The 115,343-nt window shown below is 34.8% G+C and carries 122 protein-coding genes and 2 pseudogenes (2 of these 124 cut by a window edge); 27 read left to right on the top strand and 97 right to left on the bottom strand.

What is annotated here, in order from left to right:
* A protein-coding gene (pyrH, locus tag ABH955_RS16040; RefSeq protein WP_002064732.1) for a UMP kinase crosses the window boundary here: on the top strand, nucleotides 1–677 show its 3' portion. It extends 67 nt beyond the left edge of the window; the window shows 677 of its 744 coding nt (coding positions 68–744); the start codon falls outside the window, past its left edge; its stop codon occupies nucleotides 675–677.
* Between the two features lie 57 nt (nucleotides 678–734).
* Here pyrH and cls read toward each other — a convergent pair whose 3' ends face one another.
* Nucleotides 735–1,946: a cardiolipin synthase gene (gene cls, locus ABH955_RS16035; protein ID WP_404491348.1), complete on the bottom strand. Its 1,212-nt coding sequence runs from the start codon at nucleotides 1,944–1,946 to the stop codon at nucleotides 735–737.
* 116 nt (nucleotides 1,947–2,062) lie between these two features.
* On the opposite strand from cls, the gene ABH955_RS16030 reads away from it, so the two are divergent.
* Nucleotides 2,063–3,001, top strand: coding sequence for an esterase/lipase family protein (locus tag ABH955_RS16030; RefSeq protein WP_404491347.1), 939 nt, complete (start codon nucleotides 2,063–2,065; stop codon nucleotides 2,999–3,001).
* Nucleotides 3,002–3,045: 44 nt separating this feature from the next.
* On the opposite strand, the gene ABH955_RS16025 is transcribed toward ABH955_RS16030, so the two are convergent.
* The 5 genes from ABH955_RS16025 to ABH955_RS16005 form a co-directional block, all read right to left on the bottom strand.
* Nucleotides 3,046–4,191 carry an ABC transporter permease gene (locus ABH955_RS16025; protein ID WP_404456203.1) on the bottom strand — a complete coding sequence of 382 codons (1,146 nt, stop codon included), beginning with the start codon at nucleotides 4,189–4,191 and terminating at the stop codon, nucleotides 3,046–3,048.
* Nucleotide 4,192: 1 nt separating this feature from the next.
* The gene (locus ABH955_RS16020; RefSeq protein WP_404456200.1) at nucleotides 4,193–5,302 is read right to left on the bottom strand and encodes an ABC transporter permease; all 1,110 of its coding nucleotides are present in this window, start codon (nucleotides 5,300–5,302) and stop codon (nucleotides 4,193–4,195) included.
* Between the two features lie 37 nt (nucleotides 5,303–5,339).
* The gene (locus tag ABH955_RS16015; RefSeq protein WP_404444560.1) at nucleotides 5,340–6,278 is read right to left on the bottom strand and encodes an ABC transporter ATP-binding protein; all 939 of its coding nucleotides are present in this window, start codon (nucleotides 6,276–6,278) and stop codon (nucleotides 5,340–5,342) included.
* Between the two features lie 288 nt (nucleotides 6,279–6,566).
* Nucleotides 6,567–7,667: a sensor histidine kinase gene (locus tag ABH955_RS16010; protein ID WP_404456197.1), complete on the bottom strand. Its 1,101-nt coding sequence runs from the start codon at nucleotides 7,665–7,667 to the stop codon at nucleotides 6,567–6,569.
* A gap of 4 nt (nucleotides 7,668–7,671) precedes the next feature.
* Entirely contained in the window at nucleotides 7,672–8,310 is a 639-nt protein-coding gene (locus ABH955_RS16005; RefSeq protein ID WP_002012250.1) for a response regulator transcription factor, read from the bottom strand.
* Nucleotides 8,311–8,529: 219 nt separating this feature from the next.
* On the opposite strand from ABH955_RS16005, the gene ABH955_RS16000 reads away from it, so the two are divergent.
* From ABH955_RS16000 to exsE, 4 genes are read left to right on the top strand one after another with little or no spacing between them, the layout of a single operon-like run.
* On the top strand, nucleotides 8,530–9,075 hold the full coding sequence (locus tag ABH955_RS16000; RefSeq protein WP_404491398.1) for an RNA polymerase sigma factor: 546 nt from the start codon (nucleotides 8,530–8,532) through the stop codon (nucleotides 9,073–9,075).
* Nucleotides 9,072–9,515: a hypothetical protein gene (locus ABH955_RS15995; protein ID WP_002126705.1), complete on the top strand. Its 444-nt coding sequence runs from the start codon at nucleotides 9,072–9,074 to the stop codon at nucleotides 9,513–9,515. The genes ABH955_RS16000 and ABH955_RS15995 overlap by 4 nt, the downstream gene beginning before the upstream one ends.
* The gene (locus tag ABH955_RS15990) at nucleotides 9,508–10,578 is read left to right on the top strand and encodes a hypothetical protein (RefSeq protein WP_016119984.1); all 1,071 of its coding nucleotides are present in this window, start codon (nucleotides 9,508–9,510) and stop codon (nucleotides 10,576–10,578) included. The genes ABH955_RS15995 and ABH955_RS15990 overlap by 8 nt, the downstream gene beginning before the upstream one ends.
* On the top strand, nucleotides 10,575–11,531 hold the full coding sequence (gene exsE / locus ABH955_RS15985) for an exosporium protein ExsE (RefSeq protein WP_404491346.1): 957 nt from the start codon (nucleotides 10,575–10,577) through the stop codon (nucleotides 11,529–11,531). The genes ABH955_RS15990 and exsE overlap by 4 nt, the downstream gene beginning before the upstream one ends.
* A 30-nt stretch (nucleotides 11,532–11,561) precedes the next feature.
* On the opposite strand, the gene ABH955_RS15980 is transcribed toward exsE, so the two are convergent.
* Complete coding sequence (locus ABH955_RS15980) at nucleotides 11,562–12,809, bottom strand: DUF445 domain-containing protein (protein ID WP_219301952.1); 1,248 nt, start codon at nucleotides 12,807–12,809, stop codon at nucleotides 11,562–11,564.
* Between the two features lie 153 nt (nucleotides 12,810–12,962).
* Nucleotides 12,963–14,300, bottom strand: a complete 1,338-nt coding sequence (locus ABH955_RS15975; RefSeq protein ID WP_404491345.1) for a D-serine ammonia-lyase — start codon at nucleotides 14,298–14,300, stop codon at nucleotides 12,963–12,965.
* Nucleotides 14,301–14,449: 149 nt separating this feature from the next.
* Between ABH955_RS15975 and ABH955_RS15970 the strand changes: the two genes are divergently transcribed.
* The gene (locus tag ABH955_RS15970; protein WP_404491344.1) at nucleotides 14,450–14,995 is read left to right on the top strand and encodes a helix-turn-helix domain-containing protein; all 546 of its coding nucleotides are present in this window, start codon (nucleotides 14,450–14,452) and stop codon (nucleotides 14,993–14,995) included.
* A gap of 48 nt (nucleotides 14,996–15,043) precedes the next feature.
* On the opposite strand, the gene ABH955_RS15965 is transcribed toward ABH955_RS15970, so the two are convergent.
* From ABH955_RS15965 to ABH955_RS15940, 6 genes are all read right to left on the bottom strand, one after another.
* Entirely contained in the window at nucleotides 15,044–15,727 is a 684-nt protein-coding gene (locus ABH955_RS15965; protein ID WP_002012261.1) for a prolipoprotein diacylglyceryl transferase family protein, read from the bottom strand.
* Between the two features lie 14 nt (nucleotides 15,728–15,741).
* Entirely contained in the window at nucleotides 15,742–16,296 is a 555-nt protein-coding gene (locus tag ABH955_RS15960; RefSeq protein ID WP_002031090.1) for a TlpA family protein disulfide reductase, read from the bottom strand.
* An 18-nt stretch (nucleotides 16,297–16,314) separates the two neighbouring features.
* Entirely contained in the window at nucleotides 16,315–17,028 is a 714-nt protein-coding gene (gene ccdA / locus ABH955_RS15955; protein WP_002012263.1) for a cytochrome c-type biogenesis protein CcdA, read from the bottom strand.
* 54 nt (nucleotides 17,029–17,082) lie between these two features.
* The gene (locus ABH955_RS15950; RefSeq protein ID WP_002012264.1) at nucleotides 17,083–17,895 is read right to left on the bottom strand and encodes a M56 family metallopeptidase; all 813 of its coding nucleotides are present in this window, start codon (nucleotides 17,893–17,895) and stop codon (nucleotides 17,083–17,085) included.
* Nucleotide 17,896: 1 nt separating this feature from the next.
* Nucleotides 17,897–18,313, bottom strand: coding sequence for a BlaI/MecI/CopY family transcriptional regulator (locus ABH955_RS15945; RefSeq protein ID WP_201038484.1), 417 nt, complete (start codon nucleotides 18,311–18,313; stop codon nucleotides 17,897–17,899).
* A gap of 125 nt (nucleotides 18,314–18,438) precedes the next feature.
* On the bottom strand, nucleotides 18,439–18,837 hold the full coding sequence (locus ABH955_RS15940; RefSeq protein ID WP_404491342.1) for a DUF3942 family protein: 399 nt from the start codon (nucleotides 18,835–18,837) through the stop codon (nucleotides 18,439–18,441).
* Nucleotides 18,838–19,379: 542 nt separating this feature from the next.
* Between ABH955_RS15940 and ABH955_RS15935 the strand changes: the two genes are divergently transcribed.
* Nucleotides 19,380–20,078: a peptidase E gene (locus tag ABH955_RS15935; RefSeq protein WP_002064712.1), complete on the top strand. Its 699-nt coding sequence runs from the start codon at nucleotides 19,380–19,382 to the stop codon at nucleotides 20,076–20,078.
* A 53-nt stretch (nucleotides 20,079–20,131) separates the two neighbouring features.
* Here ABH955_RS15935 and ABH955_RS15930 read toward each other — a convergent pair whose 3' ends face one another.
* Nucleotides 20,132–21,541: an MATE family efflux transporter gene (locus tag ABH955_RS15930; protein WP_404444582.1), complete on the bottom strand. Its 1,410-nt coding sequence runs from the start codon at nucleotides 21,539–21,541 to the stop codon at nucleotides 20,132–20,134.
* 99 nt (nucleotides 21,542–21,640) lie between these two features.
* Nucleotides 21,641–22,405: a DUF2087 domain-containing protein gene (locus ABH955_RS15925; RefSeq protein WP_002141210.1), complete on the bottom strand. Its 765-nt coding sequence runs from the start codon at nucleotides 22,403–22,405 to the stop codon at nucleotides 21,641–21,643.
* A 220-nt stretch (nucleotides 22,406–22,625) separates the two neighbouring features.
* Here ABH955_RS15925 and ABH955_RS15920 point away from each other — a divergent pair, with 220 nt between their 5' ends.
* The gene (locus ABH955_RS15920) at nucleotides 22,626–23,411 is read left to right on the top strand and encodes an MBL fold metallo-hydrolase (protein ID WP_404491341.1); all 786 of its coding nucleotides are present in this window, start codon (nucleotides 22,626–22,628) and stop codon (nucleotides 23,409–23,411) included.
* A gap of 38 nt (nucleotides 23,412–23,449) precedes the next feature.
* On the opposite strand, the gene ABH955_RS15915 is transcribed toward ABH955_RS15920, so the two are convergent.
* The gene (locus ABH955_RS15915) at nucleotides 23,450–23,641 is read right to left on the bottom strand and encodes a hypothetical protein (protein ID WP_404456177.1); all 192 of its coding nucleotides are present in this window, start codon (nucleotides 23,639–23,641) and stop codon (nucleotides 23,450–23,452) included.
* A 132-nt stretch (nucleotides 23,642–23,773) separates the two neighbouring features.
* Here ABH955_RS15915 and ABH955_RS15910 point away from each other — a divergent pair, with 132 nt between their 5' ends.
* The gene (locus tag ABH955_RS15910; RefSeq protein WP_044441536.1) at nucleotides 23,774–24,196 is read left to right on the top strand and encodes a PH domain-containing protein; all 423 of its coding nucleotides are present in this window, start codon (nucleotides 23,774–23,776) and stop codon (nucleotides 24,194–24,196) included.
* A 95-nt stretch (nucleotides 24,197–24,291) separates the two neighbouring features.
* Here ABH955_RS15910 and fumC read toward each other — a convergent pair whose 3' ends face one another.
* Entirely contained in the window at nucleotides 24,292–25,680 is a 1,389-nt protein-coding gene (fumC, locus tag ABH955_RS15905; RefSeq protein ID WP_404456174.1) for a class II fumarate hydratase, read from the bottom strand.
* 190 nt (nucleotides 25,681–25,870) lie between these two features.
* Between fumC and ABH955_RS15900 the strand changes: the two genes are divergently transcribed.
* Together ABH955_RS15900 and ABH955_RS15895 are read left to right on the top strand one after the other, a co-directional pair.
* Nucleotides 25,871–26,581, top strand: a complete 711-nt coding sequence (locus ABH955_RS15900; protein WP_088039152.1) for an SDR family NAD(P)-dependent oxidoreductase — start codon at nucleotides 25,871–25,873, stop codon at nucleotides 26,579–26,581.
* Between the two features lie 7 nt (nucleotides 26,582–26,588).
* Entirely contained in the window at nucleotides 26,589–26,978 is a 390-nt protein-coding gene (locus ABH955_RS15895) for a MerR family transcriptional regulator (protein WP_080019756.1), read from the top strand.
* 40 nt (nucleotides 26,979–27,018) lie between these two features.
* Here ABH955_RS15895 and nhaC read toward each other — a convergent pair whose 3' ends face one another.
* Both nhaC and ABH955_RS15885 read right to left on the bottom strand, forming a co-directional pair.
* Nucleotides 27,019–28,422, bottom strand: a complete 1,404-nt coding sequence (gene nhaC, locus ABH955_RS15890; RefSeq protein WP_002135474.1) for a Na+/H+ antiporter NhaC — start codon at nucleotides 28,420–28,422, stop codon at nucleotides 27,019–27,021.
* A gap of 391 nt (nucleotides 28,423–28,813) precedes the next feature.
* Nucleotides 28,814–29,473, bottom strand: a complete 660-nt coding sequence (locus ABH955_RS15885) for a class I SAM-dependent methyltransferase (protein WP_002030981.1) — start codon at nucleotides 29,471–29,473, stop codon at nucleotides 28,814–28,816.
* A gap of 205 nt (nucleotides 29,474–29,678) precedes the next feature.
* Between ABH955_RS15885 and ABH955_RS15880 the strand changes: the two are divergent.
* Nucleotides 29,679–29,796: pseudogene (locus ABH955_RS15880) on the top strand (cobalamin biosynthesis protein); the annotation flags it as partial.
* A gap of 75 nt (nucleotides 29,797–29,871) precedes the next feature.
* Here ABH955_RS15880 and ABH955_RS15875 read toward each other — a convergent pair.
* On the bottom strand, nucleotides 29,872–30,183 hold the full coding sequence (locus ABH955_RS15875) for a DUF3784 domain-containing protein (protein ID WP_002064702.1): 312 nt from the start codon (nucleotides 30,181–30,183) through the stop codon (nucleotides 29,872–29,874).
* Between the two features lie 163 nt (nucleotides 30,184–30,346).
* On the opposite strand from ABH955_RS15875, the gene ABH955_RS15870 reads away from it, so the two are divergent.
* Both ABH955_RS15870 and ABH955_RS15865 read left to right on the top strand, forming a co-directional pair.
* Complete coding sequence (locus ABH955_RS15870; RefSeq protein ID WP_002168697.1) at nucleotides 30,347–31,312, top strand: DMT family transporter; 966 nt, start codon at nucleotides 30,347–30,349, stop codon at nucleotides 31,310–31,312.
* 16 nt (nucleotides 31,313–31,328) lie between these two features.
* Nucleotides 31,329–32,000: a GntR family transcriptional regulator gene (locus ABH955_RS15865; protein WP_193663025.1), complete on the top strand. Its 672-nt coding sequence runs from the start codon at nucleotides 31,329–31,331 to the stop codon at nucleotides 31,998–32,000.
* Between the two features lie 52 nt (nucleotides 32,001–32,052).
* On the opposite strand, the gene fbpA is transcribed toward ABH955_RS15865, so the two are convergent.
* Together fbpA and ABH955_RS15855 are read right to left on the bottom strand one after the other, a co-directional pair.
* Nucleotides 32,053–32,223: a Fur-regulated basic protein FbpA gene (gene fbpA, locus ABH955_RS15860; protein WP_002012091.1), complete on the bottom strand. Its 171-nt coding sequence runs from the start codon at nucleotides 32,221–32,223 to the stop codon at nucleotides 32,053–32,055.
* 193 nt (nucleotides 32,224–32,416) lie between these two features.
* A complete protein-coding gene (locus ABH955_RS15855) occupies nucleotides 32,417–33,316 on the bottom strand; it encodes a cation diffusion facilitator family transporter (protein ID WP_404456169.1) in 900 nt (299 codons plus the stop codon).
* A gap of 268 nt (nucleotides 33,317–33,584) precedes the next feature.
* On the opposite strand from ABH955_RS15855, the gene ABH955_RS15850 reads away from it, so the two are divergent.
* Complete coding sequence (locus ABH955_RS15850) at nucleotides 33,585–34,658, top strand: beta propeller repeat protein (protein ID WP_404456167.1); 1,074 nt, start codon at nucleotides 33,585–33,587, stop codon at nucleotides 34,656–34,658.
* Nucleotides 34,659–34,697: 39 nt separating this feature from the next.
* On the opposite strand, the gene ABH955_RS15845 is transcribed toward ABH955_RS15850, so the two are convergent.
* Together ABH955_RS15845 and ABH955_RS15840 are read right to left on the bottom strand one after the other, a co-directional pair.
* The gene (locus ABH955_RS15845; protein ID WP_404491339.1) at nucleotides 34,698–35,789 is read right to left on the bottom strand and encodes a DUF4179 domain-containing protein; all 1,092 of its coding nucleotides are present in this window, start codon (nucleotides 35,787–35,789) and stop codon (nucleotides 34,698–34,700) included.
* The gene (locus tag ABH955_RS15840; protein ID WP_088292890.1) at nucleotides 35,786–36,352 is read right to left on the bottom strand and encodes a sigma-70 family RNA polymerase sigma factor; all 567 of its coding nucleotides are present in this window, start codon (nucleotides 36,350–36,352) and stop codon (nucleotides 35,786–35,788) included. The genes ABH955_RS15845 and ABH955_RS15840 overlap by 4 nt, the downstream gene beginning before the upstream one ends.
* 269 nt (nucleotides 36,353–36,621) lie before the next feature.
* Here ABH955_RS15840 and asnB point away from each other — a divergent pair, with 269 nt between their 5' ends.
* Nucleotides 36,622–38,445 carry an asparagine synthase (glutamine-hydrolyzing) gene (asnB, locus tag ABH955_RS15835; RefSeq protein ID WP_404491337.1) on the top strand — a complete coding sequence of 608 codons (1,824 nt, stop codon included), beginning with the start codon at nucleotides 36,622–36,624 and terminating at the stop codon, nucleotides 38,443–38,445.
* 46 nt (nucleotides 38,446–38,491) lie between these two features.
* On the opposite strand, the gene ABH955_RS15830 is transcribed toward asnB, so the two are convergent.
* A complete protein-coding gene (locus ABH955_RS15830; RefSeq protein ID WP_404491336.1) occupies nucleotides 38,492–39,319 on the bottom strand; it encodes a PP2C family serine/threonine-protein phosphatase in 828 nt (275 codons plus the stop codon).
* A gap of 124 nt (nucleotides 39,320–39,443) precedes the next feature.
* Between ABH955_RS15830 and ABH955_RS15825 the strand changes: the two genes are divergently transcribed.
* The 3 genes from ABH955_RS15825 to ABH955_RS15815 are packed head-to-tail and all read left to right on the top strand — an operon-like array spanning nucleotide 39,444 to nucleotide 41,039.
* Nucleotides 39,444–39,854: a MarR family winged helix-turn-helix transcriptional regulator gene (locus ABH955_RS15825; RefSeq protein WP_002030991.1), complete on the top strand. Its 411-nt coding sequence runs from the start codon at nucleotides 39,444–39,446 to the stop codon at nucleotides 39,852–39,854.
* Nucleotides 39,838–40,167: a DUF3147 family protein gene (locus tag ABH955_RS15820; protein WP_113938054.1), complete on the top strand. Its 330-nt coding sequence runs from the start codon at nucleotides 39,838–39,840 to the stop codon at nucleotides 40,165–40,167. The genes ABH955_RS15825 and ABH955_RS15820 overlap by 17 nt, the downstream gene beginning before the upstream one ends.
* Nucleotides 40,119–41,039, top strand: a complete 921-nt coding sequence (locus ABH955_RS15815; protein WP_404491335.1) for an alpha/beta fold hydrolase — start codon at nucleotides 40,119–40,121, stop codon at nucleotides 41,037–41,039. The genes ABH955_RS15820 and ABH955_RS15815 overlap by 49 nt, the downstream gene beginning before the upstream one ends.
* Before the next feature lie 39 nt (nucleotides 41,040–41,078).
* Here the strand turns inward: ABH955_RS15815 and ABH955_RS15810 are convergent, their stop codons facing one another.
* The 6 genes from ABH955_RS15810 to ABH955_RS15785 all read right to left on the bottom strand — a co-directional run bounded on the left by ABH955_RS15810 (nucleotide 41,079) and on the right by ABH955_RS15785 (nucleotide 44,557).
* Nucleotides 41,079–41,450 (bottom strand): hypothetical protein, encoded by a 372-nt coding sequence (locus tag ABH955_RS15810; RefSeq protein ID WP_000461762.1) that lies wholly within the window; start codon nucleotides 41,448–41,450, stop codon nucleotides 41,079–41,081.
* An 89-nt stretch (nucleotides 41,451–41,539) separates the two neighbouring features.
* Nucleotides 41,540–42,115 carry a histidine phosphatase family protein gene (locus tag ABH955_RS15805; protein WP_201032893.1) on the bottom strand — a complete coding sequence of 192 codons (576 nt, stop codon included), beginning with the start codon at nucleotides 42,113–42,115 and terminating at the stop codon, nucleotides 41,540–41,542.
* A 122-nt stretch (nucleotides 42,116–42,237) separates the two neighbouring features.
* Nucleotides 42,238–43,329: a serine hydrolase gene (locus ABH955_RS15800; protein WP_404491334.1), complete on the bottom strand. Its 1,092-nt coding sequence runs from the start codon at nucleotides 43,327–43,329 to the stop codon at nucleotides 42,238–42,240.
* A gap of 86 nt (nucleotides 43,330–43,415) precedes the next feature.
* Nucleotides 43,416–44,051 carry a cupin domain-containing protein gene (locus ABH955_RS15795; protein ID WP_404491333.1) on the bottom strand — a complete coding sequence of 212 codons (636 nt, stop codon included), beginning with the start codon at nucleotides 44,049–44,051 and terminating at the stop codon, nucleotides 43,416–43,418.
* A gap of 162 nt (nucleotides 44,052–44,213) precedes the next feature.
* Nucleotides 44,214–44,375, bottom strand: a complete 162-nt coding sequence (locus ABH955_RS15790; RefSeq protein ID WP_000109008.1) for a hypothetical protein — start codon at nucleotides 44,373–44,375, stop codon at nucleotides 44,214–44,216.
* 65 nt (nucleotides 44,376–44,440) lie between these two features.
* Complete coding sequence (locus tag ABH955_RS15785) at nucleotides 44,441–44,557, bottom strand: multidrug transporter MatE (protein ID WP_404491332.1); 117 nt, start codon at nucleotides 44,555–44,557, stop codon at nucleotides 44,441–44,443.
* Between the two features lie 130 nt (nucleotides 44,558–44,687).
* Here ABH955_RS15785 and ABH955_RS15780 point away from each other — a divergent pair, with 130 nt between their 5' ends.
* Nucleotides 44,688–45,110 (top strand): YfmQ family protein, encoded by a 423-nt coding sequence (locus ABH955_RS15780; protein ID WP_002011948.1) that lies wholly within the window; start codon nucleotides 44,688–44,690, stop codon nucleotides 45,108–45,110.
* A 53-nt stretch (nucleotides 45,111–45,163) separates the two neighbouring features.
* Here ABH955_RS15780 and ABH955_RS15775 read toward each other — a convergent pair whose 3' ends face one another.
* Genes ABH955_RS15775 through ABH955_RS15755 form a run of 5 tightly spaced genes read right to left on the bottom strand, consistent with a single transcriptional unit; the run spans nucleotide 45,164 to nucleotide 50,955 of the window.
* Entirely contained in the window at nucleotides 45,164–45,997 is an 834-nt protein-coding gene (locus ABH955_RS15775) for a hypothetical protein (RefSeq protein ID WP_404456145.1), read from the bottom strand.
* 20 nt (nucleotides 45,998–46,017) lie between these two features.
* On the bottom strand, nucleotides 46,018–47,280 hold the full coding sequence (locus ABH955_RS15770) for an MBL fold metallo-hydrolase (RefSeq protein ID WP_404444622.1): 1,263 nt from the start codon (nucleotides 47,278–47,280) through the stop codon (nucleotides 46,018–46,020).
* Entirely contained in the window at nucleotides 47,277–48,947 is a 1,671-nt protein-coding gene (locus ABH955_RS15765; protein ID WP_002031009.1) for an ABC transporter permease, read from the bottom strand. Before ABH955_RS15765 ends, ABH955_RS15770 begins: the two co-directional genes overlap by 4 nt.
* 12 nt (nucleotides 48,948–48,959) lie before the next feature.
* Nucleotides 48,960–49,985 (bottom strand): ABC transporter substrate-binding protein, encoded by a 1,026-nt coding sequence (locus tag ABH955_RS15760; RefSeq protein WP_002086426.1) that lies wholly within the window; start codon nucleotides 49,983–49,985, stop codon nucleotides 48,960–48,962.
* Nucleotides 49,963–50,955 carry an ABC transporter ATP-binding protein gene (locus ABH955_RS15755; RefSeq protein ID WP_002011954.1) on the bottom strand — a complete coding sequence of 331 codons (993 nt, stop codon included), beginning with the start codon at nucleotides 50,953–50,955 and terminating at the stop codon, nucleotides 49,963–49,965. The genes ABH955_RS15760 and ABH955_RS15755 overlap by 23 nt, the downstream gene beginning before the upstream one ends.
* 161 nt (nucleotides 50,956–51,116) lie before the next feature.
* Here ABH955_RS15755 and ABH955_RS15750 point away from each other — a divergent pair, with 161 nt between their 5' ends.
* Nucleotides 51,117–52,010, top strand: coding sequence for a LysR substrate-binding domain-containing protein (locus ABH955_RS15750; RefSeq protein WP_404491331.1), 894 nt, complete (start codon nucleotides 51,117–51,119; stop codon nucleotides 52,008–52,010).
* Between the two features lie 40 nt (nucleotides 52,011–52,050).
* On the opposite strand, the gene ABH955_RS15745 is transcribed toward ABH955_RS15750, so the two are convergent.
* Together ABH955_RS15745 and ABH955_RS15740 are read right to left on the bottom strand one after the other, a co-directional pair.
* Entirely contained in the window at nucleotides 52,051–52,575 is a 525-nt protein-coding gene (locus ABH955_RS15745; protein ID WP_404491329.1) for a COG3014 family protein, read from the bottom strand.
* A gap of 109 nt (nucleotides 52,576–52,684) precedes the next feature.
* Nucleotides 52,685–53,953, bottom strand: coding sequence for an MFS transporter (locus tag ABH955_RS15740; protein ID WP_404456130.1), 1,269 nt, complete (start codon nucleotides 53,951–53,953; stop codon nucleotides 52,685–52,687).
* Between the two features lie 117 nt (nucleotides 53,954–54,070).
* Here ABH955_RS15740 and ABH955_RS15735 point away from each other — a divergent pair, with 117 nt between their 5' ends.
* Both ABH955_RS15735 and ABH955_RS15730 read left to right on the top strand, forming a co-directional pair.
* Nucleotides 54,071–55,285: a helix-turn-helix domain-containing protein gene (locus tag ABH955_RS15735; protein WP_404491328.1), complete on the top strand. Its 1,215-nt coding sequence runs from the start codon at nucleotides 54,071–54,073 to the stop codon at nucleotides 55,283–55,285.
* 66 nt (nucleotides 55,286–55,351) lie between these two features.
* Nucleotides 55,352–55,531: an H-type small acid-soluble spore protein gene (locus ABH955_RS15730; protein WP_001025736.1), complete on the top strand. Its 180-nt coding sequence runs from the start codon at nucleotides 55,352–55,354 to the stop codon at nucleotides 55,529–55,531.
* Nucleotides 55,532–55,586: 55 nt separating this feature from the next.
* Here ABH955_RS15730 and ABH955_RS15725 read toward each other — a convergent pair whose 3' ends face one another.
* The 4 genes from ABH955_RS15725 to ABH955_RS15710 form a co-directional block, all read right to left on the bottom strand.
* Complete coding sequence (locus tag ABH955_RS15725; RefSeq protein ID WP_113938040.1) at nucleotides 55,587–56,414, bottom strand: class C sortase; 828 nt, start codon at nucleotides 56,412–56,414, stop codon at nucleotides 55,587–55,589.
* Nucleotides 56,415–56,435: 21 nt separating this feature from the next.
* Nucleotides 56,436–57,236: a class C sortase gene (locus ABH955_RS15720; protein WP_404456125.1), complete on the bottom strand. Its 801-nt coding sequence runs from the start codon at nucleotides 57,234–57,236 to the stop codon at nucleotides 56,436–56,438.
* A 91-nt stretch (nucleotides 57,237–57,327) separates the two neighbouring features.
* The gene (locus ABH955_RS15715; protein ID WP_404491326.1) at nucleotides 57,328–58,986 is read right to left on the bottom strand and encodes a SpaA isopeptide-forming pilin-related protein; all 1,659 of its coding nucleotides are present in this window, start codon (nucleotides 58,984–58,986) and stop codon (nucleotides 57,328–57,330) included.
* A 47-nt stretch (nucleotides 58,987–59,033) separates the two neighbouring features.
* Nucleotides 59,034–62,372, bottom strand: coding sequence for an isopeptide-forming domain-containing fimbrial protein (locus ABH955_RS15710; protein ID WP_404491397.1), 3,339 nt, complete (start codon nucleotides 62,370–62,372; stop codon nucleotides 59,034–59,036).
* Between the two features lie 424 nt (nucleotides 62,373–62,796).
* On the opposite strand from ABH955_RS15710, the gene ABH955_RS15705 reads away from it, so the two are divergent.
* Together ABH955_RS15705 and ABH955_RS15700 are read left to right on the top strand one after the other, a co-directional pair.
* Entirely contained in the window at nucleotides 62,797–63,132 is a 336-nt protein-coding gene (locus ABH955_RS15705) for an antibiotic biosynthesis monooxygenase family protein (RefSeq protein WP_061675770.1), read from the top strand.
* A gap of 11 nt (nucleotides 63,133–63,143) precedes the next feature.
* Nucleotides 63,144–63,467: a hypothetical protein gene (locus ABH955_RS15700; protein ID WP_404491324.1), complete on the top strand. Its 324-nt coding sequence runs from the start codon at nucleotides 63,144–63,146 to the stop codon at nucleotides 63,465–63,467.
* A gap of 207 nt (nucleotides 63,468–63,674) precedes the next feature.
* Here ABH955_RS15700 and ABH955_RS15695 read toward each other — a convergent pair whose 3' ends face one another.
* The 17 genes from ABH955_RS15695 to ABH955_RS15615 all read right to left on the bottom strand — a co-directional run bounded on the left by ABH955_RS15695 (nucleotide 63,675) and on the right by ABH955_RS15615 (nucleotide 77,472).
* Nucleotides 63,675–63,845, bottom strand: coding sequence for a DUF3951 domain-containing protein (locus ABH955_RS15695; RefSeq protein WP_016088508.1), 171 nt, complete (start codon nucleotides 63,843–63,845; stop codon nucleotides 63,675–63,677).
* Between the two features lie 62 nt (nucleotides 63,846–63,907).
* Nucleotides 63,908–64,219, bottom strand: coding sequence for an AzlD domain-containing protein (locus tag ABH955_RS15690; protein WP_002086437.1), 312 nt, complete (start codon nucleotides 64,217–64,219; stop codon nucleotides 63,908–63,910).
* Nucleotides 64,210–64,938 (bottom strand): AzlC family ABC transporter permease, encoded by a 729-nt coding sequence (locus tag ABH955_RS15685; protein WP_002126646.1) that lies wholly within the window; start codon nucleotides 64,936–64,938, stop codon nucleotides 64,210–64,212. The genes ABH955_RS15690 and ABH955_RS15685 overlap by 10 nt, the downstream gene beginning before the upstream one ends.
* Nucleotides 64,928–65,764 carry a TrmB family transcriptional regulator gene (locus ABH955_RS15680; RefSeq protein WP_404456117.1) on the bottom strand — a complete coding sequence of 279 codons (837 nt, stop codon included), beginning with the start codon at nucleotides 65,762–65,764 and terminating at the stop codon, nucleotides 64,928–64,930. The genes ABH955_RS15685 and ABH955_RS15680 overlap by 11 nt, the downstream gene beginning before the upstream one ends.
* Nucleotides 65,765–65,941: 177 nt before the next feature.
* Complete coding sequence (locus tag ABH955_RS15675; RefSeq protein ID WP_404491322.1) at nucleotides 65,942–67,237, bottom strand: NtaA/DmoA family FMN-dependent monooxygenase; 1,296 nt, start codon at nucleotides 67,235–67,237, stop codon at nucleotides 65,942–65,944.
* Nucleotides 67,238–67,403: 166 nt separating this feature from the next.
* On the bottom strand, nucleotides 67,404–68,177 hold the full coding sequence (locus ABH955_RS15670) for a flagellar basal-body rod protein FlgG (RefSeq protein WP_404491320.1): 774 nt from the start codon (nucleotides 68,175–68,177) through the stop codon (nucleotides 67,404–67,406).
* Nucleotides 68,178–68,220: 43 nt separating this feature from the next.
* Entirely contained in the window at nucleotides 68,221–69,531 is a 1,311-nt protein-coding gene (gene flhF / locus ABH955_RS15665) for a flagellar biosynthesis GTPase FlhF (protein ID WP_404456110.1), read from the bottom strand.
* Nucleotides 69,532–69,545: 14 nt separating this feature from the next.
* Nucleotides 69,546–71,612 (bottom strand): flagellar biosynthesis protein FlhA, encoded by a 2,067-nt coding sequence (gene flhA / locus ABH955_RS15660; RefSeq protein WP_002189082.1) that lies wholly within the window; start codon nucleotides 71,610–71,612, stop codon nucleotides 69,546–69,548.
* Nucleotides 71,613–71,635: 23 nt separating this feature from the next.
* Nucleotides 71,636–72,682 (bottom strand): flagellar type III secretion system protein FlhB, encoded by a 1,047-nt coding sequence (gene flhB, locus ABH955_RS15655; RefSeq protein WP_404456107.1) that lies wholly within the window; start codon nucleotides 72,680–72,682, stop codon nucleotides 71,636–71,638.
* A 10-nt stretch (nucleotides 72,683–72,692) separates the two neighbouring features.
* Nucleotides 72,693–73,454: a flagellar biosynthetic protein FliR gene (locus ABH955_RS15650; RefSeq protein WP_001055697.1), complete on the bottom strand. Its 762-nt coding sequence runs from the start codon at nucleotides 73,452–73,454 to the stop codon at nucleotides 72,693–72,695.
* A 15-nt stretch (nucleotides 73,455–73,469) separates the two neighbouring features.
* Complete coding sequence (locus ABH955_RS15645; protein WP_002011993.1) at nucleotides 73,470–73,745, bottom strand: flagellar biosynthetic protein FliQ; 276 nt, start codon at nucleotides 73,743–73,745, stop codon at nucleotides 73,470–73,472.
* Between the two features lie 33 nt (nucleotides 73,746–73,778).
* Nucleotides 73,779–74,537 (bottom strand): flagellar type III secretion system pore protein FliP, encoded by a 759-nt coding sequence (locus ABH955_RS15640; RefSeq protein ID WP_002118006.1) that lies wholly within the window; start codon nucleotides 74,535–74,537, stop codon nucleotides 73,779–73,781.
* Complete coding sequence (locus tag ABH955_RS15635) at nucleotides 74,534–74,854, bottom strand: hypothetical protein (protein ID WP_000121176.1); 321 nt, start codon at nucleotides 74,852–74,854, stop codon at nucleotides 74,534–74,536. Before ABH955_RS15635 ends, ABH955_RS15640 begins: the two co-directional genes overlap by 4 nt.
* Nucleotides 74,855–74,866: 12 nt before the next feature.
* The gene (fliN, locus tag ABH955_RS15630) at nucleotides 74,867–75,226 is read right to left on the bottom strand and encodes a flagellar motor switch protein FliN (protein WP_002031054.1); all 360 of its coding nucleotides are present in this window, start codon (nucleotides 75,224–75,226) and stop codon (nucleotides 74,867–74,869) included.
* 10 nt (nucleotides 75,227–75,236) lie between these two features.
* A complete protein-coding gene (fliM, locus tag ABH955_RS15625; RefSeq protein ID WP_061688906.1) occupies nucleotides 75,237–76,223 on the bottom strand; it encodes a flagellar motor switch protein FliM in 987 nt (328 codons plus the stop codon).
* Between the two features lie 14 nt (nucleotides 76,224–76,237).
* Nucleotides 76,238–76,462: a flagellar motor switch protein FliN gene (locus tag ABH955_RS15620; protein ID WP_002189074.1), complete on the bottom strand. Its 225-nt coding sequence runs from the start codon at nucleotides 76,460–76,462 to the stop codon at nucleotides 76,238–76,240.
* Between the two features lie 221 nt (nucleotides 76,463–76,683).
* Nucleotides 76,684–77,472 (bottom strand): lytic transglycosylase domain-containing protein, encoded by a 789-nt coding sequence (locus ABH955_RS15615; protein WP_404491318.1) that lies wholly within the window; start codon nucleotides 77,470–77,472, stop codon nucleotides 76,684–76,686.
* A gap of 245 nt (nucleotides 77,473–77,717) precedes the next feature.
* Between ABH955_RS15615 and ABH955_RS15610 the strand changes: the two genes are divergently transcribed.
* On the top strand, nucleotides 77,718–79,058 hold the full coding sequence (locus tag ABH955_RS15610; RefSeq protein ID WP_404491316.1) for a flagellin N-terminal helical domain-containing protein: 1,341 nt from the start codon (nucleotides 77,718–77,720) through the stop codon (nucleotides 79,056–79,058).
* A gap of 480 nt (nucleotides 79,059–79,538) precedes the next feature.
* On the opposite strand, the gene ABH955_RS15605 is transcribed toward ABH955_RS15610, so the two are convergent.
* The 37 genes and pseudogenes from ABH955_RS15605 to flgK all read right to left on the bottom strand — a co-directional run.
* Nucleotides 79,539–80,591, bottom strand: coding sequence for a P-loop NTPase (locus ABH955_RS15605; RefSeq protein ID WP_404491314.1), 1,053 nt, complete (start codon nucleotides 80,589–80,591; stop codon nucleotides 79,539–79,541).
* A 29-nt stretch (nucleotides 80,592–80,620) separates the two neighbouring features.
* Nucleotides 80,621–81,100, bottom strand: coding sequence for a cyclic pyranopterin monophosphate synthase MoaC (gene moaC / locus ABH955_RS15600; RefSeq protein WP_404456093.1), 480 nt, complete (start codon nucleotides 81,098–81,100; stop codon nucleotides 80,621–80,623).
* Between the two features lie 47 nt (nucleotides 81,101–81,147).
* Nucleotides 81,148–81,384 carry a molybdopterin converting factor subunit 1 gene (moaD, locus tag ABH955_RS15595; protein WP_061688899.1) on the bottom strand — a complete coding sequence of 79 codons (237 nt, stop codon included), beginning with the start codon at nucleotides 81,382–81,384 and terminating at the stop codon, nucleotides 81,148–81,150.
* Nucleotides 81,385–81,388: 4 nt separating this feature from the next.
* Nucleotides 81,389–81,853 (bottom strand): molybdenum cofactor biosynthesis protein MoaE, encoded by a 465-nt coding sequence (locus ABH955_RS15590; protein WP_256491142.1) that lies wholly within the window; start codon nucleotides 81,851–81,853, stop codon nucleotides 81,389–81,391.
* Nucleotides 81,834–83,147, bottom strand: coding sequence for a molybdopterin molybdotransferase MoeA (locus ABH955_RS15585; RefSeq protein ID WP_404456483.1), 1,314 nt, complete (start codon nucleotides 83,145–83,147; stop codon nucleotides 81,834–81,836). The genes ABH955_RS15590 and ABH955_RS15585 overlap by 20 nt, the downstream gene beginning before the upstream one ends.
* 19 nt (nucleotides 83,148–83,166) lie before the next feature.
* Complete coding sequence (locus ABH955_RS15580; RefSeq protein WP_404456088.1) at nucleotides 83,167–84,183, bottom strand: molybdopterin-synthase adenylyltransferase MoeB; 1,017 nt, start codon at nucleotides 84,181–84,183, stop codon at nucleotides 83,167–83,169.
* Nucleotides 84,184–84,207: 24 nt separating this feature from the next.
* Nucleotides 84,208–85,002, bottom strand: coding sequence for a formate channel (locus tag ABH955_RS15575; RefSeq protein ID WP_016094387.1), 795 nt, complete (start codon nucleotides 85,000–85,002; stop codon nucleotides 84,208–84,210).
* 207 nt (nucleotides 85,003–85,209) lie between these two features.
* On the bottom strand, nucleotides 85,210–86,226 hold the full coding sequence (gene moaA / locus ABH955_RS15570; protein WP_404456085.1) for a GTP 3',8-cyclase MoaA: 1,017 nt from the start codon (nucleotides 86,224–86,226) through the stop codon (nucleotides 85,210–85,212).
* A gap of 20 nt (nucleotides 86,227–86,246) precedes the next feature.
* The gene (gene fdhD / locus ABH955_RS15565) at nucleotides 86,247–87,044 is read right to left on the bottom strand and encodes a formate dehydrogenase accessory sulfurtransferase FdhD (protein WP_002086466.1); all 798 of its coding nucleotides are present in this window, start codon (nucleotides 87,042–87,044) and stop codon (nucleotides 86,247–86,249) included.
* Between the two features lie 16 nt (nucleotides 87,045–87,060).
* Nucleotides 87,061–87,405 (bottom strand): Na-translocating system protein MpsC family protein, encoded by a 345-nt coding sequence (locus tag ABH955_RS15560; RefSeq protein WP_002012015.1) that lies wholly within the window; start codon nucleotides 87,403–87,405, stop codon nucleotides 87,061–87,063.
* Nucleotides 87,406–87,555: 150 nt separating this feature from the next.
* A complete protein-coding gene (locus ABH955_RS15555; RefSeq protein WP_098168652.1) occupies nucleotides 87,556–88,038 on the bottom strand; it encodes a helical membrane plugin domain-containing protein in 483 nt (160 codons plus the stop codon).
* Nucleotides 88,039–88,053: 15 nt separating this feature from the next.
* The gene (fdhF, locus tag ABH955_RS15550) at nucleotides 88,054–90,993 is read right to left on the bottom strand and encodes a formate dehydrogenase subunit alpha (protein WP_404491312.1); all 2,940 of its coding nucleotides are present in this window, start codon (nucleotides 90,991–90,993) and stop codon (nucleotides 88,054–88,056) included.
* Entirely contained in the window at nucleotides 90,962–91,153 is a 192-nt protein-coding gene (locus ABH955_RS15545) for a hypothetical protein (protein ID WP_002094666.1), read from the bottom strand. The genes fdhF and ABH955_RS15545 overlap by 32 nt, the downstream gene beginning before the upstream one ends.
* A gap of 103 nt (nucleotides 91,154–91,256) precedes the next feature.
* Nucleotides 91,257–92,033 (bottom strand): TerC family protein, encoded by a 777-nt coding sequence (locus tag ABH955_RS15540; protein WP_002135404.1) that lies wholly within the window; start codon nucleotides 92,031–92,033, stop codon nucleotides 91,257–91,259.
* Nucleotides 92,034–92,189: 156 nt separating this feature from the next.
* Nucleotides 92,190–94,925 carry a sensor domain-containing protein gene (locus ABH955_RS15535; RefSeq protein ID WP_404456075.1) on the bottom strand — a complete coding sequence of 912 codons (2,736 nt, stop codon included), beginning with the start codon at nucleotides 94,923–94,925 and terminating at the stop codon, nucleotides 92,190–92,192.
* A gap of 545 nt (nucleotides 94,926–95,470) precedes the next feature.
* Nucleotides 95,471–96,706: an N-acetylmuramoyl-L-alanine amidase gene (locus tag ABH955_RS15530; RefSeq protein WP_404456072.1), complete on the bottom strand. Its 1,236-nt coding sequence runs from the start codon at nucleotides 96,704–96,706 to the stop codon at nucleotides 95,471–95,473.
* A 448-nt stretch (nucleotides 96,707–97,154) separates the two neighbouring features.
* Nucleotides 97,155–97,384, bottom strand: a pseudogene (locus tag ABH955_RS15525) (Ger(x)C family spore germination protein); the annotation flags it as partial.
* A gap of 92 nt (nucleotides 97,385–97,476) precedes the next feature.
* Nucleotides 97,477–98,424, bottom strand: coding sequence for a DNA-binding domain-containing protein (locus tag ABH955_RS15520; protein WP_404456480.1), 948 nt, complete (start codon nucleotides 98,422–98,424; stop codon nucleotides 97,477–97,479).
* A gap of 841 nt (nucleotides 98,425–99,265) precedes the next feature.
* Entirely contained in the window at nucleotides 99,266–100,174 is a 909-nt protein-coding gene (locus tag ABH955_RS15515; protein WP_404491310.1) for a chemotaxis protein, read from the bottom strand.
* Nucleotides 100,175–100,315: 141 nt separating this feature from the next.
* Complete coding sequence (locus ABH955_RS15510) at nucleotides 100,316–100,801, bottom strand: LysR family transcriptional regulator (protein WP_404456066.1); 486 nt, start codon at nucleotides 100,799–100,801, stop codon at nucleotides 100,316–100,318.
* A 279-nt stretch (nucleotides 100,802–101,080) separates the two neighbouring features.
* Nucleotides 101,081–101,416 carry a DUF3964 family protein gene (locus ABH955_RS15505; RefSeq protein WP_002030948.1) on the bottom strand — a complete coding sequence of 112 codons (336 nt, stop codon included), beginning with the start codon at nucleotides 101,414–101,416 and terminating at the stop codon, nucleotides 101,081–101,083.
* A gap of 49 nt (nucleotides 101,417–101,465) precedes the next feature.
* Nucleotides 101,466–102,689, bottom strand: coding sequence for a flagellar hook protein FlgE (locus ABH955_RS15500; protein WP_404456063.1), 1,224 nt, complete (start codon nucleotides 102,687–102,689; stop codon nucleotides 101,466–101,468).
* A 17-nt stretch (nucleotides 102,690–102,706) separates the two neighbouring features.
* A complete protein-coding gene (locus ABH955_RS15495; protein WP_404456060.1) occupies nucleotides 102,707–103,285 on the bottom strand; it encodes a flagellar hook assembly protein FlgD in 579 nt (192 codons plus the stop codon).
* A gap of 3 nt (nucleotides 103,286–103,288) precedes the next feature.
* Nucleotides 103,289–104,413, bottom strand: a complete 1,125-nt coding sequence (locus tag ABH955_RS15490; protein ID WP_404491308.1) for a flagellar hook-length control protein FliK — start codon at nucleotides 104,411–104,413, stop codon at nucleotides 103,289–103,291.
* A 1-nt stretch (nucleotide 104,414) separates the two neighbouring features.
* Entirely contained in the window at nucleotides 104,415–104,825 is a 411-nt protein-coding gene (locus tag ABH955_RS15485; RefSeq protein ID WP_256491132.1) for a cytoplasmic protein, read from the bottom strand.
* 115 nt (nucleotides 104,826–104,940) lie between these two features.
* Nucleotides 104,941–106,245, bottom strand: coding sequence for a flagellar protein export ATPase FliI (locus ABH955_RS15480; protein WP_404456055.1), 1,305 nt, complete (start codon nucleotides 106,243–106,245; stop codon nucleotides 104,941–104,943).
* Nucleotides 106,242–106,928, bottom strand: coding sequence for a FliH/SctL family protein (locus tag ABH955_RS15475; RefSeq protein WP_404456052.1), 687 nt, complete (start codon nucleotides 106,926–106,928; stop codon nucleotides 106,242–106,244). The genes ABH955_RS15480 and ABH955_RS15475 overlap by 4 nt, the downstream gene beginning before the upstream one ends.
* A complete protein-coding gene (fliG, locus tag ABH955_RS15470; protein ID WP_044441450.1) occupies nucleotides 106,915–107,919 on the bottom strand; it encodes a flagellar motor switch protein FliG in 1,005 nt (334 codons plus the stop codon). Before fliG ends, ABH955_RS15475 begins: the two co-directional genes overlap by 14 nt.
* 16 nt (nucleotides 107,920–107,935) lie before the next feature.
* Nucleotides 107,936–109,516 carry a flagellar basal-body MS-ring/collar protein FliF gene (gene fliF / locus ABH955_RS15465; RefSeq protein WP_215600997.1) on the bottom strand — a complete coding sequence of 527 codons (1,581 nt, stop codon included), beginning with the start codon at nucleotides 109,514–109,516 and terminating at the stop codon, nucleotides 107,936–107,938.
* Between the two features lie 22 nt (nucleotides 109,517–109,538).
* Nucleotides 109,539–109,838, bottom strand: coding sequence for a flagellar hook-basal body complex protein FliE (gene fliE, locus ABH955_RS15460; RefSeq protein WP_002149151.1), 300 nt, complete (start codon nucleotides 109,836–109,838; stop codon nucleotides 109,539–109,541).
* 17 nt (nucleotides 109,839–109,855) lie between these two features.
* Nucleotides 109,856–110,269 carry a flagellar basal body rod protein FlgC gene (gene flgC, locus ABH955_RS15455; RefSeq protein ID WP_044441445.1) on the bottom strand — a complete coding sequence of 138 codons (414 nt, stop codon included), beginning with the start codon at nucleotides 110,267–110,269 and terminating at the stop codon, nucleotides 109,856–109,858.
* 20 nt (nucleotides 110,270–110,289) lie between these two features.
* Complete coding sequence (flgB, locus tag ABH955_RS15450) at nucleotides 110,290–110,697, bottom strand: flagellar basal body rod protein FlgB (RefSeq protein ID WP_002117928.1); 408 nt, start codon at nucleotides 110,695–110,697, stop codon at nucleotides 110,290–110,292.
* A 387-nt stretch (nucleotides 110,698–111,084) separates the two neighbouring features.
* On the bottom strand, nucleotides 111,085–111,357 hold the full coding sequence (locus tag ABH955_RS15445) for a hypothetical protein (protein WP_002201054.1): 273 nt from the start codon (nucleotides 111,355–111,357) through the stop codon (nucleotides 111,085–111,087).
* Entirely contained in the window at nucleotides 111,347–111,715 is a 369-nt protein-coding gene (locus tag ABH955_RS15440; protein WP_002117918.1) for a flagellar export chaperone FliS, read from the bottom strand. Before ABH955_RS15440 ends, ABH955_RS15445 begins: the two co-directional genes overlap by 11 nt.
* A 22-nt stretch (nucleotides 111,716–111,737) precedes the next feature.
* Nucleotides 111,738–113,117, bottom strand: coding sequence for a flagellar hook-associated protein 2 (locus ABH955_RS15435; RefSeq protein WP_002141111.1), 1,380 nt, complete (start codon nucleotides 113,115–113,117; stop codon nucleotides 111,738–111,740).
* 20 nt (nucleotides 113,118–113,137) lie between these two features.
* Nucleotides 113,138–114,001, bottom strand: a complete 864-nt coding sequence (locus ABH955_RS15430; RefSeq protein WP_002149158.1) for a flagellar hook-associated protein 3 — start codon at nucleotides 113,999–114,001, stop codon at nucleotides 113,138–113,140.
* A gap of 331 nt (nucleotides 114,002–114,332) precedes the next feature.
* Nucleotides 114,333–115,343, bottom strand: the 3' portion of a protein-coding gene (flgK, locus tag ABH955_RS15425) for a flagellar hook-associated protein FlgK (protein ID WP_404456040.1). It continues 288 nt past the right edge of the window; only the last 1,011 of its 1,299 coding nucleotides appear in the window; its start codon lies beyond the right edge, outside the window; its stop codon occupies nucleotides 114,333–114,335.

The raw sequence follows: 115,343 nt of genomic DNA, 5'->3' as shown, positions 1-115,343 counted from the left end.
GCTTTAATTCCAAACGATTAGAACATATCGCAAACGAAATAATATCCATTATTGACCTAGATATCGAAGTATCCATTGTCATCGGCGGCGGTAACATTTTCAGAGGTCATCTAGCTGAAGAATGGGGAATTGATCGTGTAGAAGCTGATAATATCGGTACGCTAGGTACGATTATTAACAGCTTAATGCTTCGCGGCGTTTTAACAAGTAAAACAGATAGAGAAGTACGCGTTATGACTTCCATCCCTTTTAATGCAGTAGCTGAACCATATATTCGCCTACGTGCAGTACATCATTTAGATAACGGTTATGTTGTCATATTCGGTGGTGGTAACGGGCAACCATTCGTTACAACAGATTACCCAAGTGTACAAAGAGCCATTGAAATGAATAGCGACGCCATTTTAGTCGCAAAACAAGGGGTAGACGGTGTCTTTACAAGTGATCCAAAATATAATAAATCAGCGAAAATGTATCGAAAACTGAACTATAACGATGTTGTTAGGCAAAACATACAAGTAATGGATCAAGCCGCTTTATTACTTGCTCGAGATTATAATTTACCGGCACACGTCTTTAACTTTGATGAGCCTGGTGTTATGAAAAGAATTTGTTTAGGTGAACATGTTGGGACGTTGATTAATGATGATGTTTCGATGCTTGTGCATGAAAAATAGTATTTTCCATTAACAAAGGGTGCCTTTTATAGACACCCTTTGTTTGTTCGTTAATCCTCACAAATAAAAATCAACCAATCCCGCAAATTTCTCCTTACAACGCTCCCAAAAAGATAACTTCTCAAAAAACTCTTTCGTCATTTCTTTCGAGTCATGAAAATCTTGTGTTAACGCCTCATTCACTTCTGATACGATAGATCCACCATGAATATACAAATTCATCTCATCATTAATATAGAAGCTACGTGCAGTAAAGTTTGTAGTACCGATAACAGTTAATTCATTATCAATAAGCATTAACTTTCCATGAAACATACCTTTTTTATAACCGTATACAGTAATCCCATTATTAACAGCTTGACGTATGTATGGATATGCCGCCTCTTTAATAAGAGGAATATCTGGTTTATATGACCAAAGTATTTTTACTGTAACGCCACGTTTTTGCGCCGCGATTAAAGCGTTCATTAATTCTTTATTTTTCGCTATAAAATAAGGTGTTGTAATTACAATTGAATGTTTCGCTTGTTTTATTAACTTTATATATTTTTCAGCGACATGATGTCCATTGTAGCTAACCATCGTATGTAATGTATTCCCTTTACTCGCTTTATTCGTACTTCTTTTTATATGTTCTTTCGTATCTCGTTTCCAATCTAAAGCGAATTGCTCTTCTAAATCTTTTGCTCCTTCTCCTCTAAGCCGCACATGATAGTCACGCCAATATCCAAATCGCTTATCTTTCCCTAAGTACTCATCCCCCATATTAAACCCACCTGTATAACCGATTTCCCCATCAATTGTTGTAATACGGCGATGGTTCCGATGATGTAGAGAATAAAATCCAAATGGCAATTCAGGTTTTCTACTATATGTAAAATGAACACCACTTTCCCGCAATTCATTTTTCATCTTTCTTTCAAATGATAAATCATTAATTAAATCAACCGATAAATATACGTTTACTCCTTCTTTCGCCTTCTCCTTTAATAAGTTTAAAAAAGTATGGCTACTTTTATCATCCGATAAAATATAAAAATAAGTGTAAATAGATTGCTTCGCTTCACTTATATCAGTAAATAACTGTTTATAAAACGACTTCCCTTCTACATATAATTGAAAGTCACTATAATGAGGCGCATACTCTGTCGGCATATTTTTCCCGGCTTCCATTTTCCTTCCGAGCGTAACGTCAATATGCATCCAAATTAAAATAACAACGAAAATAGCAATAATAATAGAAGTGACTCGCAATATTTTTTTAATCATTTTGATTTCCTTCCACTCATATTACTTACTATTTCGTAGTGTTTCATTAAAATAAATTTTCATTCAAAATGCATTTCCTACTTTTTGGATGTTACAAAGTTAAAGGAGAGCAGACTATGAAAAGAGCAAAGACTCCTATTATTTTTATCCCAGGTCTTTTCGGTTCAATGAGTAATATTATTATTCCTGGTACCGGTAATTGGAACTTTGGGCTTTCTTCGTTTATTTATGAACCATTCATTATAATGTTAGAAAGTATCGGCTATGAACGAAATAAAAACTTGTTTATCTGTTTTTATGACTGGCGTCAGCGTATTGCTTTTTCCACTCAAAAATATTTATTAAAAACAATTGCCTATGTTAAAGAATTTACAGGGTGCGACAAACTAAATTTAGTTTGTCATAGTATGGGCGGGCTTCTTGCACGTTCTTACGTTCAAAGTGAAGAATATGAAAATGATGTGGAGCAACTTATTATACTCTGTACACCAAACGCTGGATCTCCCCCCAATTATAGTTATTGGACTGGAGGTGCTCTCCCAGTACATACATCTTCTAAAATAAATATCGTTCATTTTTATATGGAACAATACATTCACTACGTAAGCACCTTACACAAAATGAATAAAGTTGAAGCGATACACCGTTACTTTCCAGGATTACAAGATGTTATCCCTTGTAAAGATTACGGAAATTATTTATTTATAAAATCTGGCTCTGCTATTACATTTCTTCCTTATAACAAGATGAAAACGAAAAATCCATTCCTCGATACATTAAATGCAAATAGATTTATGATACAGAAAAGAAATATTGAAACTACACTCATTGCAGGAGATGGAGTAGAAACGATTCAATATTTACAAGTCGTCCCTTCACATTCAAAACTGGAATGGACAGATGGAAAAGTCGTCGGTGATATACTTACAAAACATGGTGATGGTAACGCTGTTCTACATAGTGTTTTTCTTCTAGAGGGAAATAAATATGTTGTGCATGCTTCACATAACGAAGTTCTCTACAAAAGCATTCCTATATTACAAAAGATACTTTAAATTACGAATACAAAAAAGGTGTGGCATTGCGCCACACCTTTTCATTAAATGAAGTTCCTTGCATCATTATTTCTTCCAAACTTATAAATCGCAATTAAGAAGAACGCTATCGCAAAGGCGAATAAGATTAAAATATTTAAATACAAATCTGAAAACGGAATTCCTTGCTGTAATTTCGAAATCGTGTCCATTAGCCAGCGTTGCGGTAAAAAATCAGCTATTTTTTGTACTGTTTTCGGCATAATATCATATGGAAAATAACATCCCGCTAATAAACATGTCGGCACAATAACAACATTTTGCATCGCATTTGAAGCAGTTGAACTTTTTGAAAAAGACACAATGACTAATGATAAACCAATTGCGATTAAAGCAAATATCATGAGTACACCAATCATAACTGTGAAAGGCATATTTATATTCGTATGAAAAACATTCGTCATAAATAATACTGCAATTACAATTTGTAATGTTAATATAATCATATTCACCGCGACATTAGATAATATAAATTTCTTTCCATCTATCGGTGTCGATAATAACCTAAAATACGTTCTGTTCTCTTTTTCTTTTAAGATAAATCCTGATAAGTTCATCGCTGAAAATAGCATAAACATAATAAGATAACCAATCGTTTGATTTGTCATATCCTTATTTTTCGAAGTATCTTCAAGTGTCTCAGCCTTTACTTTAAATGAACTTTTTTGATAACCAGCGTACATACTATTAAACGTACTTTGATCGGCCCCTGCCACTTTACTAATCGCAGCGATGTTATCAACATAGTTATATAAATACGATTTTATAAATCCTGTTACTTGATCGCCTTTAATCGATGAAATCTCAATATGACTCGGTTTCCCTTCTCGAACACTTTCAGAAAAACCAGACTGTAATGTAATAACACCATCAAGTTTTTTTGAAGTGAGTTTATCCTCCACTTCAGATTCCTTAATTTTACTAACATTTACATGATTGAGTCCTTCTAAAAATTTCACTGTATCATTTGCGATAGGTTGATTTTCTTTATTTATAACCCCAATATTTAACGTTCCTTGCCCTACATTCCCATATATCGAAAAGGAAATGAGCGTTCCTATTATCGGCAAGCTAATAATAATGAGTAACCCCTTTTTATTTTTCAGAAGCACAGATAACGTTTTTTGTATGAGCCATAAAATATCTTTCATACTATAGCCCCTCCCGTCTACGTAATGCAATAATCGCAATTAATAAAAAGAGTGCTGAAATTCCGAGGTTTAAAAATATTACTGGCAGTGCCGCCCCTATGTCATTTGCATAAATAATTTTCATAATGGCTGTGTTGGCCCACGTTAATGGCGATAAATTCGTAACGACATTTTCTTCCACTACGAAATACGCACCACCAAAAATAGAAGCTAATTGCACAACAACCATAATAATTGCTCTAGATGCCTCACCTGTTTTTGTAATAAATCCGATTCCTAAACCGAAGCTAATTGCTAGAAAGACTTCTGTTAGTAAAATAATAAATATGATTCCAAGATGGTCGCCCCAATTCGCTTGAAAAACAAATTTACTAAATAAAACGACGAGTAATAGACAAAGTGCATTCGCTACAAGACTACCGAGCACTTTCCCAATGAAAATTTCAGCTTTACTTATAGGTGCTGCAATTAAACGATCTCCTGTTTTACGTATTCGTTCTCCTCGAATTAAAAAACTCGCCCCCATTGCAGCGTACAGTGCAATCATCGTCGTCATTACAACCGCATAGTAATCCATAGAACCTGGTTTTTTAGCAGCTTGTAAAGATGTTTCTTTAATATAATCATTATGATTTCCGTTTGAAATAACTGCGCTAACCTTACTCGGATCTACTTTTGCAACTTCGGCCACTACGTTGTACTTATCAACAAATGTTGTAAGCATGCCTTCCACAATACTTCCCTCAATACTACTTTTGTCACTTCCGTAAAATTTTGCACCATCTTTATTTAACTCTACATAAGCAGCATATTTATTTTGCTTCACTTCTTCTTTCCCATCTATACCTTCGGAAACTTTTTTAAAATGAATACCTGATTTATCGACTTCTTTCGTAAACGCTTCAAACGATTGAGAAAACGTGCTACTCGCTTCATCTTTATATAGCACTTGTATATCCTTAATCGCTTGACTATCGCTATTAAATGCGTTACTTAACGCTGTTCCTAATACAAGCATAAGCACAATCGGAAATGCTAACATGAAAACTAAAGTTCTTACGTCCCTGAAATCTCTTTTAATGTGCATCACTGCAATGTTAAAGATGTTCAATTGATGAACCTCCCTTTACCTTTTCTTCATTTACCTTTTATTTATCTCGTAAGTTTCTCCCAGTCAACGTAAGGAATACAGTTTCTAAGTTCGGAGCCTGCTCCTCTAACGAACGAATTTCAATGTCATGATTAATGAAATGCTGAATAATTTTATTTAAATTATTTAATCCTGCATCCGAGTTTACCTTGATTACGTTCTCTTCAATTTGAACAGCTTTCACACCATTTATCTCTTTTAAATTTTCTACATCTAAATTTTCTACTGACTTTACTTCAATCCAAATATCTTTCGTATCTGTAATAATCGCTTTTAACTGTTCTTTCGTTCCTTCTGCAATTACTTTACCGTGATCGACAATTGCTATTTTCGTACAAATCTCTTCTACTTCTTCCATGTAGTGACTCGTATAAATAATCGTACTTCCCATTTCATTTAATTTTCGGACAGACTGAAGAATGTAGTTCCTTGACTGCGGATCAATTCCAACTGTCGGTTCATCCATAATAATTAACTTCGGTCTATGAGCGATTGCACAAGCTATATTCAGTCTTCGTTTCATCCCGCCAGAAAAGTTTTTCGGATAACTTTTATGTTTATCACTAAGGCCTACAAATTGAAGTGCTTCCTCTACTCTCGCTTTTAGCTCGGCTCCTCGTAATCCATACAATCCAGCAAAGAATTTCACATTTTCATAGGCAGTTAACTCTTCATAAATCGCAATATCTTGCGGAACGATACCAATATTCATTTTCGCAAATCGATTATATTTCTTTATATTTTTTCCTAGTATGCTGATTTCACCTTCATTACTTCTTAACAAACCAGCAATCATATTAATCGTTGTACTCTTACCAGCACCATTCGAACCTAAAAAGCCAAATATTTCTCCTTCTTTAATAGATAAAGACATATTATCTACCGCGATGAAATCACCAAATTTTTTCGTTAAATTTTTAATTTCCAATGTGTTCATCATTTCACCCCTATTTCGGTTTCTCTGCTTTTATCCCGCTATTTGCGGTCAGTAAGACTCCCACCTCAAAATTCAGCTGGTGCAAAGAAGTTAGGCGGGAGTCGGGCTGCCTGTAAATGCCCGATTGGTTCAACTAACAATCAGCGGTGAAAAACAAAACCCCCACTGATTGAAGTTTCACTTTATTATAAACAAAAAGAATGAACCTGCTCAGTGCAGAAGTTCACTCTTTTCACATGAGATTATTCACTTTTTTCATATGAGATGATTCATCCTCGTCTCATCCTCTTATATCGGCAATAACATCGTTACTGAAAAGCCACTTGTTCCATCTACAATAATTTTTCCGTTTACTGATGCTGTTCGCTCCTCCATCCCCATAATACCGAGGCCTTTCTTAACAAGAGCTGCACCTTTACCATTATCCTTCACTTGTACTTTCACCATCTTGTTCAGTACATGAATATCTATTGAAATGACTGTCGCATCAGCATATTTCATCGCGTTTGTTAGTGCCTCCATAACATTTTCACCAATAATCTTCCACTGAATTGGTGAAATCATATCTAAGTTCCCTTTATATACGAATGGAATATTTATATCATGCTTACCAGCAAATTCCTCTATGAATAATTTCATACGATGAATACCAATTTGCTCTGTTGGTGGCTTCATATTTTTTAATGTAATCCGAATGCTTTCAATGCCATCTTTTGAAATATGAATTGCATTTTGTAATAACTCAGCAGATTTCACTTTATCTATTTCCATTAATCTCTTCGCTGCTTCCATTTGAATAAGTGCACCCGTCATCGAGTGACCAATTTTATCATGAATTTCTTGAGATAATCGATTTCTTTCCTCTAATTTAAATGTGTATTCAGATTGCCTTATGTAATCTTTATTTTCATTTAAGCTTTTCGTAAGTCTTTGTATGTCTTTTCTCATTTTATCATTTTGCATTTCTAGTTTTAATAATCGTGCTATATAGCGGTGAGCTATCGTTAAGGAAAAAAAACAAAATGCACTAATAAGTCCATACGTCATTTGAATACCTTCACCTATAAAAATAATAGGAAGAATCATAATGAAAAAGATTAACCATTTCTTTTTTATGTAATAATTTGCAATTTCATATAAGTTCAAAGGTAAAAATAAAATAAAAAACGGATGAACCTTCCATGTAAATAACATAACTACGCCAATTGACACACAAGTTAATATGTTTTTGTACGTATCTTTTTTAAATATAGAGATCAACACGTTTACAGAAAGATATAAAAGCAAAGTAAATATAATCCACGGTAAGTTCGTAACATTTAAATGAATGTAGCTAAACACTATATATAAAAAGACAATAAGTTTACTTACAGTTAACCAAAATTCCATAACATTAATCTACTTTCCCTGTTAAGTAATAAATCGCAATTTGTGTGCGATGTTCTAGTCCAGTTTTCCCTAAAACTGATGTAATATAATTTGCAATCGTTCCTTCAGATATGAAAAGTTGCTTCGAAATTTCTTTATTTGAGAAACCTTTCGCAATTAATGCGATAATACTAAGCTCTCTTTCTGTGAAAAGGCTCTTATCAATTTTAGATTCTTCCTCTTTACTTTCCATTAAATTAGACTTAATTTTATCAAGCACTACATCTTGCATAACAGTTTGACCGTTATAAACTCCTTTTATCGCATCACGAATACGCTCCGGATCATTATTTTTTAATAAATAACCTTTCGCTCCGTTTTTTACTGCGTCCAAAATATATTCATCATCATCAAATGTCGTTAAAATGAGAGGCTTCGTTTTTGTCTCTTCACAAATTAACTTCGTCGCCTCTACCCCGTTCATGTTTGGCATACGAACATCTAAAAGCGCAATATCAACTTCATACTTTTTACAATACGCTACAGCTTCTTTTCCATCATTTACGGTATCTAATACTTCAAACTCTTCATATGTATTTAAAATAATTTTCATGCCTTCTCTTATAAAAGAATTATCATCGGCTATTAATATTTTAATTTTCATGTTTGTTAGTATGGACCTTATCCTACTAACATTCACATCCTTTCTCCATGTAGCATTTCCTCTTTGCTCATTATATACTTCTCTTTACCATTTTTTCACACCTTTTTCATATAGCCCTCCTGCTAAAAATATATTATTCTTTTTTTATAACATGTGTAGGGTGACTTATCATTTCTTACGTCTATATAATAGAATGCGTCAAAAAGGAGGGAGAGACCGATTGAGGAAAAACAATTAGTTGCAAAAGCACAGCAAGGAAGCGAACATGCTTTTCGTATCCTTGTACAAACATATCGTCATTATATTTTTCAAGTTATCTTTTCCATTTTAAGACATGAAGAAGATGCTAAAGATGTTACACAAGAAGTATTCGTAAAAATTCACGCCTCTCTCCCAAATTATCAATTTCGCGGATTAAAAACGTGGATGGCACGTATTGCCACCAATCACGCTATTGATTATAAGAGAAAAAAAGCTAGAGAAAACGAAGAACTCTCCTTATGTAAAGAAACTGTGGAAAATATAAAATCCTCTCATAATATCGAGGCATTATTATTGACGAAAGAGCAAAAATTACTCATTGCTCAAAAACTGCGAGAACTTCCCGACAATTACCGTGACGTCGTTCTCGCACATTACTTAGAAGAAAAAAGTTATCAAGAAATTGCTTTGCAAGAAAATATTGAAGTGAAAACAGTCGAAATGAAACTGTATCGGGCAAGAAAATGGATTAAAAAACATTGGAAGGAGGAAGAGTTTCTATGATGCATTATTCAAAAGAAGATTGGCGCAATTATACATTAGATGTTATATCAAACAATGAACGTGAATCTATGGAAGAACATCTTTATGAATGTGATCATTGTTTAGCACTTTATATGGAAAGTATTGATGAACAACACGAAAACCTTCCAATGATAAATGATGATTCATTTACGAACGAAGTTATGACGCAAATTAATTTTGAAACGTTACAGCCTAATGAAAATATAAAAACAAACTCACTAAAGCGCACAATTATTCACTACATAATTGCGACTGCGGCTACAATTATTTTTATGGTAAGTGGTTTATTCCAGTATATTTTCACAGCGACATCAAATTTCGAGAAATCTTCAAAACATAACGAGTCTTCTATCTCACAACAAATTGTAAACAAATCGGTAGACACATCAAAAAAGGACGGAGGTTCAAAGCATGAATAAAAATCCCTTTTTAGCACTTGTGTTAGGGCTAATTCCTGGGCTTGGACATTTATATTTAAAGAAATTCGGACGATTTATTTTATATAGCGGCGGGGCTTTATTTCTATTTATCTTTGCAGCATTTTGTACAATAGCATTAGGAGCGCGTGATATTGCTTTTCTTTCTCTATTTTTACTAGTCGTGTTATGGGCGATCAATTTATTAGATTTAGTTATCACTATTATTAATCAATCGAAAAAACAAGCAGCCGGAGAATTTACAGAGTCCTCTAAAGAAAGCGAACGATTTTATATCATTCTTCTATCAATCATTCCTGGGCTTGGTCATTTTCAATTAGGACTTATGCAACGCGGACTTACATTTTTAGTAGCTTGTACAGGAATAGGAAGTATGATTATATTCGTTGCACTCTTAACATCTCAAGAAAGTTTTCTTATCTTCCTTATTACGCTACCTGTTTTATGGATTTATAACTTCTTTGATGTTGTTCAACAACTACAGAAAAAAGAACGCGGCGAGCAACTAGATGACCGTACTATTTTCGAAGAGTTTGAAGAGCACCGAGAACAAGGAAAGAAAAATAAAACATTCGCTTCCATTTTAGCAATGTTTCCTGGAGCAGGACATATGTATTTAGGCTTACAGCGCCGTGGTCTTCAGCTTATGGCAGCCTTTTTACTATCTATTTATTTGCTCGACTTATTAAGACTTTCTGCGTTTTTATTTTTAGTACCAATCATTTGGTTCTATAGCTTTTTTGATGCGTTACAGCAAACTGCAAAATACGGAAAAGAACGTGTAAATGACGAACCTATCATTGACTATTTTATAAATCATCAAAGATGGATCGGTATTGGGTTAATTACACTCGGTGGTTATTATTTATTAGATCAAACAGTCCTTCCTATTTTGAATGACTATTTTGCAACTATATTTAATATTCATCTTAGCGAACTATATTATCGCTATTTCCAAACATCTATCGTTGCTCTCCTTTTAATTGGTGGCGGCTTTAAATTGTTACTTGGAAATAAAGAAAACAAAGGTGGTACAAACGAATGAGAACATGGCGCGTTGGAACATTCTCAATGGGGCTCTCCATTATTACATTAGGTTGCTTTTTACTATTTTCAGTCGTAAAAGGAGTTCAAGCATTAGATACATTAACAGCCTGGTGGCCTGTTTTACTTATCATACTTGGCGCTGAAATTTTACTATACCTTCTATTTTCTAAGAAGGAACATTCATTTATTAAATATGATATTTTTAGTATTTTCTTTATCGGAGTTTTAGGAAGTGTTGGAATTGCTTTTTACTGCTTATTATCAACTGGATTGCTAGAAGAAGTTCGTCATTCTATTAACACAACTAGACAAACGAGTAATATTCCAGACGGACAACTTGATATACCTGAATCTATCAAAAAAATCGTAGTGGATGCGGGGCATCACCCTCTAACGATAGAGGGTGATAATACAAATCAAATTCATCTTTTTGGAACATATGAAATGACGACAAAAACAAATGAAAAACCTAATTTAAAAAGAGATGATTTCCTTTCAGTTCAAACGGCTGGAGAAACGATGTATATAACGTTAAAACCATTACCGGTTCAGCATACGTTATTTAACTCAGCACCACAGGTGAAACAAACACTCGTTCTTCCGCAAAATAAAAATGTAGAGATCCGCGCTTCAAATAACGAACTATCTCTTTATCCAGGTCAATTACAAAATAATTGGTTTGTACAAAACAGTTCAAACGTATCTGTTCATTTAGCTAAAGAAAGTGATGTTTCTTTAACAGCCGTAACAAATCAAAAAGAAACTCACGGAAACACACCTTGGGAACAAGTAGAAGATTTAGCGAAAAAAGAAAATAATTCTTCAGAAGAAAATCCAGAATTAAATGGGCAAGAACATTGGTATAAAAACTCGATAAAAACAGGAAATGGAACGTACAAATTAAATATTGAGAAAGCTTATAATTTAAATATGAGCGTTATCGAAAAATAAAAAACCTTCCACAATTGTGGAAGGTTTTTCTCATATAATCGCTTTTATTCCTTCTAAAATTAATCCAATCATAAAACCACAAACAGCCCCGTTCACACGAATCCACTGCAAATCTTTACCGACATTATTTTCAATCATTTCGATTAATGTTTTATCATCTAACTTATCAAGGTTTTCTTGCACAAGCTTTCCAATTTTCGAATGATTCTTTTCAACAATAGTAACAACTTGTTTTTGTAACCAATCTTCTATTTTTTGAACAGTCAGTTCGTCTTCTTTTATTTTATTCATTTGTGTTTGTAAGAATGGAACAACATATTTATCAGCAAATTCTTCATTCTTCACAAAGGTAACTGCCCTACTCTGTACTTGCTCTAGCATTTCTTTTATTTTGTCTGTAGCATCCCAATTTGCAATCCATTTTTCTTTCCAATTCTCTAATTCCTGTAATAAAGATTCATTTTCTTTTACATTTATAATCTCTTGACGAATTTTCGCTAATATAAGTTGTCTTGTGCTATTATCTGCATCTTGTAAGCTGTTAATATTGCTAATGATAAACTTCTGCAAAATGCCGCCGATTTTATCCTCATCAACAATATTCATAAACGATTTCAAAGTAAACTGTAGGAATCCATCTACTTTTATGTTTTCCATCGCCTTCATGCCTAAGCTTCCGAGCTGATAACGTGCTTCATCTTGAGCTGTCCAATCTTTCACTTTTACTAATATGTAATCAAGTGTTTTTTCATCATATTCTTGCACTACTAATTGATCCACGAGAACTTGTAATATGTTACTTGTGTTAATTGTATGCAAATACGTTTTTAATTCTTTTTCAATAATAACTGCTAATTTTTCCGTATCTATTTGAAGAATCGCTTTCTCAGCAATTGTTACAATTCCTTTTTTCACAGCGTCAGACTGTAACTCTTTCTCAGCAATTTGCAGTACCATTTGTGCTAGCTGCATTTCTTTTACTTTACTTGTAATACTTTCTTTCGTCAGCCATTCATTTTCTAACGTAGAAACGAGACCCTTTGTTACCCGTTTCCGATTTTTAGGTAATAATGCTGTATGTGGAATTGGAATTCCCAACGGATGACGGAATAAAGCTGTAACCGCAAACCAATCCGCAAGTCCACCAACTAACCCAGCTTCAAATCCCCCTTGAATAATCTCCCCAGCTACCGTTCCTTGAAAAGGGATGGAAGCCGCAAAACCTACGCCCATAACCCCAAGCGAAATACCCGCTATATATTTAGTCTGTAATGACATCGTATACACATCCTCTTATTATGTAAAATAAAGCTTTTTGTTATTTTTATTCGATATTAGCAATCCTTTATATCTATACTATAAAGAACTAGTGCGAAAATAACAAAGAATTTTATGTACATGAAAAAAATGAGGCTGTAAATAGCCTCATTTTTATTTTAACTTTAATTCCAAACCTTTCTTATAATACCCATTCATCACGTCTTCCGGAACCATACTCCCACCAGTTCCCCACACAATATGAGTACCTTTCTTCACCTTCTCTGTTAACTGTTGTTTTTGTAAATACTCATTTTCAGCTTTACATACATTCAACGGCCCTATCATACCCGCTAATGCAGAAGGCTCTAAATAAATATTTTCAGTATCAGCCAGTTCTTTTAATAATCTATATAACTCCTCATCACTTACTGTGTAATTTCCACTCAAAAATGGTTCCATCGTTTTACCGACAAATCCAGATGGTCTTCCTACTGCAAGCCCATCCGCATCAGTTACATTGTCAATCCCGATATCTTGAACGGCAATTTTATCGTGAAGCCCTGTCATTAAACCGAGTAACATACACGGAGAGTGCGTAGGCTCCGCAAAGAAACAGTGCACATTGTCTTTGTACAATAACTTTAAACCAAATGCTACTCCGCCAGGCCCGCCACCTACCCCGCACGGAAGATAAACGAATAAAGGGTGCTCTTCATCTACTACAATTTCTAACTCTTCTAATTGTTTTTGTAAACGTGACGCTGCTACTGCGTATCCTAAAAATAAATCATGTGAGTTTTCATCATCAACAAAATAACAGCTAGGATCTGCATCTGCTTGCAGTCTTCCTTCTTCTACTGCTTTACTATAATCAGCTTCATATTCAATAACGTTTACACCTTTACTTCTTAATAAATCTTTTTTCCATTGTTTTGCGTCTGCTGACATATGGACTGTCACATTGAAACCTAATTTCGCACTCATAATACCGATGCTAAGCCCTAAATTTCCAGTAGAACCTACTGCAATTGAATGCTTCGCAAAAAAACCTCTAAATCTATCACTATCTAAAATTGAATAATCATCTTTCTCTGTTAACATTCCATGCTGAAGTGCCAGTCGCTCTGCATGTTTCAGCACTTCGTATATTCCGCCTCTAGCTTTTATTGATCCTGATATCGGAAGCCCGCTATCACATTTTAATAGTAATTCCCCTAAAATAGGTTGCCCATAACTTTTCTCTAAAGATTGTTTCATAGAAGGTATTTTCACTAAAGGTGATTCTATAATACCGCCTGTTTCCTTCGTTTCAGGAAATACTTTCGCAACATATGGTGCAAAACGCTTTAATCTCTCTTCCGCGTCTTTTACATGTTCTTCATTAAGTGGCGAATTTTTTATTGCTGTTTCATACTTTTCCATATTCGGGTTTATCCAAAATACTTCTTCTGTTGCGATTAAGTTATTTACTAGTGGATATTGCTCTTTTAATGCCTCTATCTCCTTCATTCCTCTTCCTCCTCATATCCTTGTAGCTAGCCATATAATAAATTATAATTAAATTAATTTTAATATAGTTTAACATAAATAATTCATTTTAGTTAATTTTAATTTAATTTATTTAAATATAATTTAATAATTATTAAGGAGCATTTATTATGGAAAATATAGATATTGGTAAAAAGATTGAAAAACAAAGAAAAGAAAAAGGATTAACTAGTAAAGAATTAGCAAAGATGGCCGAAATCACACCATCAATGCTTAGTCAAATTGAACGTGGTTCTGCTAACCCTTCTATTCAAACATTAAAGGTACTTGCAAAAGCTCTTGATGTTCCAACATTTAGTTTTTTACTTGAAGAAAATAATACAGACGATTTAATTGTACGTTCTCATAAAAGAAAAAAAATGATTATCGATAATTTATCATATGAATTGTTATCACCTGATTTCACAGGAAATTTAGCAACAGTAATTATGACTATCCCACCAAATACTGCTTCATCAGAAAATGTTCTAGAACATAAAGGTGAAGAATTAGCATTTGTATTAGACGGAAAAATCACATTGCACTTAAATGAAGAAGAATACACATTAGAAACTGGTGATAGCGTAAAAATACCAGCTTATTTAAAACATAAATGGGTAAATCAATTCGAGAAAAATGCGATTGTTTTATTTTCTGTTACTCCGCCGATTTTTTAATTCATATGATGATACAAAAATAGCCATGCTCTCCGTGCATGGCTACTTTTATTTTTTTGGTACTAGCAAAATCCCTAAACTAATAACAAAAAAACTGAGTATTTGCTGTATTGAAAGACCAAATAGAACTGAATTTTGTTCACTAATAAGTGAAATAATGATATGAGCAATTCCCTCGCAAATTAGAAAAAAGCTTATATTCTTTCCATTTCCTAATCTTTCATTTTTAATCCATAACAAGCCAATTATACCGAGTGCGAGTATAATCTCATACATGAAAATAGGATGATACAAAAATTTTGATTCATATATTTTCATCCCCCACGGCAGTGTCGTTTGTGCACCTACTTCTTGATGGAATATAAAATAAAAGATTATACTCACGCAAAATCCAAAAGGTAATGTATCAAGTAAAATCCGAAGAGAAAATTGCTCTTTTTTACTTTTCCAAACAATATATATACTCGCAATTACACACCCTACTATAATATGCTGAATACTTCCTACAGCTAATAATGCTGGCATTGGCGCCCCAATGGCCCATACCGGATTTAAAATTGCCGGTGCGAATTTCCATACTAATACAATGATAAGAAAGCCATTCGTTACTGCATCCATCATTTTTTCATATTGAATATTTTGCTTTTTCATCCTTAGTTTCATTAGAGTAAATCCAAATAAACTTCCTATTATAAGAGAAACGGGTTGTAACCTCACCATCCACTCCATCACTATGAAATCCCCTCTTAATTCTCAATTATTTTCTTAAACTTCTCTTCTAATTGATCTGGAGGTAATACACCTCGTGCATGATCTACAATAATTCCATCTTTATTAACAAAAAATGTCGTTGGTAAAGAAAATACTTTATAATCTATTCCAGCTACTCCGTCCATATCTAATAGAACAGGAAATTTAAATCCGTGACGATCTGCAAATGCGCTCGCTTCTTGTACTGGATCCCCGATTGTTGCATTTACCGCAAAGATTTCAACATCCTCCTTATATTTATCATACAAACGAACTAGATCAGGAGCCTCCATTTCACATGGACCACACCATGATGCCCAAAAATTAATAACATATGGTTTTCCCTTTGCATCATTTAACGAATAAAGCTTCCCATCTAATCCTTTTAATGTTATGTTCGGCGCTTTAAATCCCACTTGTGGTAATACTTCCTTCTCTTGTAACTCCGCTTGTTTCGCTTTTCTTTCTTTTTCTTCTTTCTTAGTATTATAAAAGTTAACTCCGGCCCAAATTAGTGCCCCAGCTAGTATAATAGCAATTAGTTTCTTCACTTTTCTTCCTCCTCATTTCTAAAATCCCGTAAATCCGCCGAATAGACGAATAAAGAACGCTGTAATTTTCGTCATTTGATTTGTATATAATAAAACCCCTGTTAAAATCATCATTCCACCGCCGATTTTCATCATGACATTGGCATAAGTAACAATCCATCTTACCTTTCCAATAAAAAATGCCATCACGAAAAACGGAACTGCAAAGCCAAGAGTATATGCCGTAATATAAAGAAGCGCACTTTCAGGATTGGTCGCCCCGAGCATAAGCACTGCAGAAAATATCGGACCAACACACGGTGTCCATCCTGCTGCATATGTCATGCCGACCAAAATTGAGCGAATATATCCTGTCGATTTACTTCTATACTGCACTTTTTTCTCTGCCATAAGCCACTTAGGCTGAAACAATCCAGTCATAAATAACCCCATCAAAACAATAAAAACCCCACCAATTTGCTGAATCAATCTTTGATTAGATGAAAAAGTAATCCCAATCCAACTCACCGATAAACCTAACGCATAAAATATAACCGAGAAACCGATCATAAAAAATACTGTATGTATAATCGCTGACTTTTGCATAATCCCACGATTTTCTTTTAAATCTTGAATAGACACACCTGTAATATATGATAAATAAGATGGATATAGCGGTAAAGAACATGGTGATATAAATGAAAGTATCCCAGCCCCTACTACTAGCCAAATTGTTAAATCCGCCGCATTCATTTTATCCCTCCTAAACACACTACAATGCGTAGTGTTAATTATTAAAAAAAGAGGCTATATGCACTCTCCGACAATAAGTACAATCGACATACAAAATAGCCCTAACGTTACATATACTGAATTTGTATGTAATGGCATATTCAGCTTAACAACTTTCTCATTCAACACTTGCTCAATTCGTAAATTAATTGCGGTTTTCGCAAACGACGCTGTAATACATTGATTTTCCATCGTCTTTATTTTAATTAACTTTAATAATGCACTACCTAGCTCAAATGAAGATTTCATTTTTTGCATCGCATATTTATCTGCTGATAGCTCTTGATATACATGATAACGCTGCAACATCCCTTTTAATATAGGAATATACATCATTCCCTCAGCTAACAATGTAAAGAAAAATAACTTTAATGGATCTCGATTTTTTTGATGATATTCCTCATGTAATACAATCGCATCAATTTCTTCCTCAGAAAATGCCTGAAACATTCCTTCTGAAATGACAATTTTCGGTCGAAATAATCCAATTGTAAATGCCGTAATCTGTAACGTTGATAATACGTACACTTGCTTTCCTTTTCTAGTAATAGACACGAGATTTCTTTTCAATCTTTTACTATAAAAAAACTGCTTCCAAATTCTTTTACTCATAATGATTACAGTAAATAACAGTAATCCGGCTATCATTATACGAAGTATTGATAGTTCCCTCATATGTTTTTGTAATTCAAATAAACAAAATTGCGAAAGGAAAAATGCTTTATTTTGAAAAAGAAATGGGTATGTAACGTAGTATACTAACATGCTTAAAAAAAGCACACTAATAGTCACTGCTAACAAAACGATTTTACGCATTTGCCACTTCATTTTATCGGTCCTCTTTTTTTAGCTGACTTAATTTCTCTTCTAATTTTTTTATTAAATATGGATCAGCTTGTTCTAACTCATCTATCATATGGTTCACAACAAGATCTCCAAATTCACCCATTAATTCCTGTGTCATTTTCTTCGTTTGATTAGATAAAAATTCTTCCTTCGTTTGTGTAGTACGATACATACCACTTCTTTTCACAATATGCTTTTCTAAATGTGCTTTCTCTACTAATCTGTTCATAACTGTCATTACAGTATTAAAATTCACCGGGGATTCTTCACTTAATTTCTGTTGCACATCTTTAATGGTAATACCCTCAGTAGCCCAAACAATCTCCATTATTTTCGCTTCAAGCGGTCCGAAAAAGTGATTTAACCCTTGCTCATTTAACTTGTAGTTTTGAGTAAACATCGTATGCCCCCTTTCACACTACAGATTGTAGTATAAAATATATAGAAGGTCAAACATAAATGATATTAACTGATACTTAAATGAATCCTAATCTCCACTAATTAGTTATCTGTACCACGTTCGATTCATTGTAAACCTAACTTCTCTCCAAATGTATCATAGAGATAATATTCTAATATTTGCACACTAAATTTCTCATTACGCCCAAGTGCAAATAATTCCCGATCTTTCGCTACGATAGTATCTAATGGAATCACCACATTATCCACTATTTTTGTAATTTCAATTACATTACTTTCTACGTTTACTTCTGTTTTAAATTCAATATTTTCTAATACTATATGTGAACGTCTTCCTGATGCAAAAAAAGTAAAGTTAGGATTTTTAAAAATTCCAATTTCACTCTCTAACGGATATAAATATTTATAAATTATATCTCTATGTCCATCTTTTATTATTTTTTCATCTTTTTCACCGTCTAAATATTCTTTCACCTTCGCTGCGAACTCAAATCGAAAATCCACTCTTTCACGCTCCCTCTTTTCAGTTTACGCTAATAAATATATCGATATAATTTTACCATATTATAGAATAAGTTCCTATAAAAAGTAAAAAACATTTTTGTAAAACTTCTGGTATTCCCCGTACTTTTTAATATAAATACTCTTTCAATATTCATTAGTACGTCGTTATATTCATTTAAACATATTGTTTCCATACTTTGAAACAATATTATCCAGTATTATATATCAATAAAGTGAAACTTTAATCAGTGGGGGTTTTGTTCATCCCCCACTGATTATTAGCCTTCACCAATCGGGCGTTTACGGGCAGCAGGGCTCCCACCTAACTGCTTTGCTCCAGTTGAATTTTGAGGCGTGAGTTTACTGCCCGCAAATAGCGGGATAAACTGCTTCTAATTCCTTTCTATCTACAGCTAACGATATCTCATGCTATTTCAGTATATTGTTTGCTTTATTTCCCCTTATTCATTAAATCACAGAAGGAATGTAACTCCCCACTATCGAATTTTTACATAACAAATATTATTAGGTGGTGCTTTACTATGAAATTAGCTGTCATTGGTGGCGGTGATTTACAAGATCCAAATCACTTGCATATTAATGAACGACTTATAGAATTAACGAATAAACAATACCCAAAAGTATTATTCATTCCTACAGCTAGTCGTGATGATGAAGGATATATAAAGTTATTTTTAGAAACATTTGAAAAGCAATTACATTGTGAGGTTCAAATTTTACGCATTTCAACCGAAACACCTACTAAATATGAAATAGATGAGATGATTCATTCTGCCGATTTAATTTACCTTGGCGGTGGAAATTACGTTCACATGCTTGAACAATGGAAAGAACATAAACTAGATGAAAAGTTACTATTTGCTTTAAAACGTGGAACACTTATTGCAGGATATAGTGCCGGTGCTATGTGCTGGTTCACATCTAGCATTCGTTCAGATTATGAAGGTTCCGGTTATATAGAAAGTAGTGGCTGGGGTATTGTTAACAAAAGATTTTGCCCCCATTACAATCAATTAAATAGAATGAATGCCTTCCATACGTTTTTACAAACTCACCAAGGTAATATAGAAGGTATTGCATTAGAAGATAATTGCGCTTTATATATTACAGAAGGTTCATTTGAAATTATCGGTGAGCCAGATACAGCTTGGGAGTTTTATATGAATAATGGAGAACTCATTAGACAACATTTTGACATAACTTTAAAAAGTTATTTATAAGCATTCATAAAAAAATGTCCCTAAGTATAATGACTTAGGGACATTTTCATCTTTTAACTCACTAATCGTGTAATTCGTTTCTTCTGCCATGAAAGCTTATAATATGCATACTGTAATATTAAGCTGACGATGAATGCAGCTGGATACCCAATCCATATCCCTTCTATTCCAAGGCTCGTATGGTAAGAAAGATAATACGCCACAGGTACTTCAACAAGCCAAATTGATACAACACTGATTACAGTTGGCCATAGTACAGTACCACTTGCTCGCATTGTCGCACTAATAATTTGTGCATGACCGAAAATTAAGTAGCTCCATAATGTAATCATGATTAGACTATGAGCAATGTCAATTGTATTTTGACTTGTTAAAAATAGTGCTAAAATATCTCTTGAGAACAAGTAAATAAGAGATATTAATACACCACCAATTATATAATTCATAATAATTCCGGCCTTAACAACTTTCTGCAATCGATCAAATTGGTTCGCACCAATTGATTGCGCTGCAAAAATTGATACCGTAATACCGAGGCTAACCGCTGGCATTTGTACATAACTTGCAACTTGGTTCACAACACCATACGCCGCTGTTGCATCTGAACCGTACCGATTTACAAATGCGATTACCGCGATCTCTGATAATGAAACTAATATCATATTAATACTCGCTGGAATACCGAGGCGTAACAATAATTTTAATAACTCCCAGTCCATACGAAGATATTTTCTTACTGTCCCGTCTAATTGTAGTGGATGATTTTTCTTCTTTAAATACACTAGCATGACAATAAACGTAATAACTGTAGATATAACTGAAGCATAGGCTGCTCCGTAAACATCTAATTTCGGAGCTCCTAACCAGCCAAAAATAAGAATTGGTAATAAAATCATATTTAGCGCTGTACTTACGATTAAAAAGTAAAATGGCGTTTTTGAATCTCCTGTACCTCTCATAAATGTTGTGTATGCAAAATATAAAAATAATACTGGCATAGATATAAATAAAATTCTTGCGTAATGCACACTTATTTCAATAATATTTTCTGGCGTTCCCATAAGACGCATAATATCCATCGCAAAAATACTACCTATTATCGCCAACACGACTCCGATAATAAAAGTAAACGTAAGCGTCGTACCAACGATAGCTTTTAAGCGCTCCTCATTTTTAGCACCAAATGCCTGACCAATTAAAATTGAACTACCAGAACCAATTCCAATTACAAATGAAACGAGTAGGAAAAATAACGGGAAAAATGCCGATATAGCTGCTAGATCATTTACGCCAAGCCATCTTCCTACTACTACCATTCCAAATAACTGTCCAACTGACTGTAATACATTACTTAAAAGTAACGGCACTAAAAACATGGACATCGATTTCCATATCGGCTTATGTTCCGTTTCTGACTTCTGTGACTCTACACCTTCTTTATTGTTATTTGTAGGTGGTTTCAAATTTCATTTCTCCTTTTACTAAAAATCTGTTTTTCAACTTCTATCTCTTTGTATAGTTGTTATAACGATGTGCTTCCATTCATTTTCTTTTCCGTATTATTATAACTTCACCCAGTATTGGCTTCCATCAGCTGTTCTATCTAAAAACCCATATTCGATTAAATATCTTCTTAAAGTTACAAAATCCGGGTATACACTTTCTATGACAGTATTTACTTCTTTTTCATTGTACTTTTTATTACTATCAAACTTCGTCACTAAATGGCGTAATATAATTAATTTACGCTTTTGCTTTTTCGGAAATTTAGAAAGCGGTCCATCTAATCCTTCTGTAAAATGTGCTTTTAATACTTCCTCATTTTCTTCTTCCGTAATATTGTAGCGATCATCCACCATCGTTGCTGTTCTATGAATGGGTACAAATTTCGTTTGTACTTTTGATTTTTTTTCTGACAGTTCCATTAACGCTAAAAACACTTTCGCTTGCTTCATTTTTTCTCGAAGTGTAAATCGATGATTACGAATGGTTGATGTACTTCCGCCATCCATCTCTTTTACAATCTCTTTATCATTTAGCCCCATATGGAAAAACTGAACCATTTTCTTTTGCAAATCCGTTAAACCCGTATACTTCTTATCAAGATTTAATAAATAATCAAACATAGACGTATGTTCATTTTGCACATGCAATTGCACAAACTTCTCTGCTTCATACAAAACTTGATTATCTTGATAAATAACCCCCTTAATAAACGCTTCTCCACAAGCTAAACAAATATATTCCTCTGCTTCCGCTTCAAACACATACCCTTTCTTCAATTCCTCAACCGATGCATCCCAAAACTTCTCTGAAATATCACTCACACTAAACACTCCTTCAAAACGTTTATTCAAAAACTAAACAAATCACAATAACGTTTATTACCACTTCACCATCTTAACATAACACAAACAAACATTTCAACGTTCCGTTTACCCATTTTATAAACTTTTATAAAAAAATCTATTAAACAAATTAAAAAAGGACTTAAAGCAACGAAAAGCGAATGTGTTTAATAAATGAATTTAGGATGTGAAACAAAACATGACTATTTTGCACGACCCTTGGTTTACTGTTAAACAAATCGCTCGAAATACATATGCGATTAGTGAATATGAACATTGGGAGAAAGTACATTCCTTCTTACTTGTAGGCGATACCACCGCACTCCTTATCGATACTGGACTAGGTATCGATAAGATGAAACGTATAACGGACCAACTAACAAACTTACCAATTACAGTTGTCACAACACACGTTCATTGGGATCATATCGGTAGTCACTCACAATATGAAGAAATCTATGTACATGCTTTAGAAGAAGATTGGCTCATTAACGGCATAAAAGGACTTCCTATTACTCAAATTAGGCACGACATCGCTCGTGACATTACTAAACCTACACCTAAAACATTTCAACCTGAAACATTCAATCCATTTCAAGGAACACCAACAAAATTACTACAGGATGGAGACATTATTGATATCGGAAATAGGAAAATTCAAATTATACATACTCCAGTTCACTCACCAGGATATATTTGTATATACGATTATGAAACTGCGTTTTTATTCACAGGGGATTTACTTTATGAAGGAACGATTTTTGCGTTTTATCCTTCGACAAATCCTGTAGACTTAGTTCAGTCTCTAAACAAAATTACAAACTTCTCTCCTATTAAACAAATTTACGGTTCACATCATACACTTGGTCTTTCTCCTACTATATTGAAAGAAGTAAAATACGCTATTCAATATTTAAGTGATAACAAACTCGTTCAACATGGAACCAACATTCACTCATTCCAAAACTTCAGTATTCAATTTTAACTACAAAAAAGGTGTTTCCACATATAGAAACACCCTTTTTACCCTTTATATATTTTATAAACAACTTCCACTAAAACTTTACTCGCTTGTACAAATACATGTTTTCGCTTTCCATCCTCAGCGAATCTATTTGAGCAGCCATTCATAATCATCATACAACTAATTATGACTAGCACTACACTTTTATTCTTGTTAGTCACTTTATGCCACTCCACTATTAAAAACTTCATTTAAATTTATCCTATCAAAAAATTTTACACGAATAATAAACCGAAAGAATATGCAATTCTGCATATTCTTTCGGTTTATTACGATGTTGTGATTTAATTTAGTTAAATAACACGTATAACGAGGTGACTAACTTGAAGTTTAAAGCGAAAAAAAATCCATTTCACGTCATTTTTATTACATTATTTATAATTATTTTTTTCATTTCGCTATTCTTCCAAAACGAAAATTCTATTTTTTTCACTCTTATGATGCTGTTAAATATCGTGAATCTCTCTTCATTCTATTTCTCTCACTACAACATAACGGAATCTTCTCTTATTGTAAAACACGGTTTCATATTACGTACTGAAATTCCATTTGAAGATATTCGTCACATTAAATACTCTGGCAAAACACTCCGTTCAGAAAAATGGACTAGGCAGCAATTAGAAATTGATTATAATTTATTTGACTCTGTGACAACTTTCGTACCACAAGAAGAAGAAAAATTCATTTCACTCTTAAAAGAGAACTGCCCACATATGAAAGTAATGAATACGTCTTCTAACAAATAATATCTTTTGGAGCTTGCAGTAGTACAAGTGGCGGAAACATAAAATAAATATCAAAAAAAGCCAAGATTCTAAACTAAGAACCTTGGCTTTTTCTATTACTCTTTCGGAGCAATCATTTTTTTCGGATCTACAATTTCATTAAATTGCTCTTCTGTTAATAGGCCCGATTGCAATGCTGCTTCTTTTAAAGTTAACCCCTCTTTATGAGCATGCTTCGCAATTTTCGCTGCATTTTCATATCCTATATGCGGGTTTAATGCAGTAACAAGCATTAATGAACGATTCACATTCTCTTTAATTACTTCTTCATCCGCTTCAATGCCAACTGCACAATTATCATTAAATGAAACAATTGCATCTGCTAATAAGTGAGCGGATTGTAAGAAGTTATATGCAATAACTGGTTTAAATACGTTTAGCTCAAAATTACCTTGGCTCGCAGCAAATCCGATTGTTGCGTCATTTCCCATCACTTGCGCTACAACCATCGTTAACGCTTCACTTTGCGTTGGATTTACTTTACCTGGCATAATAGAGCTTCCTGGCTCATTTGCCGGAATAATAATTTCTCCTAGACCACTACGTGGACCACTTGCCAGCCAGCGTACATCGTTAGCGATCTTCATTAAATCAGCTGCTAATGCCTTTAATGCACCATGCGTATATACAACTTCATCATGGCTCGTTAATGCGTGGAACTTATTTGGTGCAGAAATAAATTGCTTACCTGTAAATTGGCTAATTTCCTCTGACACCATCTCACCAAATTTAGGATGAGCATTAATACCTGTTCCAACTGCAGTACCACCAATTGCAAGCTCTTTCATATATGTATTGCTCTCTGCAATCATACGCTCTGTTTTTTCAAGCATACGGTGCCATCCGCTAATTTCTTGTCCTAACGTTAACGGTGTTGCATCTTGTAAGTGTGTACGACCAATTTTTATAATATGTTCAAATGCAGTTACTTTTTCTGCTAAAGTTTCTTTTAATTTCGTAATTGCCGGTAATACGTGATTTTCTACTGCAATTACACATGCTACATGAAGCGCTGTTGGAAATGTATCATTTGAACTTTGAGACATGTTCACGTCATCATTCGGATGAATATGTACGTCAGATCCCTTATCTTTCAAAATTTGATTCCCTCGATTTGCAATTACTTCATTCACATTCATGTTTGACTGTGTACCGCTACCCGTTTGCCATACAACAAGCGGAAAATGTTCATTCCATTTCCCTACAATTACTTCGTCAGCTGCTGCCACAATTGTTTCTGCTTTTTCTTCTGATAACTTTCCTAATTTTTGATTGCTAAGCGCTGCACTCTTCTTTAAAATGGCAAATGCTTTTACAATTTCAAGCGGCATTTGCTCTGTTCCAATCGGGAAGTTTTCTTTACTACGTTGTGTTTGTGCTGCCCATAATTTATCAGCTGGAACTTTTATTTCTCCTAATGTATCTCTTTCAATTCTGTACTCCATTTTTTCATCCCCTTGAAAATATAATACCTACATCTCTTATATTAACAGACTTTTAATCAAATGATAAGAATTCTCACTCATATATAAAAATATTCAATATTTTTTTCATAAATTCCTCTTGACCTAAACTTAGGTTTAGGCTGTATCCTTTCCATTGTAACCTACTATAACGACACTGGAGGAATTCAAAATGAAAAAATATGCTTTCATAACAGGTGCGAATAAAGGGATCGGATATGAATTGGTTCGTCAATTAGCAGAAAAAGACTATCACGTATTTTTAGGTGCTCGTAATAAACAACTTGGACAACAAGCCGTAGAATCTTTAAATGTTTCAAACGTTTCCTATATTCAAGTAGACATTTCTAGTGCTCAATCCATTCAAGAAGCAATCAAAAAAATCCATGAAACGACTGACCACTTAGATTTATTAATCAATAATGCAGGCATAGCACTCGACTTCCATACGCTACCTAGTGAATTAAATATTGAAACTTTACGCCAAGGATTTGAAGTTAACTTTTTTGGAACATTCCAAATGGTGCAAGCCTTTTTACCATTATTAAAGAAATCAAGCAACAGTAAAATTATAAATGTAACAACTGACATGGCCTCACTAACAATGTTTGCTAGCGGTGAAACACACCCAATTAATACATTAGGATACAATTCTTCAAAAACAGCTATTAATGCTTTAACATTAGCATTTAGCAAAGAATTTGGTACTAACGGTCCAGCAATTTTCGGAGTAACCCCTGGTTTTACAACTACTGACCTAAATGGAAATTCCCCAGGTGGCCATACGACCAATGAAAGTGCTAAAATTATTATTAAATATGCATTAAGTGAAACAAACTATAATGGTAAAATACTAAATAAAGACGGCATTATACCTTGGTAATAAAGGGATGAATGATATGTATTATACAATTGGGCAAGTCGCCAAAATGCACCACTTAACTATTTCTCAAATACGTTATTACGATAAACAAGGACTGTTCCCTTTTCTTAAAAGAAATGAAAAAGGAGATCGCGTTTTTGATGAAGAAGCACTGAAATATTTAGAGATGATTTTATGTTTAAAAAACACCAGTATGCCAATTCAAAAAATAAAAAAATTTATCGACTGGTCTATGGTGGGGGAATCTACCATCCTTCAACGGTTGGAATTAATGAAACAACAGGAGACCAATGTCTTACAGCTCATTCAAGACACTGAAAAAAACTTAAAAAAGATACAACAAAAAATTGCTAAATATGAGGACGAAATAACTTCTTCAACTCCTATTATAAAATAAAAAATCACCTTCTACATATTGTAGAAGGTGATTTTTTATTTTATGATGCTTGCTTTCCTTTATCCGCATCATCTACATACCAAATGAACTTGCCTGTATATCCATAAATAACTGCTAAAATGAGTGATACGAAGCTTAGCCACATAAATGGAACGTATGATAATGTTGATACACCTAAAATACCAGCCATAAAAATACCATTATCAGACCATGGAACCATACCAGAAGTCAAAGTTCCACCTACTTCTGAGTTACGTGCTAATACGCGGCGATCTATTTTTAATTTATCATAGCTTTCTTCCATAATTTTTGGTGTTAAAATAAGTGATACGTACATCGCACAACCAAATATGTTAGCTAAAAATGCAACGATTAGTGTAGACAATGTTACATTACCTGCAGAATTTAATTTCTTCTCAAATTTCGATACGATTACCTTTAGAACACCTAGCTTTTCAAGTAATCCACCAAAACCTAAGCCGAAAATAATAACGGCTACTGAACCAAGCATACCATTAATTCCACCACGGTTTAATAACTTATCGACAAACTCGACACCAGATTGAATTGAGAATCCGTTATATGCTGTTCCAATTGCCTCTCCAAAGTTCATTCCTTGGAAAAGTGTTGCCCAAATTGCACCAATTAAAGCTCCCATAGCAATTGTTGGCATAGATGGTTTCTTCATCGCCAATAGCACAATAACAATTACCGCTGGAACAAGCATCCATATTTTAATATCAAAGTGCTTTAATAAAGATTCTTTTAAAAACTCAACTCTATTTAAATCTACATTATCCCCGCCATACATCCATCCAGCAACAGTAAACATAATGCTGGTAATAATATAAGCTGGAACGTCTAATACGAGCATAGCTCGAACGTGAGCAATAACATCTACTTTCGCCATAGAAGCTGCAAGAACTGTGCTATCAGAAAGTGGTGATAATTTGTCTCCGAAATAAGCTCCTGAAAGGACTGCACCCGCAACAAGCGGAAGTGGTAATCCAAGCCCTTCACCTATCGCCATCATAGCAATACCTGCAGTTCCAACTGTTCCCCATGATGTTCCTGTCGCGATAGAAGTGATTGAACAAATAATTAAAGTTGCCAATAAGAATATGCTAGGGTGAATGAATTCTAATCCATAATAAATTAATGTAGGTACAACCCCACCAGCAATCCACGTTCCAATTAAAGCCCCAACTGCAACTAAAATAAGAATTGCTTCTAATCCATTAGAAATCCCTTTCGTAATTGCATCTTGCAATTCTTGATAACGAAATCCTAATCTTAATCCAAGCGCAATAACTAAAAACCATGAAATAAATAGCGCTAATTGAATTGGGAGATCAAAAATCGTTTGGAAGGAAAAGACGACAGCAAGAAATAGGCATAAAAGAATAATAATTTCTAGCATCGATGGTAATCTTACACTTTTCATTTTTTTCTCTCCTTACAAGTCGATAACATGATGTATGTAGTCTTACGTGTATGTAGTATACAATCAGCGAAGACAAAACAAAATTTTCATATTATTTCGATTTATTTTTTCAGTATAATATATTCACAACCCTTTCTATTGTAAAAGTAGATTGCGCTTTTCGCAATGAAAAATATAAAAAATGTTGTATTTTTATTTAGATAAAAACACCTAATGAAATAAAACTTTAATCAATGAGGGTTTTATCCATCCCCACTAATTATTAACCCATAATAACCTTTTTAATATTTGCCTCAACAAAACTTTTTACTACCGCTTTCACCTCATATGTAATAATATATTTCCACATAAAAAAAGAGCACACATCATTTAATCGATGCATGCCCCTCTTTTATTTATACATATTTTGTATCTCTTCTTTATTTTTAAGTATTTCCGAAAACTTATCGCTACAACCTTTCGGAAATAAAACTCCGAGTCCATATGAATGCCCAAACTGAAAATGAGGGTATTTCACCTTGACCTCATCCCAAAACTTATACACACCGAAATCACCGTTTTTAACTTCAATATCATGAAATAATACAATACCGTTTTTCGCAACTTTAGGTAACCATGTTTTATAATCATGAGAAACAGCTTCATACGTATGATAGCCATCAATATGCAAAAGATTTATCGTTTCATCTTGAAACTCATCCAGAGCATCATCAAAAGTAGACCGAATTAAATTCCCTATATTCAGGTAGTTATCCCTCACCACTTTTTCTACTATTTGAAAAACCCCTTCTCCATATGGACCTGTATGCCCATCTCCAGCCCAAGTATCTACAGCAAAACATTTTGTGGCTAACCCACCATCTTTTACCCCCTGGCAAAAACTAAAAAAGGAAGCACCTAAATGCGTACCTAACTCAACTAAAGTTGCTGGTTCTTCAAATCTTACTAAATCATATGCGAAATCTAAATGCCCACTCCACGCAGATTGTGACCGAATAATAGGACTAAAATTTTCAAATTCAAACGATGGTTTATGAGTAACCCAGTTCATCACGTATCTCCTTATACACATATTTTTAACAAACCAAATTACTCTTATCTTTATTTTTTTGGCGTCGCGATTATGATTATATTTCATAAAAAGATGAAGAATTACCCCATTCTTATTGGGGTAATTCTTCATCTACATATGGATTTGCTGGCTTCTTAATCTTCTCTACTTTACTTATTTTCACAAGCGGAAATAGCATTCCTTAGAACCAGAAGCATTGAAAAAATTGGATGAACGATATGGAGATCAAATAACTGAACTTGTATTTATCAGCATCGATATGAATCGTTCTATTAACAGAAAAAGAAATGAAACAAGATTGAAATACATTTGTTGATCCTATTCCCGCTTTTACTTTCACTTCATAATAAAAAGGCTTCCGTAGCATGGAGCCTTTTTCACTTTGTAGTACTCTTATTTAACATATTTGCTTTAATAAGAAACACAATTGTACCTAAAACAATTAAGATAGCATATACGATACCAACTACATCACCTATTTTTTCTAAGCCAAACGGTAATAGTATAGTAGCAACTCCGACTATATAGGAAAACACACCTGAAAGCTTCGCTAATTTATTTTTATCTCCAACAAACGTTTCTTCCTGATAGCCTGCCAACAAAAACAATCTCTTTTTCACATGTATTTGATAGCCTAAAAAAATGATAAGTAATCCAACAAATAAACAAACCAAAAATCCTGCTAGCATATAACTCTCCCCTACGATATTTTACTATACACAAAAAAGATGATCGTTCTTACTAAACAATTTTATTTTTAATTAGAAATTTCAGTTTATTAATACTCCATTTCGTGATATATTGCATATTGTATCTAATATATATTTTTTTGAAAGGAGGACTATATATTTTATGGATCCAAATCGATTAAAAGGAATTATAATGGTCATAATCGGTGCTTGTTTATGGGGCTTATCCGGAACAGCTGCGCAACAACTTTTTCAATTCGAAAACGTTTCCACTGAATGGTTAGTTACAATCCGTTTGCTTATATCCGGTGCTATTTTGCTCATTATGTCATCATTCGGAGCGAACAAAAAAGAAATATTTGGAATTTGGAAACAAAAGTCTGATGCAAATAAGATAATTTTGTTCGGTCTTTTAGGCATGCTTGCTGTACAGTACACGTACTTCGCTTCTATTAAAGAAGGAAACGCTGCTGTTGCAACTTTGTTACAATATTTAGCCCCTATATTTATCACTGTATACTTACTTTTCAAATGGAGCGTTCGTCCATCAAAAATTGATTATATTTCAATTACCCTCTCATTAGTAGGGACTTTTCTCCTATTAACAAACGGTTCTGTTCATAACTTAGCTGTATCTACACCTGCTATCATTTGGGGCATTTTATCTGGACTATCTCTTGCATTTTATAGTTTGTATTCAAAAGAATTGTTAGAAAAGTGGTCTTCATCCGTTATCGTTGGATGGGGGATGATCATTGGGGGGATTGGCGTAACGATTTTACACTTTATTTCCACAAACGAATTCATTTTATTATCAACTATGAAATATGTAAAACTAAGTACCCTCCCGCTCATTACATTTGTCGTCATTTTCGGGACACTCATCGCATTTTATTTATACTTAGATAGCATAAGATACCTTACGCCTAAAGAAACAACATTATTTGGCTGTACAGAACCACTCGCAGCTATTATTTCTTCTGTGCTTATTTTGCACGTACCGTTTCAATCTTTTCAGTTATTAGGTGCTTTTTGTGTAATTGTAATGGTGCTCATATTAAGCCAAAAACCGGATAAAGGAAAACCAAAATTAAAGCTTGTTAATACGAAAAAGAAACATATACAATGAAAGGATTGAATTCACTATGCCTGTCCCTCAAAATTATAAAAAAACAGGAAGAGTTTCAGCAAAGTCACTCGTTTTAAATCAACTGCAAGATTGGATTATAGAAGGTGTTTTACGACCTGATGAGAAAATAAATGATGGGGAATTGGCAGAAGCACTAGGAGTAAGCAGAACACCTGTTAGAGAAGCTTTACAAATTTTAGAGCTTTCTGGATTAGTTGAAATGGTACCTGGGCAAAAAACGAAAATCGCGCCTATTAAGTTAGACGACGTATCTATCATTTATGAGACGATAGCTGGTCTTCACTCAATTATAGGAAAGCAAGCACTTCAAAAAGTTACAGACGCTGATATTAAACTACTTTCCGAGATAAATGATGCTTTTCAACAATCTATACATGAAAAAGATTCAAAAAAAGCTTTAGAACTAGATATACGATTTCACAATACAATTACTTCTATTGCTAAAAACCGATATATTGAACCTTTTCTAGAAAATATGCAACTTCACATTTTACGCCTTGAATATTTATTTTTCCAAAACTTCGTGCCTGCAAGTCAATCTATTAAAGAACATCACTCTATAATTCAAGCACTACAAAAACAGGATGAAAAACGAATGGAACAAATGATGTCTCAAAACTGGCTCCGTCCAATGAAAGAAATACAAAAAATAATTTCTATGAAATAATAAAGCTGGTTACACAAAAGTGTAACCAGCTCCTTCTTTAATAATCTATGTGCTATGCCTGAATATTTGCGTAATCTTCAATATGCTCGTACTCTTTTTCCAATTCCTCTAAAGACAGCTCGTATAATTGTCGGTCGCGAATCTTAAACACCCCTGCTCCAATTAACTCATCAATTAAATGTCTCTTACGATTTTCAACAGCAAAACGGAGTTGACTACTCATCTTTTAAAAAACTCCTTTCTACGATCATTGAAAATGATAATCTTTATCAATTACCACTTTTGATTATAAAAGATGATTCTTAATAAGTAAAGTAATCTTATGAAATATTTACCTTACAAAGTATTTGTGGCCACATTATATATATGTATGCCACGCGAAAAATGTTATGACATTTTTTCATACCCTTTTTCTTTCATACTTTGCAAGTTGTCTCATTATGGTTAAATTCACCTTCTATTTCAACTTGAATGGTGACATGTTCTACATGAAATTTCCCCTTTAATACATCCGTTGCTTCTTTCAATACGCTTTGCGTTTCATTACCTTCGATAATAAGATGGCAAGTTAATACTTGAAAATCTGATGTTACAGACCATATATGTAAATCATGAACTTCTTTTACAATAGTAATATTTAATAATGTATTTTTCACCTCTTCAGCATCTATGTGCTGCGGTGCACCTTCCATTAATATATGAACTGTATCACGTGTTACACGCCATCCACTTATAATGACTAAAATAGACACAAGAATACTAGCAACCGCATCTGCAGCAGTCCATCCAAAAAATTTAATAAGTAACGCAGCAATAATCGCTCCAACTGAACCTAATAAATCGCCTAGTACATGTAAGAACGCACTTCTTAAATTTAAATTACCTTTCACATCTCCGCCTCTCATTAATATCCAAGCTGATACAATATTAATAAGCAGACCAAGCACAGCAATAATGAGCATTCCATTACTAGCGATTTCAACTGGTTCCTTAAAACGACGAATTGCTTCAATAAAAATATATACTGAAATGACAATAAGAACGACACCATTACATAATGCCGCTAACATTTCGACTCGCTTATACCCATATGTTTTCGCGGCCGTTGCCGTTTTTTCCCCAAGCTTGAACGCAAGTAAACTTAAAGCTAAGGATACTGCATCACTTAACATATGCCCTGCGTCAGACAATAGTGCTAAGCTATTTGTTACAAATCCGCCAATAACTTCAGCAATCATAAAACTTGTTGTTAATAAAAAGGCAATTAATAACGCTTTTTTATTTTTTGAATGACCGTGATCATGTGAGTATCCCATACAAATACTCCTTTAAGTGCAATATCTGTATGTTAGTATGAAACACATTCCCTATCTTTATCCCCCATTAACGCCCGATAGTGAATGCTACTAATCCGTAGAAGATGAACAATACCCCACTGATTAAAGTTTCACTTTATCCCGCTTCCTCTGTATACAAACTTCGCTACTTTTCAAACAAGTCCTTTTTCTCAACTAAAAACAAGACTACTTCTTTTTTATTTTCATATTGTTTACTAATGAAAGAATTTTTAAGGGGGCTACAAAATTGAAACGACTATTTCTCTGCATGGAGCGTGAACTTGTTGTAGTAAAAGAACAATATGGTAACTATGAAACCACATATCATTTACAAAATATGCAACCTACCTGTATTGTGGTTGATCCATTCCAAACAAATCGTGTTTATTGCGGCACATTTGGACGAGGTTTATGGCTAAGTGACGATGGCGGGGATTCGTGGAGACCAATTGGAGATTCATATCGTTACTTTGATTTCCCTAAAGAGGATGGTATTTTACATTCTTCGATTACTTCCATTACGATAAGCCCTAATGAACAAGTTAACGGATATGGTGTCGTTTATGTCGGTACAGAACCTAGTGCTTTATTCCGTTCAGAAAATGGTGGTGAAACGTGGACTGAACTTAAAAATATGAAATCATTATTATCTTCTTATACGTGGGCTTTTCCGCCTAGACCTTTCACCCATCACGTTCGCTGGATTACAGTTGATCCAAACACTCCAAATACAATCCATGTTTCAATTGAAGCTGGTGCTGTTATTCAAAGTAATGATAGAGGGCATACATGGATTGATAAAAAATTCGGTGCTCCTATTGATGCTCATCAACTGCTTATGCACCCTGAAGCCCCTAATCGCCTTTATGCATCATGCGGTGACGGATTTATGGGCGGACCTGATCGCGCATACCTTGAAAGTTATAATAGCGGAAACAGCTGGATCTCATGCAGTGAAGGACTTGAACATCATTATTTATACAGTATGGCTATCGATCCGGCTGATTGCGATACAATTCTCGTTTCTGCCGCACCAAGTGCCGACCTTGCTCATCACCGTATTCCTTATGAATCTTATATTTATCGAAAAACGAAAGATACTCCGTTCGAGCAAGTGCAGCAAGGTCTACCCTCTGCAATTGGTACAGTCATTTCAATGTTTGCGACAAACCAAGCAGAACCACATACGTTTTACACTTTAAATAACAATGGCGTATTTCAATCCAATGATAGCGGTGAAACGTGGGAACAACTAAACATTCCGTGGAAAGATGAATATAAAACGCAGCATCCACATGCATTGCTCGTTACTTGTTCTTAACGAAAAAAGACTGCCTAATGGCTTTAGGCAGTCTCTCTTTTATTTCTTTAAATCAATTACGATATCATCTAGAACAATATCTTTACTCTTCGCTTCTTTTTTCGGCACCTCAATTTCCTTCTCTTTTCCATTCACATATTCCACTCCACCATGATTTTCAGGTGTATGAACTCGCAAGTGTACACGAGGTGTAACGATAAGCTTTGTTGCATTTTCGTTCAACTTTTGGAATGTAGCACTCCATCGAATATTGTAAGGATCGTTGCCACTTCCCCCATTTCCTTCACCCGAATAATCATTCCCTAAATCATCCTTAACCGTCAATTCAACATCTACACTATCCCATTCTTTCCTCGCACCCTTAGAAACTTCTTGATTGTAATAAAGAATAAATGAAACCGGCGACATTGCGACCTTTTCCATATTTGCTTTTATACCTTCTTTTTCCGAACTTCCACCAATTGTTCTCTCTTTACTATCCATTGATTTTACAGTTAATGCGAAATTCCAATTACCTTGTATTGATTTTTTCCTATCTGGCATCTCTATTCCCTCTATATTCCATCTAAAGTTTACTTTGTCCTTTTTATTAATATCATGGTGCGTCGTTGTTACCATACCTACATACTTTTTTTCAGTAACTTTAGTCATTTCCCCACTTCCTGAACTACCATGAGCGTCCATTATATCCAATCCGCCTAATATAATAGGATCATCCCCTAAGTCTTGCTCACTTTCCAGTGAATACGTTATAGATAATGTTCTGCCATCAGAAATTACATCATTAATTGTAACCTTAACCCCATTACTCTCTCTCGTCATATTCAATTCAGTCGAAAACTCTTTATAATTTTCATATAGTCCTGTTCTACCATTATCTAAAAATCGGAATATATCACCTACAATTGGCAATCCTCCAGCATATGTAGGAAACCCGATACCAAGCGTTGCAACTGATAACCCTACTAAAATAGATGCAGCAGCGACACCTTTTTTCCAAGTTTTCATCTTTTTCTTCGTACGTATAGATCGTTTTAAATTACGTTTCACTTTTTCTTTTTCAATTTCAGAAGTCTCAAGTTCTTTTTCATCTATATCAATATCATTTAATAGTTCATAAATGTCTTTCATATTACACTACCTCCAAAACTAATATTCGTAGCATTTTGTTGTAGTTTCTTTTTTCCCCGGTACACACGATTATCGATCGCCGCCCTGGTTAATCCTAACTTGTCACCGATTTCCTCTGTCTTCATACCGAGAAGATATTTCATAACGAACACCTTTTGATCTAACGGTTCTAATTGATTAATAAGCTTCAATAACTCTTCCCTATCTTCCATAACGATTAATTCATCTTCTGCCGATTTTTCTGTACTAATATGAAACTCATCTGAAATAATTTCTACTGTTCTAGTCGCTTTCCGGTAATAATCAATCGCCTTAAACTTTGCAATCGCTGCAATCCATTTTTTAAAATCACTCGGCTCTCCATGAAACTTATTTGCGTTATTCCAAATGGAAAGAAATATATCATTTACACATTCCTCTATCAATCCATCATTTTGAACTGGAAGAAGTACTTTGTGCGTGATTCCTTTTATGAGTGGTAAGTATGTATCGACAACAAATTCTAGCGCATCTTCTTTTTGCCGCTGTAATCTTTTTATAAAATTTTTCTCATTTGATTTCATGTAGCGATTCCCCTTATTTTTTTGTAAAAGCTTTTACACCCTATATAACGTTTTGGAAATTTTTTTCTCTCATCTTTTTTTATTTTTTGTATGTAATGGAATACTTTTCCTTAGCCATTGTCTCATATAAATATAAGCTTGAAGAAAATTTTCTCAAGTCTGTAATTCAATTAGTGTAGTACACTATTTATGCAGACACTCTTTAACCTGGTGTACATTTCATTTAATTAATCTACTTTTATAATTTTAAATTAGGAGATGAGATTTGTATGTGTGGAATTACAGGTTGGGTAGATTGGAAGAAAGATCTTTCAAATGAACATGTTATTTTAGAAAAGATGGCGAATAGTATTCAGCATCGCGGTCCTGATGCTGAAGGATTTTGGTTTTCACCTCATGCGGCTTTTGCACACCGACGTTTAATTGTTATTGACCCAGAAGGCGGGACGCAGCCAAAAACATTCCGTGCCGGTGATTATACGTATGCTCTTACTTATAATGGAGAAATTTATAATTTTCGTGAGCTGAGAGAACAGCTTCAAAAATGTGGGCATGCATTTGAAACTCATTCAGATACAGAAGTGTTACTACATGCTTATTTAGAATGGAAAGAAGACTGCGTACAACATTTAAACGGAATTTTCGCTTTCGCCTTATGGGATGATCAGAAGCAACAACTGTTTTTAGCACGTGATCATTTAGGCGTAAAGCCACTCTTTTATACAGAAAGAAATGACAGTATTATTTTCGGATCTGAAATAAAAGCATTATTAGCTCATCCATCTGTTCCTGCTGAAATTGATGCGGACGGCATAAATGAAATATTTGGATTAGGCTTATTTCGAACTCCAGGATGTGGCGTCTTTAAACATATTCAAGAAGTTCGTGCTGGACATTCTATAACATTCACACGTGATAAAAAAGTAGTTAAGAAGTATTGGAATTTAGAAAGTAAGATTCATACAGATTCTACTGAAGATACATCATCACATATTTTATCTATTTTACAAGATACAGTAAAAAGACAATTAATTGCCGATGTTCCTCTCGTTTGTATGTTATCAGGCGGATTAGATTCTAGTGGTATTACTGCACTGGCAGGTAAAGAATTTAGAGAGGAACACAAAATACTTCACACATATTCAATCGACTTTTTAAATAGCGCGAAAGATTTCGAACTGACATTTGCTCGAACTGGTCTAGATGCTCCTTGGGTAAAACGTGTTTCTGAACATGTAGGGACATCGCATCATGACATTATTGTGAATGCTGAAGAGTTAGCAAATCACTTATTCGTTCCCCTTCACGCGAAAGATTTACCCAGTGCTGGTGAAATGGAAACTTCACTTTATTTACTATTTTGCGAAATGAAAAAAGATGCAACCGTAGCTTTATCTGGAGAATCTGCTGATGAAGTATTCGGGGGATATCCTTGGTTTCATCAAGAAGAACTATTATATGTAGATAAGTTTCCGTGGTTAACAAACTGGAAAAACACATCTTCTCTATTATTAAACGACGTAACAACTCAATGTAATCCTGAGCAGTACATTAATAAACGATTCCATGAGGCTGCTCTTGAAGTACCTACTCTTGAAGGTGAAAGTAAAAAATCCGCGAAACAACGTCAAATGTTTTATTTATTTTTAACACGATTCCTTCCGTTCTTACTCGACCGTAAAGACCGTATGAGTATGGCTGTAGGATTTGAAGTTCGTGTACCGTTTTGCGATTATAGATTAGTTGAATATTTATGGAACGTTCCTTTCAATATTAAAAGTATTGATAATATCGAAAAGGGAATTTTACGTAGAGCGCTGAAACCAGCTTTACCTGATGATGTGCGAAATAGAAGAAAAAGCGCTTACCCTACTTCACAGGATCCACACTATTTACAAACAATCCGCAATTTAACGCTTGATATGTGCAGCAATAAAAACAATCCTGTTTTCTCACTCATTAACCATTCCATATTACTTGCAATTGCTGATCAAAATAACAAAGAGATTACCAATTTTGAAGCAAGAAGTGCTATGGAGTATATGCTACAAGTAAATGAATGGTTAAAAACGTATCATATTCATATTGCTTAACAAAAAAGAGTTCAAGGACAAAAACCCTTGAACTCTCTTTCATTTATTAATTGGCACATTGTCTATTTTCAGTATCGATGGACCATCCAATAATAGTGGCACAATCTCTACCTTTCCACTGAAGTACATTTGTTAATACAGGCTCAATCTGTAAACAAGATCCGTCGTGTAATATTTCTACTAAAGATTGATCATCATCAAACTTTAGTTTATCACACTCTAAAATACCATCCGTTGCCATTACAATGTGATTCTGACCTTTTTCTAATCCCCTTACCCCTGATGTAAAACAAGGTGTATTCGCTGCAAAAACATTTTTTCTTCCTATATACTCATAGTTCTTACGCTTATTTAGCCTACCTTTTCCATTTTTCGTTTGCTCTGAATGGAATAAGTACGCGAAGCAATCACCAACTGATAGCCAATATAAGAACTCGCCTTTTCGTAAACAAATTAAACATGCAAGTTCCTCATCATCTTGGTCACATTTCTCGATAAAGAGCTCATCTGTAAATAACGCTAATAAATACATATGTGTATGATGAAAAGCTAAATGGATTGGGTATGAAAATAACTCTTTTAGTTTTTCTTCTCTTTCTGCAATCGCTTCTATTATATAATGTATATTTTTCGTTTTATGATGTGTATCAAAAATCATAACAAATTCAAATTCTAATTTCGGATCCCACCAAGCTAGCACTGCATCTCCTCTTTCATATGCATCACTCTCTTGATTTCCTCCATATACGCCGACTGAAAGAGGACCACATTTTTCAACATGTATTTGATCTACATACATCTTTTCATGACTAATCCATTTAAATGTATTCACAGCTATCATCCTCTCTCTTGCTAAATGTATACCTTTACACATAGATTACCTTATATTTCAATAAAAATAAACTTTTTCAACATTTTTAATGAAAATAAAAGGATTTTATTTCTTAATCAACGAATATATCTTACTATACGATATAAAAATAGGAGGATTTATCATTATGAAAGACATTAATCAACATTGGGAAAGTATTTATTATCACTTACGATATGAATATGAAGACAACCTTTCTCACCAAGCTATTCGTATTTTACAAATCGTTTCTCGTGAGAAAGATATAACAATTGGAAAAGTTGCTACTGAGCTTAGTCTCTCTCATAACACAGCATCTGAACACGTAAAGCGCCTTATTCAAAAAGGATTTATTATAAAAGAAAGAAACAAACACGATGAAAGGGTTGTAAACCTTACTTTAACGAAAGAAGGCATTGAAGTATTAGAAAAGCATACTTTACTAGATAAAGAAAAGATAAAAATATTAGAATCACAGTTATCAAAAGAAGAACAACAATTAATTGAAAAAGCCTTTTCGTTATTAGCTAAGGAGGCAAAATATGCATTTCCTCGTTAAGGTCATCGTCTCCGCCCTCATTATTGGGGCTGTAACCGAATTTGCCAAATATTTTAGTACGCTTGGTGGCTTTATCGCAGCCCTTCCTCTTATTAGTTTACTTAGTTTATTTTGGATTTCTTTCGAAGGTGGGAGTAAACAAGAATTAAGTCAATTCGCTTTAGGCGTATTATATGGATTTCCTGCATCTGCACTACTATTATTTATTGTTTATATCGGTTTAAAGAACTCCTTTTCACTTAGTACATCTATACTCTTCGGCATATGTGCCTGGTGTATCGTCTTTACTTGCCAAAAAATATTTCAAGCTTAGGGGGAATTACTATTAATAGATCCGTAGAGATATTTGGACAAACTGTAGAAGTATATATAAGAGGTAACAGTAAACAAACTGTAGTCATTCAAACAGGAATGAGTTGCTCATTTTATGATTGGCTCCCTATTATAGAAGAGCTTTCACAACACTTTACAGTTGTTTCATACCATCGCCCAGGTTACGGAAAAAGTGCGCTAGGAAATACTCCACGTACAGCAAGGCAAGTTACAAAGGAACTACATATGTTACTAAACAAACTCCATATTCACGAGCCAATCATTCTAATCGGCCATTCCTATGGAGGGTTATGTGCACAACATTTTGCAATGTTACATGAAGATAGGCTGCAAGCACTTCTTTTAGTTGATTCTACTTCCATGAACTTACACCGATTAGATGAGCTTCATTTACCAGTTTCTGATCAAACTGATTCTGATGATATGTGGCTACAAAAATATCATACTTACTCCAACATGGATGCAGACGCACTTTATAATGAACTAAAATCTATGCTCGTCAATACAACAAAACAGCATATCAAATTTTCTACCTCTCCTTCATTATATAAAGCGACAGCTTCTGAACTGTCCGAGTGGAAAAATTGTGCTCGCTTAATAAAAAAACAACATAAAACATTAGAAATACCATTAATTGTTATCGGTAGAGATCCTCAATATTCTATTGCTCAATTAATTGAGGGCGGTATGCCAAAAGAAGAAGCTACACAACTTGAAGATATGTGGCAAGAACTTATTCGTGAACAATTAAATCTCTCAATAAACAGCCAATACATTTTGGCTGAACATGCTAGTCACGGGATAGAAAACGATCGTCCAGATGCTATCATTGAAGCCATTCACTTATTGTAAATAAAAAAAGGAAGCAACTAAAGCTGCTTCCTTACTTATCTATTCATAGTCTTCTTCATCATCGACTTCTTCATAATACGAACTCCCATTGCTTACATATATAGGACCGTTCGCAACATCAATACGTAGTACCCATGCCCATGGCACAGCTAAACGTTTATGTATTGCTCTCCAAAAGTTCATTGATTTTCTTTCGTACTCCTGGAACTCCTGAAGTAACTCTTTATAGGAGGAACCGTCTAACTGAATATTTGCTTCTAATAAACGAGAATGGGCATAGTACTGTAACTCTAGTTCAGCAGCAATCTCCATTTCTTCTTCCGTTGCCATACCTATAATTGCTCCATCTGCTGGTGCGATTTCATATACGTTGTGAACTTCAATAAGCCCTTCTTTCTCTTTCTCAAACATGTAAACAGCCTCCTTTAACCAATATTTTTTATGTTACAAAGTCATACTTCTACAATACCTTCTCCCTTTCCTCTTTTTTTGATAAACTTTTACAAATTATTTATCTGATAATCTGTAGACTGTATTCTTTCAGCAGAACTGAAACAATTATTATCAAAAGTTAATTTATACACATCAGGCATATGAAGGGTTTTCCAAAACTGAAAACCATATTTCGAATCAAAATAATTCATTAGTAATACCATAATATTCCCATGAGTACCTATTACAATATTCTTACCTTTATATTTTTTTAATATACTTTGCATACATATTACAGCGCGTCTTTGCGCTACATCATTTGATTCTCCGCCTTCGTATGCAAAAGTCCAGTCTTCCCATACCTTCTGAATAGCATCGTTAAAATCTGTTACTGGCTCTTTACTTAATAACCTTTCCCGTAAATCTTCTTCCAGTTGTATTGATAAATTATATGTATTCGCAATTCCTTGCACAGTTTGAATCGCCCTTTTATACGGGCTAGAAATAACAACATCAATTTTTTTATCCTTTAACAAACTTGTTACATTACCTGCATCAATCTCTCCTTCTTCAGATAAGGGACGTTCCCTTTCTTCCTTTGTATATGTAGAGTGAGCGTGGCGAACGAAATATACTGTAGTCATTATTCAACTTCCTTTCTTAGTTTCAATCTACATTCAATGAAGCAAATAAGAAATCCTGTATTATAAAAAGAAAAAGGACGCTTTCTAAAAAACGCCCTTGTTTACATAATAAAATTATTTCATTATAATTCCCTACTAAACTCTTCATCTGTTATAGCATCTTGAATAAAATAATCTATATTATTTCTCAGCTTTTGGTATGCAACTTGATCTTCTATATCGTTAAACATAATTACAACTTCTACCTTATTTCCCTTCTTATCTGTAGTATACAAACTTTTTGTCAATACGAACGCGGTAGAGCCACCTTTTTGACCAGCGTATTCTAACTTACTATTATTAACTGTTCCTTTGAAAATATTCTCGATTTCTTCTTGCATTGATTTTGGAAAATAATTTCTACTATTTATCTTTTTCATTATACTCATATAGTCTTTAGCGTTTGCACCCACTAATCGATCTGACCAAATTCGCTGAAATTCCATATCTACTTTTAATGGGATATCCCTTTTTTTCCATTCTTCTTCATCTTTCATCCATTCATGAATTTGTAACACATGTTTATTATACTCATCCTTTGACATATTACGTATCATTTCTAACGATTGATTTTCTGACTCATTAAGCTCTTTTTCTACATACCCTCTCATATATAGTGAAGCAGTATACGAAGAGAACTTGTCATGACTAGTAAGCTCTAACTCTTTTAAACTATCATTTACTCTTTCTATTCCAAGCTTATCTAACAAATATGTTGTATTCGCATTAGAACTATAATGAATCATCCCTTTAGCCACTTCTTCTAAAGCAATCTGTCCATTTTGCACTAACTCTCTCACTCTTGCATCTTCTAACCAGTCAGGATGCGCTCCACCATCAGTGTTTTTAACATAATATTTTTCTAACTCCTGCAATGAAATTTGTTCATCACGGCTTATCTTTCCTTCTGACACTTGTTTAGCAAATTCAACTGCTATTACGATTTTTGCCATACTTGCTAATGGTAATTTTTTATTTTCATTTACAGATGTTACTACTTCACCGTTTTTTCTAATAAGTAATGAACATGTTTCATCACCTTTATGTTCTTTTATGTAGTTTAATACGTAATCAGGATCTTCTTTTGACAAATAGTACTTCATAATAACAAAGAAAGCTATAACAGCTACTACAATCACTCCTGCAACAATTCCTATAATCTTTAATATGTTCACAATATGCCCCCTTCTATATAATAATTATAACGAATCGAATTACAAAATTATACAAAATAGAGTAACTCTTCCTAAAACAGAGAGAGTTACTCTATTTCACATGATGTTATTTGTCCATTTAACGTAACGATTATATTTGAGTCGTCACTTTCTTTAACGCTATTTAGTCGATTTGAGTTAGGAGGACCAATTACAACCGACTCCTTAATTGGCGAAAGGTCCTTTCCTAATTTTTCTGCACTTACACCGTATGCAGCTTGAAATACTTCTGGCGGTGTTAATCTAAGTATGTCTGATCCTTCTGCTGTTTCAAACTGATCGTTATTGAAAAACAAATGTAATTGTACTTCTTCTGTTACCGCTGTAATCCAATGCCACCATCCCATTGGAATAAAGACCGTTTGCCCCGCTTTCACATGATAATTTTGCAATTGATTCGTTTCGGGATTTAAAATGGATATAACTGCTTCTCCTGATACAACAACATCTAATTCCCACGCATTCGGATGCCAATGTGGTTCCCGCATATGCCCTTTCGTCATAAATAAATCAACAAACGCCCCTCCTATCATCGCAGGTAACTGCGTTGAGGTAACTTCATATGCAACGTTTTTCTCATCTCTTTTAAAAAAGACATTTTTTCTGGAATCAAAGAAAAGGTTTGGAGTTCCTGAGCTTTTCTTTAAATTTTTATTACCTGGAACATAACCTGAACTACTCATTTTATCCCTCTTTTCCACTCCGAACATTTCCATCTGCACACTGTATCGTATGGAAAAAATGTATGTATGTGCCTAATCATTCACATAACAAAAAAACATGCCTTCATGATGAGAGCATGTTTTGTGATTTTTTTCACATTGTTTAGTTAAAAAATAAACTTTTTACTTACCATGATGTAACATTAAATCACTAAGTTCTTCTTCAATGTGATTTAATTTCGCAACTCCTTCTTTCCACTTATGAATATAACGCGATACCCCGACAATAAATAAAACAATAATTGTAGAAAGAATAATACCATATACGATTGTTACAGTACTCATAGTTACACTTCCTTATAATTAGTAATGTTGTTATTAGTTATATTTTTATTATAAACCTTTTTCTTTTAAAATACTTTGATTTCAACTTTTTGTAACAAAATTGATTTTTCTAACATTTCGTTCATAAAAATGGCATATTTTTCACAAATTATACAAAACTTCACCATATGTACTATTACCACATGAGTTATATTGTTAAATAGGCTAAAGTGAAATTTTAGTCAGTACGGGGTATCTATCCCACACTGATTATTAGCCCGCACCAACCAGGATTTTACGGACCGTTACTGTGGGATAAAGGGGATGAATACTATGACGACTTGGTTTATTGTAATGTTAGTTGTATTTGGAGCATTTAAAATTATTGTTTCTAGCCTTCCTAACTCTGCTATTGAATCCATTATTAGCAAGTACGAAACACATCCACAACTTGAAGAAGAGAATGTGACTGTTACAATCAATGGAAATAACTTAGAAGGCGAAAAGAAATCCAAAATTATTCATGATTTTAACGAAGGATTATTTTTAGATCGCTATTATGCACCACCACACAATGAAGGCACTCCTTTAATTATCAATGCAAAACGTGGCAAAAAAGATTTTACATTTTATATTTATAGTCATGAAGAGCATGTTGATGTAGTAAAACAACATAAAAAGAAGGTAGTTGCTTATAGTTTACGCTCTAAAAACCTTCAAAATAATGATATGTTCGTGTCAGCTGATTTAGCTTAATACTCATATATTAGAAGAAGGAATCCATGTGCCATGGATTCCTTCTTTCCTATTTACTGAAAAATAAGCTCTGTCTTCAAACTATCTTTCGGTAACAACCATCCTTTTTTCTCTATACTCGCCATTAATAATTCTCTTTGTTTTGTCGCGATACTTTCCTCATTTGTTTTAAACGACACTTCTATTACGAAATCATCTTCTATCTTCCCGGTATTACTTAATGGCCAAATTTCAATATTCGTTTTTATATTTTCAAATTCACCTGTATACCGTTTCATTAATACAGGACCGTAAATGTGAGAATCCTTGAGCATCTCTTCTCCCCAATTCGTATACAACCATTTGTTCATTTTCCCTGGTAACTTTTCTATTAACATATTTTGAGCAGCTTGTTCATTTGGTAAATCAAGTACCCCATATCCTTTAGCACTGTAACTTTTCTTATTTGAAATACTTAACGTTTTTTTCCCAAATCCCCAATCTATTTCCGCCTCATAACTATCAGTTTTACTATCAAATCCATCTTTTTTAGCTACTTCTAGTGCATCTTGAATTACACCATTTGGAATAGGATATCTTTTTTTATATGTTAGCTCAAAATCTTTACTAAATTCTTTCTTTCGGATTCTCGCAAACCAACCTTCATTACTTAAACTTTTATTCGCCGTATCTAAAAATTGCACTTGTATTCTTTCATAATTTGTACCAGCCTGGAAATGTTCTAGTACCTCTTGCTTCATCTCTTTGTTATAACCTAATACTTGTTCTGGCTTTAATAATAACTTCACTTCAAAGCTAGGTTTCATTGGACTAGCAGCAAAACCTTCCTTAACGTTATAAAGGAAACAACAAAAGAAAATACTTACGAATACAAATACTTTTTTCATATACCGATCTCCTTTACATTTTAAATTACTTCTATACGTTCCATTGCAAGTGAATATATATTTTCATATCCTGCTGTACTAAGCTTTTGCTGTAATCGATCCGTATCCTCTTTCAGTGCGTGTACTAACACCGTATGTTCTGGTAATAATGTATTTAACATCGCCTTAACGTCACTTATACTTTGATGAACCTTATATGGAACTCGCTCTACCCTACATTCTCTACTTACACATTCTTTCATCACCTTTTCTGCAAAACTCCCTTTAGCAATATGTCCAGTAAAGATAATGGAATTTCGTTCTTCATGCCGAAGCTGTTCATAATATAACTGTGCTCGTTTCGTTTGCATATTCGCATCACTCATTACAACTATTCCGTAACTATTTTGCATACAAATGTCATTATCCATAACTATTATGTTTCTTTTTAAACTCTCCACAACCCGTTCAAGTTTTTCATTATTTTTTAGCCAATCTTTATATATGAACATTTCTTCAAAACCAACCAAAATTTCTTTATCTACTATAAGCGGAAACTCTTTATATCGTTCATATAAATACAATACTATATCTTGCGCCCTACCAAGTGGAGGCAGTGGTAGTAATGCTATTCCTTTATTGTGCGCAACTCGTTCAATTTCTGCACATAATTCGTCCACTCGTTCATTTTGCGAAACATCATCAGTGTGATAAGCGGCATCTACAATTGCAATTTTTATATCGCTTCGCAAATTTTCAGGTAAATTAGCTCGTAGTATATTAGATTCTGCTGAATAATCACCAGAATAAAATACGTATGTATTACACATATCCACTAAAAACCAAACAGCTCCTAATACATGCCCACTATACCCCCATTGAAACCTCAACGTTGGTGTAATCTGTATCCATTCATTTGGATTACTAATCTCATCAATACATACATAATTTAAATCTTTAATATTTTGATCGTTATAAGGTAAATTCCACCCTTTTGAAAGATTGTAGTTTCCCCATTTTTCAAAATAAGCTGGAAGTTGCTCCTTCGTATAACGAGTTGTCCAAATTTTTTTCTTATATCCATACTTCGTCAATAAAGGTAAACCCATCGTATGATCTTCATGAATATGTGATAAAAATACTGCATCCAAAAATGGAACAACTTCTCTTTCTATTTTGGGATAACTATCCTCATATGATCGATTAATACCACAATCAAATACTATTTTTGTCTCTTTATTTTTTACAAAATAGCAGGAACGACCGTATTCTCCCGCTCCTCCCCATACTTCCATCCTCATCATGCTACCCCTTTTCGTTTTTGCTCCATATGTTGCAGAAGTAATAAGCACATTGTTGTAAGCCCAACAGAAACAACAGCCATTGCCATTCCTATAGATACTTCTCCTTGTTCAAATTGAGCAAAAATAAATGTTGCTGACGTTTCTACTGATGGAGGTAGTACGAGAAGCGATGCTACTAACTCTCGTATCGAAATCGTAAATGTCATCGCCCATCCAGCAAGAATTCCTGGAATAATAAGCGGCAATATTATTTTTCTAAAAATATAAATGTAATTCCCGGAAAAAATACTTCCTGCCTGTACAAGAGAATCATCAATTTGTCCGAGCGATGCTTTTACATACTGCACCGTATAAGGTAAAAAGAGAACAACATACGTTACGATAACCATGACTGGTGTATTGTAAATTGACATAGGCATATAGGGTGAATTCCAAAATAAAATAAGCCCTACAACCATCACTATTCCTGGTACCATATTCGGTAACATGCCGCACATATCAAGCCATTTTTCAGAGGACTTTTTCCCCTTTCGAATCATAAGCGCCAAAAATACGCCAATAATTACAGCAACAATCGCCGTTACGAGTGAAAAAAGAAAACTGTTCCATAAAGCTTCTAATCCCGGAGAACCAATTGTAAATAATGCTTCATAATGGCTTGTTGTAAAGTTATTAAAATGTAAGCCACCGCCTCTTAACTTCGACAAAGAAGCAATAAGTATAGAAAAGTATGGGATTCCAATTGCTACTATTAGTAAACCAATTACATAAACCCATGCTATAACGCGCGCAAATATAGACAAAGTATACCTTTTAGATTTCACACCTTTTCCACTAACCATTGCATATGTATACTTTCGATTCAATACATTTTGCATATACCAAATGAGCATACACGCACTAAGTAATAAAGAAGATAATGCTGTGGCACTGCCAAAATCAATCGGCCAACTAGAGATAAATTTATGAATCTCAGATGTTAACACATGGAATCCTATTCTACGTCCGAATGTAGCTGGTGTTCCAAATTCAGCAATCGTCTTTACGAAAATGAGTAAAGCACCCATTACATAACTTGATAACAATAACGGTAGTATTATTTTTCTTAAACGATAAAAAAAACTTCCACCATGAACTGCTGCAGCTTCTTCTTTACTACTCCCAATCTGAAGTAACGTGTTTTTCAACATGAAGTAAAGGAATGGGAATAAATGCAGACTCATAATTAAAACCATACCGCCTAAACTAAAAAACGATGATGAAATCGGCTTTAAAGCCGGAAAAAATTGTTCAAAATAACCGTTAGGTTGCATGAACAAAATCCAGCCCATCGATCCGATATAGGGCGGGGTCATAAATGGGATCATAAAAACAATATCTAACTTACTATACTTTCCTACATCTGTTTTGCTCATAATGAACGCCAATGGAAACGCAAATATTGTAGCTCCTATTACAACGAGTACACCTAGAAGCATCGAATTTAGAAAAATCCCAGCTAATCCACCACTCTGCATGACTTCAAAAGGCTTTAAAAAATTCCAACTGCTATTTTCATATACACTAGAAAATAAAATGAGAAAAAGTGGAATGACGATTAACATCGCCACAAGTAACAACGCTACTGTCATTCCAACTTGTCTTACTGATACGAATCGATTTACCATGTAATCACCATCTTATTGAAATACTTTCTTAAATTGTTTTGCTATTTCATCTTGTTCTTTCTCAACTGTTTTCCAATCAATATTTAATACTGGAATCTCTTCTACATTCGGTCTATTTTCAGCTTTTATATCTTTTCTACCTGGCAACAAATACGCTTTAGAAACTTGTTTTTGCACATCATCTGATAATAAATAATCAATAAACTCTTTTGCACCTTCTACATTTTTACTATCCTTCATAATGCCTGCTGCACGTGGACTAATGACTGTTCCGCTTTTTGGATATACGATATCGACCGGTTCACCCTTTGCTTTTGCACTGTACGTCATATAGTCAACACCTGCGATTACCATATCTTTCGCACCTGTTACAACTGGGTCTAACGCTTCTTGGTTTGCCCCAGCTACTGTAACTTCATTTTTCTTAAGCTGTTCAAATAAATTCCATCCATCTTGTCCATTCTTTTTCACATATCCTGTTACAAAGTCTAAAGCTGAACCTGAAAGTGCTGGATCTGGAAGATTCACTTTCCCTTTCCATTCTCCTTTCGTTATATCGCTCCAATCTTCAGGTGCTGTCTTCACATTTTTTGTGTTATACACAATTCCTAATGCTGAAGCACTATATCCAAAATAATGTCCTTTATCATCCGACCATTCAGAACGAAGCTTATCAGCTTGTTTTGCTTCTTTATAAGCTAACGTTTGCCCATCTTTTTTTAATCCTTCCATCGCTGGTAAAGAAGCAAGTACGACAACGTCAACGACTGGATTTTTCTTTTCAGCCTCCATTCTCGCTAAAATCTTACCTGTTGTTCCTTGAAACATTTCTACTTTTATCCCTGTTTTCTTTTCAAAGTCCTTTTGAATTTTTTCTGCTAATCCTTTTGGTCCTGCACTATATACAACGATTTTCTTTTCATTAGCGTTTTTATTTTTTGCATCTACACTGCCTGTCTTTGAGCTACAACCTGTTACTACAGCAGAAAATAGTAAAGTACATACAAATAAAGACTTAAGCGAACTGAATTTCTTCATACGATTCTCCCCCTATATGATGAATACATTTTTTTGGTACATATAACGATACCGGTTTGCCAACGCTTAGCTTACTATTGTGATAAGCTGTCCATACACCGAGTGTCCCCATATTTACTTTCACTTCATAACGTTCTCCTACATATGTAACGTGCTGAACTTCACCTGTATACATTTCGCACAAGTCATTTTTTGTCCAGCTCACATGCTCTGGACGAATCATTTTTTTCCCCTCTACAAGCCAATTTGCCTTACCAACAAATTTTGCAACAAATTCATGAGACGGTTTCACATAAATGTCTTCTGGTGTTCCTTTTTGTAATACTTCACCCTGCTTCATGACAATAATTTGGTCTGACATTGACATAGCTTCTGTTTGATCATGTGTTACATACAATGCCGTTAAACCAATTGAATGAACGATGTCCATAAGTTCTAATCGCATTTCTTCTCGCAAAATTGCATCGAGTGCACTTAACGGTTCATCGAACAAAATAAAATGAGGTTTCGTTACAATTGCTCTAGCAAATGCGACACGTTGCTGCTGTCCACCTGAGAGTTCATGCGGATATCTTTTCTCCATACCTTGCAAACGAACTCGCTTTATCGCATCTTCTACCTTTTCTCTTAATTGATTCGTTTGCTTTGTAGCCCTTAAACCAAATGCAACATTTTCAAATACAGTCATATGTGGCCATAAAGCAAAATCTTGAAATACCATACCGATATTCCGTTCATGAGGAGATGTTTTTATCTTTTTAGCAGAAGAATACATGCACTTATCTCCAAAATATATTTCACCTTTATCCGGTTCTTCAAGCCCTGCAATCATTCTAAGTAAAGTCGTTTTCCCGCATCCTGAAGGTCCTAAAAGTGTGGTGAATTCCCCTTTTTTCATTACAATCTGTAACGGCTTTAACGCCTGTGTTTTTCCAAATGCCTTTTCTAATCCATGAATTTTAATATCCATCGTTTCACCTCTCTCCCCTCATTCTTAACCTGCTTTCATTCTATCTGGAAGATTTATACTGAATGTTAATGTACTGTAAAGATTAAATTAAAAAATCTCTAATAAACTATTTATTTCTATAGATTTTTTCTATAGTTAGAAGAAAAAGGGGCCAACTTATAATGAATCTCTTAAAATTAGAAATTGTAGTGCTTATTAAGAAATATAAAAAGCTTACTATCGTTGCAGAAAAACTTGGCGTTAAACAACCTACTATTACGTTTCATATAAAAAGCTTAGAAGAAGAACTCGGTGTGTCTTTATTTGAATTACGTTCCGGAAGATATTTTTTAACAGCGGCTGGCGAGGCATTGCATCATTATGCTTGCAAAATAGATGCACTTATGAAAGAAGCTAGACGGGTCACACAAGAGTTTAAAGATTTTAATAAAGGCGCTATAACAATTGGTGCTAGTTATGTACCAGCGACTTATCTTTTACCAGAAGTTGTTCACCAATTTCAATGCGAATTTCCAAATATAAAAATAACACTCATAGTAAAAACAGCTCCTGAAATTCGAACGATGCTACAAAATCATGAAATTGATCTCGGGATAATTTCTGCGGCACCGTTTGACGAACCACTTCTAAAACAAATGAATGTAATGCCTGATACACTTGTTCTTGCCTTTTCCAAAGAACATCATCTTTCTAAAAGAACAAATGTATCATTACAAGATATCGAAAAAGAACGTATATTATTGCATCGTAACCCATCTACAACGAGAGATTTACTTACACAATGGACGTTAGCACATAACATTACATTCCAATCAGAAATTGAACTAGATTCATTAGAAACGATGAAACAAATTTTAAAATATGGTAATGGGGTTGCCTTTATTTCAAAACTTGCTATTGAGCAAGAAGTACAACGAAATGAGCTATGCTATATACCGATCCCTGATTTTGAATTTCAGCGTAATATTTATACCATTCATCATGAGGACAGATGGAATTCTAAAATAATTTCTTTTTTACTACATAGCATTACTTCTTTTGCAGAAAAAAATTAAAAGGCTGTCGTTATACACGACAGCCTTTTAAACTATAACTCTATTTGTTTTTCTTATCCTCAATTTTTGCTTGTGCCTCTTCAGCCTTATCTAATGCTTCTGAAACTTTTTTCTCTTTTTCTTTTACATCATCTATACTATCAACAGCTTTAATTAATTTATCGATTCCTTCTTCATTTACTTTTTTTCGTTTCGCTACTCTTTCATTTACTTTCTCTTCCACATCTTTTGCTTTTTGAAGCATATTCTCTGCATTTGATGTCACAGCTTTTTCAAGTGCATCATCTTTTTTCTTTTGTAACACTTCATTTGCAATATCTTTCGTTTCTGAATACTTACCATCTTTTAATGCTGTCGCACCGCGCTCCAATAACTGAGCGACTTCTTTATATGCCTTCGCTTCATTTCCTGATTTCTCTTTTTCCGCTTTTTCAAACCACATAATCGCATCACTATATTTTTCATTTTTCAATGATTGCATACCTGTTTCAATATACGTGTCATAATTACTACATCCAGCCATTACGACTAACAGAAAAAGCATAACAAAACTTAATTTTTTCATGATGTTTTCTCCTTTTCTTTGCCTGCTCACTATACTGTAACATACATGAAAAGGAGTTTCAAAAACTAAAATACTAATTTGGTCATTTTTATATTGTTAAAATTTATTTTTAAGCCGACACATCTACTTGTTTTTTCGCCATATGTTGCTTTACTCCAACTAATACAACTAACAATAAACCTCCGCCTATCGTCATCATAACAATGCTAGTTGGCAACATATCTAATAATAATCCATATACAATCATACCGAGTGGTGCGATTGCAGTAGCAATTGTTTCAAGTAGGCCAAACACACGCCCTAAATAGCTCGGATCTGTCGTTTTTTGCATATGTACTTGCATCGGAATATTTACAATCATAATTGAAATACCCGTTAACATCATAAAAGCAATATAGTAAATAAAACTTGCCACTTTGGGAATGGTAACTAACAACGGGAAGACTGTACATAAACTTAAACCCGCAAATAAAAACAATCCAGTATAAATAGAACGAAACGGATTATTCACTTCTTTACGCACTGATAAAGCAATCGCACCCATTAGCATCCCGACTGCTAACATTCCCTCTACAGTACCGAGTTGCTTTGAAGATAGATGCAATGTATGGACGATAATATATGGAAGTGCTACTGTTAGCCCACACGCAAAAAAGTTTACCCACAATGCTATTTTCATTAAACCATATATTTCATGCTGTCGTTTTACATATGAAAATCCTTCTTTTATACTCGTCAAGAAACGCTCTTTACTCTCAGCCACTTCTTTTTTGTACAAATCAAATACGATAAATAATTGCAAAATAACCGCTAAAAAGAACGTAACACTATTTAACAAAAAAAACGACTTAATTGAAAAGAAACCAAATACAACGCCACCAATAATCGGCCCTAAAATATTTGATAAAGAAGCTGCCGTTTGATTTAAAGCACTCGCTTTTTGAATACGCCCCGCATCTACTAAATTAGGAATAGACGAAGTTAATGCAACAGAATAAAAACTTGCACAAATTGATAATAATGCCGCTGAAATATAGATAACAAGAAGTGACGGTCCAAATATAGTAGCAAGAATAAACATAATAAGCATCGTTAAACTACTTAATAAATCCGTGCCAATGACAAGCCATTTTCGATTCACACGATCAGCTACAGCACCTGCAATCGGACCACAGATCATCCTTGGTAGTGATCCGCAAACGAGCGTAATAGCAAACCCCATCCCTGAACCAGTTGTCTTTAATACGTATAACCCCATTGCGAATGTATAAATACCTGCCCCTAATAAAGACGTCATCTTTCCAATCATCATCAAAATAATATTTCTCGTTGCAACTTTCATCCTTGTATCATGTTGTCCTATACTTATATCTCCCATAATGACTCTCTCCCCTTAAAAGTTAAATTGTGTTAAACTTATTATATAATCAACTTTCCAATTTTCACAACAAAAAGTTTAATTGTATTTAACTTTTTGATTATAAAGGAGCATATGATGGCTACTCTCGGCGAGAAAATTAAAACGTTACGAAAAGAAAAAAAGCTTACTCAAACTGAATTAGCAGGTTCAGAACTGACAAAAAGTATGCTAAGTCAAATTGAAAATGGAAAAGCTACACCTTCCATGAAAGCATTACAATATATCGCTAATAAACTTGGATGTGAAATTAGTTTTTTACTAGAAGAAGATGATGGAGAAATTGTAGAACTCATTCAAAAAATGGAGGAACTAATAAAGACAAATAAATGCGATGAAGTATATGATACTTTACTACCTATCGTTCAAAAAGAGCTACCTTCTACTTTAAATACGGCTCGTATATATAAACAGTTCATAACTGGAGCAGCTATTATGAACGATTATAATATTGAATATTACGTCGAAACCGCTATTTCTATATTTGAAAAATATACTTTATATCGAGAAAGCACTGAAACGAAACTACTGTTTTACTATATGCTCTTCAAACGTAAAAAATATAAAGAATGTTTACAGATGATTACCATTATTCGTGATGAATATAAAACGAAGAATTTAGAAATGGATCTTATTACGCATATACAGTTATACTTAAAAGAAGCAATTATTTTACTCGCATATGGCAATTATGAAAAATGTGAAAGAGTCATCTTAGATGCACTTGCCTTTTCCAAAAAACATCAAGTGTATTATAAAACAGATGATTTTTATCGTATTTTATCTTATCAAAAAATCATTACGGCGGATAAAGAAAGATATTTATATTACATAAAAAAATCTGAGCAATTTGCCATTTTTACAGAAGATACTTTATCCGCTGCAAATATAGATATATTAAAAGCTTATTACTACAATACAATTACGAATGAATATACAATCGCATTAGAACATTTAGAACAATTTCGAGAAAAACTAAAAGATGAACCAATTTTTCAAGACGATGGATTGTATTATCTTGAAAAAGGAAAATATTTGTATGGTTTAAAACGTTACGAGGAAGCTTTAGAAGTATTAGAGCGTGCTATCATACCGGATTATATGAGTCATCCACTTGATCAATCGTGGTTATTAACAGCTGGATCTTATCGTGCTCTTTGCTATATAGAACTTCAAGATAAAAAATCTGCTCTGAAAGAAGCAAAAGAAGCAGTTCAAGCGATAGATGACTATCCTGATTCCATCTTCTCTTCATTTATTAAAGAAACATTACAAATAATACAAAAACTTTAAAAATGTCTCGAAATGGTATATTATTCCTCCTTTTTTGCAAAGATAATAATGATGGGAGGAATATAAATGAATATACAACGCGCAAAAGAGCTTTCCGAGTCATCTGAAGAAGCCAATGTCAGTTTTCAAGGCATGCCTGTTATGATTCAACACGTTGACGAAAGCAACGAAACCGCCCGCATATATGAAGTAACAAATCCAAAACGCGAATTAACTGTTCCAGTTAATAGCTTAGAGGAAATATAAAAAATGCCACTTCTTTTTTTGAAGTGGCATTTTTCTTTTATTATATATTTCATCACTAGTTTTTCCTTTTTAGTAAACCATACAGCCCAATACAAATTACAATTAGACCTACTATGCCAAAAGCCAGTTTCTCAAATGAATCTCTTGTTTCATGACTCCTAACTTCTACTATACTTTTGTTTTGTCGTTCAATTTCATTTTGGTCTGTTTCTACTCGCTCTCCATATACTAACAATCGATATTTACTAGATGTATATGGTTCACATGTAAGTAATGTAACTCTATCTTGTCCTTTTATTACACTCAATTTATCAACTTGATTTGGATTAATTATCTCACGCCCAATTACTTTATAAACAAGTTGTTTCCCTAGTACACTGACATAAAATGTGTCGCCATCAGCTAATCGATCCAGGTGGCGAAACATCATTGCGCCGTGATATCCACGATGTCCTGCTAATACAGCGTGCGTATCTTGTCCACCGATTGGTAAAGAAGTCCCTTCAATTTGTCCGACTCCTTTACTCAAGTTATCTTGACTTGCTCCTAAGTATAATGGTAACTCTTCATCTATTTTCGGAATTGTAATTGTACCAAATACTTCATCTTTATTTATAAAATCTAACTGTTTGTTATTTACTTTTATATCATGAACAAATGGATCATTCATTTTAAAAGTAGTTCTACCTAATAAGCTATTATATGCTTCCATCCTACGAAATTTCTCATTAACATCTTCTACTTTTAAATTAGCAACCATTTTCTCATAACTTATTACTCTTGTTTTATATACATAATTGTTTATATAATTAGCAACCGTTGGGTATATAAATAATGAAAGCCCTACGAGGAACAATAATAAACTTATAAATCCCCTTCTCACACACTCACCACTCAATACATACTATTTTCGTTTTTTTAAATAAATCATTAGAAGGACGACACAAATAATAACAATAGGAAAAACGATCATCCAATCTTCTAAAATGAAAGGTTTTGTAATCATTTCTTTTGCTCCAGCATCATATGGAACCCGGTGTCCTCTCACTAGTAACCTGTGCGTGTTCACTCCATAAGGGGTACACGTAATTAATGTTGCATAATCTTCTCTTTGTACAACTAATAAATCTCCTGTTTCATTTGGTAATACAACTTTTATTTGATCTACCTGATAGGCAAGTACTTTATCTAATGAATGAATATAAAATATATCGTCCTTTTCAACTTTATCTAAATGAGTAAACATTAGTGCTGAAGGTAAACCACGATGCCCCGTTAAAACTGTATGCGTATTTTCTCCCCCTACTGGTAATGAAGATTCGTTCAGTTGTCCAACTCCGCGGGTTAGTACGTCTTCAGTCGTCCCTTGATAAATCGGAAGATTCACATCAATTTTTGGAATTTCTACATATCCCATAACATCACCGATATTTAACATATCTATATGCGAACTTTTGTTCTCATCACTATTTTCATGAAATGGGTCCGAAAATGTTTGCATCGTACTTTGAACTTTTTCATTATATTCCCGTGCTTCTTTCTCCTTACGTTCAATTTCTTCTTTTTGTAAATTACTTACTGCTTCATCGTACGTACTTACTTCCGAATAGTGCGTTCTCGTTGCAAACCAATTACTTGCAATCGGATATAAAAATATACTTAAACCTAGCAAAAATATACTTCCAAAAATAATATTTTTTTTCATAACAGCCTCTTTCGCTACGGATAAAATGTGGAAAAGAGGAAAGCAATATGCCTTTCCTCTTTTCCAAACTCAATTATTATAAAAATATTAATTAAGAATTCTTCACAGGTTTCTTTCTAAAGAAAATAAACGCCGCTGTCACCATTAATAACAAACCAACTACTGTGAATAAAACTGTTCCTATACCACCTGTTTGTGGGATAATCCAGCCGCTTTTATTGTTCTCTACTTGTAGCTCTATTTTTTGATGTTTTTCATCAATCTTAATCTCAATCGGATCTCTTAATTTTTGATATTGCTCTACTGCGCCATCTTCATCTATATACTTTGGTGCTTCTGTTTCATCAATTTGGTATTCACCGTACGGGATTTCATTCCATGTAATAATACCATCTGCATCAGTGATATCATCCATTTTCTTTTTGTTTACTACTACAATATTTCCCTTTTTATCTCGTAATTCGAATCTTGCACCTTCTAATTTCAGAGACTTATTCTTACCATCAATTTTTTCGATTTTTATATTTCCCATTGTTGGTGTAACCACTACTTCGTTTGATGGTTTTCCATCTTTTTCTGATGAAACATCATCTTTGTTTACAAAATCAAGTACTGCTTTGTTCGGAATTTCCACTCCAGATTGAACATCCCCTTTAATTTTTGCAGTAATTTGCAAGTGTAATTCTTTCCCTGTTACTTTCGAAAAATCTTCCACTGAAGCAATAACCTTTTGTCCAGCAACAATTACATTTACAATACTCTCATCAACTTTTTTACCATCAATCATTACAATTGGTGTTCCAACAACCTCTAAACGATCATCTAAAACATCGGTTACAACATAATTTTGATACGTTTGAATATCCTCAGGAAGCAATATTTTAATATCATACGTATACTCTGTTTCACGATTTATTCCCGCGTTTTTCGAATTGTCGTTAATCGTTTTTTCAATTGTAGGCTCTTTATAGTTTTTTACATCTTTTTCTAACTTAACTAGTTTACCAGTTTCTTTAATAGAAAAAGGATATTCTTCTTTACTTGTTAAATAACCTTCTGGAGCCTTCTCCTCTATAAAATAATAGTTTCCATACTCTAATGACTCCACATGAATCTTACCATCTGATCCTGATACTAGTGGATGTGGTGTTTTTACTTGCGTTTTTGTGCCATCTTCATTTTTTTTGAATAAATGGAATTCCGCACCTGGTAACACCCTGCCCTCTTCACCTTTTTTTATTAATTCTACTGAACCACGTTTCGTTTCATTCTTTGGATAAATATGAACATCGTAGTTTAAATCTTTACCATCTGCACTTGTCATTGGAATATCAACAATAAAAGTACTCTTATCTAATTCAATATGGTCTGGACCTTTAACAGCTTTTACTTCATAACGTCCTAATGGAAGATTATTAAAGACTGCCATTCCATTTGTATCTGTTATTTTTGTAATAACGCTATCCGTTACTTTATTAATATTTTCTGTTACTACTTTTCCATCAGAAGTTTGTTCAAATGATGCAATACGTTTAATTTCAAATGTTACATCCTTTAAAGGCTTTGCCCCCTCTGGAACGCTTTGTCCTTCTTTGCCATTGCCCTCTACACCAGGCTTCGCATCCTTACCTTGCTCATACTTATGAATCGTTAAAGTACCTGTATTTTTTGATTCAGCACTAACCGTCATATTCATTAATGTCGAAAAAGCTAAAATACATATTAGAAATGTGCTAAAAATCTTTTTCATCAAATTCCACTCCCCTATTGTGTATACCATTTTTGCAAACTACTAATCTATTTCATAATCTTTCTTTTTCTAAAGAAGAAGAAAGATGTAATGAACATCAATATTCCACCAATTACATAAAAAATAATTGTTCCTATACCACCCGTTTCCGGGATAATCCATTCATTTTTATGATTTTCTATCTTTATTTTCTGTGCAGTTGTTTCTTGCGTCACATTAATTTCAATTGGCTCTTTCAAAAGCATGTATCCGTTTGGTGCTTGTACTTCTTTCAGCGTATATTTCCCTACTAATAATGCATTAGAAATCGCTATACCATCTTTATTCGTTGTTAATTCAGACTCTACAGTTCCAGCTTGATTTATCACTTGAAATACTGCACCTTCTAATTTGAGATTTTCATCCTTCGCATCTACTTTCTCAATCTCAATTTTCCCAAAAGATGGTGGTATGATAAATGCTTCATTCGATACAATTTTCTTTTGATCAAATAGTAACTCCGCTTTATTTCGTATACCACCCTTTGCAGTATAAGCTTCTAAAGCTTCCACACCTTTACTTACATCCAACTTTGATTTAATGTGCATCGTATATGCTTGATCAACTAGATACTCGTAACTACCTTCTCGCTTCGGCAATTCGATTTTCACCTTTTTCGACTGCTCATCGATTTCTGGTATAACTTGTACCTCTTCACCATCTGCATTTACAAGTCTTACTTGTACTACTTTTAAAATATCTTCTAAATCATCTTGTAATATTATTTCTTCAACATTTGCTACGTCATTTCCAAAATTATAGTTTACATGCCATGTAAACTCTTCATTCTCACTTTGCAATGTTGCCTTTTCTACCTCTGTTTCATCTGCATCAGAAACTGTCTTTATAACCTTTGGTTCCTCCGCTTCCACTTTCGTTTTTACAGTTGGCTTTTCTGGTGGTAAATCTTCACCATCTGGTGTTTTCCCTTCCACAATCGCTATATTTTCTATTTCTTTTGTTTTTAGCGATTCCTTTGTAACTTTCACCTTGAAAGTTACAATTCGTTCTTCTGTATCAAGTACATCACCAAAGTTTACTTTAACTGTATTGTCCTCATATGATCCTGCATCTTCATCCACATCATCAGTCAATGAATTACCGTTCATTTTCAAACTACCTGCTATATACTCCACTCCGCTAGGAAGCTTATCAACAATGCGAACATCTTTTATGAGTCCATTTTCAACTTTATTTTGAAGTTTAATTTTATATTCAAGTTCATCATCTACGTGTACTTTTCCATCTACCCCACCAGTTACTTCTTTCTTTGATTCTAGTTGTCCATACAACCGATCAACCAATGTTTCGACTTCTGGCTTCTCTTGATCTGGTACACTAATAGATTCAACAACTGCTATATTTTTTATTTTCTTATTTGCCATTTCTTGTTTTATAACTACTTCAAACGTAATAACCTTCTCTTCTTCACCTTTAAGGTCACCGAGATGAGCAAATATCGTTCCATCTTTTATATGTGCCTGATCATCATCTTCTACATCCGTTTGTTCCTTTTCGTCTATCTTGATCGTATTCGGAACATATTCTACACCTTCAGGAAGTTTATCTGTAATTTTCACAGATTGTAAGGTAGAATTTTGCACAGTATTTTTAGCTTTAACAGTATACTCTAGTTTCTCTCCTACTTTAAGAGTTCCACCATTTATATCTCTAGCTAATTTTTCTACTGCCAATTTGCCTTTCTGCTCTATATCACGGTTTCGTTCTGGTTTGACTTTCACGATTACTTTATTAGAATCATTCGCTTCAATACGACTCCCTGTTAACTCATCAATCCCTTGAACAACAGCCGTATTAGGAATTTCACTTTCTATTTTTTCTCCCTTTAATTTCGCTTTAAATTCAACAATTGTTTCAGGCGTTTTATCAGTATAAATTCCGCCTTTTGTGGCATTAGCACCTTCACCAATTCTTATTGTTAATTTTCTTGTCTTTACATCATAATCAACTTGATCATCCATCACTAACTCTGTTTGATCCCCCACGTTCGGGCCAGAAATAATCTTCACTGATCCAGGTATAAACTGTAAACGACGGTCTAAAACATCTTCAATTTTTGTATCAATTGAAGTTGAATTCGGCTCAACATTTTTTACATGTAAACGATATATAACCTCATCATCGGATTCATACTTTTCTTTCGGATTTAATACTTCCTTATTAATGACAAGCTCTGGCGCTGTTGCATTTACTGCAAAAGCTAGTGTATTTAATACATAATCATCACCAGATGTAGCAGCTTTTAATCGTATTTCTTTTTGTTCTGGTTTAATATATCCTGCTGGTAGCCTAATTAAATCTGCATCAATTCCTAAATTATTTTTATAATCTGGAGCAAAAGTACCTGGATACTTATCTCGCATATGCTCCTCATATTCAGAAACAGTCGAATTGAATATATTACCAGTTGGATTTAATTTATCCGTAACTTCTTTCCATGCATTATCTGTATGCACAAACAGTTTATCACCTTGCCAATATCTATCTCCTTGAACAGCGAAAACAGAAACTTTCGGATCTAGATCCCCAGCTTTTGAAGCGACAAAATTTTTCACTGTGAATTCTTTTTCACCAGAACCAGTTGCTCTTTTTAATCCACCATCATACACAGTAAACGCTTTTCTTGTTTTTGACTTATCCTTTGTGATAACTAACATGTACCATCCAGCAAAAGAATAGTATCCAGAATTATATGCAAGCTTTGTATTCGGATAAGGTATATTTGCTACAGTATAGCTTCCTCCTTTTGAATTAGAAGAATTTAAAAGCTCTGTAACATCTGCATAGTTAGAAAAATAAGTACCATCAATACCGAAACCATAAAGTAAGCCACCTCCGTAATACGTATTACTTGGTGATACTTGAAAGCTCTTCCCTACAGGAGTGGTCAACTTAACTGGTGCTACATACTGCTGTTGTGTTAATTTGTAACGTGTTGAACTCCAATATAATCCAGCCCACTCAATTTCAGCATCCTCCGGAACAGGAATATATGCCTTAGATGAATTTGTAGTCGTTGGGTCATCATCCACATCAATTAGTTCCCGTGTATAACCATTCGGTGTTGTCCCATAAATATATGTTATATCCGAATACAATGCCGTTTTCTTCTGAGCTTCAGTGGCTTTAATACCTAAATTCACATTACCGGTAGAATACATATCACCTTTATGAATAGATTGATAAGTTGGCGTATCAAAACCTTCTTCCTCTGTGATTTCTGCCTTTACCTCATCAATTGGACTCAAAAACTGTAACTGCGATAATAGTAAAAATAAACTCATAACAACTGCAAATGTATTTAATATTTTTCTATTTCCTTTCATCCTATTGTGCAAAGAGTTTACCTCCTTAATTACAGTTTTTTAGTATATTATTCGAATATACCTTATATGTATTATTCTAATATAAATCCTGCTATTTGTTAACAAAATATGTGATAAATTACTAATTTATACATTTTTATATAGAGATTTTTAGATTTATTAATCGTTAAATTCCGAATATAAAATAGAAACTTCATACCTTTTCTCTCATTTATGATGTTCTATATTACGGAAAGAAGTGCCATTGTCCGATTTCAAAAAACTACTTACAATTGACCAAATTATACAAGTAATAATGAGGGAACGTAATATTCAAAAGAAGAAAGCGCAAGTATGCTGGATTAAAATTTACATCCTAAAAAGAAAAGAAGCCCCATGCTTCTTTTTATTACGTGCTAAAATAATTATTAAAGGGGGAAATTACATGGGAAATGCTCCACAAAAAACGAATCATTATTATGCAGTTATATTCACTTCAAATCTATCCAATGATACAACAGACTATAGTACCGTTGCTGAAAAAATGGAAGACCTTGCGAAACAGCAACCTGGATTTTTAGGTGTCGAAAGTGCACGTGATAATTCGGGACTCGGAATTACAATTTCTTATTGGGAGTCACTTGAAGCAATTGAAAATTGGAAAAGGAACGCCTTACATAAAGAAGCGAAAAAAAGAGGCCGTGAGCAATGGTATGAAAATTTCCACCTGCGCATCTGCCTTGTTGAGAAAGAATATAAGTTCCAGAGAGAAATCTTGTAAAGGAGTTTCATATGCCAATAACATTACTATTACTCATATTCATAATAATTCCCTTCATTTCAGCATTAGCTCTCATTTTTATGACGGTTAAAAAAGGAACTTTTCTAAACCGACCACACTTACAATCATTCATCGTATGCACTCTATTCTTTGCGAATTGGATATTATATTTAACAAATTTTTATTCATTACTACCTGAGAAAGTTAGTCAATTTATATTCCTACCCATTTGGTTTTTCCTTTGCGTTTTAGGTTTAATCGTTTTCACACGCGAATGGAAAAACAATCGTGTTTTTTCCATATCTATCGGTTTTCTTTCTTTTATCCCGCATTAACGGGCAGTAAAACTCCCACCTCAAAATTCGGCTGAAGCAAAGAAGTTAGGTGAGAGATTAACTGCCTGTAAACGCCCGATTGGTTCAGCTAATAATCAGTGGGGGATACCCCCCACTGATTAAAGTTTCACTTTATTAGTTTTCTATTTGGATTATTGTTGTTAGTTCTTTCAGGAATGTAAAAATAAAAGGAAGAAAAGCCCAACATCAACTTTTCTTCCTTCTATGTTTACCTTTAGATTTCACTGTCACTGATTCACAAGGTGTGTAATAAATTTGAGGTGTCGCCTTATCCACAAACATCATAAACGTAATAAAGCCGATAATAAAAAAAATAAACAACGTTAACAATATTGCTCCTATCGTTAAAAGTATCATAACACCACCCCTATATATTTCATGTTATTACACCTTTCGCTATTATATGAGCTGAATCCTTTTTAGAAAAATAAACGTAACAAAATAATTACAATGACTCCTGTTAATACTGTTCCTAATAAACTACGAGTATATATCGCTACGAAGAATGTTGGGATTGCCGCAATGATATAATCCCACTGCACTGTCTCATGCATAAATAATACTTGTGCTAAAAGTGCTGCTAATATCGCAATTGGTATGTAATTTAACCATTTTAAACCCCAGTCTGGAATTTGTAGTTTACTAAATACGAGAAGAGGTAAAATACGTGGTACGAGTGTGACAGCTCCTGCTGCTAGTAAAAGGAATAATACGTCCAATCTTACTTCCATTTTTCAATCACCACCCCGATTGTCGCAGCTAAAAGTGTTGCGATAATAACTGCTATACTATCTGGCATAAATAAGTGTGAAACGTATGCGATAATAATCGCTACAATTGCAACACTTAGATGAATGGCTAGTTTCGGTTTACTACTTATTAGCTGAAGTACAAATAATCCGATAAACATCGCTGGTAACGCATAATCCATTCCGTACGTATGAGGATCTGGTATCCACTCTCCAAAAAGCCCTCCAAGAACTGTAGCTAAAATCCAATTTAAATATGCTGTTACATTAAGTCCCATCATCCATTTCTCGCCTAAATGGCCTTTTTGTGCTGCTTGTTGCACTGCAACGCCGAAAGTTTCATCTGTAATTTGCGAACCAATTATTAAATTTTTAAAAAGAGGTATCTTGGTGAAGTAAGGTGCGAGTGCAGCACTCATTAATAAGTGACGTAAATTAACAAAGAACACAGTAAAAATAATTGCCGAGGCTGGGGCACCCGCTGCATACATACCCGCTAATATAAACTGAGCAGAACCTGCGTAAATTAATGTGGACATAAAAGCAATTTCTATGATCGAGAAACCTGCTGTTTTCGCAATAACACCAGCCGCTATACCGATGCTCAAATATCCAAATACAGTTGGTAAACAATCCTTTACACCTTGCTGAAATGAATCATCGCTCTGCAGTGTCATATGTGCTTGAGCTTTATTCACCATTATCTCCCTCCATTTCTTCTATAGTACGTTTTCCTGTTACGACATGAACTAAATCTATGTTTTCACGCCATAATGTATCTAATTTATCAGCTCCAAACTCCTTCGTAATCTCTTCCACCATAATGTCGTGCCGAACATATTCTGTAGCGACGAGAACTAAAGCTGGATCGTACGTTGTAACGGCCCATGAAGTGCTATCATTTGAAAAGTTAGCAATTAATACTTCTTCCCCATCACGCGCGATAACAGTTAAATGACCACCCATTCTCTTTTCAACGACGTGAGGTGTCATATAATTATGGTGAAATGTCGCTCCTATTTTTGTTTCTGGAGCATCAAATAAAATTGAAAAAATATGTACGCCTTCCGCTTCCTTTTGATGAATGAATGGCTCAATCTCTTGCACTTGATCTTCCCATACAGAAATCCATAACTCTTCTTTTGCTCTATTAATTATATTGCATATTTCTTTCAAAACACGATCATTTGAGCGAATATGCGAAATTACATCAATTTGTCGCTCTTGTTCTAAACAATTTAATTTTCGGTTTAGAAATTCAAAGGACTTTTCAAAATCTTTTCGCATTCGATCCATTAATTCTGTAGCTGGCACTGGTACATATTTCACTGGTTCAGAAGGAACGATATGCACCGCTCCTTTATCCATCAACTTGCCAAGTACTTCATAAATCATCGAACGAGGTACGCCTGTTTGTTTACTAACTTCATAACCTGTTACTGGATAATGTTTTAATAGTCCAATATACGCTTTACATTCGTACTGGGAAAAACCTAACTTTTGTAACTCCTTTATTATTTCATCCATCGGTAACCCCTCACAATTTATATAGCTCTAATTTCAAAACTACGATTTCACTTTCCATTAGTAGTTATTGCTATACCTACTAATATAAAAAAGAAACCTCTACAAGTCAACTGATAATTCCGAATTTTTATTCGAAATAAAAAGCCTTCTTTTGAAAGGCTTTTTGTGCATAATGAATTATTTCAACTGTAGAGCATTTGATATATTACCCTCCAAATGCTCACGTAAGGTTGAACCTGTATACTCTTCTCTAAATACACCTGCTCTCACGAATAAAGGAATGACTTCACTAAAGAATAAATCCAATGATTTTGGAGGACCGCCTGGAATTGCAATAAATCCATCTAGTGCTCCTGCTTCAAACCTTTCCATAATTTGTTTGAAAACGTCTTGTGGTGTGCCAATAGCGACCCAATGAGCAGAACCAACAACTTCTGGTCGTTCTAGTATTTGCTCAACAGTTGGTTCATTTTTTATGATGAAATTCCGTAATAATTCGGCATGTGTTTTACTACGTACAGCTTGATTTCTACTTGGTAGCATATGTTCAGTAACCTTACTTTCTAATGGAAGCCCTCTAACGTCTAATCCGAGAACCATTTCGAGTAAAGCGTACCTCTTCTCTTTTGTAAGGTGTTGATGAGCTTGCCTGTGCATTTCTAGTGCTTCTTCATATGAATCACCAATAAAGAAATATAAACCTGGCAATACACGTATATCATCTTGCTTTCGGCCATGCTTTTCTGCTCTTCTTCTTAAATCTTGACGAAGTTCGATTCCTGATTCTACATCTGGCATTGCGGCAAAAATCGCATCCGCAACAGAAGCAGCGAAATTCCGGCCAGACTCTGAAGCACCAGCTTGAAATAAAGGCATTTCCCCAGAAATATGTTGCGGGATATTAAGTGGACCTTTCACCTCAAAATGCTCACTACGATGCTCAATTGGCTGTACCATTTCTCTAATTACATCTGCGTTGTCTTCTTTCAAAACTTCATAAGGATGACTCCTCCAAAGTTTTCTTACTAACTCTGTACATTCTGCCGCTTTCGCGTATCGTTCCTCAGATGGTGGCATCCCTGTCTCACCAAAGTTTTCAGCACCATCAATTGATGTGACAATGTTCCAACCTACTCGGCCGTTACTAATCCAATTTAAAGATTGTAGTTGCCTCGCTAGTATATATGGTGGATAAAATGATGTTGAAGCGGTCGTAACGACTCCAATCTTTTCTGTTGCATAAGCAATAGCAGTAAACAATAGTGTCGGATCTAAAATTACATTCCCCTTATTACGAGCAATTAAATCAGGATGTGCCACTAAATAATCCGCTTTAAAAACAAAATCTAACTTCGATTTTTCTGCTCGTTTCGCTAACTCTACTTGTTCATCAATTCCCGAATCAAATATACAATCTTCTTTCTTTCTAGAAATTAAACATAATCCAATGCAAAGTTGTTTCTTTGTAGACATACACACCATCCCCTTATTTTTAATTTACCTAGTTAAGCAATGTTGCTATCATTTTGAAATTCCATTCTTATGAAAAAGGATAAAATGATATTGATAATCATTATCATTTTATGATGTAACTGTAATAAAAGCAATAATAAAAAAGACTTCCGCTATGGGAAGTCTCTTATCTCAATATTTCATTCGCTTCTTTTTCATAAATTTTATCAAACGAAGTCATGATGCGCTGCGATGCTTGAATCATTTTTTGATTCGTCATAAGGTCAGCCATTTCTTTCGTCATATCCACATTTGAATTTTCTAGCATATGATTACGTACTGCCCCTGTTCCATTCGGTAAATCAGCAACGTTTCCTTCTGCTAGTGTAAAACTTTTATTTTCACGTTGTACGAGGCGAGCGTTCGTTTCTACGTCTACTGTTTTCGTTTGCAGACGGGCAATATTATTTTGTGTTGCTTCATCGTATAATGTACCGTCTGCTTGTACAGCTACCTTTGCTCCATCTGGAATACGAATACGTTCATTATTCTCACCCATTACGAAAGCACCAGATGCTGTTTGTAAATAACGATCACTATTTAATGTAAAACTACCGTCTCTCGTTAAAAATGTTTCATCATTTTTAGATGTAACGAAAAATGATGATGTGCCAGCCGCACCGTCGTCTAAAAAGAAATCTGTAGCACTATTTGTCATTTGTACATTTCCTTGTACTAAGTTCACATGCGTCGCAGCTGGTACGACAGCGTAATCGACCGAGCCGATATTTGTCGCCGATCCGTCTCCGCGGCGATAGGTGTCTTGCACATCAAATACTTTAGACGTCATGTTTTCTGCTTTAAATCCTGTCGTTTGGGCATTTGCGACGTTATTCGAATGAACATTAATATGCTGCATGTAATTCATCATACCCATAGAACCTATATAAAGACCGTTCATACTCGTTTGAATAAGGCAAGTGCCTTATTCTTCACCTCTTTTCTTACGATGTTTGTAACATTTGTTTTGCTAAATGTTCAGCTGTAGCGATATGTATATGTTGCTTCACGTCTTGTCCATCTGTCATTAATACAATTGGAGCTGATGATACAGCTGGAATTTTCAACAATTCACCGCTGCTCGCTGTTTCATCAAATTTCGTAAACACGATACCATCTATATGAATATCTTTAAAGTTCGTAATAATTTCAATCATGTCTTTACTTTTCATGGAAGCTGATAACGTTAAACAAATATAGTCTGGCTCTACTTGTCCCATCGTCTCAATCATCTCTTCAACTGTCTCTGACGTACGATAATTTTTACCGGCTGTATCTATTAATATATAATCGACGCGCGCTTCTTCTTTAAAATAACTGAGTGCCCTTGTCATAGCTGCTTCATCTCGCACAGCGATTACTTCTGACCCAATTGTTTTTACGTAATCTTGTAATTGCTGCACTGTTCCAATGCGAGAGTGGTCCGTCGTAATAAAACCAACTGTTTTTCTCTTAGCGTGAAACTGCCATGCCATTTTCGCAAGTGTCGTCGTTTTTCCAACGCCAGTTGGACCTATTAATGCAATCGTTTGTACTTCTTTTTCAAATACGTTTTCAGTATTGAAATGAGATCTCATATCTTCCAATATGTATCCGATGACTTCCTCTTCTGTAATCATCGTTGCATTCTCAAACTTCACTTTTAATTTTTCAGCATATGCATGAATGAAATATTGTTCCACATCGTTTTGTTCTAACATCCGAATTACTTTTTGAATAATAAATGGCACAGATTCCTGCTTTTCTTTTTTAACAACTACTTCTTCTTTCTTTACAGGAACAGCTTGTTTCACAGCAGGCTGTTTTTTCGTTACTTTCGTCGCCTCCGTATGTTTCACAACGACAATCCCTTTTTCAAACAGTTGTAATAGTTTCTCTTTTTTTCTTGCCCATTCTTCACTATTTCCTGTTTGCATCGCTGCGTACGGCATAGAAGTCGTTACGTTTTCTAAATTGTGCAGTACCCATTGAATTCCATTTGCCTTCACAACTTCTTCTGAAGGTTCATTTACAACATCCATTAATTGTTCATGAAATTGAGTTACGCCTTCGTTACTTTCTTCCTGTTTATCTTCAGGAAAAGCGACTAACATTTCATAATTCTTCTTCCAAAAAAACGGGATGTTTCGTTTTACACTTTCATCGACAACGTAATAATAATCTGTACCATATTGGTCAAATAACTTTCGATACAATTCATTTTTCGAAGCTGCTTTTATTCGCATTAACGCTTCTTTTTTTTCTGTACTTTCCATTACTTCACCCCCTACTATTCAATATAAGCAATTTGATCTACAACAATTTCTGGTGCTAATTCACTAATACATAATACTTTAGCTTCTATTTGATAACGTTCAAGAAGTCTCACAATCGCAAACCTGAAATCTTTTCTGCGTGTTAATAATACTGGCTCTCTTCCCATTAAACGAGCTTGTTTGAAAACGCGCTGTACTTGCTCTACTACTCGCGTTTCTAAATCTAAATCCCAGTTTAATAAATAACCTTGGTATGAATTATTAACAACATCCGCATCTAACTCGATTGAATCAGCGAAAAGCGCTGCATAAATTTTCCCATCAGGATTTTTCGCACTCTCACAAATAACTTTTGAAATACATTCACGAACAAATGCAGTGACACCATCAACATGGTTTTGATAAATTTCTTTCCCGTCAATAATACCTTCAATAATTGTTGGTAAATCACGAATTGAAATTCCTTCTTTCAGAAGTTGTTTAATAACATTTTGCACGAGTGATAAATCGATTTCTTTCTTCTTAATTTCTTCTAATAAAACGCCATTATCAGTTTCAAGTGAGTTAATCAAGTCTTTCACATGTTGACGCTGAATTAACTCATGAAGATTACGTCTAACGACAACATCTAAATGCGTAATTAATATGCTGAGCGGCTCTAACACTTGATAGCCTTTCATTTGTGCATCTTGTACCATATGCTCCAAAATCCAATATCCATCTTCACCAAAAATTGGATCTTTCGCCGGCTCTGCATCTAAATCAGCCATTACATTCGGTGTTTTCAGTGCTAATAAATAACCTGATTTTAAAACACCTTCAGCCGCCTTCGCACCTTTAATACGAATAATGTAACGTCCGCGTGGTCTAAAGCTCGTATTATCTTTAAAGTTAATTCCAGGAACGTTAATACCAAGGTCAGTAATAATCGACTTCCTCATAAGAACAACTTTATCACGAGCTGTTTCCCCGTTAATCTTCTGCTTTACAAGTGCCGCTAAATCTAAACCGAGCTCTACGATAATTGGATATTTATCTGTAAAGACGCCGAATGAATCTTCCACTTGTTGCAGTTGCTCTTCATCGCCTTGAATCATTTCTAATTCTTTTTGAAGCTCGTCTTCTTTTTCTTTCTTTATTCGCTTTTTATTACGAACTCCTAAGAAAACAATCGTGCCTCCAACGAGAGCAAAGGGTAGAAATGGTAACGGTGTAAAAACACCCATTGCGATAAATAAACCACCGAGTGCATATACAACAACTTCATGCGCTAATAACTCTTTAAAGATTCCTTCAGTTACTGTATCAGATGAACCGTCAAATACTCGCGTTACGATAATACCTGTTGAAATCGCAAGCATTAACGAACCGATTTGGTTTACAATTCCGTCACCGACAGTTAACTGTGTATAGTGAATAGCCGCATCTGCAAAGCTCATTCCTTGCTGCATCATACCGACAATTAAACCGAAAATAATGTTTACGAATAAAATGACAATCCCGAAAATAACGTCCCCTTTAATGAACTTTCCGGCACCATCCATCGCTCCGTAAAACTCTGTTTCCATATTTAATTTTTTTCGTTTTGCCTGTGCATCTTTTTCTGTAATAAGACGCTGATTCAAGTCAGCATCGATAGACATTTGTTTCCCTGGTAAAGAATCAAGTGTAAAACGAGCTGCTACTTCAGCTGTACGAGACGCACCGTTTGCAACGATAAACTGGAATATGATTAATACTATAAAAATAACGATACCAATTAATAAGTTCCCGCCAATTACGAACTGGCCAAACTCTTCAATAACATGACCCGCATTTCCGTCTGTTAAAATCGCTCGCGTCGTCGAAACGTTAATCGATACGCGGAAAATCCCGATTAATAACAACATCGTCGGAAATGACTTTAATTCATCCCACTCGTTAATACTTGTAGCTCGCATATAAATAAGCACTGACATACTTAGTAGAAAAACGATAACGATATCAAGTATAAATGGCGGAAGTGGAATTAAGAGCGCCACAACGAATGACGCTGCTAAAAAGATAGAAAAATAGGTTCTTGCAGAATCCATCTTAAACAAAGAGATCCCCTCCAAACGCGCTATTATACTTCAAGTTCTTTCGTTTGAATTAAATAGCGCATAACTTCAATTACAGCTACGTATAAATCTTCTGGAATCGCCATGTCTTCCTCGACTTGATAATATAAAGAACGAGCAAGCGGACGATTTTCCACCATTGGTATTTCTTGTTCACGGGCAAGCGTTCGTATATATAACGCGAGTTCATCCTCCCCTTTTGCAACGACAATAGGCGCTGCATCAACTTGTTTATTGTAACGAAGTACAACCGAAATATGCGTTGGGTTATTCACAATAAACGTTGCACCATCCATCTTCTTCGCAATTGTCCCTTGCAAGATGGCATGCATAAAGTTTTTTCGTTTCCCCTTTACTTGCGGGTCCCCTTCATTATCTTTATGCTCTTGTTTCACTTCTTCTTTTTTCATTTTAATATCTTGTTCGTACTCCCATTTTTGATAAATGAAATCAATAATAGAAAGAACGATTAAAATAATTAAAATGGCTAGAAAGATAAATTTAATTTGGCTAATAATTTCAGTAAGTGACGCTGTCCAGTTAAATCCAATCATACTAACAATCTTCTCTAAATTCTTTTTAAAGAGAACGTACGAAACGTAACCGATTAATCCCATATAAAACAGTGATTTCAAAATATCTACTAAACTTTTACGACTAAACAATCTCGTAAAATAGTTTTTCGGATTAATACGTGATGCTTTCGGCTTAAGTACTTTAGAAGAAAATAAGAAACCAACTTGAATCATATAATTGAACAAATGAAAAGCATATACAAGTATTAATATAGGAGCCGATACTTTCAGAAGTAATATGCCCATTAAATAAAAATACTCGGTCGAATCTGTATTTTTTCCAATTTGATCAAACAGTACCGCTACGGAATGTGCGATCTCATAACCGAGCCAATCTCCGAAAAAGTAAACGACAACTGCTAATACAAGAATGGAAAATAAATTATTTAAATCTTTACTCCGGGCAATATTCCCTTCTTCACGCGATTTTTTACGCTTCTGCGGGGTGGCCTTTTCTGTTTTATTATCCTTTGCCATGCGCGTCCCCCTACTTCGTTAAGAAAAAGTTAAATAGTTTCGTATACTCTTCCAGTAATACGTCTGTCATATTTTTAAACACATAACCGAGCATCGGTACACTCATCGCAATAAACAAAATACCACACGTTATTTTAATTACGTACGCATTCATAAAAACGTTTAATTGCGGTGCATTTTTTGCAATTAAAATAAGGACGAAATTAATAATGAATAGACTGCCCATAAGTGGCAAAGCAATTTCAACCGCTGATGTAATTGCAAATAATAACGTTGCAAGTAGACTATCTAAAAAACTAGTCGTCAACAATTTTGAAATCGCCTCTGTATATTGAAACGACTTTAAAATCGTGGCAACGAAATAGTTAATGCCGCCAAGTGAAATAAAAATAATAAGAAAAAATATATCAAAAATTGTTGATAGCAAAGTGGACTGTGACCCTGCATTTACATCAAATAAACTCGCCTGTGATAAACCGATATCAAAGTCTAAAATATGCCCTGCCATTTTCGGAATGTTCCACAGCATCTCTACAATTTTTGAAAGTGATAACCCAATTACAATTTGCGTTCCTGCATAAGCTGCTACATCCCAAACTGTCTTTATGTGAGAGACATCCACTTGATCAGCCACTGTAATCGAAAGAGCGAGTCCAAATGTAACCTTTGCCATCGCCGGAATTGATCGGCCTGAGAAAAACGGTAGAAAATATAAAAATGAAGTAATGCGACAAAACGCAAAAAACGTCGCCGCCCATAATTCCATATTCATTTCAGTTCACCTATCTTAGTACGAACGCAATAGCGATGGGATTTTATCAAATAAATCTAAAATAAGCATCGTTAACTCTTGAAACATCCACGGACCTAAAATGATAATAACGAGCACAATACTCGCCATTTTCGGTAAAAACGTCAGCGTTTGCTCTTGAATTTGCATCATCGCCATAATAACCGCGATAATAATAACGACAATCATACTTACAACGGCAATCGGCATTAAAATCATAACCCCTTTATAAAAAAAGGTTTGGAAAATATCTATAATTGGTGACGTATTCATTTATATGACTCCTATCACATAGCATCAAATGCTTCAGGCGACCGTCTTAAACATAATATCGACGATTTTTGTATATCCACCTAAATATACGAAAACGAGTATTTTAAATGGTAAACTTAAAATCATCGGCGGTACCATCATCATCCCAAGGTACATTAAAAGTGTACTAATAATTAAATCAATAAAGACAAACGCTAAATAAATGAACATCCCTGTAAGTAAACCTTTTTGAATTTGCGTTAACGTAAAGGATGGCACAAGCGTAAACAGTGAAAGATCCTTTAAATCTTTCGGCAACTCTTCTCCGCGCACTTTCAGCATCATTTTCAAATCATGCTTATACGTATGCTTCGACATATAATCTTTCATAATCGGAGCTGTCGTCTCCGCAGCTTGACTTACTGTTATTTTTTCTTTCGTCATCGGGTCCCACACATCACTTTTTAACTGTCCAAGTACTGGCTGCATCGTAAACAGTGATAAAAATAATGCGAGTCCAACAAGCACTTGGTTTGGTGGTAAATTCATTACCCCAAGTCCTTGACGAGTAATCCCAAGAACAATCATAAAATACGTAAAGTGCGTAAATAAAAGAACGATAGAAGAAGATAATGATAGAAGGGTAACGAGTGCGAATAGTTGTACACTTGAATTACTCGTAAACTCTTTTCCATTTTCGAAATTAATAAAGCCGTTCGGGGCTGCATACGCTGGATTTACAAAAACAAATGAAAAAATAATAGAAAATACGAAAATAACGGCAAATAACGATAACTGTTTCTTTATTCTCATGATGGATCCTCTACTTTTTTCGTTTCACTCTTCACCGCGTCTTCTAGCGCTTGTTGAAACTGATTTCCTGTTCCTGTTAACTGCACAGATTGTACACCGTTATTACTAATAACAGTGAACACTTGCTTTCCGTCCACTTCAAACAAAAAGGCGCTCGTTTGATGATTTAAATATACGCCGTCTTTCACTTGAATATGGCCGTTTTCACCTTGCTTAAAAAACTGCTGTTTGCGCGTCTTTTTCGTCATATAATATGCACCATAGCCGAGCGCACCAAACAGTAAAACGACTTGAAATAAGGTCGTCATATACGACATATGACTCCTCCTCTACTCTTTATCCTGCATTTGATTTTGCGCCTTCATAAGCGCTGCATGTTTCTTATCAGCTTCAATTTCAGAAATAATAATGCCGAATTTCTCATCCATTACTATCGCTTCACCAATACCGACCTTCATATCACTTAAATATACATCTACTTTATGTCCTAAATTTTTCTCTACTTCAAGAACATCGCCAACTTTTAATTGCTTCACATCACCAAGCTTAATAGATGACTTCCCAAGCTTTACTCCAAGTTCAATCGAAATATCCGAAACGGTATCAATATGTGCCTTCCCCGCTTCATTTCGCTTCCCTGCAAATTCTTCTAATCCCATTAATGACACAGGAGATACTTCATGCTTCATATAGATCCTCCTACTCTATAAAACTTTTAAATAGGAGCGCCTTACGCGTTCCATCTTTCCCGATAAAACAATTAAATTTATGTTTTCCATCTACATAACCACGTAGTTGGTCTGTTACTTTCGTATGAAGCGGAATAATATCGCCTTCTTCAATTTGCTCAATCTCGCCCATTGTCATTTTCTGCTCACCAATCGCAACGTGAACAGGCTTGTACACTTGATTTACTTTCACTTCTACTTCAGACGTATACTTTCTACGCTTATCTGAAGAATGTTCGACAATATTTTCAGACGTTAACTTATCCATAATTTCTTCAACAGATAAGAACGGAATACCGATACGAACTGTCGTATTCCAAAAATCCGTTTTCATATTTACGTTTAATAGTGAAATAATATCGCTCGCTGTCGTAATCTTCAGCGCATTCGGATCTGTCTCCGTCGTTACAAATTTCGGTTCAATCGCAACAACGCTTTCAAATGATTGTTGTAAATTTTTACAAAGAAGAGCAAATATATTATCAAGCGTTAAAAACTCAAACGCCGTTAACGGTCTACGCATTAAAAAGTTACGCTTACTATCTCCGCCAAGCCAGCATTCATGAATATAAATAACGAACGCTAAATCAATTTCAATTACAATTTCTCCAAGCTCTGGAAGGCCGAGGTCAATAACACAATATAAATAGTAATCTTTCGGCATTTTCTCCACATACTCACTCGTGAACGGAACTTGCTCAACGGTCGAAGGCTCTAGTTCAATTGGAATACGCATACGCGCTGACAACGTCTGTGACGTCTGTTTGCCAAAAGTAGACGCAATCGCTTGCAAACTACGTAAATGCTCAACACCGAACTTCTCCGGTCTATTAAAATCATACTCTTGAAATTTATCTTGCTTCCCTGCTTCTTGTGCGAAAGCTGGCATTTCCTCGCCTTCATTTACCGCCTTCAGTAGGGCATCAATTTGCTCTTGACTTAATTTATCGCCACTCATGAAAATCCCCTTCCCTACCTTTTCAATTCAACAATTTCAACGTACATTTTTCCATTCTTCGTCAAAATCTTTCCGGTTCCAATCTCTTCATTCTCAAGCATAATAAGCACCGTATTTTTCGTTGAATTTTCAAGACGATACAATGTACCTTTCGTAATATGAAGCAGATCTTCAATTTTCTTTTTTGTATTTCCGATTTCAAAATAAATTGTTAACGGAATATCATCTTGTAATTTCAAATCTAGCCAACTCCCATATCATGTTAACGAAAATTTCATATTCTCTATTTATCCCGCTATTTGCGGGCAGTAAGACCCCTACCTCAAAATTCAGCGAAAGCAAAGAAGTTAGGCGGAGGGGCAACTGCCCGTAAAAGCCCGATTGGTTCAGCTAATAATCAGTGGGGGATGAACAAAACCCCCACTGATTAAAGTTTCACTTTATATATAAATGAAATTTCTTATTTCGAAACGTCTATATTCAATATTTTCTTTATATATCCTTGCGTTTCTTTAAATGGCGGTACGCCTCCGTACTTTCTCACATTACCAGGACCAGCATTATAAGAAGCAAGCGCTAATACGAGATCACCGTTATTTTTCTTTAAATAACCGCTTAACTCTTTCACACCACCTTCAATACTTTCAGCTGGTGAAAATGGATTTTTTATACCCATCTCTTTCACATTTGCTGGCATAAGCTGCATAAGCCCCATCGCCCCTGCATGTGACACCGTTTTCGGATTAAAATTAGACTCTACTTCAATCATTTTTTGAATTAAAGTTTTCGGAATTCCATATGTATTACTTACGCGATCAATAATATCCTCATACTTACCTTCATTTGAAGAACGTATTTTCTGAATATTATATTTATTCGTTAATCCCCACGTATCAGCAGGCTCATTTTTCGTTTCTGGGAAACGTCGCTCAAACTCTTTTTGTGCAACTTGCACTTCATCTACTTTCTTCGTTTCAGCTTTCTCCGTCTCCTCAAGCTTACTCGTTTCCTCTACTCTAATAGGCTCTACTGGTTTATTAACAACCGTTTCTATTTTCGTAGATTGTACCGGCTGACTCATATCTTCTACTTTTGCCGTTTGCGGAGTAACCTTCGTCTCCTTCGCAGATTCACTCTGCAATTGATCTTGAAAACGACTACTAACGAACGCCTGCGGACTACTTAACTTTTGCTGAATTTGTCCTTTTTTATATGCAAGAACTTCTTTTACTATATTTCCAACTACCATAATATCACCTTTTCGGTAAACAAAGATAATCTAATATTAGAGTTTTTTTTTAAAGTTTGCAATAATCCTTTGCAATAAAAAAACAACTAAATTGTTAAACTGTTATTTTTTTATATTTATTAATTCAAATTTTCAGTTGACACTTGATATAGCAGGACTTACAATAAATTCGAAATCGATTTTTTCGCATATTACCGTTTTTCAATTTGCAGAAAAGTCAATATAAAAAAATGGGGGTTCTTAACATGAGAATCAATACAAACATTAATAGCATGCGTACGCAAGAATACATGCGTCAAAACCAAGCTAAAATGAGTAACGCTATGGACCGTTTATCAAGCGGTAAACGTATCAACAACGCTTCTGACGATGCAGCAGGTCTTGCTATCGCAACTCGTATGCGTGCACGTGAAAGCGGATTAGGAGTTGCAGCTGACAACACGCAAAACGGTATGTCTTTAATCCGTACAGCTGATTCAGCAATGAACTCAGTATCTAACATCTTACTTCGTATGCGTGACCTTGCGAACCAATCTGCAAACGGTACAAATACAGATAAAAACCAAGTTGCGCTACAAAAAGAATTTGCTGCATTAACAGAACAAATTAGCTATATTGCTGATAATACACAATTCAATGATAAAAACTTATTAAAATCAGATAACATTATTAACATCCAAACGCTTGATTCAAGCAACGAGCAACAACAAATTGGTATCAATTTAAAAGGTATTACACTGGACAAATTAGGAATTAAAGATATCGCAATTGGTGCTACAGAAGTTAAAAAAGCTGACGTTACAACTTTTACAGATAATGTTGGAAAGTTAACTAAAGATTCTGATGCTGATGCAATCAAAGGGATCCGAGCTGATTTTGATAAAATTAAAGGTGGCATGAATTTTGCTGATGTAAAAAAAGTAGAAGATGCTATTTCAGCATTTGATCCTTCAGCTGCTGACGGTGATAAAACTACAGCTATGACAAATCTACAAAATCTTGTTGATTCTACAAAAACTGGTGCGGTTTCTTTACCTAAAGGTACAGTTGAAATAAAACAAGAAGATATTGATTCTGTTAAATCTAAAATTACTAACTTGAAAAAAGACGCAACTGATGTAACAGCTATCACAGATGCGCTTGCAAAAATTAAGGATGGTATGAAGGAATCTGATTATACTAAATTAGAAACTGCACTTAAAGGTTTTAAAACAGGTGATGATTCAACAGTAACTGCAATCCAAAATGCTTTTAAAGACGATGTTATTCCAAAAGCAGGTACTATTAACCTTGATGATAATAAAGCAAACTCACTAGCTGCGATTGCGGCAATTGATAACGCTCTAACAACAGTTGCTGACAATCGTGCAACTCTAGGTGCTACATTAAACCGTCTAGACTTTAACGTAAACAACCTTAAGAGCCAAGCATCAAGCATGGCTTCAGCTGCTTCTCAAATCGAAGACGCTGACATGGCGAAAGAAATGTCTGAAATGACTAAGTTCAAAATCTTGAACGAAGCTGGTATCAGCATGCTTTCTCAAGCAAACCAAACTCCACAAATGGTTTCAAAATTATTACAATAAGCCATTTGAGTTAGTTTCATGAACAAACCTCTCTGCTTGCGGAGAGGTTTGTTTTTTCTATATAAATAGATTAAAAACTTTCTTTTTAGCCTGGAGAGAAGCTCCAGCCATATTTAGAAGCGGTCAGGGCTTATTTTAGCCTCGTCCTGTGTATGAAAACCAAAAGATAAAGCGAGCATAAGCCCTATTTTCTCTTCATAGCCGTTTATTAGCTCTAGAACACCGGATATATAGATCTATAAAAAGTGTCTATTCTGCGTATTGTCAGGAATGTTTTAAGTATGGATGCTAGGCAGTCGTTGTATGAGAATAAGAGACGTATGAATGTTGCACTTAGTATGGTTTCACAGGCCAGTCAAATTCCGCAATGGTTTCGAAGTTATTGCAGTTTTAAATATAACCTTTAAAACTATTGAAATAACTCCATAAAAAATAAAAAGGAGATACATATATGCTATGTATCCCACTTTTAATATCAACCTATCCGTTATAAATAATATCCTCCGCTAAAGAAGTAAAAATCTCCCCAACAAGTGAATCTTCATCATATACACATGAACCATTATTCTCTTCACGCTTCGCAAACGGTATTTGAGCTATCACTTCTGTTTGCAGTTGTTCTGCTAACATTTCGCCGCCGTCTTTTCCAAAGAGATAGTTTCTTGATCCATCTTGTTCTTCGTAATATGCCATGTTTTCAACGATACCTAAAATATCGTGTTTCGTATGTTTTGCCATGACTCCTACTCTTGAAGCGACAAATGAAGCTACGTTATGAGGCGTTGTAACGATAATTTCCTTCGCTTGTGGAATCATTGCAGCGACATCTATCGCAACGTCTCCTGTTCCAGGTGGTAAATCTAGAAGAAGATAGTCTAGTTCTCCCCAGTGCGTGTTCGCAAGGAAGTTTTGAATCCATTTGTTTAACATCGGTCCGCGCCACATGACTGGGTTATTTCCTTCTGTGAAGAATCCCATCGACATAATTTTAACACCGTGACTAACGACTGGAATTGCCGTTTGATCAATCATTGTTGGCTTTTCATTCGTTTCCATCATTGCCGGGATGCTAAATCCATATATATCTGCATCTAAAATCCCAACCTTTTTGCCCATACGTGCTAAAGCAGTAGCAAGGTTAATCGTCACAGTTGATTTACCGACTCCCCCTTTTCCACTCGTTACAGTAATAAAACGTACTCCTGAATCAGGTCGAAGCATACTAGGCATGCCTGTTTCTGTTCTAGCTTCTTTCTTTAAAGATGCTGTTAATGCCGCGCGTTCTTCTGGTGTCATAGAACCGAATGTTAAAGTAACTTTCGACGCTCCAATGTTTCGAAGTGAGTCTTCAATATCTTGTTGAATTTTTGCTTTCAACGGACAACCTTGTATCGTTAAAACTACTTCTAGCCCAACTTCTGTACCATCTATTTTTATATTTCTAACCATATTTAGTTCCACAATACTTTTGTGTAACTCTGGATCTTCGACATGGCTTAACGCGTTCATAATCTGTTCGTGAGTAATCATCATACACATTCCTTCCATTGTAATTATTTTACCTAGTGAAAAAAGTCTCCGCTTTTCCCACCCGTTTTTTGTACTAAATACGTTTCTTTCATAACCATCGTTTTATCAACCGCTTTGCACATATCGTAAAAAGTAAGGGCGGCAATCGATACGGCAGTTAATGCTTCCATTTCTACACCTGTTTTCCCACTGCATTTTACTGTCGCTCGTATGATCAACTCATACCCATCAGTTTTCTTTTCATAACGGAACGTAAAGTCTGTTCCTTGGATTAATATCGGATGACACATAGGGATTATATCCGCTGTTTTTTTAGCACCGATTATTCCAGCAACTTGTGCTACTTGGAGCGGGTCTCCTTTTTTCAATCCACCACTTTGAATTGCCTCAAATAGTTCATTTGATAAAGAAATCGTACTTTGCGCAACAGCTGTGCGTGTTGAAATATCCTTTTGAGAAATATCAACCATTTTGGCTCTGCCCTCTTCATTCCAGTGCGAAAATTCACTCATAATGATCCTCCTTAACGTATGAAAGATTTAATACTCGAATAAAAAAATTACCCTCCGCTTACAGCTGGGATAAAAGCGACAGTATCTCCGGCTTTTGCAATATCTTCGTCCGTTACAAATTCTTCATTGATTGCTACCATAACTTTTTCTAGCGTCTGTAAGTGATAGTTTTCTTTCAACCATTTTTTCAATTGATGAACGTTCATCTCTCGTTTTTCTATTATTACTAATCTCTCTGAGCCGACTTCTTCTCGTAAATTTGCGAACAGTAAAATTGTTATCATTCTCTCATTCTTCTTTCTCTGGCTTTCCTTCTGGATACGGAGTATTTTCAAGTTGATCTCCTATCCACTCCGTTCCATCTTCCCAAAATTCTTTTTTCCAGATTGGGACAATTCTCTTTATACGTTCAATTGCGTATTCATTCGCTTCGTACGCTACTTTACGATGTGGTGACGATACTGCAATAACAACTGCGATATCCATTATTTCTAATCGTCCTACTCGGTGTGTGATTGCTATTTTCGCATCCGGCCACTTTTTCTTAATTTCTTCTCCAATTGCAGTAAGCTTTTTTACCGCCATCGGTTTATATGCTTCATACTCAAGATGTAACGTCCGTTTTCCTTTCGTTAATTCCCTTACTGTTCCAATAAAAGTTGTAATTGCTCCTGCTTCTCGTCTTGCTACTTTATTCGTTACTTCTTCAACTACAATCGGATTATCGACAATTTCAAATCGTGCTTGTCCCATCAAAACCTCTCCCTACTTTACGGAATGTCCAAAGCCATTCACTACCTTCGTTATCTTCTAATAAAAGAATGTCTACAAACATCCCTTTCTTATATCCTCTCGTTCCGCCCTGTAGGACGATAAAAATGTTTGATTCTGCTAATGAAGAAACGGAACTAGATTTATCAAATCCTGATGGATAAGCGATTAGTTGTCCTTCGTTATACTGAAGCTTACCTCGTACAAATCTTGTAAATGGATTCGGTTTTAGAAAATCTTCTCCGAGCATTGCTTTTTCTCGTTTTACATGTGGTTTTTCGCTAAACATATATGCACGAATGCTAGGTTTTACGAATAATTCAAAACCTACATAGCAAGCAGATGGATTACCTGATAATCCAAATAATAATTTTCCGTTTAATTGCGCTACAGTCGTGACGCTACCCGGCCGCATGGCTACTTTATTAAAAAGAACTGATGCGCCTAACCTTTCGTATATAGCTGGCAAATAGTCATAGTCGCCTACCGAAACACCACCAGTTGTAATTAACATATCCACTTCGCTTAACGCTTTTTTCACTGCTTCGTAGCACGTATTCAAATCGTCGCTAAACTTCCCAAAGTATTTTACTCTTCCACCTGCTCTTCGAATTTGAGACGATATCATATGCGTATTACTATTTCGAATTTTCCCAGGTTGTAGTTCTGCATTTACATCGAGAAGTTCACTCCCAGTCGCTAATAGTCCAATAACAGGCTTTTTCGCTACTGGCACTTCACTATAACCGAATGTAGCAAGAAGAGCTGAAATACCTGGATTAATGTAACCACCTCTTTTTGCGAGAACGGTTCCTTTACGTGCGTCTTCACCTTGAAAGGATATATTGTCCCCTTCTTTAAATGAGCGTCTCACTTCCATATAGCTTTTTCCGATATTCTCATATTGACGATGACGAGTCAGTTCTAGCATGACGACTACATTACATCCTTTCGGAATTTGTGCCCCTGTCATAATTCGAACTGCTTGAAACGCTCCTACTTCTGTAGGAAATACGGAACCTGCTCCAATTTCACCAATTACTTCAAATACGATCGGATTCTCACGACTTGCTCGCGAAGTATCTTCTGCCCTAATAGCAAATCCATCATATGGCGAGCGATTGAAAGAAGGCACATCGTGATCCGCCACTAAATCTTCTGCTAACGTACGCCCATATGCTAATTCCAGTGGTACTAGTTCTTTTAAACCACAATTAGCAAATGCCATCACTTTACGAACAGCCTCTTCAACTGTAATCGGTACCCTTCTTTCCATCATTACCAATCCCTTTCTATTAGCCTAATAACCGATAGTATAGTTGTTTTGCTTTTTGAATTTCATTCGTGCCATGAATAAATACACGACCATCATGAAAAATGACGATGCGATACTCTTCTAATTGGCAAGAGAGCAAATACGGATTCCGATCAACTTTCCCGTGATTCTTTAATACTTTTTCTAACTCATCAAAGTTGTAATGTCTATTATGCGCTGGTCTAATTTGAACTGTATTTCTTCCACATAACACAGCTGTCTTCGTTTGATTTTCGTATGATAAATAAGGATAAGTTCTATTTGTTCCGCACGAAGGACAGTCTTCCGTTTTGATTTTTCCTAGTTTGATAGAATGATATTGATTACTCCATATATCAAACATTAAAAAAGTTTTCCGAACTGCTTCATAGTCTTCTACTAAAATTTTGAATGCTTCTGCCACTTGGTACGCTGCAACGATTTGAACAGCTGGACTAATAATTCCAACTGTGTCACACGTCGCCCCTGTGACAGGAACACTTTTCAGTACACAATGTAAGCACGATGTTTTCTTCGGAATAATTGTATAGCTCATGCCATAACTTCCGACACAAGAACCGTAAATCCAAGGGATATTATGTTTTTGTGATATATCATTGATTACAAACCGAATATCGAAATTATCTGTGGCATCAATAATGACATCGACACCACCTAATAAAGCTTCCATATTATCTACTCTTGCATCCATTACTAGCGCCTGAATTTGCACGTCTGAATTAATTTGTTTGAGACGATTCTGCGCTGCGATTGCTTTTGGCAACTTTTCTATCGCATCTTGTTCAGCGTAAAGTTGTTGCCGCTGTAAATTACTCCATTCTACGTAATCGCGATCAATAATCGTTAATTTCCCGATACCTGCACGTACAAAGCTTTCTGCACTTGCACTTCCTAATGCACCTGCCCCTATTATTAATACATGCTTATTTCTAATTTTCTCTTGCCCTTCTTTTCCAATAGGAGTGAACAACTGTTGTCGTGAATACCGCTCTATCATGAGGTGCCTTCCTTTCAAATACTGTTATTTTTTCAATACATCTTCTTCGGTAGCACTTTGTTTCTGATAACAAGAAAAATAAGCGAATCCAACAAATCCAGCTCCGCCAATTACATTTCCGATAAAGACTGGCACAAAGTTTTTCGCAAGATCCATCCACGTAAGGTGACCCGCAAAAATAACTGCTGAAATGACAAACATATTTGCTACTACTTGCTGAAACCCAATTACGACAAATGCCATAATCGGAATCCAAATTCCAACAATCTTCCCAATTAAATCGTTCGTTCCGTACGCTAACCAAATCGCAAGGCAAACGAGCCAGTTACAGCCAATCGCTAAAATTAACGTTCTTCCGAAAGATTCATGTAACTTATCTTGAGCTATCGCTATCGTCTTATTTAAATACGCACCTTCAGTTAACCCGCCAAGGTGACCGAAACAATACGCTACGAAAAGTGCACCTGCGAAGTTCGTTAAAGTGATCCACGCCCAATTGTTTAACACATGTTTCAATGAAATTTTCCGTGCATACAGTGCCATGGCCATCGACATCATATTTCCCGTAATTAATTCTCCTCCCGCTAAAACAACGAGCATAAGTCCAATAGGAAAAACCGCTCCTCCTATAAAATTGACTAAACTTCCCCACTGCTCCGGTACATTACCTAGAACACGAATATTAAGTAAAAATCCTAATGAAATGAATGCTCCTCCTAAAAAACCAAGAATAAGCATCGCTGATAGCGGTTGCCCCACCTTTTGAACACCGGATTCAATCACAAGCGCAGCAATTTGTTCCGGTTTATGAAATGCCATAACCAATTCCTCCATTTTTCTCATCTAAAAAAAGCAGCACCAAAAACCCTTAACATCGTAAGGATTTTTGAATGCTGCTTAATCTCTCTGCATATCTCTTACAGAAATATCAATCATCATTTTTACTATACTCATAGAAAGTGTACAAAACTTGCACATTTCCCACTATTTACGTTAACAAAGAGAATCTACATTCTTAGTAACTTCTCAGCCACCGATATGCGACATTTCAATTTTCGGCATTGCTTTTTTATTCGTATTGCTTAACCGTTCGTCTGAATAACGGTCTGAACGATTATTCCAAATGTCACGAATAACATTAGTAATCTCCTCATCCGTATATCCAAAGCGAAGTAATTCTTTAAGATCGTTTCCTTTAGAAGCAAACAAACATGTATACAATTTTCCTTCTGCAGAAATACGCGCTCTTGTACATGATGAGCAGAACGAATCCGTTACAGATGAAATAATTCCTATTTCTTCTTCGCTACCAACATAACGATAACGTGTTGCAACTTCACCAGGATAGTTCGCTTCAATATGTTCAAGCGGCATCACTTTATGAATCATCTCTACTATTTCCTGCTTAGAAACTACTTCACCTAATTCCCAGCCGTTAAAATTTCCGACATCCATATATTCAATGAACCGAAGGATATGCTTATTCTCTTTAAAGTACTCTGCCATCTGAACGATGTCTTCTTCATTTTCCCCTTTTTGGACAACCATGTTCATTTTAATTTTCATTCCGGCTTCCGCTGCAGCCTGTATTCCCGCAAGAACCGTTTTTACTTTACTTCTATTCCCATTTAAATAAGAGAATCGTTCTTCATTTAACGAGTCTAAACTAACTGTTACACGAGATAAACCCGCCTTATATAAATCTGGAGCAAACTTTTTAAGTAATGATCCATTTGTCGTTAAACCAATATCCTCTACTCCATCAATTTCGTTTAACCGCTGTATGAGTTCAGGTAAGTCTTTTCGAAGTAAAGGCTCTCCTCCTGTAATACGTAACTTTCTTACACCTAAAGAAACGAAAATACGTGTAATCCTTTCAATTTCATCAAAAGATAAAATTTTATCATTAGACAAAAAAGAATAATCACGACCAAATATTTCTTCTGGCATACAATATCGACAGCGAAAATTACAGCGATCAGTAACAGAAATACGTAAATCCTTTAAAGGACGATCTAATTTGTCTAATGTAACAGATTTCATGATTATTGCCTCGTTTCTACTTATTTTATATTTATAATCCGCTCTGGATGCGTATATACATTTAAAGATTTATTACGAATGAAGCCTATTGTAGTAATCCCTAACTGCTCCGCTAGTTCTAATGCTAACTCAGTTGGAGCTGATTTTGACAATATTACTTCACAGCCAATTTTCGCAACTTTTAATAGAATTTCAGAAGAGATACGTCCACTAAAAACAATAATTTTATCACCAATCGAAATGTTATTTTTTAAACAATAGCCGTAAATTTTGTCTAAAGCGTTATGTCTTCCTATATCCATGCGGCTTAAAACAATTCCACTCACATTACATAAAGCTGCATTATGAACGCCGCCTGTATGTTGAAACGTAGACGCAGATTGCTGCATATCATTCATTAACCGAAAACAATCCTCGGCAGAGATCTTTACGCGAATATCATTCATTTCTTTCGCAGTCAGCGCATCGTTCGCAAAAACAAACCCTTGCCTACTCATTCCACAGCACGAAGTAATATAACGTTTGTTTTGTATGTCACGATAATAAGGATTGATTTTCGTCGTTTTTACATGTACATAGCCTTCTTTTTCTTGCATCCATATTTCATCAATATCTTCATACTTTCGGATAATGCCTTCAGAGGCTAAAAAGCCAATTACCATATCTTCAATATACTCTGGAGTACTAACCATTGTAACAAATTCCTGGCCGTTAATTTTAACCGTAACAGGAAACTCTGTTACAATGCTGTCCTCTATATGTTTAAATTCCCCTTGCTCATATTTAAAAATTTTCCGTTCCACCTGAATCGATTTCACGATGAGCATCCTTCTCTCACGTTATATTTTTATCAAAAACAAACACGGAAACTGCAATATCCTCATCTACTTTCATATCAGAAAACAGATGAACTAACTTCGCACCAACAAGTTCTTCTAAATGTTCATGAGGATTAGCCACATACACTTCTTGAATCATTTTCGTTCGAGCCATATGAACCATTTCCGCCCCATCCGTAGTTCCCGAAATAAATTTCTCAGTAGGTGTTAAATTCCCATAAAGTGTTGCAATCGCCATGTTCTCGGTAAATACAGTATGAATTCTTTCCGGCCCTTTCCCGAACAACTCTTTTCGAAGCTTTCGGATCATATCATTAAATTCATGTACCATTTTTGACATACTCTCATTCCTTCCTAGTTATTCCATCACAACTATTTTAACAAAATGACCATTTCGCCTAAACTATTTAATAATGAGACGAAATGGATCACCTTTTACAATTATCTCAAGTACGCAAACAACATATGAAATACTATTATTGTTGCTTATCTATTCTTCTTTTAACCCTTTACCCATACCTTTTAAGAAATGAAGACCAAATCCAATAGCACGATTAATATCTGGATCCTTCAGTACTTTCATAAGGTCTAATATTCCTACTTTTTTATTGCTTTGCAAATGCTGGTTTCCTTCATCCATACCTGTCAATACGCTACCTATAAGCTTTTTCGTAAGTTCCGGATCAAGTTCTGTTAAAGCTCCTGCAGCGCCCATCATATTATTAATTAAATTTGTAACTGGTTCACGAGTGACTTGGCCTAGAACGATTTTTGCGATTGGTTCTTTCGCTTTCAGCATAGAATTTGCTGCTTCCAGCATCCCAATGTCATTTAATTCACCTACTATATTAAACATTTGATTTAAAGCATCTTCATTATCAGCTAGCAGTTCTTTTAAAGCTTCGAGTTTTTGTTGTTTAAGTTCTTCCTCAGTTAGCTCCTGCTTCTGGATCGCTTGAATAGGTGCTGCCATATTCTTTTCTCCCCCTTAGTTATCCGTTAAATGTACGTATCCTGGGCGAGCCCACTTACGATTTACCTCAATACCGTTTTGAGGATGACGCTTTTTATTACGCGGGTTCGTTTTTGGCATCGGATTTTCGCCATCAACTTCTAACACTTCCATACGTACTTTCGTTTGCTTATATGCCGGCGTGTTTGTACGTAAGTCAACGGCAGGACCTGTTAAGAAATTAATTGCCGATTCTTTATCCGTCGAGTTCATCGGTAAATACAGTTCATTCGCTTTTACACGATCCGTTACAAGTGCACGTAATTTTAGTGCTCCGAATGGAGAAACAAGGCGTACTAACGAACCAGTTTTCACTCCACGTTCCCTTGCAAGTTCTGGAGAAACTTCGACGAAAACACCTGGTACTTTCGATTGAATACCAGTTGATTTATTTGTCATGTTCCCTTCATGGAAATGTTCAAGCATACGGCCGTTATTAATGTGAAGATCGTATTCTGCTGGGAATTCAGCAGGACGTACCCAATCAGCTATCGCAAAACGAGCCTTTTTGTCCGGGAAGTTAAATCCATCTTTAAATAGAAGCGGCGTATTCGTACCATCAAAACTTCCCCAGTGGAAACTGTTCCACCCTTCAAGCACTTCATAGTTTGCGTGTGCAAATAGTGGTGATAAGCTTGCCATTTCCGCAAAGATTTCACTTGGGTGATTATAGCTCCAGTTTGCGCCTAACTTATTAGCAATTGCCTGTACGATCCACCAGTCTGGTTTCGCATCTCCTAGCGTTGGAAGCACTTGATATAATCTTTGTACACGACGCTCTGTATTTGTAAAAGTACCTTCTTTCTCAAGAGATGGCGCTGCTGGTAATACTACATCAGCGTATTGAGCTGTTTTAGAAAGGAACACATCTTGAACGACAAAGAATTCAAGGCTTGATAACACTTCATGTACGTGATTTGCGTTAGAGTCTACAAGAGCCATATCTTCTCCAACAAGATACATAGCTTTCATTTTTCCTTCATCAATTGCGTGAAGCATTTCAATGTTATTAAGACCTGGTTTGTTATCAATTTTTACTCCGTAAGCTATTTCAAATTTCGCACGTTCTACATCGTCAGTAACGTGCTGATATCCTGGAAGCCAACCTGGAAGTGTTCCCATATCACAAGCACCTTGTACGTTATTATGACCTCGAAGCGGATATGCACCAGCACCTGGACGGCGATAGTTTCCTGTTGCAAGAAGTAAGTTTGAAATTGCAGCGGAAGTATCTGAACCACCAGTATTTTGCGTTACGCCCATTCCCCAAAGAATACACGTACCGTCTGCATCACGAATCATTTCTGCCATTTTAACGAGCGTTTCTTTTGAAATGCCTGTAATCTCTTCTGCATATTCAAGCGTATATTCCGCGAGACTATCTTTGAAATCATCAAAGAAGTTTACATTCTCGTCGATGAACTGCTGATCGTGCCAACCTTGATCAATCATATATTTCGTAACAGCCATTAACCATACTTGGTCCGTTCCTTGCTTTGGACTAATAAAGATATCTGAACGCTCTGCCATTTCAGTTTTACGAAGATCTGCGACAATTAATTTTTGACCGTGAAGTTTATGCGCACGTTTCACACGAGTCGCTAACACAGGATGACCTTCTGTTGGATTACAACCGACGATAATAACAAGGCCTGATTGTGCGATATCTTTAATCGTCCCTGCATCTCCGCCCATACCAATTGTACGGAACAATCCATCCGTCGCTGGTGATTGACAATAACGTGAGCAGTTATCAACGTTATTCGTTTCGAACACTTGACGCGCTAATTTTTGAATAACATAATTATCTTCATTCGTAATTTTAGAAGAAGAAATAAAGCCGATAGAACCTTTACCGTACTCTTCTTTAATAGAGCCCAATTTATTCGCTACTACATGAAGCGCTTCTTCCCAACTTGATTCAACGAACACTCCATCTTTTCGAATTAAAGGTTTCGTAAGTCGTTTTTCAGAATTAACGAAATCCCAACCGAATTTTCCTTTTACACAAGTCGAAATCGCATTAACAGGTGCCTCAGAAGTTGGTTGTACTTTAAGAATTTCACGGCCCTTCGTCCATACTTCAAATGAACAGCCTACACCACAAAACGTACATACTGTTTTCGTCTTTTTCGTACGAGTGTCGCGCATTGCAGCTTCTACTTCTGACACAGCAAAAATACCACTATATCCAGGTTCAACCTCTTTAATAAGATCGACCATAGGCTCAAGAATATCAGGTTTTAACCCTGTCATAAATCCAGCTTCACCAAGCATCGATTTCTCCATTAAAGCATTACAAGGACAAATTGTTACACATTGACCGCAGCTTACACATGAAGAATCGTTAATATCTACTCCTTCATCCCAAATAACACGAGGACGCTCTGCCTCCCAATCAATAGATAACGTTTCATTTACTTGTAAGTTTTGACACACCTCTACACATTGACCGCATGCGATACATTGATTCGGGTCATAACGGTAAAATGGATGGGACATATCAACTTCGCCTGTATCAACTTTTGGTTCATAAGGATATTTTTGATGCTCAATTTCCATTAATTCTGCCGTATTATGCAGTTTACAATTCCCGTTATTGTTGTCACAAACCGTACAGTAAAGTAAATGATTTTCTAGTAAACGGTCCATCGCCTCATGTTGTGCTGCCTTCGCACTAGTAGAGGACAACTCAATATTCATACCGTCCGTCACTACTGTAGAACATGATCGCACTAGCTTTCCATTCACTTCTACAATACAAGTATCACACGTTTGAATAGGATCCACTTCTGGCACGTAACAAATTTGTGGATGTTCAATTTCGTTCTCATTAATAATGCCCAGTATAGTTGAACTAGGCTCAGCATTATACTCTTTGCCGTCAATTGTAATATGAACCATGCTGTCGTTCATGGTGACTCCCCCTTTTTGAGAATAAAAAAACTCCACCACGAAAATATACGCACCACATTTTTGGCACGTTATCATCATGGTGGAGTAGTTTATTAGCACATCTTGCTAAAATACCAGTCCATTTATTCATAAATAAAATGATAGATTCATAACAGGTCATATCACGATTCCATCTTTAACACTATAATTATAGCGTTAAATCCAAAAATACACAATATCAAAATGATAAAAAGGTCACAGCACATAATGCCCTGACCTTTTTACTACCTTTCAGGATTATTCTGAGATGACTTACTTCCCGGTGCAAACCAACCAATAAGTGCAATAGCAACTAATACTCCGTAGAAGATTAAAGTCCAAGTTGTACTGTGCGGGAAATCATGGTCTAAAATACCGATATCCTCATGGGCAAGTGTAATTACAGCAAGTTTGACGCCGACCCAGGCAACAATTGCATACGCTGTTGTTTCCAGTGCTGGGCGTTTCTCCAGTAATTGTACAAACCAAGTTGCCGCAAATTTAATTAAAATAAGTCCAGCTATCCCTCCGAGAAGTACAACTATGAACTGTCCTCCATCCATACCACCGAAATCTTCTAGCGGTGAATCCGGAAGACCGAGGGCAAGAGCGACTGCCGCTAATATTGAATCAATCGCAAAGGCAAGGTCAGCTAATGCAATCTTTCCTACTGTGAACCAGTAGCTTTTTCCTGCTGCTTCCTTTTCATCTTCCTTGTGAATATTTTGATTATTTTTTCCGAATTGCGCCTGAATGACATGCTTTAATCCTAAGTAAAGAAGATAAGCTGCTCCTATCGCCTGTATTTGCCAAACATTTGCAATAAATGATATAGCAAAAAGGGCTGCGAATCGAAAAACAAAGGCCATAATAATTCCGTAATTTATAGCTCTTTTTTTCTCTTCTTCGGGTAAATGCTTGGCTATAACTGCTAGTACAAGGGCATTGTCAGCCGATAACAATCCTTCTAATCCGATTAAAATTAACAATGCCCAAGCATACTCTAGCCATATTGAATCCATCCGCTTCTCTCCTTTCTAAAACTAAAATCAGATAAGGTCTTTGCTCATTAGAATTTCCGATTAAGCCAAATTAAATGCTAAAACATTTTGACAGTTACTTTGCTGTCCTCTATTTGTTATAATTTCAACAAAAAACAAATCTAGATTGTGGTTCCCTTAGAAAAGGTGACGCGACATTGTGCTTAAAAACTTGATGAATTCATCTTCACTTACAGGTTTACTGTAGTAATAGCCCTGAATTAGATAACATGCATTACGTTGTAACACTGTTAATTGTTCCTTCGTTTCCACCCCTTCTGCGATCACTTTCATGTTTAAAGTATGCGCTAGTGAAATAATGGTATGAATAATTTCATTTCCATCAGTAGAATTTCCGATCCTATTAACAAATTCTCTTGGAATTTTCAAGGTATCAATTGGATACAAAGGGAGATATGCTAATGAAGAATACCCTGTACCAAAATCGTCAATTGATAAATGTACACCATATGATTTTAATGCTTTTAACTTCGATAAGGTTTCTTTTTCATCTACCATTGCTATTCTCTCTGTTAATTCTAAATCAATCGAACTAGCAGGTACCCCTACTTCTTCTATGGTAGATATGATTGCTTGAACAAAATCTTTCTGTTCAAACTCTATAGCTGATAAATTTATCCCCATTTTTAGATTTGCATAGCCTGCAGAATGCCACTTTTTCAGTTGTCGACACGCTTCCTGTAACGTCCATTTCCCAATTGGAATAATTTCCGACGTTTCTTCCGCGATAGGTATAAATTCAAAAGGAGAAATAAGTCCCAGTTTTGGATGTTGCCAACGAATTAAAGCCTCTGCACCAATAACCATACCAGTCTTACTGTCAACTTGTGGTTGATATAATAAAAACAACTCATTATTTTCTAATGCCTTCGGTAAATCCTGTTCTAATCGTAATCGTCTTGTTATTTTTTTTGATAATGTCTCGTCATACATGCAAACAGCATTATTACCTTTTTCCTTTGCACTATACATAGCAATATCAGCATGTTGTAAAAGTGTAGTAGTATTTATTCCTCCAAACGGATACACCGCTATTCCTATACTAAGAGATAAATAAAAACTATGTTGATTAACTACAAATGCTTCTTCAGTTATACGAAATAGAGTTTCACACAAATCCAATAGCTGTTGCTCTGTGTGGTTATGGACTATGATCGCAAACTCATCTCCCCCTATTCTCGCTAGAGGAATAGCCGGTGACAGACATGTCCTAAAACGTTTAGCAACTTCTTTTAAAACACTGTCACCAATTGAATGTCCCAGTGTATCGTTAATGGTTTTAAAACGATTTAAATCTATATACAAGAGTCCAAATTCACCCTGCGTTTTTCGTGCACGCTCAATGGATTTTTCTAATTCTTTTTGGAAGAATATTCGATTTCCAATCTCCGTCACTGTATCATGGAATGCTAGATAGTTTATCTCATCTTGTTGTTTCTTCATTCTCGTAATGTCTTTTACCATTACATAACTCCCAAAAGTTTGTCCTTCTATCATAATAGGAACAATGGTGACGTACCAAAAATGAATGTCCTTCTCATTATTATTTTTCACACGTAATTGTAACGAAGCCGAACTGCATCGTTTCCCTTCCTGTAGAGCTGCTTCCAATTCAGATCTATCTTCGTCTAAAAAAATCGAGAAGCACTCTTTACCTATTAATTCATCACTGTTTTTTCCTAATAACATACTTCCAGCCTGGTTTATATTTAACACAGTACCATTTGAATTAATCGTTAAAATAGGATCTGGATGATACTCATATAATGACTTAAATCTCTCTTGATTTTTGACCAAGTCATTGGATTTGTTTATTAAATCTTCTGTTCTTTGAGATACTTTTTGTTCTAATTGATTATTAAACACTTTTAACATTTCGGTTAAATCTCTGTTTTGCATTCGTACGATAGTATGACGAATCAGCACAAATACAAATGCAATACAATTCCCAGTAATAAGTGTAGCCGAGGAAGTTTGCTCTTTTAAAGTAAAGCCAATTAATACCGCAACTGCAAGATAAGGAAATATAACAAGAAGTTTCTTCCCAAATGTGGGATCGATAATGAAATAATTCCTTCTAGAAGATGCATTCTTTGAGATCGAAGCAGCAATAGCGATAAATAATAGGAAAACTCTATACAAACACCTTAATAATATAAGTGAACGATCTGACAAATCATCTTGTAAGTAAAAATACAAGTAGTCCGTAATAGCCAATCCAGTTAATACGAGAATAAAAATAAATAATTTACTTTTCGCATTAAAAATAGCTGGTCGAAAGATTAGACTAACTCCTAATAAAAGAAGTAATAAATCTATAATCGGAAAAATAAATGAGAGAAAAACATCTCCAATTGATAAGAATAAGATATTTGCAGAAGGTTTATTAAACAGGTACCACTCTAATGTAAAAATGGCAGTAACAACAATACATAAATCACAAATTAAATACGCTTTTTCCCACTTGTTACATTCCATAATGATTTTATAAAAGAATGCAAAGAGAAAGAAGAATAAGAAAAACAACAAAAACACATCAGAGATATTAAAATTTTGTATCGGCAATTCTACATTAAGTACTTGAAAAGCGGATATAAAATTCCCAATCAAGAAACACCCTATTGCAATAGTAATGCAAACCCAGAATACTCCTAACTTAATTTTTCCGGATAATATAGAATAAAGTAATGAGATAAATACAGTAGTTTCAACAACTAAGGATGATAGTCGGATATTAAAATCTGATACAAAATAATGATTCGGAAAAACAAATAAAAATATAAAACAAAAGCTTATATAGAATATTAGAGCTATTGTTAATAAGATAAATTGCAAATGTGAATGTTTAAGCAATATATTCACCTTCTTAAGTCTTTCATCATTTTTTCAAAAATTTGTTTCTAATTATTATTCATATTATGGCCATTTCAAAAGATTTCTTTCAAAATAAAGCAGCCTTACATTAAACCTATAAATATTTAACAATTCCATAACAGGAATTACAAAAAAATATGAACAGCTATGTCCTTAACACTATCAATTATTGTTATACGAACTATTTATGTAACAAGTTTATTTAATAGCTAATGAGTTCAAAGAATGTTTTCTTTGAACTCATTGTATACTGCCCATCTGAATCATATAACTTAACTATTTTTAAATTAAAATTTCACGTAAAAATAATGAATGTAGGTGTATGCCCCTATCTATTTATCTTTTTTTCTTCATAACTTCTATAGTATTCATTAAGTACGCTAACTTAAACACCGACTTATTTATAATCCTTAATAAGTCGGCGCCAGTATACACTATAAAACTAAAACACATTACAAATAACAAAATTATACTTTAGCAATTTATAAATTACTTATTCCTAGAATTACTAAATTCCCTTTTACTTATTTCAACCTATATTCAGATACATTATTTCCTTTCCATTCATAATAATCTAAAATCCCTTCATAAATGGCTTCTGCTGCAATCTGTCTACCGTTTGCCGTAGATAGTTTACTGTAATCGATACCATTATCTATAAAAGCCAGTTCCGTTAACACAGCTGGCATGCCGTTTTCTCTTATAACATGAAGATCTCCATGTTTAACGCCTCTATCACGTGTTTGAAGGGCCTCTACTAAACGTGCTTGGATTTTTTCCGCTAACACATGACTTTCTTCCACATGAGGATTTGTTTTTTCGGATTCAGAAGATTTATAATAGTATGTTTCCGTTCCTTTTGCATTACCATTATAAGCATTTGCATGAATACTTATAAAGATATCCCCCTGATTTTGCTTAGCAAATTTAACACGTTCCTGTAAAGAGCTTTTTTGATCATGTCCAGGTCTAGTATCAGATTCACGAGTTAATAAAACTGTAAATGGTGTATGTTTTTCAAGCAATTGTTGTAGGCGTAAGGAAGTGTCTAATACAATTTTACTTTCAGGCAATCCCTTTGTGGCTTTTCCAGGATCTTCGCCACCATGTCCAGGATCAATAATGATTGTTTTATTTTCTAAAGGATTTTTCGGACTGGATTGAAGGTTATCTGTTTTGGCAGTAAGTTGTGCGGCTTCTGCACGTGTTATGAATTTATTTGGTTGCCAGCCGTTATCTGTACCAACTGAAATTTTTAAATCAATTAAAATATTGGCGAATTTTTCACCCCAATGCCCTTTTAAATCTTCAAATTTACTTTGTCCATTGCTAGTGCTTATATTTTGTAATTTATATGCATTCACTAGCATGGTAGCCATAGCAGCACGAGTAACTTTTCCAGAAGGATTAAATATTCCATTTCCTTCACCTTTAATTATTCCTGCTTTTTCAGCTGCGGCAATGTATGGCGTTCCCCAGTGGTTTTGTGAATCTGTAAAAGATGGTTTTGCATTTAAGTCAATATGTATACCAAGGGCCTTTGTCATAATTGTTGCCGCAGAAGCCCTATCTAATGTATCGCTTGAACCAAAAGTTCCATCTGGATAACCACTCAATACTTTTTTATCAACTAAATAATTAACGGATTTGTCAGCCCATGCAGGAACATCTGGGAATTTATGAGTATTTGCAAATGTACTAGATGAATAGGATAGTAGACTTCCAGCAAGAATTCCTGTAGCAATTAATTTGTATTTCAAAATGTAACACCTCTAAAAAATTATTACAACTTGGTAAATATATCATTTATAGTTAATCTTTAAATAATACGACCTAGAATAAAGAATAGATTAAATACGTATTATCACTATATTAAAGATAATAAATACAAATCGAACTATTATTCCGAAAAGAATCCTGAGACATACACTTATAGATAGAGACTATTAAATATATTAACCAACATCGTGTAACCAGTATAGTTACTTATATGTACGAGTGTCAATTAAAAAAACCTTACATTTTTGTAAGATAACCATGTTAATTATATAGTAAGTAATTATTATATAATATGAATAATTACTCGGTATAATAAAATAATAATCTTATATTTTAAACAAATATTGATTATTTTGGTAGGCAAATAACTTATAACAGCCACCTTTTTGGCTATGCTTTGGAATCCTACTTTACTCTTCAATTCTCCGTATTAAAAGTTTGTTGATGAAATGTAATAACAACTGTACGATTATACAGCTTATTCACCTCAATTAAATCAGTTAAATATTGAGGAAGGGTCGGTTTATCTTTAAAATCATTATGTATTAAGCCCATTCACAGTGACAATACGCATATTCCCAGTATTTTTCGGATCACAATACTACAAAGTAAGACCTAGTTCCTTCCTTTTGTACAAATTTTTGATTTACTAAAATTAATTATAACTTTTCCTCTGCCCGAAATGATTCCATACAAAACAAAAGGGAAATACATAGTGTATATGTATTTCCCTTTTGTTTTGTACCCATTTTTATTGTGGTACGGTCATAACTTGACCGCTACTATCAACCATAATTTTCATTTTTCCGTCTTGAGCGTTATATAATCCTAGCTTATGTAAATCTTGTTTGCACTCTTTTACGAAGAAAGGTAACGTACGAATTTGATCGATATCAGAGCTCGTAATGAAATGAATTAAATGATGCGTCATTTCTTTAATATCATGTACAAGGTCTTCCTTCTCTCGCTTTAACCTATCATTTTCAGTTCGTAATGAATGTACTTCACCTTCAAGACCTCGAGCATTCTTTTCTTCTTTCGAACGCTCTGCAGCCATGCTAGAAAGCTTATAGATCCCCTCCATAAACTGATGTAATTCATGCTCTTTCTTTTCACGGGATTGACTAATTGTTTCAAAATTTTCAACGATACCTGATATAACTGTTACGAGATTTTTTTCGTCCTCTTCACTTCGGAAATCTTCTTTTACTTCCTGTTTTCTTTCTTGTTTCGCCTCAACAACTATACCCTTGACTGGTGTATATTTGCGTTTTCGACCCGGCTTTTGTTTTTCAATATTTTCAAACGGAATTTCTTGTTTTTTTAATTTATAATACGTGTTCTGTAATTGACTTTCCGTTTTTGGAAATAAATTCAGTTCATTTTTACTAACATATTTTGAAATATTTGCGATATTTAAGCCTTGACGCTGACAAAATTGATATACTTCATATAGTAGTTCTAGTTCAGACTTCAACCATGTAATTCCTGATTTTTCATATACTCGCATACCGCCATTTTTTTCTATATCTATTTGAAATAATACCATTCTATTATATAAATCGATAAGCTCTTCATACTTTATTCGGAATTGTTTCTCTATTTTTTTAAATTCCGCCTCTAATTTCATATCGTTCGTTTTATTATTTGACATGTTTTGTAAAAGACTTAATACGTTGATTGCTGTGTGGTGATACATACTCTGTGTCACTGCCCCTCATCCTTTCACAATTCTCATCTGACTCCCATGTCTTTTAAGAAAATAGAAATTTCCACATATCCATATTATAACATTTCGAAATTATCTGTCAAATATTTAACATACAAAAAGGTATAAAAAGTATGTAAATAATAGAAAATATTTTTAAAGAAAACATTAAAAAAATCTAACGAGATACTATATCAATAAAATGTATTTAATTATATTATATGGTATTTTCAATATAATTTCACCGAAAAATTTTGTGCTATCACGAAATATTACTAACACAATCCAAAGATACATTCTCTTATATTTTTAAATGAAAAAAGCCTACTACTTATTAAGTAAACCAAACAATAACCCTTAAATAAAAACAGCTAAATTCACGAAAGAGACTATTAATACATGCAGTCATAAACACTCCAGAAGCGTTTGATTTTTCTGCCTGTACAAAGCATAGAATACTAAAAAGGAACTAACCAGTACTATACATGGCTAGTTCCTCTATTCCAACTAAAAAAATGTGTTTTAAACCGGTTCTTCACACCCTCACTCGGAGGCTCACTTCTTTCACTTACCTAAAACCACTCCATATCTCTAGTCTTACATCGCATGGAGAACTAATAGGCACTGACCGCTTCCTCACTTGGCTCGTTCCTCTATTCCAACTAAAAAGCGTGTTTTAAACCGGTTCTTCACACCCTCACTCGAAAGCCTACTTCTTCGACTTACCTAAAAACACTCCATATCTCTGGTCTTTCACATCGCATGGACCTCTATTAGGCACTGACCGCTCCCATACTTGGCTCGTTCCTCTCTTCCAGCTAAATAAAAGCTTTTAAAGCACTAACTTATCAACTAAACCAATTAACTCTTGAATATCAGGCTTACTCACTTGAGCATTCGCTCCAACCGCCTCACCTTTATGGAACAACTCATTCGTAATTAATGAAGAGAAAATAATAACTGGTAATTGCTTCATTACTTCACTATCTTTAATTACTTTCGTTAAATGGTGTCCATCCATTTTCGGCATTTCAATATCTGTAATAAGTAGATGAATATGTTCATACATTTTTTCACCTTGCTCTTTTGCTAATTTTTCAATTTGAGCTAATGCTTCTGCACCATTGCTGAAGAAGTTCATTTTCGTATATCCAGCTGATGATAATGTTTCTTCTAGTATTTGACGAAGCATCGCTGAATCTTCTGCAATATAAATAACTTTTTCAGCTCGATCAGTTTTTTGTTCTAACCCTGAAAGTGATTTATTGTCATAACCACTGTTACTAATTTCGCAAACAATTTTTTCATAATCTAACAATAAGATAATTTTCCCATCTAGTTTTACAATTCCAGACGTCGTTTCTTCTAGTCCCATAGATAATGAAGCTGGCTCATCAATTTGTTCCCAAGAAATGCGTTGAATACGATGTACTTCATCAACACGGAAGATAACTTTCATTTGGTTTAATTCCGAGATAATAAATTTCGTTTGATCAAGTGGCTTTATCGATTTTAAATTAAGAGCTGTCGCTAAATTAATAACAGGTAAAATTTCACCACGCACTTGAACAACACCTTCAACTGCATGATGAGATTCCGGCACAGTTGTAACAGGGAATGGATTAATAATTTCACGCACTTTCATTACATTGATACTAAATAAATTTTCACCCACAGTATAAGTTACGATTTCTAATTCGTTTGTTCCACTTTCTAATAAAATACTTTGTGCTTGTGACATAAAGGTGTCGCTCCCCTTTCATTAATTCCGTATATTTAACTATTAAGCTTTAATAACATCCAAAAGTCAACTACCTATATGAAAAATATAGATAGTTGCGTGAGCCTTGCCGTTTTAAAATAATAAAAACACTGGTAAAGCTTAATCTTGTATAAACAAAGCAAGTGCTTCTAGTAACACTTCTTGCGCTCCTACAATTTCTGTCGGCATCGCTTCCCATTTTTTCGAAAGCTCTGTTTCCACTCTCACCCTAAGCTCTGGATTCATTTCTCCTAGCACATATTCCTTTGTCGCTATATCGACATCAAGAAGTGCAAGTGCATATAATTCCGGATCGTTTATTTTTTCAAATAATTGTTTCAATACCGCCGGTGCTATATGTTTTAACTTTTCAATGTGAATTTCCTTATCCGAAAATAGTAACTCATATTGAATAAACGTAACATTTTCTTTAATCACTTTAAAATAGCAATTATTCTTTTTATCATTTACAAAATAACCGTTCAGATCTGCAATAATACTCTCTACTTGACGTATTAAATTAGGCAAACTACTCGCCATCATTACAGTACGTTGCTCAACCTCACTTGGCGAAATGAATGTAACGCGATACTTATTCTGCGCCATCCTCCTCACCTCTCCTTTTATATAAACTTAGTCTAATTGTACAATATAGCACAACTATCTTAAATTAATCTATATCTATTTCAAATCACTGCTCATAGGCCCTATATCTTCAAAGAGCGAAGAGGTACCACCTAAACACTTGGATTCCAGCCTCTCCAACTACCTTAGAACCACTACATATCTCTGGTCTCACAACATACAAACCACTCATAGACACTGACCGCTACTACTCATCGCTGGGCCCTCTCTCAAAACCTAAAAGAAAGCTTTTACGAACCTTTAAGCCCCTTTCAACAACTCAATGTTATTGAACCAAAAAGCAAGCTGCTGATCCGTAATATCCGGCAACATAACGAAAAACTCACGGCACTTCATCTCATCTTTAAACAGTTGATACTTCCAAACACCACTACTACCAATACTTACGAAGTAAAACTCGTGTATACGGCCAATGATTGCTTGTTTTTCACCAAACGAATATGGAGGCACTTGTTTGATTTCAAATTGATCTGGTAAATATACATGCTCTTCTCGTTCTATTTTTAACATTTGCTCAGCAAGCTCACGTTTATTTTCGAAAAAAGGCAATTGTAAAATTCGCTCTTGTCTTGTCATACGAATATAAAACCCTTTCTACTACGTTACAATTTTTCTTTACGATTTATTATCGAATTAAGTTTACAACTTCATTTAATACTTCATCTGAAATTTTGATTACTTTCGCATTTCCTTGGAAGCCACGTTGGTATAGCATTAAATCAACAAATTCTACAGATAAATCTACGTTTGCACCTTCTTGTGCACTACCACGTACTTTTCCTGCACCATTTTGGCCAGATACACCCATTGCTAAAATACCCGTTGTATTTGTCGCTGTATAGTTACCGTTACCAGTTTTCATCAAACCGCCTTCATTCGGGAACATTGCAACAGCTAATTGACCAGCAGCTTTCATACTTCCATCAGAATATTTTACCATCAAATATCCACCGTCAGCAATAAAGCAATCTTTAACAGTCGCCGCCGCTCTACCATCTACGTTTGTTACTGCTAATGTTTTATCTGTCGGATGGTTTGTTAATTTACTAAAATCTAAATTTACTGTTCCGCCATTAAATGGAATAGATGCTCCAGGATTTTGCTGATTTGGCTTTCCTACTACATCAAACGTCATATCACCACCTGCGCCTTGAACCTCATTAAACGTTGTTTCTTTCTTCGAGTCGTTACGCATCTTTACTGTATATTTATAATTATGTTCACTAGTTTGTGTAAACTCCACGCGCATTGTCCATGTATTACCAGCATCATCGTATACAGGCAATTCTTGCGTAATTTGTTTTGCATCGGCTGGAATATTCCCTCCAACAACTCCTTTTGATGTTCGAATACCACCGATTGCTGATCCCATTGGAATTTGCAATGGCCCCGGGATACCAGATAAGTCAACATTACCAGTTGATGGATCTGCTGGATAAGCGAATACATATTGACCTTCTGTATTCGTAACATAGTAATCTGAAGATATTGCAAATGTCCCTTTACGTGTAAATTCCATATTTCCAGCTTTTGAATCACCTACAACGAAGAAACCGTTACCTTCCATTGCTGCTTGTGTTTTACCACCTGTTAACGTAATTGTACCATCGCTATAATCCGTAACCGTTCCGCTCATTTTTACACCGTTACCGATACTTTTAGGGTTCGTCCCTGCGTATCTATCATCACCTTTTGCACCAATTGAATTGTTGTATAATAAATCATCAAACATTGCTTTTTGTTTTTTATACCCAACTGTTTGTGCATTGGCAATATTATTTGAAGTTACACTTAATGCATTTTGTGTTGCATTCATTCCTGTAATACTTGTATATAACGCTTTAATCATAATGTATGGACACTTCCTTATGAATTTGTTGTTTTTACTTCTTCAACTACTTTTTGATCGGCTTCCTTTACATCTTCTGGATTCGTGTCTCCAATCTGTTTATCAGACACTCTTTCAACGAAACGAAGAGATACTACTTTATTATTAATAACGAGCTGTACATCGTTATTTTCTGCAAGGCGAACTGTCTCTACTTGACCAGTTACTTTGTTCCCTTCACCGTCAATACCTCTTACATACTTTCCTAAAAACTTCATTCCACCATCAAGCGCTGTCGAATACATCGTCGTTCTTAAAGAGTCAACTGCTTTGGTCATATTTTGCACTTGTTCCATAAGAGATAACTGCGCTGTTTGGTTCATCATTTGATTCATATCCATCGCATTAAATGGATCTTGGTGCTGGAAACTCGATAAAAACAATTTTAGGAAATCATCTTTCCCCATTACCCCAGGAGTCTTTTGCTCTCCTACTGAAACTCCATTCGCTTGTTGAACTGGCGATTGTACACCGTTAACAGGTACATTACTTTTTTGCGCTCCTGCTTGTAACGGAATATGATTTGTACTCGTTGTATTTAATCCAACTGTTGGCACGCTTTATTCCTCCAATAATCCCGCAAATTCTTTTGATTGTTGTTTCTCATGTTTCGTATTTGCTAATTTTTGTTTTTGCCTTTGCTCTTGTTCTCGCTGTTCTTTACGATTTTCATCTTTATCTGAATAGCTAATTTGAATATTGATTTCTTTTTCTTTTAACTTTAGTTTCAATTCATCAAAAATGATTTCAACACGTTTTTTCGCATCGTGTTTTTCCATTTCTACATGAACATCAATTTGGTCTCCATGTTTTTTCATAAACACAGTTAATGTACCAAGTTTTTCTGGATTTAGCTGGAATAAAACGCGTTCTTGTTTCACTACAAATTTTTGCAGCGCTTCTACTTGCGCTTCCATTTTCTTTCCTAAGTCAGGCAATGAAACCTTCACAGCACCACCATTTGATTTTCCTATTTGATCGGTACTGGTCGCTTTATTTAATAACTCCACACCCGCAGAACTCGAATCGTTTAATGTATCAACTTCTGGCAACTCTATCTTTACATCATCACTCTCTGATTTCGGAAGATCTACATCTAAGTCTTTAAATTCTTCTTGTTTCTTTGCAATATTACAAGTTTCTGATTCTACGACTTTTAATACTTGCAACATCTGCTCTGGCATCGTCACCTTGTCTAACGTCATTTGCATTGTATCTTCTAAACATATGGCATTTTTAATATTCATGTTTGAAAGAAGCTCTTGTAATTGCTGTAATTCAGCTGCGGGCAATTCGTTCAGTTTAATATTTCCGTATTCTTTATATAACTCTTGTATTTTTTGTATGTATTGATATAACAATTCTGGTTGCACACGTAATTGCTCAATTGCAACCATTTGCTCAGATACAGATAATAATAACTGTTCTGTCTCTTTTTTTTCTTCTTTCTTAACAATAGGCTCTTCTTTCGTTACCGATTTTTTAGAAAGAATATAATCTTTTTTCTCTTCTATTGGTGCTTCTTCTCGTTTCGTTTTCTCCGTTTTCGGCTGCTTTTTATTTTCAATTCTCATTGTATTATCAAATGAAGAATTTTCATTTTTCGATTTTATTTCTAGCCCTTTTTCTTTTTGCGGAGGTAAACTTTGTTGCACCGGTAATACAAATTGTATCACTACATCCACCTCATCCGTTCATACACATTTTTAAATCAAGAAGCATTTTTTCTTCTAACTTTTCTTTTACTTTCACAAGCTTCTTACAATCTTCTTGATACATTTCATCAATGACACGTTCTTTTTCTTTTATTTGCTCTAAAAGGCTTTCATTTTTTTGAATAAAACCTTCTGTTTTTTTTATTTTCCGATTCCATTCTTCTATTCTTTCAGGTGAAAATGTATGTGAAGACAGCATACCAGCCATAATACGTTGCCCAGTTTGTACGACTTTACTACGTGATTTCACAACATACAGATCATATTCTTTTTTTTGTTCTATTTTTCTTTTTTCAGCTGTTAGTTCGTACACTTCTTTCAAGATTTGTTCTTTCTCTTGATTAATCTGCAATTTTATCGTGTCGTACTGCTGCTTATCCACACGTTTTCATAGCCCCTTCCTATTATAACGTTCCCTTTTTCTATTATATAGTTTTTTCACAAAAAAATCTGTGAAATATTAAAAACAAAAAAATAAGACCTCAAAGGACGAGGTCTTATACAATATGGTGCATCGCTTGGACAACATCTTCAAAATGAAAACTATCCGTTCGACCTTGTTTTAAAAACATATTTATAGCTTCCACTTTATTTTTACATTCAAAAATATAAGCATTTTCTTCATTTTCTTGAATTGTTCCTAGTTTAAAATACAATTCATTTTCTTTATAAATAGATAAAATTTTTCTCATTTCATTTGCAAGTTGCCAATGATTCGGCGATACGATTTCTTCCATAATCCTACTAACCGAATCTAGTACAGAAATGGCAGGGTAATGACTAAGAGTTGCGAGCTCACGTTTTAATACAATATGTCCATCTAAAATACCACGAGCTAAATCTGGTACAGGACCATTTAAATCGTCACCATCAACTAGCACTGTATAAATACCTGTTATTGCCCCTTTTTGTGTTTTTCCGGATCGCTCTAATAACTTTTTCATATAACTTTCCATTAATAGTGTTTTACCACCAATTGGTAATTCCTTGACTGCAATGTCAACACTTCGGCGAGCATCAGCAAAACGAGTAACTGAATCCATCATAAGTAATACATTATTTCCTTGATCACGGAAATATTCAGCAATAGATGTAGCAAGCTTTGCCGCACGAAGTTGCATAAGGTGACTTTCATCTGATGTCGCTACAACAACGACGCTTTTTTTCATGCCTTCTTCGCCTAATTCTTTTCGAATAAAGTCTTTTACTTCCCGGCCACGCTCACCTACTAAACTAATAACATTAATATCAGCTTTTGCGTTTTTCGCAATCATTCCAAGTAATGTAGATTTCCCAACACCTGATCCAGCGAAAATACCAATCTTTTGACCGATTCCAATCGTTAACATAGAATCAATCGATTTAATTCCCGTTTCAAATACATCTGTAATTTCTTCACGCTCAAATGCATGAATCGGCGGTGCATCTAATTTTATTTTTTGTACTGGAATATTTTCAGCATCTTCATTTAACACTTCTCCATTTGCACTTAACACTTTGCCAAGCAAATGATTACCATGGGGCACAACGACATCTTCTGCAATTAATGTAACTGAATCTCCATAACACACTTTTTCTGTCTGTTCAAATGGGAGTAACATATTGTTTTCTTTTTCAATTGCAATAACTTCACATAAGACGCTATGTTCTCCAACGAGACAAACATCTCCAATCTTCGCTTTCGGACCTTTCGCTACAAAAAACTGCTCTTGTACACTATGAACTTTGCCAAATTTCGTATAAAACGGCGTTTCAATAAACGTATTCCATTTATTATGTTCGTTCATGAGCTTATTGTTCATACATTTTGCTCCTCAAACAACTTTTCTTCTTCCCATTTATGACGAAGTTTCGCAAATATCGGTGCAAATTTAAATTCAAAGAACTCCTTCTCTTCTTCCAAAACAAATTCGCCAAACTGTAAAGAAAAATCATACTTCCATTCTACTAATTGTAGCAACCAATACTCTTTCGTATTTTCCTTCTCTTCTTGTATACGCTCAAATGTTTCTGGATGAACCGTTATAATTAACTTTTCAAATGAAGTAGGCAATGTTTGAACGATACCTGTTAATATTGGCAGAACATCTAATACTCGTGAATCTACCGCTTGATTCACAATTTTTTCTGCTAATTGAAAAGATTGATTCCATAATAACTCAGTCCATTCGTATGCCGTTTCTTGTTGCTCCTTTTGAAACTGCATACGTGCTGCTTCCATCTGTTCCATTTGTTCATGAATATGCATTTGAAACTCTTCTTTAGCCTGCAACAACTGCTGATACTCTCGTTCTAACGTTTGTTGATGCTGCCTTAGCTGATTCATTTCAATATGCAATGCATCTTGCTGCGCAAGAAGTTCTGCATGATCTACTTGTATTTCCCCTTCAGTGTGAACTGGTATTGGCTTTGGAAACTGTAATTCATACGTTTCCTCAGAAAAAGAAACAGAATTCTTCGGAATTCTGTTTTTAAATAAGGACATCATCTTCACCTCTTTGAATGATAACTCTTCCTTCTTTCTCTAGCTTTTTCACTGTACCTGTAATCGTTTGCTGCGCTTTTTCAGCATCCGTCATCTTAAGCGGTCCTAAGCCATCTAACTCTTCTAAAATCATCTCTTTACGGTTTGAAGACATACATGTAAATAATTTCTCTTTAATTTCTTCTTTTGCAATTTTAATTGCTTTCGCAATAACACCGTTGTCTGTAATTTCCTCTAATACACGGCGAAGTGCAAGATCTTCAAGACCAAGTAAGTCTTCAAAGACAAACATATTTTCTTTAATTTTCTCAGATAACTCATAATCAACTTCATCGAGCTTTTGAAAGACTGTTTTTTCAACGCCTCGTGAAACATTATTTAAAATGTTCACAATCGTTTTCAATCCATCTGTTTTATTAATAGCACTAAATGCCATATTATTTAATTTTGCTTTTAATAACTCACCAATTTGATTAATTAATTCACCATCTACTTGCTCTAGCTTCGCAATGCCCATTACCGTTTCTACACGCTTATGATCTGGTAATCTCTCAATTAATTGAGATGCTAATTGAGGTTTAATATAAGAAGCAATAATTGCTATCGTTTGTGGCGATTCATCATTAAGCACTGTAAGAAGTGGTTCTAAATCTGTAAGTGAATTTAAGAATTCAAATGGATTATCTTTGTTGTACCAAAGGTCTTCTAATAATTTTTCCAACTCGTCTTCTGGCATATTTTTAAATATACGACGAATGTATTCCTTATCTGGAGTCACTAAATTCAATTCTTTTACATTTAGTTCATACAGGAACTCCCCTAGTACATTTTCTAACGTTTCTGGTGTATATATACGAAACTTCGCAATTTCACGAAGTAACACTTCTTTTTCCTCAGCCGTCATATATTCAATGACTTTTGCTGCCACCTCTTCGTCTAATGTACGAATGAGGATGGCAGCTTTTTCTTTGGAGGAGATTTCATCTAACATTGTTTTTCCTCCCTTACTATCCGTTTAGCCATTTTTTAATAACTTTTGCAGTACCTTCTACATGCTCTCTCGTAGCTTCCTGCACTTGGTCATCTAATGTAGGTTCTGTCGGTTCTACTGGTTCTGGTTCTTTTCTTGGCTCTGGTACTATTTTCTCTTCAGGAATTTCCATAATGCTTTCACTACTAGCAGCAACTTCCTCTTCTGCTAAGTATTCATCATATTCCTCTTCTTCTTTCTTTTTCTTACGTCTTGCTAAGAAGAACCATAATAATAGGCCACCAAGCGCTAACAATCCACCTGTAATTCCACCGAATAACCACCAATTAATACCACTTTCTTCTGGTTCTTTCTCTTTCTCTACTTTCGGTTGATCAAACTGAACAGTTACAACGTTAACTTGACCATTTATAAAGTTTCCGTTCGGATCAGCTTGAAGTCCAGCTGCTGTACCAATTGCTTCTTTAAACGTTGTCATATCAATTCTTCGTTTTACTAACGTATCATTATCTACCCATACAACAACATTTGTTTTCGTTAATTCTGGATGTTTCTTAATCGTTTCAACTGTTTTATCTATTTCATAATTTTCAACTTTGTTACCATTTTTATTATCGTAGACGATTTTACCATTTTGATTATTGTTCGTACCGTAGTTTGGCACTTCACCATTCGCTGTAATACCAGCACTTGGCTTCGTATCCGCCCCTTCTTGCGCAGTAGAGCTTTCCTCTTGCTCTTGTTTACTGCGAAGTACACCTTTATCGCCATATTTTTCTGACTGACGTGTAACTTCATCATAATTTACAGAGACTTTCGTATTCACTTTATATTCATTTGGCTTAAACATCGTCATTAACGTCGCATCAATATCTTGCTTTAATTTGCCTTCAATTTGTTGTTGCATCTCAACTTCTTTTTCATAAGAAGAGGAACTAGTAGATTGCGCTGCATCTGCTCCTTTTGAGATAACACCTTTTTTACTATCAATAACACTTACTTCTTCTGCTTTCACACCTGGAACGGCTGCACTAATCATTTGCTGTATACCCGCAACTTGATCAGCTGTTAATAGTTGTCCACGTTTCACACCAATAGTAATTGCTGCTGTTCCCTTTGCCTTTTCTTCATCGAAAATGGTTTCTTTTTCAGGTAATGTAATTTGAACATTTGCCGTTTCAATTGTCGCAAAGTTTCGTACAATATCTTGCTCCAATTGCTTTTTCGTACCGACAATCTGCTTCATTTTCTTATCTTGCTCACTTGAACCGAGCGAGCTTTCTAATAAAATTTCCTCACCGCTTTTTGAATTAAACGGTAAGCCCATTCCATTCATTTCTTTTCGAACCCATGGAGCATCGTTCTTTTGCACTCGAATCGAACCATCGGCTGCTAATTGGTAATCAACACCTAGCTTCGATAATTCTGCTGTAATCTCTTGCTTATCTGTATCGTTTAAATTTTGATATACAACAACATATTTATCTGGCAAGGTGAAGTATAAAAGTGCTCCTGTTACAATCGCTAAGAGCGCAGCACCAATTACTAACTTATGCCACGTTTTCAACGATTGGAAAACATTTTTTATCTTTTCCATTTAAACACACCCGTCCATTTTCCTAAATTTGCATATTAATTAGTGACTTATAATTCTCAATAAGATTATCTCGTACAAGAGCAGCCGTTTTCATTTGTGATTCAGCTTTCTTCTGCTGAATTAAAACATCATGCGTTTCTCCTACCCCTTTTGTCAGTAAATCATATACTGCTGTTTGTGCATTATTTTGCGTTTGATTCATATCTTCCAATAAATCAATAAACTTTTTGCCTTCAACTACAGATGTTTGTGAAGTTTTCGGTGCACCAATTGGCTGAATCGCTCCAAATGGCTGGGCATTTAACATTGGTTGGATTTTCATATTTCCCCTCTTCCCTCTTATCCTCGGCCGATTTCTAAATCTTTATCGAGCATTTTTTTGTTCGCATTTAATACACTTGTATTTGCTTCATACATTTTTTGAGCAACCATTACATTCGTCATCTCAGCTGTCACATCAATGTTCGGATAACGTACATAGCCTTCTTCATTTGCATGTGGATGTGTTGGATCATATACTAGATTTTCATTTCGATCTGTTTCAATACTTTTTATTTTCACTCCGTTAGCAGGAGCTCCCTCTAGCATATTTGCAAAATTATTATTTGATTCTAGCACCACACTTCGGCGGTGATACGGCTCTGCATCTGGCGCTCCCGTCGTATTCACATTTACGATATTGTTAGAAGTAACTTCCATCCATTTTCTCGCTGTAGTTAGCGCTGAGCCACTTGCATTAATTGCTTGGAACATCGTTGTCTCCCCTTCTACTCTTAACGTCCACGTGCTGCTTGGTTAATTGCGTATTGCGTATTAATCGCATTAATTGAGATACCATATAATTGGTTTGTTTTCATTAAATCTAGCATTTCTGTCGTTACATCCACACTATTTCCATCTTTATTCGTCTGCATTGATTTCGTTTGAATCTTTGCATATGTATTTTTCGTATTCGCTGTCGGCAAGTGCATTTCATTCGTTTGATATAAGTCTGAATTACTCTTTAAATCCGCAGCATTTTTTTTGAATAGTGGATTATTCATATTCATTTGTTCAGCAAATGTTACATCTTGTGCTTTAAACCCCGGTGTATTCGCATTTGCAATATTACTAGAAACAGTATTTCGCTTCGTTACTAAATAATTCATATAATGACTAACATCACTAACTAAGTCCGGCATATTCCACACCCTTCTTTACTCCATCATGCTCGCTTACGGCATGATCATCCACTGATGGAAGTTTCACTTTATTATTCATTTCCTTATATGTATTTATTAAAATATTATCTCTTATGTACCCTTTCATATTTTATTCCATTTTCCCATTGTTGTCTTTAGAAAAATACAAAAATATATAAAAGAATACAAAAAACTGTATTCACTTAGTAATCTATATAACATTTCAATATAAGAACAATAAAATAAAGTTCATTTTTTTATTATTTAGATTATTTCTGTTTTTTCATTACAGTCATAAAGTGAAACCTCAATCAGCGGAACGCCTTTATTCAAACAATGGAATGGATCCCCCTTGTAATAAAGAGAACCCGTTTCCATACTTTACAATTAATATTTACCGTAAAACGAATTAGCTTTCATTCGTCCATCATTTGTCATAATCATTTCTTCCAAGATTTTTTGCTTATCTCGAATATGTTGAGCTGCCTTTATTATTAATGGACTCACTTCCGCTGCAACATCTGCTCTCGTCTTTTCATCCAAGGTCATCATCCAGCGATTTAACATAGCACTTTTCTCAGCAAATTCTTCATCTGACACTTGCAATTCACCGATTTCATTAAAACAGCCGACAAACGCTCGATAAATATCATTGTTCATTTTCAAGTGCTCCGCGGTAACCGTCTATTAAATCTTGTAACACTTGCACAATCGCATCAATGTCTTTTGCTTCACGAGTTACTTTCATCGTCTGAATTTGAATGCTAATCCAATCATATAAACCGAATAGACTATCATATAAATCTTTAGTAATCTCAGGATTTAATTGAAGCTTTAACTCTTCAAAAATACGTTCTAATTTTTCAAGAAGTGCATCTCCTTCTTGTAGTTTAAAAGTATTTAAAAGCTCTTCTAAATTACGAAACTCAACGATACATCTTTCATAAATAAAAATTGTATTTTTAATTGGATTACTCGTCATAATATCATTTTGCATATAACGTTGCCATGCTTGCATACGATCACTTCCTCAACTTTCATTAATCATCACTTTTTTGTTTTGTCATTGCTTTAATTGTTTTTAGTTGGCTATCTAGCGCCGCTAATGTACTTTCTAGCTTTTGATACTTCTTCACAATCTCATCTTGTTTTTGCAGATTTTGTGTTTCAATATCTTTAATCTTTTTATCTAAATCACTTACACGTGAATCGATGTTTTTTACACGCTCTCCGACTACACCTTTATCACCAAATAGTTTATCAAGTGGTTCTTCCATCATCTTCCCTAAACCGTTAGAACCAAAGAAAAATTGCTTCGCTGCATCCGGCTTGTCTTTTAACGCTTTTGTTAATTGTTCATCATTAACTTCCATCGTCCCGTCTTGCTTTAATTGGATACCAAATGAGAATAAATAATTACCGTCTTGAGAAAATGTCACGACATTATTCATAGCTTGACGTACACTTTGCATAATAGCTTGACCTTGGAAAGCTCCACCTTTCCCAGCAAAGATATCTACTGTAGAAACAGCTTTATTATAATCCGCCACCATCTTTTTAATAACATTCGATGCATCTGTTACGTTTGAGTCACTTACTGTAAACTTCAGATCTATACCTTTTGCTTTTGGATCTGTTGTTGTACCTGCATCTGGTGTTCCTTCTGCTTTCGGCTCAGTTACTTTTAACAATTCAATTTTCACGCCCGGAAGAGCTTCAATTGTATTGGTAAAACTTTCAGTTTCAATACCATTAATACTATATTTGGCATTTTGCGCTTCATTAATTGTATTGACTGCTGTCCCATCCGCCTTAGCTAAACCAATATCTTGAAACAGTGTAGATGTGTTCCCCTTAAAATTAATTTCTCCATCTGTTCCTTCTTTTTTCGAGGACATAAAGATTTTATCTCCAAGTGTATAAGCCGATACACCATAATCTCCGTCATTAATTTTGTTAATTAAATCTTTATATGTCATATCAGTTGTTACTTTTAGTTCTTTACCGCCTAGTTGTAATGTTTCATCTTTAGGAAGCTTCGCATTTATATCAGCAATCTTATTAGAAGCTATTTGATGACGCTGTGCGAGCTGTGTAATCGTCATATTAAAAGTTCCTGCAATCGCACCGCCATCAGCTTTTACGTTAATATAACCATCTTGTGATGTCGTTACTTTTTTCTCATTCCCTTTAAAAGCCGCTAAGTTTTTAAAAGTTTGTGTGAAAGAACTAAATTCTGATTTTAAACTTGTATATAATAGTTTATCTTGTGAAAGTTGGTTCTTTTCATTAGTATATGGTGTTTTCCTCATGTCTAACGCTTGCATTTCTAATTCTACAAAGTTAGATGTATCGATCATATTATTTCCGAGGTTCCAGATCTGTTGTCTACCGCCAATACCTGTTAATGTCCCTGCCATGTCGTCTCACTCCTTATTGTTTACATGTAGTCTAAAATACTCGTTTTACTCATCGTACTAACCGCTTTAAGCGTCGCTTCATACGTTGCATTGATATATGCTAGGTCAGAAATTGCTACCGCCAAATCGACATCTTCAATTTCTTTACGGTTTTCTTGAAGCGCTAAATTTTGCTCGCTTAAAATCGTTTTAAACGTCTCCATTGTATTCATAGTTGAACCAACTTCAGTTGTACGGTTAATGATGCTATCTAAGTTTTTCTTATTTTCTCCTAATAATGGTTGCAAAGCTTTTTGATCACCGTTATTAAGCGCTTCACTCATCTGTTTTAACGTTTTTATAACCGGTGATAATAATTCTTCTCCGTTACGAAATGCTTTTAATTCATAGCCATCATTTAGTTGCCAGTTCACATCATTTTTTCCACCTTGATACGTACCATCTTCTGTGAATGGAACTTGCTCAGCACTATCACCACCGAAAATATAACGGCCTTGCTCTTTCGTATTCGCTAAATATACAACTTGTTTTAAAATTTGATCAATCTCTGCACCGATTGCCTTCAATTCTTTTTCGCTATTCGTTCCATTTAACGCTTGCACTGTTAATTGATCCGCTCTTGTTAAAGATTTAAAAACACCTTGTAAAGTATTTTCAGTTTGTGTTAATACATTTTTCGAGTCCGCTAAATCTTTTTGCATCTGTTCAATATTCGCTAATGAATGCTGAATCGCAAATGATTTACTTGCTGCAAGTGGATCTTCACTCATAAGAAGGTTTTTCTTCCCAGAAGTTACTTGATTTCGGTGGTATTGCTGTTGCACATTCAAATCCATCATCTGATTCTTTGCCCAGTTTGCATTTTGAAATGTAGATACTCTCATCCCTATCTTCTCCTTTATCTATATTTGACTGGGCTAGAGAAGCTACTGCAACTATGTACTGTTAGTTTCTTCCCTAGCCTTCAACCATTTCATATCTCTGATCTAACACGGCTTGGCCCACTAAAAGGCTCTATCCGCTTCCACACTATGCCGGATCCTCTCTACACATAAAAGAAAGAGGCGTTTCATTTCTATTTGACATGGTTGTTCTCTAACCTAACGTATCCCACAACCACTTCATATCTCTGGTCTCATATCGCTCTGTCCGCTTCCACACTATGCTAGACTCTCTCTTCCAGCATAAAAAAAGCTTTTTCTTTTTTATTACGTTTTATCTAATAATCGAAAACAAACTATCAAACACTTCATTCATCGTCGTAATAGCTTTAGAGTTTGCGACAAAATATTTCTGGAAGGCCATTAAATTAACCATTTCCTCTTCCATATTGACGCCTTCTATACTCATCTTTTCTTGCTGAATACCTTCTAATAAGTCTTTATGAATATTTTGATAAGCATTCACTGCACTTTTATCAGAAGCTACACCAACGATGAATTGGTCTAACGCTTGTTTATAAGAAAGACCTTCTTTATAATCTCCATCTGTAATTCCTGCCAGTTTATTTGCTGTTTCAGCAGAAATTTTCATTTTTGAAACATCTTTTGCGAATTCAGGATTTAACTGAATATCTTTCGCATGATCTCCAACGAAGAAATCTTTTCCCATCACTGTATTCACTTGATTTTTCACAGAACTCATTAAGTCTTCAATATTTTTCTTATAACTAGCAATCTTCCCTTTCGTATCTATTGCTGATTGAATGGCTCCATCTGTTAAAGGAATATCCGATCCATAAATCGCAACAGTCATCGGTTCGCTCCCCTTATTTAATTGAAGTGGATATGTGTCTTGTCCATTTACTGTTAAAACACCATTCATTCTAACACTCGCAATATTAGGATTCATAGATTCATAAGACACTTCTATATTGGCATACTTAGACATCTCTGTAATAATGCGATCACGTTCGTCTAATAGTTGATTAGGTACTTGTGTCCCCGCTTGTCCAATTTTTTTATTCGCCTCTGCTAAACTAGCACCAAGACGATTAAATTCATTGACATGCGCTTCAATATCTTCTTTCGTCTGTACTTCCGCTGTATCTAGGTTTTTCGCAAGACGATTTATTTGACTTGTGAACTTTCCAGTTTCAGCAACTAATGTATCGTAGTAGTTTGATTGTTCTGGATTTTTCGCAACTTCACGAAAAGCATTAAAAAAACCATCCATTAAACTAGATAATGAATTCTTTCCTGTAGTTCCTACCATAGACTCTACTCG

The sequence above is a fragment of the Bacillus sp. RC240 genome, from assembly GCF_044907945.1.
Classification (GTDB): domain Bacteria; phylum Bacillota; class Bacilli; order Bacillales; family Bacillaceae_G; genus Bacillus_A; species Bacillus_A mycoides.
This window is presented reverse-complemented; position numbering and strand designations above follow the sequence as displayed.

What these genes read in the sequence shown, in the direction of transcription:
- cls (WP_404491348.1), bottom strand. Translation starts at nt 1,946, where the DNA reads ATGATTAAAAAAATATTGCGAGTCACTTCTATTATTATTGCTATTTTC.
- ABH955_RS16030 (WP_404491347.1), top strand. Translation starts at nt 2,063, where the DNA reads ATGAAAAGAGCAAAGACTCCTATTATTTTTATCCCAGGTCTTTTCGGT.
- ABH955_RS16025 (WP_404456203.1), bottom strand. Translation starts at nt 4,191, where the DNA reads ATGAAAGATATTTTATGGCTCATACAAAAAACGTTATCTGTGCTTCTG.
- ABH955_RS16015 (WP_404444560.1), bottom strand. Translation starts at nt 6,278, where the DNA reads ATGAACACATTGGAAATTAAAAATTTAACGAAAAAATTTGGTGATTTC.
- ABH955_RS16010 (WP_404456197.1), bottom strand. Translation starts at nt 7,667, where the DNA reads ATGGAATTTTGGTTAACTGTAAGTAAACTTATTGTCTTTTTATATATA.
- ABH955_RS16005 (WP_002012250.1), bottom strand. Translation starts at nt 8,310, where the DNA reads ATGAAAATTAAAATATTAATAGCCGATGATAATTCTTTTATAAGAGAA.
- ABH955_RS15995 (WP_002126705.1), top strand. Translation starts at nt 9,072, where the DNA reads ATGATGCATTATTCAAAAGAAGATTGGCGCAATTATACATTAGATGTT.
- ABH955_RS15990 (WP_016119984.1), top strand. Translation starts at nt 9,508, where the DNA reads ATGAATAAAAATCCCTTTTTAGCACTTGTGTTAGGGCTAATTCCTGGG.
- exsE (WP_404491346.1), top strand. Translation starts at nt 10,575, where the DNA reads ATGAGAACATGGCGCGTTGGAACATTCTCAATGGGGCTCTCCATTATT.
- ABH955_RS15980 (WP_219301952.1), bottom strand. Translation starts at nt 12,809, where the DNA reads ATGTCATTACAGACTAAATATATAGCGGGTATTTCGCTTGGGGTTATG.
- ABH955_RS15975 (WP_404491345.1), bottom strand. Translation starts at nt 14,300, where the DNA reads ATGAAGGAGATAGAGGCATTAAAAGAGCAATATCCACTAGTAAATAAC.
- ABH955_RS15970 (WP_404491344.1), top strand. Translation starts at nt 14,450, where the DNA reads ATGGAAAATATAGATATTGGTAAAAAGATTGAAAAACAAAGAAAAGAA.
- ccdA (WP_002012263.1), bottom strand. Translation starts at nt 17,028, where the DNA reads ATGAATGCGGCGGATTTAACAATTTGGCTAGTAGTAGGGGCTGGGATA.
- ABH955_RS15950 (WP_002012264.1), bottom strand. Translation starts at nt 17,895, where the DNA reads ATGAAGTGGCAAATGCGTAAAATCGTTTTGTTAGCAGTGACTATTAGT.
- ABH955_RS15945 (WP_201038484.1), bottom strand. Translation starts at nt 18,313, where the DNA reads ATGTTTACTCAAAACTACAAGTTAAATGAGCAAGGGTTAAATCACTTT.
- ABH955_RS15935 (WP_002064712.1), top strand. Translation starts at nt 19,380, where the DNA reads ATGAAATTAGCTGTCATTGGTGGCGGTGATTTACAAGATCCAAATCAC.
- ABH955_RS15920 (WP_404491341.1), top strand. Translation starts at nt 22,626, where the DNA reads ATGACTATTTTGCACGACCCTTGGTTTACTGTTAAACAAATCGCTCGA.
- ABH955_RS15915 (WP_404456177.1), bottom strand. Translation starts at nt 23,641, where the DNA reads ATGAAGTTTTTAATAGTGGAGTGGCATAAAGTGACTAACAAGAATAAA.
- fumC (WP_404456174.1), bottom strand. Translation starts at nt 25,680, where the DNA reads ATGGAGTACAGAATTGAAAGAGATACATTAGGAGAAATAAAAGTTCCA.
- ABH955_RS15900 (WP_088039152.1), top strand. Translation starts at nt 25,871, where the DNA reads ATGAAAAAATATGCTTTCATAACAGGTGCGAATAAAGGGATCGGATAT.
- ABH955_RS15895 (WP_080019756.1), top strand. Translation starts at nt 26,589, where the DNA reads ATGAATGATATGTATTATACAATTGGGCAAGTCGCCAAAATGCACCAC.
- nhaC (WP_002135474.1), bottom strand. Translation starts at nt 28,422, where the DNA reads ATGAAAAGTGTAAGATTACCATCGATGCTAGAAATTATTATTCTTTTA.
- ABH955_RS15885 (WP_002030981.1), bottom strand. Translation starts at nt 29,473, where the DNA reads ATGAACTGGGTTACTCATAAACCATCGTTTGAATTTGAAAATTTTAGT.
- ABH955_RS15875 (WP_002064702.1), bottom strand. Translation starts at nt 30,183, where the DNA reads ATGCTAGCAGGATTTTTGGTTTGTTTATTTGTTGGATTACTTATCATT.
- ABH955_RS15870 (WP_002168697.1), top strand. Translation starts at nt 30,347, where the DNA reads ATGGATCCAAATCGATTAAAAGGAATTATAATGGTCATAATCGGTGCT.
- ABH955_RS15865 (WP_193663025.1), top strand. Translation starts at nt 31,329, where the DNA reads ATGCCTGTCCCTCAAAATTATAAAAAAACAGGAAGAGTTTCAGCAAAG.
- fbpA (WP_002012091.1), bottom strand. Translation starts at nt 32,223, where the DNA reads ATGAGTAGTCAACTCCGTTTTGCTGTTGAAAATCGTAAGAGACATTTA.
- ABH955_RS15855 (WP_404456169.1), bottom strand. Translation starts at nt 33,316, where the DNA reads ATGGGATACTCACATGATCACGGTCATTCAAAAAATAAAAAAGCGTTA.
- ABH955_RS15845 (WP_404491339.1), bottom strand. Translation starts at nt 35,789, where the DNA reads ATGAAAGACATTTATGAACTATTAAATGATATTGATATAGATGAAAAA.
- ABH955_RS15840 (WP_088292890.1), bottom strand. Translation starts at nt 36,352, where the DNA reads ATGAAATCAAATGAGAAAAATTTTATAAAAAGATTACAGCGGCAAAAA.
- asnB (WP_404491337.1), top strand. Translation starts at nt 36,622, where the DNA reads ATGTGTGGAATTACAGGTTGGGTAGATTGGAAGAAAGATCTTTCAAAT.
- ABH955_RS15830 (WP_404491336.1), bottom strand. Translation starts at nt 39,319, where the DNA reads ATGTGTAAAGGTATACATTTAGCAAGAGAGAGGATGATAGCTGTGAAT.
- ABH955_RS15825 (WP_002030991.1), top strand. Translation starts at nt 39,444, where the DNA reads ATGAAAGACATTAATCAACATTGGGAAAGTATTTATTATCACTTACGA.
- ABH955_RS15820 (WP_113938054.1), top strand. Translation starts at nt 39,838, where the DNA reads ATGCATTTCCTCGTTAAGGTCATCGTCTCCGCCCTCATTATTGGGGCT.
- ABH955_RS15815 (WP_404491335.1), top strand. Translation starts at nt 40,119, where the DNA reads ATGTGCCTGGTGTATCGTCTTTACTTGCCAAAAAATATTTCAAGCTTA.
- ABH955_RS15810 (WP_000461762.1), bottom strand. Translation starts at nt 41,450, where the DNA reads ATGTTTGAGAAAGAGAAAGAAGGGCTTATTGAAGTTCACAACGTATAT.
- ABH955_RS15805 (WP_201032893.1), bottom strand. Translation starts at nt 42,115, where the DNA reads ATGACTACAGTATATTTCGTTCGCCACGCTCACTCTACATATACAAAG.
- ABH955_RS15795 (WP_404491333.1), bottom strand. Translation starts at nt 44,051, where the DNA reads ATGAGTAGTTCAGGTTATGTTCCAGGTAATAAAAATTTAAAGAAAAGC.
- ABH955_RS15790 (WP_000109008.1), bottom strand. Translation starts at nt 44,375, where the DNA reads ATGAGTACTGTAACAATCGTATATGGTATTATTCTTTCTACAATTATT.
- ABH955_RS15780 (WP_002011948.1), top strand. Translation starts at nt 44,688, where the DNA reads ATGACGACTTGGTTTATTGTAATGTTAGTTGTATTTGGAGCATTTAAA.
- ABH955_RS15775 (WP_404456145.1), bottom strand. Translation starts at nt 45,997, where the DNA reads ATGAAAAAAGTATTTGTATTCGTAAGTATTTTCTTTTGTTGTTTCCTT.
- ABH955_RS15770 (WP_404444622.1), bottom strand. Translation starts at nt 47,280, where the DNA reads ATGATGAGGATGGAAGTATGGGGAGGAGCGGGAGAATACGGTCGTTCC.
- ABH955_RS15765 (WP_002031009.1), bottom strand. Translation starts at nt 48,947, where the DNA reads ATGGTAAATCGATTCGTATCAGTAAGACAAGTTGGAATGACAGTAGCG.
- ABH955_RS15760 (WP_002086426.1), bottom strand. Translation starts at nt 49,985, where the DNA reads ATGAAGAAATTCAGTTCGCTTAAGTCTTTATTTGTATGTACTTTACTA.
- ABH955_RS15755 (WP_002011954.1), bottom strand. Translation starts at nt 50,955, where the DNA reads ATGGATATTAAAATTCATGGATTAGAAAAGGCATTTGGAAAAACACAG.
- ABH955_RS15750 (WP_404491331.1), top strand. Translation starts at nt 51,117, where the DNA reads ATGAATCTCTTAAAATTAGAAATTGTAGTGCTTATTAAGAAATATAAA.
- ABH955_RS15745 (WP_404491329.1), bottom strand. Translation starts at nt 52,575, where the DNA reads ATGAAAAAATTAAGTTTTGTTATGCTTTTTCTGTTAGTCGTAATGGCT.
- ABH955_RS15740 (WP_404456130.1), bottom strand. Translation starts at nt 53,953, where the DNA reads ATGGGAGATATAAGTATAGGACAACATGATACAAGGATGAAAGTTGCA.
- ABH955_RS15735 (WP_404491328.1), top strand. Translation starts at nt 54,071, where the DNA reads ATGGCTACTCTCGGCGAGAAAATTAAAACGTTACGAAAAGAAAAAAAG.
- ABH955_RS15730 (WP_001025736.1), top strand. Translation starts at nt 55,352, where the DNA reads ATGAATATACAACGCGCAAAAGAGCTTTCCGAGTCATCTGAAGAAGCC.
- ABH955_RS15720 (WP_404456125.1), bottom strand. Translation starts at nt 57,236, where the DNA reads ATGAAAAAAAATATTATTTTTGGAAGTATATTTTTGCTAGGTTTAAGT.
- ABH955_RS15715 (WP_404491326.1), bottom strand. Translation starts at nt 58,986, where the DNA reads ATGAAAAAGATTTTTAGCACATTTCTAATATGTATTTTAGCTTTTTCG.
- ABH955_RS15710 (WP_404491397.1), bottom strand. Translation starts at nt 62,372, where the DNA reads ATGAAAGGAAATAGAAAAATATTAAATACATTTGCAGTTGTTATGAGT.
- ABH955_RS15705 (WP_061675770.1), top strand. Translation starts at nt 62,797, where the DNA reads ATGGGAAATGCTCCACAAAAAACGAATCATTATTATGCAGTTATATTC.
- ABH955_RS15700 (WP_404491324.1), top strand. Translation starts at nt 63,144, where the DNA reads ATGCCAATAACATTACTATTACTCATATTCATAATAATTCCCTTCATT.
- ABH955_RS15695 (WP_016088508.1), bottom strand. Translation starts at nt 63,845, where the DNA reads ATGATACTTTTAACGATAGGAGCAATATTGTTAACGTTGTTTATTTTT.
- ABH955_RS15690 (WP_002086437.1), bottom strand. Translation starts at nt 64,219, where the DNA reads ATGGAAGTAAGATTGGACGTATTATTCCTTTTACTAGCAGCAGGAGCT.
- ABH955_RS15685 (WP_002126646.1), bottom strand. Translation starts at nt 64,938, where the DNA reads ATGGTGAATAAAGCTCAAGCACATATGACACTGCAGAGCGATGATTCA.
- ABH955_RS15680 (WP_404456117.1), bottom strand. Translation starts at nt 65,764, where the DNA reads ATGGATGAAATAATAAAGGAGTTACAAAAGTTAGGTTTTTCCCAGTAC.
- ABH955_RS15675 (WP_404491322.1), bottom strand. Translation starts at nt 67,237, where the DNA reads ATGTCTACAAAGAAACAACTTTGCATTGGATTATGTTTAATTTCTAGA.
- ABH955_RS15670 (WP_404491320.1), bottom strand. Translation starts at nt 68,177, where the DNA reads ATGAACGGTCTTTATATAGGTTCTATGGGTATGATGAATTACATGCAG.
- flhF (WP_404456110.1), bottom strand. Translation starts at nt 69,531, where the DNA reads ATGGAAAGTACAGAAAAAAAAGAAGCGTTAATGCGAATAAAAGCAGCT.
- flhB (WP_404456107.1), bottom strand. Translation starts at nt 72,682, where the DNA reads ATGGCAAAGGATAATAAAACAGAAAAGGCCACCCCGCAGAAGCGTAAA.
- ABH955_RS15650 (WP_001055697.1), bottom strand. Translation starts at nt 73,454, where the DNA reads ATGAATATGGAATTATGGGCGGCGACGTTTTTTGCGTTTTGTCGCATT.
- ABH955_RS15645 (WP_002011993.1), bottom strand. Translation starts at nt 73,745, where the DNA reads ATGAATACGTCACCAATTATAGATATTTTCCAAACCTTTTTTTATAAA.
- ABH955_RS15640 (WP_002118006.1), bottom strand. Translation starts at nt 74,537, where the DNA reads ATGAGAATAAAGAAACAGTTATCGTTATTTGCCGTTATTTTCGTATTT.
- ABH955_RS15635 (WP_000121176.1), bottom strand. Translation starts at nt 74,854, where the DNA reads ATGTCGTATATGACGACCTTATTTCAAGTCGTTTTACTGTTTGGTGCG.
- fliN (WP_002031054.1), bottom strand. Translation starts at nt 75,226, where the DNA reads ATGAAGCATGAAGTATCTCCTGTGTCATTAATGGGATTAGAAGAATTT.
- fliM (WP_061688906.1), bottom strand. Translation starts at nt 76,223, where the DNA reads ATGAGTGGCGATAAATTAAGTCAAGAGCAAATTGATGCCCTACTGAAG.
- ABH955_RS15615 (WP_404491318.1), bottom strand. Translation starts at nt 77,472, where the DNA reads ATGGTAGTTGGAAATATAGTAAAAGAAGTTCTTGCATATAAAAAAGGA.
- ABH955_RS15610 (WP_404491316.1), top strand. Translation starts at nt 77,718, where the DNA reads ATGAGAATCAATACAAACATTAATAGCATGCGTACGCAAGAATACATG.
- ABH955_RS15605 (WP_404491314.1), bottom strand. Translation starts at nt 80,591, where the DNA reads ATGATGATTACTCACGAACAGATTATGAACGCGTTAAGCCATGTCGAA.
- moaC (WP_404456093.1), bottom strand. Translation starts at nt 81,100, where the DNA reads ATGAGTGAATTTTCGCACTGGAATGAAGAGGGCAGAGCCAAAATGGTT.
- moaD (WP_061688899.1), bottom strand. Translation starts at nt 81,384, where the DNA reads ATGATAACAATTTTACTGTTCGCAAATTTACGAGAAGAAGTCGGCTCA.
- ABH955_RS15590 (WP_256491142.1), bottom strand. Translation starts at nt 81,853, where the DNA reads ATGGGACAAGCACGATTTGAAATTGTCGATAATCCGATTGTAGTTGAA.
- ABH955_RS15585 (WP_404456483.1), bottom strand. Translation starts at nt 83,147, where the DNA reads ATGGAAAGAAGGGTACCGATTACAGTTGAAGAGGCTGTTCGTAAAGTG.
- ABH955_RS15580 (WP_404456088.1), bottom strand. Translation starts at nt 84,183, where the DNA reads ATGATAGAGCGGTATTCACGACAACAGTTGTTCACTCCTATTGGAAAA.
- ABH955_RS15575 (WP_016094387.1), bottom strand. Translation starts at nt 85,002, where the DNA reads ATGGCATTTCATAAACCGGAACAAATTGCTGCGCTTGTGATTGAATCC.
- moaA (WP_404456085.1), bottom strand. Translation starts at nt 86,226, where the DNA reads ATGAAATCTGTTACATTAGACAAATTAGATCGTCCTTTAAAGGATTTA.
- ABH955_RS15560 (WP_002012015.1), bottom strand. Translation starts at nt 87,405, where the DNA reads ATGTCAAAAATGGTACATGAATTTAATGATATGATCCGAAAGCTTCGA.
- ABH955_RS15555 (WP_098168652.1), bottom strand. Translation starts at nt 88,038, where the DNA reads ATGGCAGCACCTATTCAAGCGATCCAGAAGCAGGAGCTAACTGAGGAA.
- fdhF (WP_404491312.1), bottom strand. Translation starts at nt 90,993, where the DNA reads ATGAACGACAGCATGGTTCATATTACAATTGACGGCAAAGAGTATAAT.
- ABH955_RS15545 (WP_002094666.1), bottom strand. Translation starts at nt 91,153, where the DNA reads ATGACCTGTTATGAATCTATCATTTTATTTATGAATAAATGGACTGGT.
- ABH955_RS15540 (WP_002135404.1), bottom strand. Translation starts at nt 92,033, where the DNA reads ATGGATTCAATATGGCTAGAGTATGCTTGGGCATTGTTAATTTTAATC.
- ABH955_RS15520 (WP_404456480.1), bottom strand. Translation starts at nt 98,424, where the DNA reads ATGTATCACCACACAGCAATCAACGTATTAAGTCTTTTACAAAACATG.
- ABH955_RS15515 (WP_404491310.1), bottom strand. Translation starts at nt 100,174, where the DNA reads ATGTCACAAGCACAAAGTATTTTATTAGAAAGTGGAACAAACGAATTA.
- ABH955_RS15510 (WP_404456066.1), bottom strand. Translation starts at nt 100,801, where the DNA reads ATGGCGCAGAATAAGTATCGCGTTACATTCATTTCGCCAAGTGAGGTT.
- ABH955_RS15505 (WP_002030948.1), bottom strand. Translation starts at nt 101,416, where the DNA reads ATGACAAGACAAGAGCGAATTTTACAATTGCCTTTTTTCGAAAATAAA.
- ABH955_RS15500 (WP_404456063.1), bottom strand. Translation starts at nt 102,689, where the DNA reads ATGATTAAAGCGTTATATACAAGTATTACAGGAATGAATGCAACACAA.
- ABH955_RS15480 (WP_404456055.1), bottom strand. Translation starts at nt 106,245, where the DNA reads ATGAACAATAAGCTCATGAACGAACATAATAAATGGAATACGTTTATT.
- ABH955_RS15475 (WP_404456052.1), bottom strand. Translation starts at nt 106,928, where the DNA reads ATGTCCTTATTTAAAAACAGAATTCCGAAGAATTCTGTTTCTTTTTCT.
- fliG (WP_044441450.1), bottom strand. Translation starts at nt 107,919, where the DNA reads ATGTTAGATGAAATCTCCTCCAAAGAAAAAGCTGCCATCCTCATTCGT.
- fliF (WP_215600997.1), bottom strand. Translation starts at nt 109,516, where the DNA reads ATGGAAAAGATAAAAAATGTTTTCCAATCGTTGAAAACGTGGCATAAG.
- fliE (WP_002149151.1), bottom strand. Translation starts at nt 109,838, where the DNA reads ATGAAAATCCAACCAATGTTAAATGCCCAGCCATTTGGAGCGATTCAG.
- flgC (WP_044441445.1), bottom strand. Translation starts at nt 110,269, where the DNA reads ATGTTCCAAGCAATTAATGCAAGTGGCTCAGCGCTAACTACAGCGAGA.
- flgB (WP_002117928.1), bottom strand. Translation starts at nt 110,697, where the DNA reads ATGCCGGACTTAGTTAGTGATGTTAGTCATTATATGAATTATTTAGTA.
- ABH955_RS15445 (WP_002201054.1), bottom strand. Translation starts at nt 111,357, where the DNA reads ATGAACAATGATATTTATCGAGCGTTTGTCGGCTGTTTTAATGAAATC.
- ABH955_RS15440 (WP_002117918.1), bottom strand. Translation starts at nt 111,715, where the DNA reads ATGCAAGCATGGCAACGTTATATGCAAAATGATATTATGACGAGTAAT.
- ABH955_RS15435 (WP_002141111.1), bottom strand. Translation starts at nt 113,117, where the DNA reads ATGGCAGGGACATTAACAGGTATTGGCGGTAGACAACAGATCTGGAAC.
- ABH955_RS15430 (WP_002149158.1), bottom strand. Translation starts at nt 114,001, where the DNA reads ATGAGAGTATCTACATTTCAAAATGCAAACTGGGCAAAGAATCAGATG.